This is a genomic window from Mesorhizobium sp. NZP2298, assembly GCF_013170825.1.
Classification (GTDB): Bacteria; Pseudomonadota; Alphaproteobacteria; order Rhizobiales; family Rhizobiaceae; genus Mesorhizobium.
Genome location: NZ_CP033365.1, coordinates 56248 through 169701, shown reverse-complemented (window position 1 = coordinate 169701; position 113454 = coordinate 56248). Strand labels below are relative to the sequence as shown.

Genomic DNA, 113454 nt, shown 5'->3' with positions numbered 1-113454 from the left:
AGGCACGCCATCGAGTTTCTCGAGCGCGCGCCGTCCGACGAAATCGGTGTTCTTGCGCAGCTTGACCGCCCAGCCGAGCCCGGCTTCCTGCGGCGTGTCGTTGGGCGTGATGTCGGAGCCCCAGGCGCGGTAGCCCTTTTCCAGGCGCAGCGATTCCAGCGCCCGGTAGCCGACCGGGCGGATGCGGTGCTTCTCGCCCGCCGCCGTCAATGCGTCGAAGACGTCACCGGTGGCCGCGATCGGCACATGCAATTCCCAGCCGAGTTCGCCGACATAGGTGACGCGCAGCGCCCGCACCGTGTGGCCGGCAATGGCGATCTCGCGCACATGACCGAACGGGAATGCCGCGTTCGACACATCGGCCTCGGTCACCGCGGAAAGCACATCGCGGGCGCGCGGTCCCATCAGCGACAGCGTGCCGAATTCCTCGGTGACATCGGTCAGCCTGCAATCGAGGCCCTCGCCGATATGGTCACGGATCCAGGAGGCATCATGCGTGCGGAAACCGGTGCCGGTGACGATGTAGAATTTCTCTTCGGCCAGCCGCGCCACGGTCAGGTCGGCCTCTATGCCGCCCCGCGTGTTGAGAAGTTGCGTGTAGGTCAGCCGGCCGACCGGCTTGCTGACATCGTTGGCGCAGATCCAGTCCAGCGCCTTGGCCGCATCGGGGCCGCTCAATTCATATTTGGCGAAAGACGACTGGTCGAAGATGCCGACATGCTCGCGCACATGCCGGTGCTCGTCGCCGACCGCCGAAAACCAGTTCTGCCGGCCCATCGAATAGATGTCCTGCGGCTCGACGCCTTCGGGTGCGAACCAGTTCGGCCGCTCCCAGCCGAGCTTGGAGCCAAACACCGCGCGCCGTTGCTTCAGCCTGTCGTAAAGCGGCGAGACGATGCGCGGCCGGCCTGAGGCATACTCTTCGTGCGGAAAGCCGATCGTATAGTGCTTGCCATAGGCTTCCAGCGTGCGTTCGCACACCCATTGCCGGTCGCTGTGCAGGTTGGAAAAGCGCCTGATGTCGACCACCCACAGGTCGAGCGGCGCCTCGCCGTCGACCACCCACTGCGCAAGCACCCAGCCGGCGCCGCCGCCCGAGGCGATGCCGAAGGCGTTGAAGCCGGCGCCGACGAACATGTTGGCGCATTCGGGCGCTGTGCCGAGAATGAAATTGCCGTCCGGCGTAAAGCTTTCCGGTCCGTTGATCATCTGCTTGACGCCGACGCTTTCCAGCGCCGGCACCCGCGCGATCGCCTGCGTCATGTGCTGTTCGAAATGGTCGTAATCGTCATCGAACAGCCGAAATTCCCAGTCGTTGGGCACATCACCTGTCGTCCATGCCTGCGGGTTGGGCTCATAGCCGCCCATCACCAGCCCGCCGACCTCCTCCTTGAAATAGGTGCGCCGGTCGGGGTCGCGCAGCGTCGGCGCGTCGGTCGCCAGTCCATCGATCTTCTCGGTGATGATGTATTGGTGCTTCACCGGCTGCAGCGGCACATTGATGCCGGCCATGGCGCCCACCTGCCGCGCCCATTGGCCGGCGCAGTTCACCACCTTGTCGCAGGCGATGTCGCCTTGATTGGTCTTAACGGCCGCGATGCGGCCGCCCTTCATCTCGAAGCCGGTGACGCGGACCTCCTCGAACAGCTTCGCGCCATGCATGCGCGCGCCCCTGGCCAGCGACTGCGTGATGTCGGAAGGGCTCGCCTGGCCGTCGGTCGGCAGCCAGGAGGCGCCGACGAGATCTCCGGTTTCCATCAGCGGCCACATCGCCTTGACCTCGGCCGGCGACAAAAGATGCATGTCCATGCCGAAGCTCTTCGCCGTCGTCGCCAGCCTTTTGTATTCGGTCCAGCGGTCCGCATTGGTGGCAAGCCGCAGGCAGCCGGTCATCTTCCAGCCAGTAGCAAGACCGGTCTCGGCCTCCAGCCCCTTGTAGAGGTCGACCGAATATTTGAGCACCCGGGTGATCGATGCCGACGAGCGTAGTTGCCCGACCAGACCGGCCGCGTGCCAGGTCGAGCCCGAGGTCAGCTTGCCCTGTTCCAGCAGCACGACGTCGGCCTTGTGGTCGCGCGCCAGATGATAGGCCGTCGAGCAGCCGATGATGCCGCCGCCGATGACGACGACCGCGGCCTGGCTGGGCAAGGTCATGATTTCAGGATCCCGTATTTTGTCCGGTAGTTGTCCAGCGCCGCGTCGAGCCGCATCAGGTTTTCCTCGGTGTAGGCGACGTAGTCGATGCCGGGCGCGTCGAGATAGAGTTCCGACACCATGCTCCACATCGCCTCGCGCAACAGCGAGGCGCATTGCATGGCGGCGTGCGAGCGGCGGATCGCCTCGTCTGGTTCCTTCATGAAATAGGCGGTCAGGAAGGCGAAGGATTCCTCGTCGCTCATGCCCGCATTCGAAGCGACGCCGGCAAGGTCGAACATCGCCGTGTTGAAGCCGGCATATTCGAAATCGATCAGCCACAGCCTGCTGCCGTCGTCGAGAATGTTGGCCGGCAAAAGGTCGTTGTGGCCGAAGACGATCGGCAGCAATTTCTGCGCCCGCTCCAATTCGTCTGCCAGCGTCAGCAGCCGTGGCAAGTCACCGCGCTTGCGGCTGCCGCCTTCCTCAAGCGTGCGCGCATAGTCGCGGATGACGTGGAAGACCCAGAACATGAAGCCGGCGCCGGAAATATGATTGGGCATCTCCCGGTGGAAGCCGCGCATCAAGGTGGCGACGCGGCCGAGATTGGTGCGCACGTCCTCGGCAAGATAGGTCTTGGCGCCAAGGAACGCCGTCACCATGATGCCCGGTTCGGCGTAATGGACCGCCGGTGCGAAACCGGCGGCATGGGCCGCCCGCGCGGTCATCACCTCGCGTTCGCGGAAGACATGGTGGAACGGGTAGTCCTGACCGAAGCGCACGACATGCCGTCCGGCACCGTCGCTGACCACATAATTGGCGTTGCTCAGGCCGCCGGGCAGCGGGGCGATCTCGATGGCGCCGGTCCAGCAGGGCAGGGCGCGGATGCGGTCTTCGGCAGTCACGGGGTCATCCCTGGGTTGCTGGGCTTGGACAGGGCGCCATGGACAGCGCAGCGACGGCGGGGAGAAACGCAAATAATCTCGTCGGTGCGGGACGCCAGGATCGGTATCCCGCACCGCACCGACGAGCCCCTTGGCCAGGTTTTTGATCCCGGCATCCGCCCCCGCGGATCTGAAAATTCCTTGCGTCAGGCACGTTCAAGACTGCCTGGCCAGTGAGTTGCGGCTCTGCCATCGCGCTCCCGTCGCAACTCCGAAACCCCTGTCGATGGCTGGATTTCACGCCAAGGTTGCCCGGTTGTCAACAAAAAGATGTGACTTTTTTTGGGTGTTTTGCCCGAAACCAGGAGTCAGTCCCTTTAAAAGCGCTTGAATTGCCTTAAAATCGGTCAAAAGCTGAGCCCGGGAAACCCCAATGGTCCATTCCAAACGCCACGGCGAGATCCTTCGGCTGCTGCAGGAAGAGGGAACCGTCACCATCGCCAGCCTGGCCGACCGGCTGGGTGTTTCGCTCGAAACCGTGCGCCGCGACGTCAAGCCGCTCACCGCTGATGGGTCGGTGCTGAAGATGCATGGTGCCATCGGCCTGCCGTCGATGATCGGCGAAGCGCCGTTCGAGCGACGCATGCGCGAGAATGCCGATGCCAAGCGCGTCATTGCCCGCATGGTCGCCGCCACCATCCGCGATGGCGAGTCCATCATGCTCGATACCGGCACCACGACCTCGTTCCTGGCGCGGGAACTGCTCGGCCACCGGCGGCTGACGGTCGTCACCAATTCGTCTGATATCGCCCGCACGCTGGCCACCATCAACGGCAACAAAGTCTATATGGCCGGCGGCGAATTGCGCAGCGATTCGGGGGCCGCGTTCGGGATTTCGGCCATCGAGTTCGTCAGCCGTTTCTCCGTCAGCCATGCCATCATCTCCACCGGTGCCGTCGATTCCGTGACGGGTGTCATGGACTACGATCTGGAAGAGGCCGAATTCGCCCGCATGGTGCTGTCACGCGGCCAGCGCTCGCTCGTCGTCACCGACCACACGAAGTTCGGCCGCCAGGGCCTTGTCCAGGTCTGCGGCTTCGACGGCTTTTCCGAACTCGCCACCGACCGCGCGCCGCCGCACGATGTGGCCGCCGCGCTGGCGCAGGCGGGCGCGCGGCTCAGCATCGCCGGCGGCGAAGTCGCTTTTTAGCCGAACACCAGGGATTGGTGGGCGCACACGCCAGCGAAAGTCCCGCCCGATACGGCAAAGGCGATGTTGTGCATCGCGCGCGCCGCGTCGCCGGCAGCGTAGACGCCAGGGACTGTCGTCTGCTGCCGGTCATCGACAGTAATCACCGGGCCGAGGAAGCCGTCGGTGAAGCCGCAACCAAGCTGCTCGGCCAGCGGGCTCGCCATCATGTTGCGCGGTGCGGTGAACATCGCCCTGACACCAACCTGTCGGCCGCTGTCGAGGTGGACGATCAGGCCGCCGGAGCCGTCCACCCTGAGTTCGCTGACTATCGCGGGTTCGAACCTGATGGTCTTGCCCTCCATGGCGAGCATCTGCTCGGTGTCGGGCTCTATCTGGCCGTTGCCGAACAGCGTGACGTCGCCCCAGTCGGCGATCAACTGCGCCTGATGCATGGACATGGGGCCGGTTGCGAGCACGCCAAGCGGCCCGCCGGAAACCTCAAAGCCGTGGCAATAGGGGCAGTGCAGCACGGTCTTGCCCCATTGCCCGGCAAGCCCGGGAACCTCCGGCAGGATGTCGCGCACGCCGGTGGCCAGAACCAGTCGCGCGGCGCCGAATGTCTCGCCGCCATCGGTGGTGATCTCGAAATTGCTGCTGCTGTTGGCCACGGCCTTGTCGGCACGCGCCTGGACAAACCTGGCCGTCGGATAGGCAAGCAGTTGCCGCCTTGCATCGTCGAGTATGGCGCCGGGGGTACGCCCGTCCTGACCGAAAAAGCCATGCGAATGCGCGGCAAAGCGGTTGCGCGGCTGGCCGGCGTCGATCACCAGGACGTTGCGCCGGGCCCGCGCCGCCTGGATCGCGGCGGACAAGCCGGCAAAGCTGCCGCCGACGACGGCAAGGTCATATTGCATGGCTGGAGACTCCAATGAGGTCATAACGGCGGCGGAAATCGGCGGTCAGGTCGGCCAGCGTGATGCGGCTGAGCTTCTCCGCCAGCAGCTTCTCCGCCGCGACGCGAAAATCGTCGAGCACGGCGATCACCGCTTGCTCGACGAGACAGCCGGGGCTTTCCGGCTCGGTGCTGAACGGCAGCAGCGTCTCGCCAAGCGCGGCGCTGATCTCGGCCAGCGAGATGGTCCCGGGCGTTCGCCCGAGCAGCCAGCCGCCGCCATGCCCGCGCGATGAGGTGACGATGCCGGCATCGCGCAAGCCGGCGATGGTGCGACGCACCACCACCGGATTGGTGTGGATGAAGGTGGCAAGCTGCTCGGAGGTCAGCGCCTGTTCGGGCTTCTCGGCCATGTGGACGAGAATGTGCAGGGTTGAGGACAGTCGGCTGTTGCGTTTCATGTAACTTAGTTAGTTACGATTGATGGCGATGTCAAATCCGCCGCGTTAGCGCCCTCCCGCAATGTTTATGCGATCCAATCATTGCAAACAGCGCCGGTCGGCACGAACCTCCCTTGCCGACATCAAGGTGTCGGGTTCGAATGTGCACAGGTTCGGGTTCGGCGCTGAGACAGCAAGTGCCGTATTCTCAATCGGAATTCCACCGGAAGAACCTCGACGCGGAGAACGCCCGCCACCGGCTTTCCTTCCTTCCCGCGCCGGTGTTTAGTCCGGCCATGGCCTTCACCATCCGCCAGTTGCAGTTCTTCATCGCCGTCGCCGAGCAAGGCACGGTGTCGGGCGCGGCGCAGAACCTTTCCATCTCGCAATCCTCGGTCACCGAAGCGATCAAGGAACTCGAAAGCGATCTCGGCGTCGAACTGTTCGAGCGCCATCCGCGTGGCCTCAACATCACCCACAAGGGCCATCAGTTCCTGCGTCATGCGACCAAGATCCTCGCCGACGTGTCCGATGCGCGCCGCTCATTCTCCGGCGAGCAGGCTGTGGCGGGCGGGCGGCTGCAGCTCGGCGTCACCTCGCTGGTCGCCGGCTATGTGCTGTCGGATCTGCTCGCCCGCTATCGACGCGCCTATCCGGGCGTCGAGGTCTCGGCCATCGAGGACAATGGCGACTACCTCGAACATCTGCTGATCGGAGGCAAACTAGACATCGCCGTCATGGTCACTTCCAATTTGCGCGACCGCACGGCGCTGCAGTCCGAAATCCTCGAGGTCTCGGCCTACCGCCTGTGGCTGCCGCTCGGCCATCCGCTCGCCGGCGCCGACATCATCGGCATTGGCGACATCGCCGGCGAACCGCTGATCATGCTCACCGTCGACGAGATCGAGGAGAACACCGGCAAGCTGCTGACGGCGATCGGCGCCAAGCCGCATGTCGCCTTCCGCACCCGCTCGGTCGAGGCAGTGCGCAGTCTGGTTGCAACCGGGGCCGGCGTGGCGCTGCTGCCCGATCTTGTCTACCGGCCATGGTCGCTGGAAGGCGACCGTATCGAATCGCGCGATATTTCAGGCTCCTTGCCGGTGGTCCAGGTCGGCATGGTCTGGCGGCGCGGCTCCGGCCTGCCGCAGGCGGCACGGGACTTCGTCGGCCTTGCCCAGTCGCAGCGCACGGTCCGCCAACGCCCCTGATTGCAGGGTGTCAATCTATCGGAAAAACCGATATCGACTTTCTGATAAATGAATTTGCGAAACCGGAATTTTCCAAGCACCTTCCATTCCACGGACCAAGCCGCCACCAGAGCGACATCAAGTCCACAGGACGAACCGACAGTTTTTCAGTCCGCGCGTGATCTGGCGAAAACCGGAGCGGTTTCGGGATCGGGCGCCAAAATGGGAGATCGATGATGAATTCATTTCTGAAGTCATGCACTGCGCTGACGGTCGCGCTGACCTTCTCGGGTCAGGCCATCGCCCAGGTCAAGGAGCTCGGCAAGGGCGAAGGCCAGGTCAACATCGTTGCCTGGCCTGGCTATATCGAGCGCGGCGAGACCGACAAGGGCTATGACTGGGTCATCGCTTTCGAGAAGGAGAGCGGCTGCAAGGTCAACGTCAAGACCGCCAACACCTCCGACGAGATGGTCTCGCTGATGAACGAAGGCGGCTTCGACCTCGTCACGGCTTCAGGCGATGCCTCGCTGCGCCTGGTCGCCGGCAAGCGCGTGCAACCGATCAACACCGATCTGATCCCGAGCTGGAAGACGGTCGACGATCGCCTCAAGGACGCGCCCTGGTTCACCGTCGACAAGGTGCACTACGGCGTTCCCTACCAGTGGGGCCCCAACATCCTGATGTACAACACCGAGGTGTTCAAGGAAGCGCCGAAGAGCTGGAACGTCGTCTTCGAGGAGATGAAGCTGCCGGACGGCAAGTCCAACAAGGGTCGCGTCCAGGCCTATGACGGACCGATCCACATCGCGGACGCCGCCAACTATCTGATGTTCCACAAGCCGGAGCTCGGCATCAAGGACCCCTACGAGCTCAATGAAGACCAGTACAAGGCCGCCCTCGACCTGCTGCGCGTCCAGCGCACGCTGGTCGGCCGCTACTGGCATGATGCCGCCATTCAGGTCGACGATTTCCAGAATGAAGGCGTCGTGGCATCCGGTTCGTGGCCGTATCAGGTCAACACGCTGGTCGCCGCCAAGAAGCCGGTCGCCTCGACCGTGCCGGAAGAAGGCGTCACCGGCTGGGCCGACACCACCATGATGGAAGCCGACGCGGCTCATCCGAACTGCGCCTATATGTGGCTTGAGCATTCGCTGTCGCCGAAGGTGCAGGGCGATGTTTCGGCCTGGTTCGGTTCGCTGCCGGTCGTCCCTGCCGCCTGTAAGGGCAATGAATTGCTCGGCGAGGAAGGCTGCAAGACCAACGGCTACGACAATTTCGACAAGATCAAGTTCTGGAAGACGCCGGTCTCGAAATGCGTCACCCAGAACGACCAGTGCGTGCCTTACTACCGCTGGGTGTCGGACTATATCGGCGTCATCGGCGGACGGTGATTTCGCTTACCCTCCCCCTTGTGGGGAGGGTCGACGCGCAGCGTCGGGGTGGGGCAGCGCGGGCGTTTGTGCCAGATCACCCCCACCCGCGGCTTCGCCGCGACCTCCCCCATCGAGGGGGGAGGTGAAGTGGCGCGCGAATTTGCCATCCAAGCCATGATTTGCGGGCGAAGATGATTCAATAGAACAAAACCGGCAACAGACTGACAGCCCATGACCTCTGCCGTCTCCTTCCAGAAAGTCTCCCGCCATTTCGGCAGCGTTCGCGCTGTCGACGCCGTCGATCTCGACATAACGCCGGGCGAATTCTTCGCCATGCTTGGGCCGTCGGGTTCGGGCAAGACGACATGCCTGCGCCTGATTGCCGGTTTCGAACAGCCCACCGCCGGTTCGATCTCGATCTTCGGCGAGCGCGCCGAGGGCGTGCCGCCCTACCGCCGCAACGTCAACACCGTCTTCCAGGACTATGCGCTGTTCCCGCATCTCGATGTGCTGGACAACGTCGCCTACGGGCTGATGGTCAAGGGCGTCGGCAAGGCCGAACGCCACAAGGCGGCCGAGGAAGCGCTGTCGCTGGTCAGGCTGCCCGGCTACGGCGCCCGCCGGCCCGGCCAGCTTTCCGGCGGCCAGCGCCAGCGTGTCGCGCTGGCCCGCGCGCTGGTCAACCAGCCCAAGGTGCTGCTGCTCGACGAGCCGCTCGGCGCGCTCGACCTCAAGCTGCGCGAGAACATGCAGGAAGAGCTGAAATCGCTGCAGAAGGCGCTTGGCATCACTTTCGTCTTCGTCACCCACGACCAGGGCGAGGCGCTGTCGATGGCGGACCGGGTTGCCGTCTTCAACGACGGCAGGATCATGCAGATCGGCACGCCGGAGGATATTTATCAGCGGCCGAGAACCCGTTTCGTCGCCGATTTCGTCGGCTCCTCCAATGTGTTGCCGCCGGATTTCGTCCAGCGCTATTCCGGCCAGCACCGCTGGGGCAGCCTGCGACCCGAATCCATTCGCGTCGGCCGTGGCGCAAGCGGCGAAGGCGTGGCCGCCCGTCTTGTCTCGGCCAACTATCTCGGCGCCACCACCAGGCTGGCGCTCGATGCCGACGGATTGAAGCTGCACGCCGTCGTGCCGGCAGGCACTGCTCTGCCGGCGGAAGGCGAGGCGGTGGTGCTCACCTTCAACCGCGAGCACCTGCATCTGATGGACGAGCCGGCATGAGCGTCGACGCCACCATGCCGCGCGCCACGGCCCCCGCGATCCTGCCGGGCAGCGGCGGCATGCGCGGTGCGCTGTCGGACCTGTTCTGGCGCCGGCCGAAACTGCTTTTGCTCATGATGCTGTTGCCGCCGGTGCTGTGGCTCGGCATCGTCTATATCGGCTCGCTCTTCGCGCTCTTGGCGCAGAGCTTTTTCTCCATCGACGAGTTCTCCGGCCTCATCAACCGGCAGTTCACGCTGAAGACCTATGGCGACCTTTTCCAGGCCGCCAATCTCGACATCATCCTGCGCACGGTGACGATGGCGGCGCTGGTCACGCTGGCCTCGGCCGTCGTCGCCTTTCCGATCGCCTATTATGCCGCGCGCTACGCACGCGGCCGCTGGAAGGCGCTGTTCTATCTCGGCGTCATGCTGCCACTGTGGTCGAGCTACCTGGTCAAGATCTACGCGTGGAAGCTGATCCTCGCCAAGGAAGGTATTTTGACCTGGCTGCTCGCCAAGTTGCATTTGCTGTGGCTGCTCGATGGCTGGCTGTCGCTGCCGGTCGTCGGCGGCAACTCGCTGTCGGTTTCGTTCACCGGCACCTTCATCGTCTTCGTCTATGTCTGGCTGCCCTTCATGATCCTGCCGGTTCAGGCAGCGCTTGAGCGCGTGCCCGGCAATCTGGTCGAGGCCTCGTCCGACCTCGGCGCCTCGCCGGGGCAGACCTTCCGCAATGTTTTGTTCCCGCTGGCGCTGCCCGGCATCGTCGCCGGCTCGATCTTCACCTTCTCGCTGACGCTGGGCGATTACATCATCCCGCAGATCATCGGCACCTCGCGCCTGTTCATCGGCCAGGCCGTCTATTCGCAGCAAGGCACGGCCGGCAACATTCCGCTCGCCGCCGCCTTCACCGTGGTGCCCATCGTCATCATGGGCTTCTACCTCTGGGGCGCCAAGCGCATGGGGGCTTTCGATGCGCTCTGATCGTGGTCAATCCGCTCCGCTCGGCCTGAAGGTCGCTGCAGCCTGCGGCCTGCTCTTCCTGCATTTGCCGATCCTGCTGATCTTCGTCTATGCCTTCACCACCGAGGAGAAGAGCTTCGTCTGGCCGCCGCCGGGGCTGACCACGCAGTGGTTTGCCGTCACCTGGAACCGGCCTGACGTCTGGGAGGCGCTATCCCTGTCGGTGCGCGTCGCCGCCATCTCGACAGCGATCGCACTGGTGCTCGGCACGCTGTGTGCCGCCGCCGTGTCGCGCACAAGATTCTTCGGCCGCGAAACCATCTCGCTTTTGGTCATCCTGCCGATCGCGCTGCCCGGCATCATCACCGGCATCGCGCTGCGCTCGGCCTTTGCGCTGGCCGACATTCCCTTCTCGTTCTGGACGATCGTGCTCGGCCACGCCACCTTCTGCGTGGTCGTGGTCTACAACAACGCTGTCGCCCGCTTCCGCCGCACCTCCGGCTCGATGATCGAGGCCTCGATGGATCTCGGCGCCGATGGTTTCCAGACCTTCCGCCATGTCGTGCTGCCCAACATCGCCACCGCGCTGCTTGCTGGCGGCATGCTGGCCTTCGCGCTGTCCTTCGATGAGGTCATCGTCACCACCTTCACCGCCGGCCAGCAGCAGACCGTGCCTATCTGGATGCTGGAGGAGCTGATCCGTCCGCGCCAGCGTCCGGTCACCAATGTCGTGGCCATGGTCGTCGTGCTGGTGACGCTGTTGCCCATCCTGTTTGCCTACTACCTGACCCGCGACGGTGACCAGATCGCCGGTTCGGGCAAGTAACTTCAGTTCATAAGGGAGAGACTTCCATGGACACCCAGATGCTGATCGGCTCGAAATTCGAGAAGGGCGCCGAGACCGAGGAGCCGATCCTCAATCCGAAGACAGGGGCGACCATTCTCAACCTGCCAGAGGCCAGTCAGGCGCAGATCGAGGCGGCTGTCAGGGCCGCCGAACAGGCGTTCGTCTTGTGGTCGCGCACCACGCCGGCGCAGCGCTCCGGCTATCTGCTGAAGATCGCAGACCGCATCGAGGCCGAGGCCAAGGACTTCGCCACGCTCGAGGCGCTGAACTGCGGCAAGCCGATCAATGCCGTGCTCAACGACGAGATCCCGGCGATCGTCGACTGCTACCGCTTCTTTGCCGGCGCGGTGCGTTCGATGCCGGGCGTTGTCGCCGGCGAATATCTGCCTGGCCACACCTCGATGGTCCGGCGCGACCCGATCGGCATTGTCGCCTCCATCGCGCCCTGGAATTACCCGCTGATGATGATGGCCTGGAAACTGGCGCCGGCGATCGCCGGCGGCAACACGGTCGTCTTCAAGCCCTCCGAACAGACGCCGCTCACGGCGCTGAAGCTCGCCAGGATCCTGGCCGAGATCCTGCCCGAAGGTGTCGTCAATGTCGTGCTCGGCCGTGGCGACAGCGTCGGCAACACGCTGATCAACCATCCCAAGGTCAACATGATCTCGATCACCGGAGACGTCGCCACCGGCAAGAAGGTGCTGCAGGCCGCCGCCAAATCGGTCAAGCGCACCCATCTCGAACTCGGCGGCAAGGCGCCGGTCATCGTCTTCGACGACGCCGATCTTGGCGCCGTGGTCAATGGCCTGCGCGCCTTCGGCTACTACAATGCGGGCCAGGATTGCACCGCCGCCTGCCGCATCTATGCCGGCAAGAAGATCTACGACAAGCTTGTCGCCGATCTGTCCGCGGCGGTGTCGACCATCAAGTACAATTTGCCCGACGATACCGAGAACGAGATCGGGCCGCTGATCTCGCGCCGTCAGCGCGATCGCGTGTCGAGCTTCGTCGAGCGCGCCTCGGAGCTGAAGCACATCGAGATCACCACCGGCGGCAAGCCGGGCGAGGGCAGCGGTTTCTACTATCAGCCGACCGTCGTCGCCGGCGCGCTGCAGGAAGACGAGATCGTGCGTCGCGAGGTCTTCGGCCCGGTCGTCTCGGTCACCCGGTTCTCGGAAGTCGACGAGGCGGTGAACTGGGCCAATGACAGCGACTATGGCCTGGCGTCATCGGTGTGGACGAAGGATGTCTCGCGCGCCATGGCGACGGCCGCCCGCCTGCAATATGGCTGCACCTGGATCAACACCCATTTCATGCTGACCAACGAGATGCCGCATGGCGGCCTCAAGCAGTCCGGCTACGGCAAGGACATGTCGCTCTATGCGCTGGAAGACTACACCGCCGTGCGCCATGTGATGGTGGCACACGGATAGCATTTCCCTTCTCCCCGTTTGCGGGGAGAAGGGTGGCCCGAAGGGCCGGATGAGGGGCGGCGCAAAGCTCAAGCAATTTCCGGAAAAGTGTGAAACCGTTTTCCGTCTGAAATTGCGCCAAAACAAAGAGACGCTGGCTCCGCCCTCATCTGCCTGTCTGCATCTTCTCCCCTCAAACGGTGAGAAGACCGCTACTCGACAATTCGATAGATGTTCCACAGGCTGGTGCCTGACACGACATAGGGCTCCATCTCCTTGCCCCATTTGGCGTGCGCGTCGATCTTGCCGATCTTGGCGAAAAACGCCTCCAGCTGGGCCAGGCTCTCGACCTGGTGATGGGATTCGACCGTCGCCTCCCGCGCGCCGATCGAGCCGGTCATGATCTGGAACTGGAGGTCGGCGAGACCGACCTGTGAGCCAATCTCGCTTTCCCATTTCTTCAGCAATTCGAGCACGGTCTGCTTGTGGCCGAATTTGGCGTCGATCTGCCATCTGGCGCTGAACATGGCGGCCTCACTCGTCCCAGGCCTGCACGACCGTCTGCCGTGCGATCTGCCCGTTCTTCAGTTCCAGCATCGCCGCGGCGAACACTTTTGTGCCGTCCGGATAGGCGCAGGCCTGGGTGAAGGCCAGGCTGTTGCCGTCGGCGATCGTCGTATCGACCTTGTGGGTCATTGCCCGGCTGCAGATATCGTCCCAGAAGGTGGTGATCGCCGCGCGCCCGCGGATTTCGCGCGGTTTGCTTGGCGGGTTGTTACGGTCGATCACCCGCACCAGCGCGTCATCGGCATAGAAGCTCGACAGCATCTTGCCGTCGCGGGTTTCGATCGCCTTCTTGATGGCCGCGCCATCCACGGCTTGGGTCTTGGTCAGCATTTTATCCTCCATGGCCCGTCTCACGATCGGGCGGTTGACATTCACAAGTCTGCCCGGCGCTTATCGACGGGCAGCGTCTTTCACTGCGACTTCGCCTTGACGGCCGCGAAGACGTCGTCGGTCTGCTTCTTGAAAGTGGCGAGATCGACTTGGCTGCCATTGAGCATCGTCGACCAATGGCGAACGATCGCCGCCATCGCGATCGTTTCCTTGATCTCCTCGTCGCTTGCGCCGTTGAGCTTGGCCGCCTCGGTGTGGAAATAGACGCAGTACTGGCAGGGGATCTGCGAGGCCACCGCAAGGCCCATCAGCTCCTTGGTCTTGCCGTCGAGCGCGGTCTTGGGGTTGAGCTGCACCCCCTTGATCTCGGCCCAGGCGCCGGCGACCGCGACGTCAGGCAGTGTCTTGAACATGTCCGGCACCGAGCCGAGCGTCGCCTGGATGTCCTTGTAGGCGGCTGCCGCCGATGCATCCTCGGCCTTTGCTGGAGCGATCGCGGACAGCGCGCCAATGCCTGCCGCGATCACAAATGATCTGACATTCAGTTTTGACTTGAGCATTTCATCCTCCGTTCGCAGCGCCTTCCCGGCGGCATCCGCCTGGCCTGCATGGGGGAAATTGATAGCGCCTGCATCGGCATGCCCGCTTCGCCCGAAAGCGCCATGGCTCTCATGGCCCGTCCGGGCCAGTGTGCCTGACGGAAAATGCCGCCGCCGCGGCTCGCGATGGCAGGTCGAGTTTGAGCAATATGTTGGCGACGTGGCGCTTGACCGTGTGCTCGCTCAGCTTGAGCTCGGCCGCGATCGCGGCATTGCTCTTGCCGTCGGCAATCAAATTCACCACCTCGCTCTCGCGCGCCGTCAGGCAGGCCGGCTCGGTCGCCCTGGCCTTGGGGCGGCAAGCCGGTTCCAGATGCCGTTCGGACATCGCCAGGACGAGCGCCAGCGGTTCGTCCAGTTCGTCGATGCCGATGCGGCCGGCGTCGGTGAAATGAAGCCCTGAGCCGGCGGCCAGGTCGGCGACCAGCCGCGACGCCAATATGTCGCCGCGCCCGGCATGCGTGGCGAGGTGCATCGTCACGCGGCCCGTCAATCCGGTCGGTGGCCCGCGCAACTCGATCTCGCCGACATGCGCCCCCTGGGCGCTCGCCACGCCGATCTGCTGCGCCGCCTCGCGCAAAGCCGCCGCACAGCGCAAGGCGCGCCCCGGCCCATCGAAGCGCGAAATCATCGTTTCACCATGCATGTCCACGCAGCGCCCGCCATGGCGCCCGACAAGCGCTCGCCACGTTTCCTGGAAACGCTCACGGCACTCGCTCCACATCCGGTCGCCAAGCCGCGCCGTGTCGTAGATGCGCGTCACCAGAAGCGCGGCCAGGACGCGTTCGGCTTCCGCCACGGCGCACCCGCCGGTCAGGAATTCCTCGATCAGGTCGGCCACCCGGTCGACATCGCCGGTCCAGATCGGATGGTCGCGTCCCGGGATTTCGGCCAGCCGCGCATTCGGGATCTTCCTGGCCAGGAAGCGGCTGGCGTCGGGATCGACCCGGGCATCGTTGCGGCGATGGATCAGCAGCGTTGGCGCGCTGATTGCCGCCAGCACGCCGCGCACGTCGATCTCCGCGTTCATCCGCGCCAGTGCCGCCGCTGCTGTCGGGCTCGCGGACAAGCGCTCGAAGCGCGCCCACCAGGTTGAAAAACGGGTGTCATCCACCCGCCCCGGCGCGAAACTGGGCAAGGTGGCGCCGGTGCCCCAGGCCGTTTCGGCCGTTGCGATGAAGGCATCGAGGCGTTCGGGCGGCATCACCCATTTGTGGAAATGCGCATAGCCGCCATAGAGCGCCAGCGCCCGCGTCCGTTCCGGATAGGTGGCGGCGAACAGCATTGCCATCGGCGCGCCCTCGGAAGCGCCAAGCAGTGCCGCCCGGCCGCTGCCGGCCGCGTCCATCACCGCGCGTACATCATCCATGCGTATTTCGAGACTGGGCAAGTGATGGACATCGACACGATCGGAAAGACCCGTGCCGCGCTTGTCGAACAGGATCAGCCGCGAGAATGCCGACAGCCGCCTCAAGAGCCTTGTATAGCCCTCGTCTTCCCAATGCAGGTCGAGATTGGAAATGAAGCCCGGCACGAAAACGAGATCAAGTGATCCCTGGCCGACCACCTGATAGGCGATCCGCACCTCGCCACTGAGGGCATATCGGGTCTCGATCGGCCTCACGAGTTCTTCCGCCCGGCCTGACGATTTCTGATCGTCAAACATAGCAGAGCCGCATCGATAGCGGCAGCTCAAACTTTAGCGAAAGGAAATATAAGTCCGTGCGGTCCGGAGGCTACTTCTGCGAGGCGGCAATATCGGCTGGGGAGGGTTTCAGTCCGAGCTTCAGATCGGCCTCGGCCGGCGAGATCGGGCGCTTGATCCTGGCGGATGCGGCCACGACGAGTTCGTCGAAGCCTTCGCCACTGTCCAGCAGTTCGAAGAACTGCCGCCGCATCCTGGGCTCCCAGAATTTGTTGATGTGCTCGGCGACGCCGGCAATCCCTTCCTCGCGCGACTTGGAATGGAAGAAGGCCGCGATCTGGTTGGCCATGCGCACCAGCTTCTCGCTGGTGCTGGTGATGTGATCTTCGTCATGCGACATGCTGGGCAACTCCCAAAACCACCCGGTCAGGGTGGGTGAAAACATCGAAATCGTCGCCGCGCACCAGCGCCACCAGCGTCATGCCGGCCTCATCGGCGGTGCGGATGGCAAGTGCCGTCGGCGCCGATACGGCGATGATGAAGGCCGAGCCGATCGCGGCCGTCTTCTGCACCATCTCGACCGATACGCGTGACGTCACCACGACAGCGCCCGATGCGCCGTCGATGCCGGCCTTGGCCAGCGCGCCGGCCAGCTTGTCCAGCGCATTGTGGCGGCCGACATCCTCGCGCGCCATGACGACGCCCTTGCCGGGGATATAGAAGCCGGCGGCATGCACGGCTCCGGTTTCCTGATGCAGCGGCTGCACCTTCGACAGCAGCTTGACGGAGCGCACGATATCGTCGGCGCCAAGCGTAAGTTTTGACGCACCAACCGCATCGACGGAGCGCATCGCTTCCTCTATGGATTCAATGCCGCAGAGCCCGCAACCGACTGGCCCGGCCAGCCTGCGCCGCCGCGCCTCGAAGCGTGTGTTGGCCTGGTCCTTCAGCCGGATCTGGATGTCGATGCCGGCTCCATGATCCTCGACCTCGATCGCTTCGATCTCTTCAGGGGAAGCGATGATGCCTTCGGTCAGCGAGAAGCCGAGCGCGAAATCCTCGAAGTCGGCCGGGCTTGCCATCATCACCGCATGCGTGGTGCCGGCGAAGGAGAATGCCACCGGCGTCTCCTCCGGCACCATGCGGTTGGCCGCAGCCGTGCCACTGGCGCGGTGCGCCAGCCGCGATATCTCGGTCGTTGCTTTGCGGCGCGCGGCCAAGATTACTCCGCCGCCTGCAGCGAGGCGATGCGGCGGCTGTGCTTTGCCTGTTCATCGTACTCGCGTTGCCATTCCGACGGCCCGTTGGAGGCACCGACCTGCACCGCCGTCACCTTGTATTCGGGGCAGTTGGTCGCCCAGTCGGAGAAATCGGTGGTGATGACGTTGGCCTGCGTGTCGGGATGGTGGAACGTCGTGTAGACCACGCCCGGCGACACCCGGTCGGTGATCAGCGCGCGCAGCGTCGTTTCGCCGGAGCGGCTGGTCAGCCGCACCCAGTCGCCATCGCGCAGGCCGCGGTTCTCGGCATCGTGCGGATGGATCTCCAGCCGGTCTTCCGAGTGCCACATGACGTTGTCGGTGCGCCGCGTCTGCGCGCCGACATTGTACTGGCTGAGGATGCGGCCGGTGGTCAAAAGCAGCGGGAAGCGCGGCCCGGTTCTCTCGTCCGTCGCCACATATTCGGTGCGGATGAACTTGCCCTTGCCGCGCACGAAGCCGTCGACATGCATGATCGGCGTGCCGAGCGGAGCCTTCTCGTTGCAGGGCCATTGCACCGACCCGACACGGTCGAGCAACTCGAAGGAGACGCCGGCGAAGCTTGGCGTCGTCTTGGCGATCTCGTCCATGATCTCGGAGGGGTGCTGGTAGTTCCAGTCGAGCCCGATCGCGCGGGCGAGCTCCTGCGTTGCTTCCCAGTCGGCGTAGCGTGCCTTCGGCTCCAGGACCTTGCGCACCATGTTGATGCGGCGCTCGGCATTGGTGAAGGTTCCGTCCTTCTCCAGGAAGGTCGAGCCTGGCAGGAAGACATGCGCGTAGTTCGCCGTCTCATTGAGGAACAAGTCGTGCACGACCACGCATTCCATCGCGGCAAGGCCGGCGGCGACATGCTTGGTGTCGGGATCGGACTGCAGGATGTCCTCACCCTGGATGTAGATGCCCTTGAACGAGCCGTCGACGGCGGCATCCAGCATGTTGGGGATGCGCAGGCCAGGCTCGTCGTCGAGCTTCACCCCCCACAGGCTTTCATAGATGTCGCGCACGGCTTCGCCGGAGATGTGGCGATAGCCCGGCAGTTCGTGCGGGAAGGAGCCCATGTCGCACGAGCCCTGCACGTTGTTCTGGCCGCGCAGCGGGTTCACCCCAACGCCTGGGCGGCCGATATTGCCTGTCGCCATCGCAAGGTTGGCGATCGCCATGACGGTGGTCGAGCCCTGGCTGTGCTCGGTGACGCCGAGGCCGTAATAGATCGCGCCATTGCCGCCTTTGGCGTAGAGCCGGGCAGCGCCACGGATCAGCTCGGGATCGACGCCGGAAAACTTGCCGACGGTCTCGGGGCTGTTTTCCGGCAGGGCGACGAACGACGCCCAGTCCTGGAACTCCGTCCAGTCGCAGCGTTCGCGGATGAAGGCTTCGTTGAACAGGCCTTCGGTGACGATGACATGCGCCAGCGCCGTCAGCACCGCGACATTGGTGCCGGGCTTCAGCGGCAGATGGTAATCCGCTTCGATATGTGCCGATTTCACCATTTCGGTGCGACGCGGATCGAGCACGATCAGCTTGGCACCCTGGCGCAGGCGTTTCTTCAGCCGCGAGGCGAAGACCGGATGGGCGGAAGCCGGATTGGCGCCGATGATGACGGCGACGTCGGTGAACTCGACGGAATCGAAATCCTGCGTTCCGGCCGAGGTGCCATAGGTCTGGCCGAGCCCATAGCCGGTCGGCGAATGGCAGACACGCGCGCAGGTGTCGACATTGTTGTTGCGGAAGCCCTGCCGTACCATCTTCTGCACGAGATAGGTCTCTTCGTTCGTGCAGCGCGAGGAGGTGATACCGCCGATCGCGGTGCGTCCATACTGGTACTGGATCCGGCGGAATTCCTTGGCCGTATGGGCGATCGCCTCTTCCCAGCTCACTTCGCGCCAGGGGTCGCTGACCTTTTCCCGGATCATCGGCGACAGGATGCGGTCCTTGTGGGTGGCGTAGCCGTAGGCGAAACGGCCCTTCACGCAGGAATGGCCATGGTTCGCCTTGCCATCCTTGTAGGGCATCATGCGGATGACTTCGTCGCCCTTCACCTCGGCCTTGAACGAGCAGCCGACGCCGCAATAGGCGCAGGTGGTTACGGCCGAGCGCTCGGGCATGCCCTTCTCGAGCACTGTCTTCTCACGCAGCGCGTCGGTCGGGCAGGCCTGCACGCAGGCACCGCAGGACACGCATTCGGAGGCGATGAAGTCCTCATGCATGCCGGCAACCATGCGCGACTCGAAACCGCGGCCCTCGATCGTCAGGGCAAAGGTGCCTTGAACCTCCTCGCAGGCGCGCACACAGCGCGAGCAGACGATGCACTGTGCCGGATCATAGGTGAAATAGGGGTTGGATTCGTCGCGGGCGATGTAGTCGACCGCCAGCGAACCATGGCCGGGCGCCACGCCATCTTCCTGCTTGACGTGGTTGCGGCCCTCGATGCCGTAGCGGTTCTCTGTCAGGCCGACCGACTTCGCCACCGCGTCGAATTCGCTGGCGCCGGTTCCGGCCTTCTCGTTCCATCCGGTCGGATGGTCGGAGAGATAGAGTTCCATGACGCCGCGGCGGATCGCGTCGAGCCGGTCGGACTGCGTGCGCACCACCATGCCTTCGCCGACCGGTGTCGTGCAGGACGCCGGCGTGCCGCCGCGCCCTTCGATCTCGACCAGGCAGACACGGCAGGAGCCGAACGAGTCCAGCATGTCGGTGGCGCAGAGCTTCGGGATCTCAACCCCGCCTTCCATCGCCGCCCGCATGATCGAGGTGCCTTCCGGCACGCTGATGCTGCGACCGTCCACGATCAGCGTGACCTGCTTTTGCGACTTCGATTCCGGGGTCCCGTAATCGAGTTCCTCGATGAGTATCGGGAAGTCGGCCTTGATGTTCATCTGCCAGCTCCTATTCAGCAGCCACGCGCGCAGGCGCGGGCTTGAAATCCTCGGGGAAATGGGTGATCGAGCTCATCACCGGGTAGGGTGTGAAACCACCCAGCGCGCAGAGCGATCCGAACTTCATCGTGTTGCAGAGATCGGTGACCAGAGCGAGGTTCTTTTCCGGCTCGATGCCGGCGGCGAGCCTGTCGATGGTCTCCACCCCACGCGTCGAGCCGATGCGGCAGGGCGTGCACTTGCCGCAGCTTTCGATGGCGCAGAACTCCATGGCGAAGCGCGCTTGCTTCAGCATGTCGGCCGTATCGTCGAACACGGTGATACCGGCATGGCCGATCAGCCCGTCCTTGGCGGCAAAGGCTTCATAGTCGAAGGCGGTGTCGAACAGCGAGCGCGGGAAATAGGCGCCGAGCGGGCCGCCGACCTGCACGGCCTTCACCGGCCGGCCAGTGGCGGTGCCGCCGCCGATATCGTCGACGATCTCGCCCAGCGTCAGGCCGAAGGCCGTCTCGAACAGGCCGCCATGCTTGACGTTGCCGGCGATCTGGATCGGGATCGTGCCGCGCGAACGGCCCATGCCGAAATCCTTGTAGAAGGCCGCACCCTTGTCCATGATGATAGGAACGGAAGCCAGCGAGATGACATTGTTGATCACCGTCGGCTTGCCGAACAGGCCCTGGATCGCCGGCAGCGGCGGCTTGGCGCGCACAACGCCGCGCTTGCCTTCGAGGCTGTTGAGCAGCGAGGTTTCCTCGCCGCAGACATAGGCGCCGGCGCCGACGCGGATTTCCATGTCGAAGGCGTTGGGCGAACCTAGCACATTGACGCCGAGCACGCCGGCCTTGCGGGCGATCTCGACGGCCTTGTTCATCGTCGCCACCGCGTGCGGATATTCCGAGCGGATATAGACGAAACCCTTGGTCGCGCCGGTCGCGACACCGGCGATCGTCATGCCTTCGATCAGCACGAAGGGATCGCCCTCCATGATCATGCGGTCGGCGAAAGTGGCGCTGTCGCCTTCATCGGCGTTGCAGACGATGTATTTTTGGTCACCCGCCGTATCCAGCACCGTCTTCCATTTGATGCCGGTCGGGAAACCCGCGCCGCCCCGGCCGCGCAGACCCGACTCGGTGACCTGCTTGACGACATCTGCGGGCACCATGGCCACCGCGTTCTGCAGGCCTTTCAGCCCGCCGAGCGACTTGTAGGCGTCGAGCGACAGCGGGTCGTTGATGCCGCAGCGCGCAAAGGTCAGCCTGGTCTGCTTGGCCAGGAAGGGAATCTTGTCCGGCGCGCCCAGCCAGCGCTTGTGATGGCCGCCGGTGAGGAAGCCGCTATCGAACAGGCTCTTGACGTCCGACGGCTTGACCGGCCCGTAGGCGACACGGCCGTTGGCGGTCGCCACCTCGACCATGGGCTCGAGGAAATAGGCGCCGCGCGACCCGTTGCGCACGATCTTGGCCTCGATGCCACGCTCGGCGAGTTCAGCGCGAATGGTCTTGGCGACCTTTTCCGCGCCGAGCGCCAGCGCGCCGGAATCGCCGGGAATGTAGATGCGGGGGATCATGAGCGCACCTCGGCAACGATCTCGTCGATCTTGTCGTCATCGAGCCGCCCGATCACCTCGCCGTCCAGCATCGCCGACGGCGAACAGGCGCAAAGCCCGAGGCAATAGACCGGCTCAAGCGTGACCGATCCATCGCGGGTGGTCTCGTGGAAATCGATGCCGAGCAGCTGCTTGACCCTGGCGGCCACCGCATCCGAACCCATCGACTGGCAGGCTTCCGCCTGGCACAGCTTGAGCACGTGGCGGCCGGCCGGCCGCGCACGGAAGTCATGATAGAAGGTCACGACGCCATGCACCTCGGCCCTGGACAGGTTCAGTTCATCGGCGATGACGGGCACGGCGTCCTGCGGCACATGCCCGAACTCTTCCTGGATGCCGTGGAGGATCGGCAGCAGCGGACCTTCGAGGCCTTTCAGCTCATGGATAATCGCGGCCGTGCGCGATACGATCTCGGTACTTGCAGGCTGCATCGTCATGCAGCGCCCTCCCTGGTCGGTAGCGTTCTAGCGCTAAGTCGTTACAAAAACAGAGGAAACCCGCGAAATCAATAAAGCTGATCCGTCGCTTGATAGAAATCTTCTATCAATCACGTTCAGCCTCCTGTCTCTAACCTAGCGATGGGCGCGGAAATCGTCTGCCAGCGCCATCGCCTCGTCCAGCAGCGCCTGCACCAGCGGCGTGTGCGGTTCGCGCGGCGCGGCCACCAGGCCGACCGTGTGGCTGGCATCCGGCTCGACGATCGGAATGGCCCGGATCGGCTCCGAAAAGCCGAATGTTTCCGCGAGGTTGAGCGGCATGATCGACGACCATTTGCCGGTTCGGATATGCGAGAACAGCACAATCATCGAATTGGATTCGAGCGTCGGCCGCACCTGCACGCCGGCCTCGGCCAGATGCTGGTCGATGAGGCGGCGGTTCTGCATGTCGGGCGTCAGGAGGCACAGCGGCAACTGGCTGATCTCGGCCCATGACACTTTGTCGCGATCCGAATAAGGGTTGCCGATGGCTGTGATCAATTGATAGCGCTCGTCGTAGAGCGGCACGCTGGTCACCCGTCCGAGCGGCTCGTTGTCGAGATAGGTGATGCCGGCGTCGATGTCGAAATTGCCGAGCAACGACAGCACCTCGATCGAAGTGCGCGACAGCACCGAGAAGGTGACGCCCGGGTGCTTTTCGCGAAACGGCGTCGTCAGCCGCGCCACCATGGCGAGCGCGGTCGGAATGGCGGCAATGCGGATGCGGCCGGAAAGGCCGTGGCGCGCGGCCCGCATCTCCTCGCGCATGGTCCTCGAATCGCCGACGATGCGGCGCGCCCAGACCAGCACCTGCTTGCCCTCCGGCGTCAGCCCCTGGAAACGCGACCCGCGATTGACCAGCATGACACCGAGCTGCCCCTCCAGCTGTTTGATGCCGGCCGACAAGGTCGGCTGGGTGACGCCACACGCTTCCGCCGCCCGGCCGAAATGTTCTTCCTTGGCCAGCGCGATGAAGAATTCGAGTTTGTCGATCATGCCATCCTTCCGGTCGTCACGCACAGGCTCGGGGAAATTGTCCTTTGCCGCAAGCGATATGCGCAATCGTTCCGCATCCACATCTTTCAGCCGGCTTACTGTTTCCCGCGGCATCGCGCGGCGCTATGTCAATGAAACGGTCGTGGACCGGACGCGATGGGAGACTGACATGCTGGGCTGGTTCCGCAAGCTGCTGCCACGCGAAGATCGTTTCTTCGACCTGTTCGAGCGGCATTCCCGCACGGTGGTCGGCGGCGCGGAGGCGCTGCAGCAGCTTCTCCAGGGCAAGGACATCGATCGCTGGTGCCAGAAGATCGTCGATCTCGAGGACGAGGCCGATCACGTCACCGCCGAAGTCCTGCTGGCCGTGCGACGCTCCTTCATCACCCCTTTCGATCGCGGCGACATCAAGGATCTGATCCAGTCGATGGATGATGCCATCGACATGATGCACAAGACCGTCAAGACGGTAAGACTGTTCGAGAAGCGGGAGTTCGATCCGCTGATGCAGGAAATGGGCGCCGTCATCGTCGACGCCGCGCGGCTGGTCGCGGAGGCGATCCCGCTGCTCGCCAAGGTCGGCGCCAACAGCGCGCGCCTCAACGCCATCGCCGAGGAAGTCATGCGCGCCGAGGGCCGGGCCGACGATTTGCATGAGCAGGGCCTGAAGGATCTGTTCAGGCGCCACGGCCGCGGTGACGCGATGGCCTACCTGATCGGGTCGGAAATCTATGGTCAGCTGGAGAAGGTGGTCGATCGCTTCGAGGACGTCGCCAACGAGATCAGCGGCATCGTCATCGAGAACGTCTAGGCGATGGACGCCGCGATCGCCTTCCCCCTGCTGGCCGGCCTTGTCGCCGTCGCGCTGTTCTTTGATTTTCTCAACGGCCTGCACGATGCGGCCAATTCCATCGCCACCATCGTCTCCACACGCGTGCTCAGGCCGCAATATGCAGTGCTGTGGGCAGCCTTCTTCAATTTCATCGCCTTCATGTTCTTCGGCCTGCATGTCGCCGAAACCGTGGGGAAAGGCATCGTCGACGTCAGCATCGTCACGCCGGCGGTGATCTTCTCGGCTCTCGTCGGGGCCATTGTCTGGAACATCGTCACCTGGATTGCCGGCATCCCTTCGAGCAGCTCGCACGCGCTGATCGGCGGGCTGGTCGGCGCCGGCGTCGCCAAGGCAGGCATCGGTGCCATTGTCTGGTCGGGACTTGGCAAGACGGTCGCCGCGATCGTGCTCTCGCCGGCGACCGGTTTTATCCTGGCGCTTGTCCTGATCCTGGTGGTTTCGTGGCTGTTCCTGCGCCAGACGCCGTTCGCCGTCGACAGCACCTTTCGCGTCCTGCAGTTCTTTTCCGCCTCGCTCTATTCGCTCGGGCATGGCGGCAACGATGCGCAGAAGACCATGGGCATCATCGCCGTGCTGCTCTATTCGCAAGGCATGCTCGGCGAGAAATTCTACGTGCCGCTCTGGGTCGTCCTCACCTGTCAGTCGGCGCTGGCGCTCGGCACGCTGTTCGGCGGCTGGCGGATCGTCCACACAATGGGTTCGAAGATCACCCGGCTCAATCCGATGCAGGGCTTCTGCGCCGAAACCGGCGGCGCCATCACGCTGTTCGCCGCCACCTGGCTCGGCGTTCCCGTATCGACCACGCACACGATCACCGGTGCCATCATCGGCGTCGGCGCTGCCCGCCGCGTCTCGGCGGTGCGCTGGGGCATCGCCGGCAACATCGTCATCGCCTGGATCATCACCTTGCCGGCGACGGCGGCGATTTCGGCTCTTACTTATCTCGCCGTCGACCTGGCGGGTTGACCGCGGGCATCGTGGCGCTTGGAGTCGGCTTCAATCTGCACTATCTGAGCGGCAGCCCAACGCCAGGATAAAATCATGTCCGTTACCAAGGAAATCGTCACCGAGCGTCTGAAGACGGTCAATGGGCCGGATTTCACCGGCAACATTGTCGACCTCGGCATGGTTTCCGAGATTTTCATCGCCGATTCGAAAGTGTTCTTCTCGATCACTGTTCCAGCCGCCAGGGCGCAGGAGATGGAGCCGCTGCGCGCCGCCGCCGAACGTGTCGTCAAGGCAATTCCAGGTGTTGCCGGGGCCGTTGTCGCGTTGACGGCGGAAAAGAAGGGCGGCGGCATGGAGGCACCGGTTCCGGCTCGTCCCGCGTCCAGGCCGGCCCCGCCGGCTTCGCCCGCCGCACCGCGTTCCGTTCCGCATGCCCCCGCTTCGCACAGCCAGGGCAAGCGCGGCGTGCCCGGCATCGAGGCAATCATCGCGGTTGCCTCGGGCAAGGGCGGCGTCGGCAAGTCGACCACCGCCGTCAACCTGGCGCTTGGCCTTGCCGCCAATGGCTTGCGGGTCGGCGTGCTCGATGCGGACATCTACGGCCCGTCCATGCCCAAGCTGCTCGACATCCATGGCCGCCCGCAGACGGTTGACGGCAAGATCCTGAAGCCGATGGAGAATTACGGCCTCAAGGTGATGTCGATGGGCTTCCTCGTCGATGAGGAAACGCCGATGATCTGGCGCGGGCCGATGGTGATGTCGGCACTGACACAGATGTTGCGCGAGGTCGAATGGGGCAGGCTCGACGTGCTCGTCGTCGACATGCCGCCCGGCACCGGCGATGCGCAATTGACCATGGCGCAGCAGGTGCCGCTGGCCGGCGCCGTCATCGTCTCGACGCCACAGGACCTGGCCCTCATCGATGCCCGCAAGGGGCTGAACATGTTCAAGAAGGTCGACGTGCCGCTGCTCGGCATCGTCGAGAACATGAGCTATTTCATCGCCCCTGACACCGGCAAGCGCTACGACATTTTCGGCCATGGCGGCGCGCGCCGCGAAGCCGAACGCCTCGGCGTCACCTTCCTCGGCGAAGTGCCGCTGGAAATGGGCATCCGCGAAAGCTCGGATGCCGGTGCGCCGGTGGTCGTCTCGAAGCCCGACGGCGCAGCGGCGAAAACCTACCGCGACATCGCCACCAAGGTCTGGGACAGGGTCAATGAAGAACGCGGCGCGGCCGAAGCGGCGGTGCCGAGCATCGTCTTCGAGTGACCTCCCGGGAAGAGGGTCAGCCGCCGACCTTCTCGCCAAATGTCGAAAAGAACTGCCCGGCCAGTTTTTTCGACGTCGACTCGATCAGCCGGCTGCCGAGCTGGGCGATCTTGCCGCCGACTTCGGCCTTGGCGGCATATTTGAGCACCGTGGCATTCGGCCCATCCGCCGTCAGCGTCACGTCGGCGCCGCCCTTGGCGAAACCGGCGATGCCGCCCTTGCCTTCGCCCTGGATCGTGTAGGAATGCGGCGGCTTGAGGTTCTTCAGCGTCACCTCGCCATTGAAGGTCGCCTTGATCGGTCCGATCTTCAGCACGACCGTCGCCGCCATCTCGGTGTCCGACGTCTTCTCCAGGCTCTGGCAACCGGGAATGCTCTCCTTAAGCACCGCCGGATCGTTCAGAGCTTCCCATACCTTCTGGACGGGCGCCGCGATGCGTTCCTCGCCTTCGATCACCAAAGCCATCAAGACCTCCCGTGCAACTGATGTCGATTGGTCCTAGCGCGCGGCCCGATACATGTCTATCGCACCAAAGTCCGGATTCAGATCGCGCGTGCCCCTTGCCTGCATCCGCGCGTTGTCATATCGATTTGTCATACAAATACGGAGACCATGATGGCTGGCGCCCCCACAGGAAAGAAGAAATTTCGCTCGCAGGAGTGGTTCGACAACCCCGACAATCCGGGAATGACGGCGCTCTATCTGGAGCGTTACCTGAATTACGGGCTGACCCGCGCCGAACTGATGTCGGGCAAGCCGCTGATCGGCATTGCCCAGACCGGCTCTGATCTGTCGCCTTGCAACCGGCACCATATCGAGCTCGCCAAGCGCGTGCGCGAAGGTATCGTCTCGATGGGCGGCATCCCCTTCGAGTTCCCCTGCCATCCGATCCAGGAGACCGGCAAGCGCCCGACCGCGGCCCTTGATCGCAACCTTGCCTATCTCAGCCTGGTCGAGGTGCTCTACGGCTATCCGCTCGATGGCGTTGTGCTCACCATCGGCTGCGACAAGACCACGCCGGCGCTGCTTATGGCGGCGGCCACCGTCAATATCCCGGCCATCGCGCTGTCTGTCGGCCCGATGCTCAACGGCTGGCACAAGGGCAAGCGCACCGGATCCGGCACCATCGTCTGGGAATCGCGCCAGCGCCTGTCGGCCGGCGAGATCAATTATGACGAGTTCATGGACATCGTTGCCTCCTCGGCGCCCTCCACCGGCTATTGCAACACCATGGGCACCGCCACCACGATGAATTCGCTGGCCGAGGCGCTCGGCATGCAACTGCCGGGCTCGGCCGCCATCCCGGCGCCATACCGTGAGCGCGGCCAGATCGCCTACGAGACGGGAAAGCGCATCGTCGACATGGTGCATGAGGATTTGAAGCCGTCCGATATCATGACGCGCAAGGCCTTCGAGAACGCCATCGTCGTCAATTCGGCGATCGGCGGCTCGACCAACGCACCGATCCATCTCAATGCCATCGCCCGCCATCTCGGCGTGCCGCTCGACAATGACGACTGGCAGAAGATCGGCCTCAAGGTGCCGCTCATCGTCAATCTGCAGCCGTCCGGCGAATATCTGGGCGAGGACTATCATCATGCCGGCGGCGTGCCAGCCGTGGTTGCCGAACTGATGAAGGCCGGGCTGCTGCCCTATCCTGAAGCCGTGACCGTCAACGGCAAATCCATCGGCGATAATTGCAAGGGTGTCGCAAACGAAAACGCCGACGTCATCCACAGTGTCGACAAACCGCTCAAGACCAATGCCGGCTTCATCAACTTCAAGGGCAATCTGTTCGATTCCGCGATCATGAAGATGAGCGGCATCTCGCCGGAATTCCGCGAGCGCTATCTGTCCAATCCGAACGATCCGGAAGCCTTCGAGGGCAACGCCATGGTCTTCGACGGTCCGGAGGACTACCACGCCCGCATCGACGATCCGGCGCAAGGCATCGATGAGCACTCCATCCTGTTCATGCGCGGCGCCGGCCCGGTCGGCTATCCCGGCGGCGCCGAGGTCGTCAACATGCAGCCGCCGGCTTACCTCATCAAGAAGGGTATCCACTCGCTGGCCTGCATCGGTGACGGCCGCCAGTCGGGCACGTCGGGCTCGCCATCGATCCTCAACGCCTCGCCGGAAGCCGCTATCGGCGGCGGACTGGCGCTGCTCAAGACCGGCGACCGTGTGCGCATCGACTTGCGCAAAGCCACCGCCAACATGCTGATCAGCGATGAAGAGCTTGCCAGGCGGCGCGCCGAGCTGGAGAGCAATGGCGGCTACCACTACCCCAAGCACCAGACGCCGTGGCAGGAGATCCAGCGCGGCATGGTCGACCAGTTCTCGGAAGGGATGGTGCTGAAGCCGGCCGTGAAATACCTGGACGTCGCCCACACCAGCGGCGTTCCCAGGGACAATCATTGATTGCTCCGGGGATACCCACTGACATCGGATCGACGGCTGGCGGCTTGATCAATCAGGCCGCCGGCCGTGCTTTCGTTTGGGCATTGTGCGTCCTGGCCGCCGTTCGAGACCGGTCACGATCCTTGACAAGCGCGCCCAACAAATCCACGATCATAACAAGGGGTGTATCGCGACGACCCCGTGAGGCGTCAGCCCAACGTTCGCGTCCAGGCTTCTCTATCAGGAGGTGGACGCCATGCCGTCAACAACCGCTATCACCGTATCGCAACTATCCCGTCTGGTCGGCCTGCCGGGTGCGCCTGCAATCATCGATGTCCGCATTGATGAGGATTTCGACGCCGATCCGCGCCTGCTGCCGGCCTCGGTCCGTCGCGATTTCAAAACCGTTTTGACCTGGGCGCCCGACTTCGCCGGCAAGCCCGTGGTGGTGGTCTGCCAGAAAGGCCGCAAACTCTCGCAAGGTGTAGCCGCGTGGCTGCGCCAGGAGGGGATTCCCGCCGAAACTCTCGAAGGCGGTTTCGAAGCCTGGGGCGATGCGGACGGGCTTCTGGTCCGCACCGACAAATTGCCGCCGCGCGATGAAAAGGGCCGCACGGTGTGGGTGACGCGCGCGCGCCCCAAGGTCGACCGCATTGCCTGCCCCTGGCTGATCCGGCGTTTCATCGATCCTCGCGCGGTCTTCCTGTTCGTCGAGGCGGCCGAAGTGCCTGCCGTGGCCGACCGCTTTCAGGCCGAGCCGTTCGACATCGACAACGTGTTCTGGAGCCATCGTGGCGAACGCTGCACCTTCGATACGATGATCGAGGAATTCGGGCTGGAATCCGCCGCACTCGATCGCCTTGCCGTGATTGTGCGCGCTGCCGATACCGCAAACCTCGATCTGGTGCCCCAGGCCGCCGGCTTTCTGGCTGCCTCGCTTGGCCTGTCGCGGATGTTTCGCGACGATCTGGAGCAACTGGAAGCAGGCATGCTGCTCTACGATGCGTTCTTCCGCTGGGGCCGCGACGCCACCGAGGAAACCCACAACTGGCCCAGCGCGGGTAAACCGTCATGAGCGCCGTTGCGCCTGCACACAGGTCGGGGAACGTCGAGGCGCCGGCCGTGCCGACCTTTGCCGAAGCCGTGAAGCTCTGGGCGAAGATCGGACTGCTCAGCTTCGGCGGACCGGCCGGGCAGATCGCCCTGATGCACAGGGAACTGGTCGAGGAGCGGCGCTGGATCGGCGAACAGCGTTTCCTGCATGCGCTGAACTACTGCATGCTCTTGCCTGGCCCGGAAGCCCAGCAACTCGCCATCTATATCGGCTGGCTGCTGCACAGGACGATCGGCGGCCTTGTCGCCGGCATCCTGTTCGTCGTGCCCGGCGCGCTCGTCATGCTGATCTTGAGCAGCCTCTATGTGATCTATGGCGACATGCCGCTCGTCGAGGCGCTTTTCCTCGGGGTGAAGGCGACCGTGCTTGCCATCGTCATCGAGGCGGTGATCCGCATCGGACAGCGCGCCCTGAAAAACCGGGCCATGGTGTCGATCGCGGTCGCAGCTTTCATCGCCATATACGCTTTGAATGTGCCGTTCCCGCTGATTATCCTGCTCGCGGGTCTGACAGGATGGCTGGGAGACCGCCTCTCTCCTGGTCTCTTCTCCGGTTCGGCGCACGGCAAGGATGACGGTCCCGACGTTAAGGGCGCCGTCGACTTGATGTTCGAACGCGGCGAACTGACCCATGTCAAACCGACCAGATGGCATGCGCCACGTACTGTCGCGATCTGGCTGCCGATCTGGCTCGGACCTGTTCTCCTGATCTGGTGGTTCACTGGCTCTGCCAGCGTGTGGACCGAGATCGGCCGGTTCTTCAGCCTGATGGCGGTCGTCACCTTCGGTGGCGCCTATGCGGTGCTGGCCTATGTCGCGCAGGCGGCCGTCCAGTCCTTTGGCTGGCTCGCGCCCGGTGAAATGGTCGATGGGCTTGGGCTTGCCGAAACCACGCCTGGGCCACTCATCCTGGTGCTGCAGTTTGTCGGCTTCATCGCCGCGTTCCGTCACGCCGGGTCGCTGAATCCATTGCTTGGCGGATCGCTCGGAGCGCTGCTGACCCTGTGGGTGACCTTTACGCCGTGTTTCTTCTGGATATTTCTTGGCGCGCCCTATATCGAGGCGCTGCGGGGCAACAGGGCCTTGTCGGCGGCGCTCGGCGCGATCACCGCCGCTGTTGTCGGCGTCATCATGAATCTCGCCTTGTGGTTTGCCTTGCACGTCGTTTTCCGTGAGGTTCACGCGACGGGCCTCGGCATGAATGTGCCGGTGCTTTCGTCGATCGACTGGCGTGCGGCGCTGCTTTCCTGTGCCGCGATGATCGCCATCCTGAAGCTCAAGATCGGCATGCTGCCGACACTCGCCGGATCGGCCCTTGCCGGTGTCCTGCTGCTGGCGGCGAGCGGCTAATGCATGTCGCCCAAAAGTGACCTTGGTTTTGGGAGAACGACATGCATGAGAACAAGGACCTGAGGCGTGTCACATGAACCCGTTTCAACGCGACGTGCTTAGATATACGTCTGCCTTTGTATTCCGCTCGCCGACCACTTAAGTGGTTGGAAACGGATTGGAACATCATGGCGCAGCGACGCTCTTCCCTTGGCTTCCTCGGCATGTTCGGACGATCGGGCGATCTGAGGCAGCTTGATACGGCATTGCGCGACGCTGATCTTCATCCCGCCCTTGTGCCGGAGGGCGTGAAACTCACCCTCGTCAATCTGATGAAGGATCGCTGGTCCGACGAGCCGCCGCCACAGGCCTACCCGGACGTGGCGCGGCTGTTCAGCTATTGCATTGCCGGACCCGAGGCGTTCGAACGCTCCCACGGCCTGCGGCAGCGGCAGGACGTGGAGCGCCGTATCGAGCACGCGGTCGAGGCCGGCGACAGTTTCGACGCCCAGATCGTGTTGATGACGCTGCATGCCAAGCTGATCAACGCCGAAGTGGTCGAACGCTACGGCCTGGGCGCCGACTGACTGCTTTGACTCAGCCGCCCATATTGGCGCGCGGCAGCTTGATCATGTCGCCGAAGCGCGCGCGCAGCCTGTCGTCCAGCAGTTTCGGCACATGGCGCGGGAAACGTTCGGCAAGGACGCGCTTCTTCTCGATGATCGCGCGCTGCAATATGTCGGGCCGGCCTTTTTCGTTCCATTCCTTCGGCGAAAACCGGTCGCCGACGGCCGGATAGAAATACTCGGTCTGCATCAGCCGCAGCGTCTGCTCGTTGCCGAGATAGTGGCCCGGTCCCTTCAGGCAGACTTCGGCGATGGTGTCGATCGACAGCGCTTCATCGGTCACCTCGATGCCGCGGACGCAGCGCAGGCAATGTCCGAGCATGTCATTGTCGATGATCAGGCTTTCCAGGCAGAAGCCGAGCAGCGAGGCATGCATGCCGGCCGATTCATAGACCAGGTTGAGCCCGGCAAGACCGGCCATCACGTCGGTGATGCCTTTTTCATAGCCTGACTGGATGTCGGGCAGTTTCGAATCCGTCATGCCGGCGGCCGAGCCGCCGGGCAAATCGTAGAACTGCGCCATCTGCGCGCAGGCAGCTGTCAGCACCGCCTGCTCGGCCGAGCCGCCCGACATGGCGCCGGTCCTGAGATCCGACACGAACGGCCAGGTGCCGAAGATCGCCGGATGTCCCGGCTTGATGGCGTTGACATAGACCAGGCCGGCCAGCACTTCGGCCACCGCCTGCACCACCGCGCCGGCAATCGCCGCCGGAGCGGTCGCGCCGGCCTGGCCGGCCGACAGCAGCAGGATCGGGATGCCGCCCTCGACACAGGCCTCGAGCACGCCGCAGGCGTCCTCGGCGAACTTCATCGGCGGCACGACGAAGCAGTTGGAGTTCGAAACGAAAGGCCGGGCGCGGAAATTCTCCTCGCCGCCGGCAATGGCATAGAGCATCTCCAGTGCCGGCTGCACGTTCTCGCGCACCGTGAACGAGGTGCCGACATGCTTGGACGTGCCCATCACGCAGGCATAGAGCGTGTTGAAGTCCATTTCGAGCGGATCGGGAATGTCGCGAGGCACCATCGGCCGCTGGAAGAAATGGATGTTGTCGAGCCCGTCGACGATGCGGGCCGCGTCATAGATGTCCTGCAGCAGCGACTCGCGATATTCGCGCTTCTCGACATCGACCAGATGCACGGCGGCACCCGCCGTGCCGTAGTGCACGCGCTTGCCCTGGATCACCATGTCGTGTTTCGGGTCCTGGCCGTGCAAGGTGAAGTTGCGCGCTGCCTTCTTGATGGTGTCGAGCACCAGCGCGCGCGGGAAGCGGATGCGGCCATCATCGCCATGGGTGGCGCCGACCCTGGTCAGTGCCTCGATGCAGGAAGGGATCGCATTGGCGAAGCCGACCGTCTCCAGCAGCGTCAGCACCGCCTCGTGGATGCGTTCCTGGTCGTTCCCGCGCAACGGCCCGTAGCTGCCGCCCTCGAGGCCGGCGCGCACCGGCCTGATGTCGTCGGCGAGCGGCGCGGCCCGCATGGCTCGGCGCGCTTCGCGTCCACCGGAGCGGCGCGAGCGCTGATCCGCCGCCGCTTCCTGCTTTTCAAGAACCACTGACATGGAGACACTCCAGCTTTCTCAGAAGCAGGGCGGCGGTTGGTCCACCATCGGCTGCTTCTTCCCCTTTGTGCCACGACTATGCCGCCGGCTTTGGCACAGCCTATGGGCCAGCCGGTTCGGTTGCATGTGCCAGAGCTAAAGGAGTCGGAACCGCCCTTGGGGCTCCGGTCAAAGGATCGCGTGGGTGGATCAGGCAGCGGCCGGTCTGCGCCCGGCCGCGGTGGCGAGTTCGCGGATGCCGGGCTCGATGTGCTGCAGCGCGATCGAGGAAATGCCCAACCGCATGAAACGCGAAGGCTTTTCGGTGCGGTCGAAGAAGCGGTCTCCCGGCTCGATGATGACGCTGCGCGAGGCGGCGGCCTCGGCCAAACCACGGGAATCGGTGCCCCGCGGGCCCTCGAGCCAGAGCGACGTGCCGCCGGCCGAATCGGTCGAACGCCATTCCGGCAGGAAAGCGGAAATCGCATGGACCAGACGCTTGCGCCGCTCGTCAAAGGCGCTCGACAGACGCCGCACCAGGGCCTCGTGATGGCCGAGCGACAGGAACAGCGCCACGGCGCGTTGATTGTTGGCCGGCGGATGGCGCAGCATGAAACGGCGCAGGGCCCTGAGTTCCGCGATTAGTCCAGCCGACGCGACGATGTAGCCAAGCCGCAGGCCCGGAGCCAGCGTCTTCGACATCGAGCCGACATAGACGACGCGGCCGGAGCGATCGAGGCTCTTCAACGCCTGCTGCGGCGCCTCGTCGAGAAGCTGGCTGTCATAGCCGTCCTCGATGATGATCTGGTTGTGACGGTTGGCACGTGCGAGCAGGTCCTGCCGCCGCTCGGCCGACAACGGCACCATGGTCGGGCAATGATGGCTGGGCGTGACGAACACGAAGCCGGAATCATTGGGGATAGAAGAGGTTACGATGCCGGACTGGTCGACAGGCACGGGCTGGATCTCGGCGCCCGCAAGGCGGAAGATCGAGCGCGCGTCGGGGTAGCCAGGATCCTCCATCGCCACCTTCGAGCCCTTGGTCATCAACAGCGAAGCCAGCATGTACAGCGCGTTCTGGGCGCCAAGCGTGACGATGATCTCGTCGGGATTGGCGAAGATGCCGCGCCGGGGAAGGAGCCGCGCCTGGATCTGTTCGATCAAGAGCGGATCGTCTCGATCGACCATGTCGGACGCCCAGTTGCGGATCTCGAGCACGGCCAGCGCCATGCGGTTGCACTCGCGCCACTCGGCGGTGGGGAACAGCGCCGGGTCGAACTGGCCATAGACGAAGGGGTAGGACGACTTGATCCAGTTCTCGTGCTTGGCCGGCGGCGGCATGTCGCTGGCGGCGATCTGCCGGCGCGCCTTCCAGTCGATTTCATTGGCCTGGTCGGGCGCCTTCTGGTGCGGCTTGGCCGGTGTCGCCAGCACGTCTGGATTGACGAAATGGCCGCGCCGCTCGCGCGCCACCAGGAACCCCTGGTCGACGAGCTGCTGGAACGCGAGAACCACGGTTCCGCGCGCCACGCCGAGTTTTTCGGCCAGGATTCGGCAGGAGGGAAGCGGCATCGAAGCGGCGATCTGCCGGTCGAGAATGGCGGCCACGATGGCCTGGCGGATCTGCGCCTGCAGGGTCTGGCCGGATTCAGCCGAAATCCGGAACAGGCCGGACCATATCGCCGTGTCGTTTCTCTGTGGCATGGAAGATGTTCCTCGATGGCCAGCTTTTTTCGCTTGGCTGGACTAGTCGAATGTAACGGTGGCACAAGGGGTTGCGCCAATCAATTTTTCTGATCTTTGGGATTTATGCCAGTGATCCTTCCGGCCGAAATCGGGCGCTGCAACCTCCCTGAGCGACACATTGTGTCATCGCATCGTGATGCGATGCGGCATCGCCGCGTATTGACCGCACGGAGTTCGGCTCAATAGTTGTGCCGCGACGACACGCGCCGGAAACATCCGGTCTGATATGGTGCATCCAAAACGCCAGGAGCTACCCGCCAGTGGATAAGTCAGCCTTCCAGAAGCAGCTTGCCGCCTTGCGCGATCATCGCGCCGGTGCGCCGGTCGACATGCGCCAGGTCTTCGCCGCCGATCCACAGCGGTTCGAGACATTCTCCGCCACCGATGGCGACCTTTTGCTCGACTGGTCGAAATGCGCCGTCGACGCCACCACCATGGATTTGCTGGAGAAACTGGCCGCCGCCGCCGATCTCGACGGCCGCCGCGCCGCCATGTTCGCCGGCAAGAAGATCAACATCACCGAGGATCGCGCCGTGCTGCACACGGCGCTGCGCAATCTCAGCGGCAAGGGCGTCACGGTCGATGGCCAGGACGTCAAGGCGGATGTCATTTCCGTGCTCGACGCGATGGGTGCCTTTGCCGATGCGATCCGCTCCGGCAAGGCGCTGGGTGCCACCGGCAAGAAGATCACCGATATCGTCAACATCGGCATTGGCGGCTCCGACCTTGGCCCGGCCATGGCGACGCTGGCGCTCGCCCCCTATCATGACGGACCGCGCGCGCACTATGTCTCCAACATCGACGGCGCCCATATCCATGACACGCTGAAGGGCCTGTCCGCCGAGACCACACTGTTCATCATCGCCTCCAAGACCTTCACCACGGTCGAGACGATGACCAATGCGCAGACGGCGCGCGACTGGGTGCAGAAGGCGCTCGGCAAGCAAGCGGTCGGCAAGCATTTCGCCGCCGTCTCCACCGCGCTCGACCTTGTGGCCAAGTTCGGCATCGAGCAGGATCGCGTCTTCGGCTTCTGGGACTGGGTCGGCGGCCGCTATTCGGTCTGGGGCGCGATCGGCCTGCCTGTCATGATCGCCGTCGGCCCAAGAAATTTCCGCGCCTTCCTCGACGGCGCGCATGAGATGGACGAGCACTTCCGCACCACCCCGCTCGCCGGGAACCTGCCGGCGCTTCTAGGGCTGGTCGGTTGGTGGCATCGCGTGATCTGCGGCTATCCGGCGCGCGCGGTCATCCCCTATGACCAGCGCCTGTCCAGGCTGCCGGCCTATCTGCAGCAGCTCGATATGGAATCGAACGGCAAGGGTGTCACCCTCGACGGCACGCCCGTGACGACGCCGACCGGGCCGCTGGTCTGGGGCGAGCCCGGCACCAATGGCCAGCACGCCTTCTTTCAGCTCCTGCACCAGGGCACCGACTTCATCCCGGTCGAATTCATTGCCGCGGCCGTCGGCCACGAGCCGGAGCTCAAGCACCAGCATGACCTGCTGCTCTCCAACTGCCTGGCGCAGTCGGAAGCACTGATGAAGGGTCGCACGCTGGACGAGGCGCGCGCGCAGATGCTGGCCAAGGGCATGAAGCCGGCGGATGTCGACAGGATAGCGCCGCATCGTGTCTTTTCCGGCAACCGGCCGTCGGTGACCATCCTCTATCGCAAGCTCGACCCGCGCACCTTCGGCCGGCTGATCGCGCTCTACGAGCACCGCGTCTTCGTCGAAGGTACGCTGTTCAACATCAATTCCTTCGACCAGTGGGGTGTCGAGCTCGGCAAGGAACTGGCGACCGGCCTGCTGCCTGTCGTGGAAGGCAAGGAAAGCGCCGCAAACCGCGACGCCTCTACAAGGGGCCTTGTGGAACGCATCCACCAATTGCGTGGTTCGGAGTGATCGACTTGGCAGACATCAAGGGGATATTGTTCGACAAGGACGGGACACTTGTCGACTTCAACGCGACCTGGCTCGGCGTTGCCGACTTCATGGCCATGGACGCATCCGATGGCGACCGCTGGAAGGCCGACAGGCTGCTCGCGGCCGCCGGCTTCGATTTCGCCAACCGGCGCTTCAAGCCGGACTCCATCTTTGCTTCCGGCACCAATCTCGACGTCGTCGAACTGTGGTTTCCGCGCCTGTCGAACGAAGATCAGATGCTGGCCGTCGCCCGCTTCAACGAGATCACCTCGGTGCAGGGCTCGACGATGGCGGTGGCCTTGCCAGGCGTCGTCGACACCTTGGCGGCGCTGCATAAAAAATCCTACCGGCTTGGCGTCGCCACCAATGATTCGACCAGCGGCGCGGAAAAGACCTTGGTCACGCTCGGCGTCGCGCAGCTTTTCGACGCGGCCTATGGCTACGACGCGGTGGCCAATCCCAAACCCGCGCCCGACACCATCCAGGCCTTCTGCGACCTCACCGGGCTGAAGCCGTCGGAGATCGCCATGGTTGGCGACAACCGCCACGACCTCGAAATGGCGCGTGCCGGCGGTTGTGGCCTGGCGGTCGGCGTGCTTTCCGGCACCGGTACGCGCGAATCGCTGGCCGAGATCGCCGACATCATCCTGGATTCGGTTGCCGACCTGCCGGATTTCCTTTCAACGCCGGTCAAGGAGACGGTTTGATCGGGAGGGGGTGGAAAGGCGCTTTGCCATTGATGGCTGAGATGGGGCCGAGAGCCGAATGTCTGCTCTCGGGATGGCCGGAGTAGGAAGCGGACAAGGTGGTTCCGTTCAGTCGGCCCAGCCGACCGCCTCCCGCGATTAAGCGGTCCATCTACTGCAGCATCCGCTCCCAATCCGACGCCAAATCTACCCCTATAGCTTGCTCTACGGTCACGGCCTTCTGGGAACAGAGAGAAATTTAGATAAAATTCGTCAAGAAAGGCGCTTAAGTGCCTCTTTTGCTCTCATATTACCGGATTTGGCGGCTTTCTCATAGTACATAATAGCGGTTGATCGATCTTTTGTTACACCGATACCAAATTCAAAGATTGCACCAAGCGCAATCTGGGCGTCCTGTTCGTCATTATTTGCACTCTCTTCAAGCAGAGTTATCGCTTTTTCAATGTTCTTTTCGACACCCAGACCATTCATGTATATAGCAGCCAGATCATATTGCGCTCGAGGATTTTTTTGATCTGCTGATTTTTCGAGCCAGTGACGAGCGAGGGCATAATCTTGCCCCACGCCTTTTCCGGTTAAGTAGGCCGTTCCGAGATTATACTCACCTTTAGCATTCCCACGTTCAGCCGCAGTCGAAAACAATTCCACAGCACGTTGATAATCTTGCGGCACTCCTTTGCCGGCCGCATAGAGGGTGCCGAGATTGGCACTGGCTGCGGACAGTCCTTGCGCCGAGGCCTTTGCGTACCAAATGGCGGCCTGTGCGGCATCGCGTGCGACGCCTCTACCGGTGTCATAAAGTCCGCCCAGATTATTTTCCCCGATAGGGCTGCCTAGCGCGGCGGCAGCCCGATACCAGTGCATGGCAGCGGTGAAATCCTGTGGAACACCCCGGGCATATTCATATAAATAGCCAATTGCCACTAGCGCCGTGGGATCGTTCTGGGCTGCCGCCTTCTGATACCACATCATCGCTTGAGCATAATCGCGCTCAACGCCTTCACCGCTTTCATAGGCTGCGCCGAGTTGAAATTGAGCAAGCGCAAACCCTTGGTCCGCCGCCTGGCGGAGGAGTTCGGCGGCCCTGACCGGGTCCTTTGGTACCTCTTGGCCGATCTGGTACATTGTGGCTAGGCTCAATTCCGATTGAGCAAATCCCTGAGCCGCCGCCTTGGTATACCAGCCAAACGCGAGAGCACTGTTCTGAGCCACGCCGATGCCTCTATCGTAGAGGTATCCTAGATTGTGCTCTGCTTGGGCGTCGCCCTTGTCGGCGGCCTGCCCGAAGTAATCCCTTGCGCGCTGCGGGTCTGGCTTCACACCGCAACCCAATACGTACATGAACCCGAGATTGTTGAGCGCTGCCGTGTTGCCTGAGGCGGCGGCAGTTTCCCATTGCTGCCGCTCTGAGTCGCCGATAGCTCCACATGTCAATTGTTCGGTGATAACCAGTTCGCCCGCGAGAGAATGCGACGAAGGCATGAAAATTGATATTCCGGCAGAAGCCACAGTCAGTACTGTTATCTTATAATTGGCCTGTTTGATCATTGTTACGATCTAGGTAATATTATGAGTTCTAAAGTCGCGGTAACATTGGCGTTACCGTCGCCATCTGGTATCTACCGGTCGAGGGCTAGCAGGCTGGCTGGGCCGAGCCCGGAAGTCAACTAAGAGCCCGTCCAAGGAGATACTTACAACCAATGTAACGCACAAATATCCGTGAACGGATCGGATTAAAGCTATCAAACATATTTCAGATGGAACCCGCGTCGGGATTCCAAGCGAATTCTGGCACCGACATCACTTTGAGCCTCGCGGCTGCAATGCCCGTTCCCCTACCACCGTTCCGCCTCGAACGAAAACACTCCGCTCTGCTTGCTTGCAGTACCCTTTGCATCGCCGAAATCCGGCACCTGATATTCGGCGAGCAGTCGCAGCCGCGACAGCGGCAAATCGTTGCGGCGGGGATCGCCGACCAGCACATCGATGCCTGCTGCCAGACAGCGATCGAGGAAGGGGGTGATCCGTCGGGCAACGTCGCGGCTATAGAACACGTCGCCTGCGAGCACGAGGTCGACCGCCGGTGGCAGGCCCTTGGTAATATCACCTTCGGCAATGGTGATCTCGACGCCGTTCGCCTCGGCATTGAGGCCGAGCGCGGCGATGCCGTTGCGGTCGATTTCCGCGGCAACCACCTCGCACGCGCCGGCCTTCGCGGCGGCGATGCCGACTAGGCCGGACCCTGCGCCTAGGTCGAGCACGCGGCGGCCCGCCACGCGCATCGGATGGTCGAGGATATAGCGCGCCAGAACGGCGCCGCCGGCCCATGCATAGGCCCAGTAGGGCGGCTGCGGTTCCGGCGCGTCCACATCCGCGTAGGCGCCGTCTTCGGGCTCGACCAGCCGTCTCAATCCACTGCCCGGGTGGGCGGTGTAGAGCCGGATTTCGGGAAGTGCGGGCACCGGGACAAGGCGCATGTTGGCCTTGATGAATTCCGCCGCATCGAGGCGAGGGCGCCGGTCTGATGCATCATTGTCGGCAAGGATCACTAGCCGCGCAGCGCCCGCCGCAGGATCTTGCCGACCGGCGTCTTCGGCAATTCGGTCCTGAACTCGATGTATTTGGGCCGCTTGTAGCCGGTAAGGTTCTCGCGGCAAAAAGCGGTGATGGCTTCCACGGTCAGGGCTGGATCCTTCTTGACGATGAACAGCTTCGGCACTTCACCCGAATGCTCGTCCGGCACGCCGATCGCCGCGACTTCAAGCACGCCCGGATGCATGGCCACGACCTCCTCGAGTTCGGTCGGATAGACGTTGAAACCGGAGACCAGGATCATGTCCTTCTTGCGGTCGACGATCTTGGTGTAGCCGCGCTCGTCCATGAAGCCCATGTCGCCCGACTTGAAGAAGCCGTCCTTGGTCATCACCTTGGCGGTCTCGTCGGGCCGGTTCCAGTAGCCGGCCATCACCTGTGGACCCCGGATGCAGATCTCGCCGACCTCGCCCAGCGGCAAATTGTTGCCGTCATCGTCGCGGATGGCGATTTCGGTCGAGGGCAGCGGCAGGCCGATGGTGCCCGTGAAGTCACCCGATGTGAACTTGTTGGCGGTCGCCACCGGCGAGGTTTCCGACAGGCCGTAGCCTTCCGAGACCGGGCAGCCCGTCAGCGCCTTCCAGCGCTCGGCAACGCCCTTCTGCACCGCCATGCCGCCGCCCAGCGTCAGGATCAGCGGCTTGAAATCGAGCTTGCGGAAATCCTCATTGTTGAGCAGCGCATTGAACAGCGTGTTGAGGCCGGGAAAGATGTGGACCGGATATTTCCCGAGTTCCTTGACGAAGCCTGGAATGTCGCGCGGGTTGGGAATGAGGATGTTCTGGGCGCCTTGCTGCATGCCCATCAGCGCGTTCACCGTCAGCGCGAAGATATGATAGAGCGGCAATGCGCAGACGAAGTTGAGATGCGCGGGCTTCGGCTTGATCGTGTAGGCGTCTTCGACCCAGAGCGAGTTCTGCGCGACGTTGGCCAGCACATTGCTGTGCAACAGGGTCGCGCCTTTCGATATCCCCGTGGTGCCGCCGGTATATTGCAGGAAGGCCACATCATTGGCAGCCACCGTGGCCGGCTTGAAATTCATGCCGCTGCCGGCCTTCAGCGCCGCGTTGAACTTGACATGACCGGGCAATGACCAGGCCGGCACCATTTTCCTGACGCGGCGCACGACCAGATTGACGATCGTGCCCTTCAGCCCGCCGAGCATGTCGCCCATGGAAGCGACCACGACATGCTTGACCGAGGTCCTGGAGACCACCGCCTGCAGCGTGCTTGCGAAGTTTTCGAGGATGACGATGGCCTGCGCCCCGGAATCCTTGAGTTGGTGTTCAAGTTCGCGCGGCGTGTAGAGCGGATTGACGTTCACCACCGTATAGCCGGCGCGGGCCACCGCCATCATCGCCACCGGATACTGCAGTACGTTCGGCATCATCAGCGCGACGCGCGCGCCCTTCTGCAGTCCCGTCGATTGCAGATGGGCGCCGAATGCCGCCGAGAGCCGCTCGAGTTCCGCATAGGTGATCGACTTGCCCATGCAGGTGAAGGCCGGCTGGCCGGAAAACTGCTTGCACGCGGCGACAAGGAAGTCGCCGATGGAGCTATGGGGAAGGGGGCCGATCTCGGCCGGCATGTTCTTCGGATAGCTTTTCAGCCATGGTTTTTCTGGCAGGCCGGCGACGAGCTCGGTGAGTGCCTTCGGCAGTCGTCGGCCTGGTGCGGGCGGCGGTGACGGTGCCGCCGCCTTCGCTGGCGATGCGGCCTTCGTTGCGCCGGTCTTGTTCGCCCCTACCTTGACGGGAGAAGGCTTCGTTGGCGAGGTCTTTGCCGGGGCGGCTTTCACGGCCGGCTTGGCGGCGCCCTTGGCCGTGGTCGCCGCCTTTGCCGCTGGTGCTGTCTTGGCGGGCTTTGCGCCTGCCTTGGCGGTCGCGGCTTTGGCGGAAGCTTTGCCTTGCCCGTCGGCTGTGGCTGGTTTCGAAACCGCCTTGGCCGACACTTTCACTGGCGTCTTCGATGCTTTTGCCACCCGTTCCTCCCTAGCAATTCTTCTTCGCCCGTCTCTTGGTCGCCTGTGCCGCGCCCGCCTCCAGATGACAGAGGCGTCCTCCGCTGCCGCCAGCCTGACCATCTATGTATTGCCTCTATCGGCGGCGGTGCAAGTCTTGCCCTTGCGGCAAGGCGCCGAAAGATTTGCCGCCGAAAATCTTCCCCGCCGGCGACGCTTGGAACGGTATCTTTCCGCTTCCGTGGCCGGCTGAAGGCGCGACGCGGCGGCGACGTCGCCATATGCCGGATCAATAAAAAAATGCGGTCGTTAATAATATCGTGAATGGAAAAAACTGCTAATTTCTTCTGCCATTTAGCAAAATTACGGATTCTTTTCCTGCTTCCCGCGGGGTAAGCAAACGGGGTGTTCCAAAGCCGGAAAAACGGTGCTTATATGCGCGCTTCGCGAGCCTGATAGAGGGGCTTGGAAGAACATCAGGGAGTGCTCAATGAAGAAGAAATTGACTTTTGCAGCCGCGTTGCTGGCTGCAAGCGTCCTGGGAGGCGTGGCCAACGCGAAAACCCTGGTCTATTGCGCGGAAGCATCGCCGGAGGGCTTTGATCCCGCGCCGTACACCGCGGGCCAGACGTTCGACGCGTCCTCGCGTACCGTTTTCAACCGCCTCGTCGAATTCGATCACGGCAAGACCACGACCTCGCCTGGACTGGCTGAAAGCTGGACGATCTCCGACGACGGCAAGGAATATACGTTCAAGCTGCGCAAGGGCGTCAAGTTCGCCGCCACCGACTATTTCACCCCGACGCGCGATTTCAACGCCGACGACGTGGTGTTCTCGTTCCAGCGTCAGGTCGACAAGAACGGCCCGTGGTTCCAGTACATTTCCGGCATTGCCTACCAGTATTACAATGACCAGTTCGGCGACAACATCACCAAGGTCGAGAAGGTCGACGACCTGACGGTGAAGTTCACCCTCAAGGAGCCGGCGATCACCTTCATTCCGACGCTGGGCATGGACTTCGCCTCGATCGTGTCGAAGGAATATGCCGACAAGCTGCAGGCCGACAAGACGCCTGAACTGTTCAACCAGAAGCCGGTCGGCACCGGCCCGTTCATCTTCGTCGACTACCAGACCGACGCCGCCATCCGCTACAAGGCCAACCCGGACTATTGGGGCGGCAAGCAGAAGATCGACGACCTGGTCTTCGCCATCACCACCGATCCGGCGGTGCGCGCGCAGAAGCTCAAGGCCGGCGAGTGCAATATCATGTCGTACCCGGCCCCGGCCGACATTGCCGGCCTGCAGGCGGATCCGAACCTGAAGGTCGACGAGCAGGAGGGCCTCAACGTCGGCGCGCTGATGTACAACACCCAGCAGAAGCCGTTCGACGACGTGCGCGTCCGCAAGGCGCTCAACATGGCCATCAACAAGAAGGCCATCATCGACGCGGTCTTCCAGGGGGCCGGCCAGGTGGCGATCAACCCGATCCCGCCGACCATGTGGTCCTACAACAAGGACGTGAAGGACGATCCGTACGATCCGGATGCGGCCAAGAAGCTGCTTGAGGAAGCCGGCGTCAAGGATCTCAAGATGAACGTCTGGGCGATGCCCGTTTCGCGCCCGTACATGCCGAACGCCCGCCGCACCGCCGAACTGATCCAGGCGGATTTCGCCAAGGTCGGCGTCACGGTCAACATCGTCAGCTACGATTGGGGTGAATACCTCAAGCGCGCTTCGGCGGTCGATCACGACGGCGCAGTCATCGTCGGCTGGACCGGCGATAATGGTGATCCGGACAACTTCCTCGGCGTGCTCCTGAGTTGCGCTTCCGTCGGTTCGAACAACCGCGCGGAATGGTGCAACAAGGACTTCGATGCGCTCATCAACAAGGCCAAGACGGTTTCCGACCAGGCCGAGCGCACCAAGCTCTACGAACAGGCACAGGTCATCTTCAAGGAACAGGCACCGTGGGCAACGCTCGCCCATTCCAAGGTGTTCATGCCGATGCAGAAGACCGTCTCCGGCTTTGCGATGGATCCGCTCGGGATTCACCGCTTTGACGGCGTCGATATCGCCGAATAAGGTTCGCGAAACGGGGCGGCGCCACAAGCTGCCGCCCCACCTCGCCCGCCATGCTGCGTTATATCCTAGGCAAGCTCGCCCTCATCATCCCGACCTTCATCGGGATAACCATCCTCGCTTTTGGCTTCGTGCGTATCCTGCCCGGTGATCCGGTGCTGGTGCTTGCGGGCGAACGTGGCCTGTCGCCCGAACGTCACACGGCGCTGATGCACCAGTTCGGTTTCGACCTGCCGATCTGGCAACAATATCTGACCTACCTGACCAACATCCTCAGCGGTGATTTCGGTACCTCGTTTTCCACCAAGACCCCGGTGCTCAAGGATTTCCTGGTGCGGTTCCCGGCAACGGTCGAACTCGCCATCTTCGCCATGATCTTCGCCGTCGTCTTCGGTGTCGCCTTCGGCATCTTTGCCGCGATCCGCCGCGGCTCCTGGTTCGACCAGCTCACCATGGGCACCGCGCTGGCGGGCTATTCCATGCCGATCTTCTGGTGGGGTCTGCTGCTGATCATCGTCTTTTCCGGCACGCTGCATTGGACGCCGGTCTCCGGCCGCATCGACCTTCTCTACTTCTTCAAGCCGGTGACCGGCTTCATGACCATCGATTCCTTGATTTCCGGGCAGAAGGGCGCATTCCGTTCGGCGGTGTCGCACCTCATCCTGCCGACCATCGTGCTCGGCACCATACCGCTGGCGGTCATTGCCAGGCAGACGCGTTCGGCCATGCTCGAAGTGCTGGGTGAGGACTATGTGCGCACCGCGCGTGCCAAGGGTCTGACCCCTTTCCGCGTCGTCGGCCTGCATGCCTTCCGCAACGCGCTGATTCCGGTCGTCACCACCATCGGCCTGCAGGTCGGCACGCTGCTCACCGGCGCAATCCTGACCGAGAGCATTTTCTCCTGGCCCGGCATCGGCAAATGGATGATCGACGCCATTTCCAAGCGCGACTATTTCACCGTCCAGGGCGGGTTGCTTTTGATCGCGCTGATCGTCATGTCGGTGAACCTCATCGTCGACGTGCTCTACGCCGTCATCAACCCGCGCATACGGGCCAATTGACATGACCAACGAAGGCCCAGCCACCGTCGAAGCCGCCACCGTCGTCAAGCCGCAGGACGCGCGGCTGCAGATGTTCGCGGAATTCTGGCACTACTTCTCCATCAACAAGGGCGCGGTGATCGGGCTCTTCGTCTTCGCGTTGCTGATCCTGGTCGCTCTTTTCGCGCCGCTGCTCGCCCCGCATTCGCCTGACGATCAGTTCCGTGACTTCTTCCTGACGCCACCGGCCTGGCAGGCTGGCGGCAATGCGCAGTTCCTGCTCGGTACCGACGCCGTCGGCCGCGATATGCTGTCGCGCCTGATCTATGGCTCACGCTTCTCGCTCGCCATCGGCTTCGTCGTCGTCACCACGGCACTGATCTCCGGCGTCATCCTCGGCCTGCTCGCCGGCTATTGCCGCGGCTGGGTCGATACGCTGATCATGCGCATCATGGACATCATCCTGGCCTTCCCGTCGCTGCTTCTGGCGCTGGTGCTGGTCGCGGTCCTTGGCCCTGGCCTCGTCAATGCCATGATCGCCATCGCCTTCGTGCTGCAGCCGCATTTCGCGCGGCTGACTCGGGCCGCCGTGATGGCGGAAAAGAACCGCGAATATGTCATCTCGGCCAAGGTTGCCGGTGCCAGCCATCTCAGGCTGATGCTGGTCACCATCCTGCCCAACTGCATAGCGCCGCTGATCGTGCAGGCGACGTTGTCCTTCTCCAACGCCATTCTCGAGGCGGCCGCGCTCGGCTTCCTTGGCATGGGCGCGCAGCCGCCGACGCCGGAATGGGGCACCATGCTTGCCGAAGCACGTGAGTTCATCCTGCGCGCCTGGTGGGTGGTGACCTTCCCGGGCCTCGCCATCCTGATCACCGTCTTCGCCATCAACCTGATCGGCGACGGCCTGCGCGATGCGCTCGACCCCAAGCTGAAGAGGTCGTGAGCATGCCCCTGCTCGAGATCAAGAACCTCACCGTTTCCTTCGACACCGCGGCCGGACCGTTCATGGCCGTGCAAGGCATCGACCTTTCGATCGAACCGCGCGAGGTGCTGGCGATCGTCGGCGAGTCCGGTTCCGGCAAGTCGGTGTCGATGCTGGCGGTGATGGGGCTGTTGCCCAACACGGCGACGGTCAGGGCCGACCGCATGACCTTCGATGGCGTCGATCTGTTGAAGCTCAGTCCGTCCGAACGGCGCAAGATCGTCGGCAAGGATATCTCGATGATCTTCCAGGAACCGATCGCCAGCCTCAATCCGTGCTTCACGGTCGGCTTCCAGATCGAGGAGGTGCTGCGCTTCCACATGGGCATGGATCGCGCCCAGCGCCGGGCGCGGGCCATCGAACTGATGAAGCTGGTCGGCATTGCCGATCCGGAGGAACGGCTGAGCTCGTTTCCGCACCAGATGTCGGGCGGCCAGTGCCAGCGCGTCATGATCGCCATCGCCATTGCCTGCAATCCTAAGCTGTTGATCGCCGACGAGCCGACGACCGCACTCGACGTCACCATCCAGAAGCAGATCCTTGATCTGCTGGTCTCGCTGCAGGCCAAATACGGCATGGGCCTGATCATGATCACCCACAATATGGGCGTGGTGGCCGAGACCGCCGACCGCGTGATCGTCCAGTACAAGGGCCGCAAGATGGAAGAGGCCGACGTGCTATCGCTGTTTGAATCGCCGAAGAGCAACTACACGCGCGCGCTGCTGTCGGCGCTGCCGGAAAACGCCGTCGGCGACCGGCTGCCGACCGTGTCCGACATGCTGTTCGAGCCCGCTCCCTCTGCCGCTGGAGCTTCCGCATGAGCACCACGGTCCTCGAAGGCAAGAACATTGTTCGCGACTATCACATCGGCGGCGGCCTCTTCACCGGACCGCGCACCGTGCATGCGGTCAAGGGCGTCTCCTTCACCGTGGACAAGGGCAAGACGCTCGCTATCGTCGGCGAAAGCGGCTGCGGCAAGTCCACGCTTGCCCGCATCATCACGTTGATCGATCCGGCGACCGCGGGCGATCTGTTCATCGACGGCAACAAGGTCGACATCGCCAAGGGCGGCTTGACCAAGGAGATGCGCCGCAAGGTGCAGATCGTCTTCCAGAACCCCTACGGCTCGCTCAATCCGCGCCAGAAGATCGGAGACGTGCTGGGCGAGCCGCTGCTGATCAACACCGACAAATCGGCCGCCGAGCGGCGTGACCTCGCCATGAAGATGCTGAAGAAGGTCGGCCTCGGTCACGAACATTACAACCGCTATCCGCACATGTTCTCGGGCGGCCAACGCCAGCGCATCGCCATCGCCCGCGCTCTGATGCTGAACCCGAGCCTCTTGGTGCTCGACGAGCCGGTTTCCGCGCTCGATCTTTCGGTGCAGGCGCAGGTGCTCAACCTGCTTGCCGACCTGCAGGACGAATTCCAGCTGACCTATGTCTTCATCAGCCACGATTTGTCCGTGGTGCGCTACATCGCCGACGATGTGATGGTGATGTATTTCGGCGAGGCGGTCGAATACGGCTCGCGCGACGAGGTCTTTTCCGACCCCAAGCACAGCTACACCCGGACGTTGTTCGCCGCGACCCCGCGCGCCGACGTCGCTTCGATCAAAGCGCGGTTGGCGAAGAAGAAGGCGGCCGCCTGAGGCTGCGAGCCGCAGCCGTCAGGCACCCTTCGTCCATCAGGACAGCTTGGCGATGATGGCGCGCAGCGCCTCGCCGAAGCGGTGGATCTCCTCGACCGTGTTGTAGTGGACCAACGAGGCACGGATGGCGCCGCTGTCCATCGACAGGTTGAGGCGCTTCATCAGGCGTGGCGCGTACATGTGGCCGTCGCGGATGCCGATCTGCATCTCGGCCATCTCCTCGACGATCCTTTGCGGCGACAGCTTGCCGATGTTGAAGCAGAAGGTCGGCACACGCTCGTTGATGCGGGCCTCGTCCGCGACGCCGTAGATGGTCGCGCCGCAGCCCTTGAGCACGCCAAGCATCTCGCGCGCCAGAACCAGCTCGTAGTCACGGATTGCGGTCATGCCGGCAACGATGTTTTCGCGCCGCGAGCGGTTGTTGGAGGGCGCGAGATTGCGGCCGATGAGTTCCAGATACTGCACGGCCGCGTCCATGCCGGAGACATTCTCGTAGATGAATGTACCGGCCTCCACCTTGTAGGGCGGTTCGTCCGGAATGAAATCCTCCCGGAAGGTCGGCAGCCGCTTCAGCGTGTCGAAGCGGCCCCAGAGGAAGCCCATATGCGGCGAGAAGTTCTTGTAGCCGGAGCAGACGAGGTAGTCGCAATCCCAGGCTCGCACGTCGATCAGCCCATGTGGCCCGTAATGCACGCAGTCGAGGAACACCTCGGCACCGGCCGCATGCGCGATCTTGGCCACGGAAGCCACATCGACGATCGAGCCGATCGAATGCGCGGTCACCGTGCAGGCGACGAGGCGGGTGCGGTCGGAAACCAGCGGGCGCAGATCGTCGACATGCAGGTTGCCGTCCTCACGCATGCGCCACCACTTGAATTTCGCCCCGGCGGATTCCAGTGCCAGCCAGGTGGCGATGTTGGCGTCGTGGTCCATGTCGGTGATGACGATCTCGTCACGCTCCTGCAGCATCTGGCCGATGCCGAGGCTGACGAGGCGGATGAACGAGGTGGCGTTCATGCCGAAGCAGATCTCCGCCGGGCTGTAGGCGTTGATCAGCAGCGCCACGCTTGTGCGGGCATCGGCGACCGACTGGTCGACGGTGACGCTGCGGCCATAGCGGCCGCCGCGCTGCACATTGTGCGAGACAAGGTGGTTGGTCACCGCGTCGAGCACGCTCTGCGGAATCTGCGCACCGGCGGCGTTGTCCAGGAAGATGAAATCGCCCGCCCGCTGCAGGGCGGGAAACATGGCCCGGATGGTGGCGACGGGGAAGCCGTCGGTGGCGGTGGCCTGGGAATTGCTCAAGGGATGTCTCCTGCGAAGTGCTATGGCGAACGGTCTGATGGTCAGCGCGTCTTTTCGGTCTTGAAGCGGGCTTCAAGCAGGCTGACGAGGCGGACCATCGGCCAGAGGAAGATGAGATAGACGAGTGCCGCGCCGATCAGCGGCGAGGGATTGGCGTAGAGCGACTGCGCGTTGGTCGCTTCCTTCAAGAGTTCCGGCAGCGCCACGGTCGAGGCGAGCGAGGTGTCCTTGAACATCGAGACGCAGTTGCTGGTCATCGGCGGGATGACCACGCGCACGGCCTGCGGCAGCACCACCTTGCGCAAGGTCAAAAGGAACGGCAGGCCGAGCGCTTGCGAAGCTTCGAACTGGCCGCGCGGAATGCTCTCTATGCCGGATCGGAAAACTTCCGCCGAATAGGCCGACATGATGATGGCGAACGCCGTCACCGCGGACGCCCAGGACGACAGGCGGATGCCGAGGAAGGGCAGCGCGTAGTAGATCAGGATCAGCACCACCAGCACCGGCAAGGCGCGGAAAATGTCGGTATAGCCGACCGCCAGCCATCGCAGCGGCTTCGGCGCATAGAGCCGCAGCAGGCTGATCACCAGGCCGATAGGAATGCCGATGCCGATGCTGAGCAGTCCGAGCAGCAGCGTGTTCAGGAATCCGCGCAGCAGCGCAGGAAGGCTCGACGCGATGACGTCGGCGTTGAAGAAGGTGTCGATCAGCGACATGGGAGCGTTCCCGAACCGTTTTGCGTCCCGTGACGCTGGAGCAGGGCCCGGAAACACCGAAAGCGGTTTTGCGGCGCTGACCTGTGGCTCCGGGGAAGGATCATCAACGAAAACGAGGCGTACCGGCCTTTTAAGCCGGCACGCCCCTGTTCTGGGTTGCCGCTCAGGCCTTCGGCATCGGCATTTCCTTGACGGTCGACGAGTCGGCCGGCGCGTCGCTACCGAACCACTTCTTGTGGATCGCGGCCAGCGTGCCGTCTTTCTTCATCGCCGTCAGCGCGTCGTTGAGCTTGCCGAGCAGCGGGTGGTCCTTGGTCATCATCAGTCCGTACTGTTCGCCGGTCTTGATGCGCTGCTTCACCTTCAGGTCCTTCATCTTGGTGAAGGAGTATTCCATGCCCGGAATGTCGCTGACGGCGGCGTCGACGCGGCCTGCGCTGAGGTCGAGCAAAAGGTTCTGCTGGGTGTCATAGCCCTTCACGTCGCTGAAGCCATCGGCTTCCTGATGCGCCTTGACCCAGGTCTCGCCGGTCGAGCCGGACAGCACGCCGACGATCTTGCCCTTGAGGTCGGCCTCGGTGTTAACAGCGCTATCGGTCTTGGTGGCGATGCCCATGTCGGAATCATAGTAGGGCTGGGTAAAGGACTGCGACTTCAGCCGCTCCGGGGTGATGGTGATCGAGGAGATGGCGACATCGATACGCTTCGAGGTGGTGGCCGCGAACAGCGCCTGGAAGCCGAGGTCGGCGATGTCGGTGGTCATGCCGATGCGCTTGGCCGCTTCGTTGACGATATCGACTTCAAAGCCCTCGAAAGTGCCGCTCTCGTTCTTGTATTCGAAGGGCGGATTGGTCGGGTAGGCGCCGACATTGAGCACATCGGCGGCATAGGCGGTGGCGGGGCCGGCGGCGATGCCGACGGCGGCGGCGAGCAGGATCAGATTGCGACGGGTGAGCTTCATTGGTCGTCCCTCTGGGGTGTTCCCTCTGGTTGTTGATCGGACGGGGCTGGCCCCGCACGGTTTCTTGCCGTCCCGCCTCCCAGCGGGGCGTCAATTCATGGCAGCGACCATGCGGTCGAGCGCGGTCGCTATCTGGTCGCGGTCACGGCAGACGCACATGCGCAGGAATGCCGTTGCCGAGCTTCCAAAGAGATGGCCGGGCGCCAGCCCGACACGCGCCGTCTCCAGGATTTTGGCGCAGGCGCGACTGGCATCGCTTTCGCCTTCCATGGCAAAGAAGGCATACATGCCGCCACGCGGTTTCGTCGGCAAAATGACGCCCGGAATCTGTGCCAGCCTGATATAGGCGAGGTCGAGGCCGGTCCTGATCCGCTGCCGGATTTCTTCGACCAGTGGCTCGCCCTGGCGAATTGCGGCAACGGCGCCAGCCTGGATAGGAGCGGCAGTGCCGCTGTTGACGTATTGGGTCATGGCGCCGAGCTGGTCGGCCACTCCCGATGGATGCGTCAGCCAGCCGATGCGCCAGCCGGTCATGGCCCAGGCCTTGGAGAAACTGTTGACCGACAGCACCCGGTCGCCGTCCTCGGCGATTTGCAGGATCGAGGGCGCGACGTCGCCGTCGAGATAGAGCCGGCCATAGACCTCGTCGGAAATGATCCAGATGCCGGTGCGCCGGCTGAAATCGAGCAGGGCCCGCATCTCCTCGGCCGAGGCGGTCCAGCCGGTCGGGTTGGACGGCGTCGACAGGAAGATGGCGCGGGTGCGGGCGTCGCAGCTTGCGAACAGCCTGTCGAGGTCGAGACGCCAGTCACCCTCGAAGTCGAGCGAAAATGGTCGCGGTTCGCCGCCGATCAGGTGGATTGCGTTGTGGATGTTAGGCCATTGCGGCGCGACGTAGACGACGTTTGTGCCGGTATCGACCAGCAGTTCCAGTGCAAGGTATAGCGCCTGCATGCCGCCCGGCGTGACGGTGGTCCGTGTGATCGGGATCGGCCGGCGGTGGATGCGCGTCTGGTACTCCGACAGCGCTTCATTCAGAGCTCCGAGCCCGCGCATGTTGGGCACGTAGAAAGTCTGACCTTCGTCGAAGGCCGCCTTGGCGGCGTCGCGGATGAAGGCGGGCGTCACCATGTCGCCTTCGCCGTACCAGAGCGCGATGACGTCGCCCAATTCACGCGCGCGCACGGCAAGGTTGGCGATGTTTTCGGTATGGAGATCACGAATCTGCGCGCGTACGCCATCGAAAGCATAGCGCGCGCTGGACGATGACTGGGGCAGCATGAACGACAAGGACTGAACCCCTCCCACCCGAAGCACTGCGATGGACTGGCCGGCAACCCCTCCGGCATCGCGGTCACCATCGATCCTTGGATGCTATCCAAAGTGCCGCACTTTTCAAGGCGAAAGTTTTAAGCTTAAAAAGTTTGGGTGGCCTGTTGCCCTGGCGATACGCCTTTTTTGCCCCAATGCGCCCGTTTCATGCCAATTCGTCGCGCGCCGCGGCAAAGTTGGCCGCCGCGCCGGCGCCCAGAAACATCGTGTCACTGGCCAGCACGAAGAAACTCGCACCGATGGCTGCCCAACGGCCGATCGTCTGTGGGCTGGCGCAAAATATGCCTGATGTCTTTCCATGTGCGATCGTAGCGGCAATGATCGTCCGGATCGCCGCATTGAGCTTGTCGGCGCCTTGCGGTCCGATCGCGTCGATCGACACCGAAAGGTCGCCAGGGCCGACGAAGATCACGTCGACGCCGTCGACCGCCGCGATCGCCTCGATGTTGGCGAGCCCCGCCGCAGTCTCGACCTGGACCGCAACGACGGTTCTGTCGTTGGCGCCGGCAAGATATTCGGGAATGCGATAGCCATAGCCCGCGGCCCGGCCGGGTCCGACGCCGCGCTCGCCCAACGGCGGATAGCGCGAGGCTTTGGCGGCCATCGCCGCCTCGGCGGCGGTCGAGACGCGCGGCACCAGCACGCCTTGCGCGCCACTGTCCAGCGCCGCCTGGATCGCCTCCGGCGCATGGCCGGGAACGCGCACCATCGCCGGCACGCGATGCACATCGGCGGCTCGCACCATGGTCTCGATCATGTCGCGCGAAATCTGGGCATGCTCCCAGTCGATGCAGAGGAAGTCGAGGCCGGATAGCGCCATCACTTCGACCGCAACGGGATGGGGAATGGCGGCAAAGGAACCGACGAGGTTCGTCTTGCCGATGCATTTCTGGCGGAACTCGCTCATGTCCATCCTCTTTTTCGACTTGCTCAAATCCATATCCGCAAACGACCGCGAGGCGAAGCTATTTCAGGCTTGAAATATTCTGGTGCGAGCCTAGCGTGTAGCCTCCCGCCGCGAGTTCCCGAGATGATCAAAGCGCATCCCCTGCACGGTTCGAACAAACTGAAACTCGGCGTCTTTTCGACCAATGCCGATGGCGGGCTTGCCATCACCGATGTGTCGGAACGCTGGACGGCGAGTTGGCAGGACAATCTGACGGCGGCGCAAATCGCCGATCGTGCCGGGCTGGAGTTTCTGCTGCCGATCGCGCGCTGGCGCGGCTTTGGCGGCCGCAACAAGGTGCGCGAATGGTCGTTCGAGACCTTCACCTGGGCGGCGGCGCTTAGCGTCGCCACAGAGCAGATCGGCCTGTTCATGACCGTGCATGTGCCGCTGGTGCATCCGCTCTATGCCGCCAAGGCGCTGGCGACGGTCGACCACATCAGCCAGGGCCGCGCCGGCCTCAACATCGTCTGCGGCTGGAACCCGAAGGAATTCGGCATGTTCGGCACGCCGCTCGTCGAAAAGGGCTACGACCAGGCGGCCGAATGGATCGAAATCCTCGAAAAGCTTTATGCCTCTACCGAGCCTCTCGACTATGAAGGCACCTACTATCGTCTCAAGGAAGCGGTCAGTCGGCCAGCCAGTTTGCAGATCCCGCGTCCGGTGACCATGAATGCCGCATTCGGCGGTCCGGGCCGCGATTTCGCCGCCGCCCGGTGCGACTATCTGTTCACGACCTTTTCCGAAATGAGCGATGCCGGCAAACATGTCGCCGACATCCGCGAACGGGCCGACAAGGTCGGCCGTGATGTCGGCGTCTATACGGTGGCGCATGTCGTCTGCCGCCCGACGATGGAAGAGGCGCAGGCCTATTACACGCGCTACGCGGTCGATCTGGCCGACCATGACGCGGTCGATGCCCATATGGCCGGCAAGAAGGAATTCTCGCGGTCGCACGACCCGCACGCCTATGACCGCTACCGCCAGCGCTTCGCCGGCGGCGCCGGCACCTATCCCCTGATCGGAACCCCGGAAACGATTGCCGCCGACATGGCCGCCATTGCCGGGCACGGCTATCAGGGCATCGCGCTTTCCTTCGTCAACTACACGCAGGAGCTGCCCTATTTCTGCGATCACGTTCTGCCGCTGCTGAGGCAGGCAGGCCTTCGCGGGTAATGACGACAGATTAATCCGGTATGACCGCGGTCGCCTGGATTTCCACCTTGGCGCGGTCCTCGACCAGTGCCACCACCTGCATGGCGGCCATCGCCGGAAAATGCCGGCCGATCACCTCGCGATAGGCTTCGCCGATGCCCCTGAGATTGGCCAGATATTCGGCTTTGTCGGTGAAATACCAGGTCATCGAGGTGATGTGCTGAGGCGTGGCGTCTGCCTCCGCCAGCACCGCCACGATGTTCTCCAGTGTCTGTTTCACCTGGCCGACAAAGTCGTCGGTCTCGAACTGGCATTGCCCGTTCCAGCCGACCTGTCCGCCGACGAAGATGAGACGCCCACGCGCCGCGACGCCATTGGCGTAGCCGACCGGTTTGGCCCAGCCTTCAGGCTGCAGAACCTCGTGCATTTCAAGCCTCCCCGTATTCCAAAAACCAAGTGTCAAAATCGAATGCCGTCAATGTCGCTGTCAGCCCGCGCTCATAACTTGCCTGGCGATGACCACTTTCTGCACGTCGGATGCACCCTCATAGATGCGCAGTGCGCGAATCTCGCGATACAGGCTCTCGACGATATGGCCTTTGCGGACGCCGTCGCCGCCATGCAACTGCACCGCTCTGTCGATCACCTCTTGCGCCTTGTCGGTGGCGAACAGCTTGGCCATGGCCGCCTCGCGTGTCACCCGCGCCGCGCCCATGTCCTTGGTCCAGGCGGCGCGGTAGATCAGGAGCGCCGCCGCGTCGACGTCGAGGGCCATGTCGGCGACATGTCCCTGCACCATCTGCAATTCGGCCATCGGCGCGCCGAACAGTTTGCGCTCGGCCACCCTTTTGATGCTTTCATCGAGTGCCCGGCGGGCAAAGCCGAGCGCCGCCGCGCCGACCGTCGAGCGGAACACGTCGAGCACCGACATGGCGATGCGGAAGCCGTCGCCGGGCTTGCCGATCAGTGCGGCGGCGGGCAGGCGGACCTTGTCGAAGGACAGCCGCGCCAACGGATGCGGCGCGATCACTTCGAGACGTTCGGCGATGCCAAGGCCCTTGGCGTCGCCTGGCACCAGAAAGGCGGACAGCCCCTTGGCGCCCGGCGCCTCGCCGGTGCGGGCAAAGACGACATAGAGATCGGCGATGCCACCATTGGAAATCCAGGTCTTCTCACCTGTCAGGATGTAGCTGTCGCCATCACGGGTCGCCGTCATCTCGGTGTTGGCGACATCCGATCCCGACCGTGGCTCCGACAGGGCAAAGGCCGAGATCGCCTTGCCGGCACGCGTCTTGGCCAGCCATTGCTGCTGGTTCGATGTGCCGAACAGGCTGAGCGCTCCTGTGCCCAGTCCCTGCATGGCGAAGGCGAAATCGGCGAGCCCGTCATGGCGCGCCAGCGTCTCGCGCGTGATGCACAAGGTGCGTACGTCGAGCGGCCCCGGATTGTCGGTGTCAACAGCCGTCGGCTTCAGCCAGCCGTCCTGGCCAAGCTTTGCCACCAGTTCGCGGCAGGCGGCATCGACATCATGGTGATCGACCGGCAGGTTCTTCGCGCACCATGCTTCCAGACGCTCGGCCAACTCGCGATGACGGTCTTCGAAGAACGGCCAGTTGAGGAAACTCTTGTCAGCCATCAATTGCCCTCGAACACCGGCTTTTCCTTGGCCACGAACGCCTTGTAGGCACGTTCGAAGTCGCGTGTCTGCATGCAGATCGCTTGCGCCTGTGCTTCCGCCTCGATCGCCTGATCGAGGCCCATCGACCATTCCTGGTTGAGTTGCGTCTTGGTGATGCCATGGGCGAAGGTCGGACCGGAGACGATGCGCGCTGCCATGTCGAGCGCGTCGGCCTCGAGCGATGCGGCATCGACCAGCCTGTTGTAGAAGCCCCAGCGCTCGCCCTCGGCCGCCGTCATGGTGCGGCCGGTGTAGAGCAGTTCGGCGGCACGGCCCTGGCCGATGATGCGCGGCAGGATCGCGCAGGCGCCCATGTCGCAGCCGGCGAGGCCGACGCGGGTGAACAGGAAGGCGGTCTTGGCTTCCGGCGTGGCGATGCGGATATCGGAACTCATGGCGATGATGGCGCCGGCGCCGACCGCCACACCGTCGACAGCCGCGATGATCGGCTTGCCGCAATTCAGCATCGCCTTGACGAAATCGCCGGTCATGCGGGTGAAGGCGAGGAGCTGCTTCATGTCCATCTTGACCAGCGGGCCGATAATGTCGTGGACATCGCCGCCGGAGCAGAAATTGCCGCCATTGGAGAGGAACACCACGGCGTCGATATCGTCGGCATAGACAAGGTCGCGGAACGTATCGCGTAACTCGGCATAGCTGTCGAAGGTCAGCGGGTTCTTGCGCTCCGGCCGGTCGAGCCGGACCTTCGCGATCCTGCCCTCGACCTCCCACAGGAAATGCTTCGGCTTGAGGCCGGCCATCCCGGTCATTCGCGTCCCTCCCAGTTGCTGCGGAACGAGGTCAGCATGCCGGTCAGCCGGCGCGCATCTTCCTCGCTGACCTTGCCCAGCAATTCACCGATCCAGCCCTCATGCGCCGCGGCGATGGTGGCGAAGGATTTGGTGCCTTCCTCCGTCAGCCGCACCATGGAGGTGCGGCGGTCGCCATTGCGGCGGGCGCGGGCGACCAGCCCTTCCGAAACCAGCCGATCGACAATGCCGGTGACATTGCCGTTGGAGACCAGCAGGAAGCGCGACAGGTCGCTCATCAGCATGCCTTCGGGGGCGCGGTAGAGTGCTGCCATCACATCGAAGCGCGGCAAGGTCGTATCGAATTCTTTCTTCAGGCGCTCCCGCAGTTCGGCCTCGATCGTGCGCGAGGCACGCAGCAGCCTGATCCACAGGCGCAGCCTGTCCTTGCCGGGTCCCGACGGTGCGGGCAGCGGGCCGGCTACCATGTCTCGCCTCCTGAGATCGAAATTGCCTGTCCGGTGATCGATGCCGCCGCGTCGCCGCACAGCCACAGCACGGCGGCGGCGATCTCTTGCGGCTGGATGAAGCGGCCTTGCGGATTGGTCGAGGCTAAGCTTGCCCGCGCCTCACCGGCCGAGCGACCGGTCTTTTCGACGATGCGTTGGATGGACTCCTCCAGCATGTCGGTCTCGACGAAGCCCGGGCACACGGCGTTGACGGTGACGCCGGATTTCGCCGTCTCGGCGGCAAGCGCCCGCATCAGGCCGACGACGCCATGCTTGGCCGCGACGTAAGGCGCGACATAGGCGTAGCCCTTCAATCCCGCCGTCGAAGCGATAAACACGATGCGGCCTGCCTTGCGCGCGGCCATCCCGGCCAGCGCTGGCTTCACAGTCAGGAAGGCGCCGGTCAGGTTGACGTCGAGCGTCTTCTGCCAGTCGGCCAGCGCGGTCTTGTGCGCCGGCATGCTGCCGGCCATGCCGGCATTGGCGACGACGATGTCGAAGGCCCCGCGCGCGGCTTGCGCCGTCTCGTAGAGCGAGGCCATGGATGCCTCGCTGGTGACATCGGCAGCGATGCCGAAAATGCCTTCGCTTTCGCCGGCAACTTTTGCGAGTTCTGCTTCACGGCGGCCGCAGATGGTCACATTGATGCCAGCGCCAGCCAGTGCCAGCGCGATGGCCCGGCCGACGCCGGAGCCGCCGCCGGTGACCAGCGCATGCTTGCCGGAGATCGCTGTTGCGGCCGTCATACTTTCAGCCCCGCTGCCGCATCGCGCTCCGCCAGACGATAGAGCTGGTCGCGCCCGGGCAGGTAGGGATCGGGCCATTTGACGGCGCGGTCACCAAGCGTCACTGCCGCATGCAGCGTCCAGTAGGGGTCGGCAAGATGCGGCCGTGCCAGCGCCACCAGGTCGGCGCGGCCGGCCATCAGGATCGAATTGACATGGTCCGGCTCGTAGATGTTGCCGACCGCCATCGTCGCCATGCCGACCTCGTTGCGGATGCGGTCGGAAAAAGGCGTCTGGAACATGCGGCCGTAGACCGGCTTTGCCAGTGCCGAAGTCTGGCCGGCCGAGACGTCGCATATGTCGACGCCAGCTTCATGCAGCAGCCGCGCGATCTCGACCGCATCGGCCGGTGTCACGCCTTCGATGCCGACCCAGTCATTGGCCGAGATGCGCATCGAGATCGGCTTTTGTGCCGGCCAGGCGGCGCGCACCGCGTGGAAGATTTCAAGGGGATAGCGCATGCGGTTCTCAAGCGAACCGCCATAGGCGTCCGTGCGCCGGTTGGTGACCGGCGTGATGAAGGACGACAGGAGATAGCCGTGCGCGGCGTGGATCTCCAGCATATCGAAGCCGCAGCGATCAGCCATCTCGGCAGAAGCCACGAACTGGTCGCGCACCAGATCCATGTCGGCTCGGTCCATCGCCTTCGGGACCTGGTTTTCGGGCGACCATGCGACGGCCGATGCGGCCATGATCGGCCAGTTGCCCGAGGCCAGCGGCACGTCGGTGCCTTCCCAACCCAGCCGGGTCGAACCCTTGGCACCGGAATGGCCGATCTGAGCGCAGATCTTCGCCTCGGTCTCGGTATGGACAAAGTCGACCAGCCGCTTCCACGCCACCTCGTGCTCAGGCGCGTAGAAGCCGGGGCATCCGGGTGTGATGCGCCCTTGCGGGCTGACGCAGGTCATCTCGATATAGACGAGGCCGGCGCCGCCCTTGGCGCGCTCGGCATAATGGGTGAAATGCCAGTCGGTCGGGCAGCCGTCGACGGCCTTGTACTGCGCCATCGGCGAGACGACGACGCGGTTGTTGAGCCTGAGGTCGCGCAGCTTGAAGGGCGCGAACATCGGCGCCCGGCGCAGCCTGTTGCCGCCGGCACCCGCCTGGCGCTGGAACCATTCCTCGGCGCCGCCCAGCCATTCGGCATCGCGCAGCCGCAAATTCTCGTGGCTGATGCGCTGCGAGCGGGTCAGCAGCGAATAGTTGAACTGCACCGGGTCGAGGCCGAGATAGCGCTCGACCTCCTCGAACCATTCGAGCGAATTACGCGCCGCCGATTGCAGCTTCAGCACCTCGGTGCGGCGGGCGTCCTCATATTTACGGAACGCCGCGTCGAGATCCGGCTCGGTTTCGACATAGTCGGCCAGCGCCACGGCACTTTCCAGCGCCAGCTTGGTGCCTGAGCCGATCGAGAAATGCGCCGATGCGGCGGCATCGCCCATCAGTGCCAGGTTCTTATACGACCAGCGCTCGCAAAGCACGCGCGGGAAATTGATCCAGGCCGAACCCCTGATATGGTTGGCATTGGTCATAAGCGCATGGCCACCGAGATGCTTGGCGAAGATGCGTTCGCACACCGCGATGGATTCCTGCTGCGTCATCGCGCCGAAGCCGAAGGCAGCCCAGGTCTGTTCGCTGCACTCGACGATGAAGGTCGCGGTGTCGCTGTCGAACTGGTAGGCGTGCGCCCACACCCAGCCATGCTCGGTCTTCTCGAAGATGAAGGTGAAGGCGTCGTCGAATTTCTGGTGGGTGCCGAGCCAGACGAACTTGCATTTGCGGGTGTCGATATCGGGTTTGAAGACGTCGACGAAGGTGTTGCGCGCCCTGGAGTTCAGCCCGTCGGCGGCGACGACCAGATCATGCGTCTCCATATAGGGGCGGGGATCGGCGATATCGGTCTCGAACATCAGCTTGACGCCGAGTTCGCGGGCGCGGCGCTGCAGCAGGATCAACAGCCGCTTGCGGCCGATGCCGCAGAAGCCGTGGCCTGACGAGACCGTGCGCACGCCGTCATGAATGACGGCAATGTCGTCCCAATAGGCAAAATGCTTCTTGATCCAGACGGCGCTGACTGGATCGTTCTTCGCGAGATTCTCAAGCGTTTCGGCCGACAGCACCACGCCCCAGCCGAATGTGTCGTCGGCGCGGTTGCGCTCGAACACCGTCACATCGTGGGCGGCGTCCCGGAGCTTCATCGAAATGGCAAAGTAGAGGCCGGCTGGTCCGCCGCCGAGAACCGCAACCTTCATGTGTGCGATCTCCTCTTCGCTTGCTGTGTCTTCAAGTATCGCGCCGGCGGCAAGATATTTCAAGCTTAAAGTTCTATATCGAAATCATTGTGCGGGTATTGGGCGGCGCGCTTGCGTGTCGAACCGCAAGCGCGCGCCGGGTGGTCACTTGTCCGGGTTCTTCGGGCTCCACAGCACTGTCTCGGCACCCTTCTCATAGGCCATGCCGTCGGGATAGCTGATCGCTTCCAGTTGCAGTCCCCAGGGAGCCTGGAAATAGAGAATGGTCTGGCCGGCGGCAGGGCCTTCCTTCACCGGCAAGGGCCCCATGCGCGTCTTGACGCCCTTGCCGTCGAGATAGGCTTTCGCCGCGGCGACATCATCGACATAGAAGGCGATGTGAAAACCGCCAATGTCGCTGTTCTTCGGCGTCAGGTTCTTCTGGTCGGGCGCGGTGTATTTGAACAGCTCGATGTTCGATCCATAGCCGCAACGAACCATGGTGACCTGTTCGATGACAGCCTTGGGATCGACGCCCAGAAGATCCTGCATGAAGGTGCCCTTGTCGTCGGCGAATGGGCCGAAGGACATCGCCTTCTTGCAGCCGACCACTTCGGTGAAGAAGTCGACCGCCTGCTTCATGTCGGGAACGGTGATGCCGGTGTGATCGTGGCCGCGCATGCCGGGGATCGAATCCGCCGAGGCCATGCCGGCGCTGCCAAGGACAGCGGCGGCGAGCGTTGCGTTTCGAAGTATCGTCTTCATGTCAGTCCTCTCCATTGGCGGGACCTGGTTGTTTGCCGGTCGCACGTCCGAGGCCCGCTTTTCGGCGTGCGTATGCAATCATGGCGGCGCCTTGCCGGCTGAAGGGATGTCCAGCCAGCCGGCATCGATCTCGGGCAGCGGAATGGCTGCGATGAGATCGCGCGTGTAGGCCTTTCCAGGGCTGTCGAACAAAGCGTCGGTGGCGCTGGCTTCGACGATCACGCCTTCGCGCATGACGATCACTTGCCGGCACAGCCGCCGGATGACGGACAAATCGTGGCTGATGAAGGCGACGGTCAGGCCCATCTCCGCCGCCAGCTTTTCCAGAAGGGTGAGGATCTGCGCCTGTGTCGACACGTCGAGGCCGGAGACGATCTCGTCGGCCAGCACGAATTTCGGCGACAGCGCCAGGGCGCGCGCGATGCCGACCCGCTGGCGCTGGCCACCCGACAGTTCGTGGCGATAGCGGGTGGCGAAGCTTTGCGGCAGCCCGACGCGCTGCAGCGCCTCGGCGACGCGTTCCTTGAGCCTGTCGCCAAGCCCGTTCTGCTTGAGCGGCGCGGCAATGATGCTGGCGATGGTGCGGCGCGGATTGAGCGACGACATCGGATCCTGGAAAATCATCTGCAGGTCGCGGCGCAATGGCCGCAACTCCGCTTCCGGCAGATGCGTGATATCGCGGCCGTCGAAGCTGATCGAGCCGGCGCTGGGTTCCAAGAGCCGCACCAAAGCGCGGCCGAGCGTCGACTTGCCGGACCCGGATTCGCCGACAATGCCGGTCACCGAACCCCTGGGCAGGTCGAAATCCAGGCCCTTCAAGATCTCGGCCAAGGGCGCGCGGCCGATCAGCGGCTTGCGTGTCATGTCTGGCAGCGCGACCTTCAGCCCGCGCACGGAAAACAGCGGTTCAGCCATGGCTGGGCCTCCACGCCTGGTCCGCCGCCGCGATCTCCGCCGCAAGCCCTGCCAGCACCGCTTCGTCCACTGGTTTCAGCGAGGCGAATGGATCGGTGTAGCGCGGCGTCGCCGCCATCAGCGCGCGCGTATAGGGATGCCGCGGCGTCGCGAAGAGAGCGGCCGTCTCAGCCTCCTCCACCACTTTGCCGGCATAGAGAACCGAGACCTTCTGGCTGATCTTGGCGACGACGCCGAGATCGTGGGTGACGAACAGGATCGCGGTGCCGTGCTCGCGCTGCAACGCAGCGATCAGCCGCAGGATCTGCTTCTGCACAGTGACGTCGAGTGCCGTGGTCGGTTCGTCGGCGACGATCAGCCGGGGCTCGGCGGCGAAGGCGGCGGCGATCAGCACACGCTGGCGCATGCCGCCGGAGAGCTCATGCGGATAGCTTTTCAGCACGCGGTCGGGGTCGCGGATCTGCACCTCGTCAAGCAAGTGCCGGATCCGTGTGTCGGCCTTGTCGCTGCTCCAGCCGAGAATGCGCACCAGCCGGTCGGTCATCTGCGGCCCGATGCGACGCGACGGGTTGAGCGCGGTCAGCGGGTCCTGAGGGATCAGTGCGGTGCGCGCGCCGATCAGCGTACGCCGCGCCTTTGGCTGCAATTTGCCGAGGGCTTCGCCTTCAAGCAGCATGTCGCCTTCGACGATGCGCACGCTTGATGGCAACACGCCAAGCACCGCCTTGCCTATCATTGTCTTGCCGGCGCCGCTCTCGCCGACCAGGGCGCGGACCTCGCCGGGCTGCACCGAGAGGGACACCGAGCGCAGCACGCGGGCGCCGTTCGGCAGCACGGCGCTGAGATTGGCGATGTCGAGACAGGCGTTCATCGCAGCACCGGATCGAAACGCGTCTTCAACGCTTCGCCGAACTGGCTGAACGACAGCACGGTGAGGATGAGCGTGATCAGCGGAAACACCAGCACCCACCACGCCTGGTGGATCGACAGCCGGCCCTCGGCGATGAGGCCGCCCCAGGTCGGGTCGTCGGTCGAGATCGACAGATTGACGAAGGACAGGATCGCCTCGACGATGACGGCGATGCCCATCTCCAGCGACAGCAGCGCCACGATCGACGGCACCACATTGGGCAGTACTTCGCGCAGCATGATGCCGATGCGGCCATAGCCGGCGATGCGGGCATTTTCGACATAGTCCATGCGCGACTGGCCCATCGCCTCGGCGCGGATCACCCGGCAAAAGCGCGTCCAGTCGATGATGGCAATGGCCAGGATGACGGAGCTCAAGCCCGTTCCCAGCACGGCCACCAAAAGGATAGCGAACAGCACTGGCGGAAACGCCATCCAGACATCGACGATGCGCGAGATGACGCGGTCGGCCCAGCCGCCGAAATAGCCCGCGATCAGCCCGAGTGTCGAGCCGACCAGGCAGGCGGCGATGGCCGCGGCAAAGGCGACGATGAAGGCGATGCGGCCGCCGAAGATGAGCCTGGACAACAGATCGCGGCCGAGACTGTCGGTGCCCAGCCAATAGCCGGGCTCGGCGCCATCGAGCCAGAAAGGCGGCAGCCGCTCCAGCATCAGATCCTGTGCCAGCGGATCCTGCGGCGCGACCAGTGGCGCGAAGATCGCCGCCAGCAGCGCCAGCAGCAGCCAGCCGCCGGCGAGCCACAGCCTGGGGCTCAGTCCGCGTCTTGTGGCTCTAGCCATGGCGCAGCCTCGGATTAAGCAGCGCATACATCATGTCGACAGCGAGGTTGATCAGCACGAACAGCAGCGCGAAGACCAGCACGATGCCCTGGATGAGCGGCAGGTCGCGGTTGATGACGGCATCGATCGCCATGTTGCCGAGGCCTTCGTAGGAGAACAGCCGCTCGACGATGACCGTGCCGCCGATGAGGAATGTGAACTGCACGCCGACCAGGGTCAGGGTCGGCAAAGCGGCGTTCTTCAGCGCTTCGCGCAAGATGACCTGCGTCTCCGAAAATCCTTTCACCCGGGCCAGCACGACATAGTCGAGGTCGAGCACTTCCTTCAGCGACTGTTTCAGCAACTGCGCGATGATTGCAGCCAGCGGCAGCGCCAGCGCAACGGCCGGCATCAGCATGTGCTTCAACAGATCCCAGGTCAGGTCGAAGCGCAGCCGAAGCAGGCTCTCGAAGAAATAGAACTGGGTGACGAAGGGCAAATCGAGCTGTGGAGAGACCCGGCCGGAAATGTCGAAGATCGGCACCAGAACGCCGAACAAAAGGATCAGCACCAGGCCCCACAGGAAATCGGGAATGGAGAGTGCCGCACCGCTGGCGATGTCGATGCCGGCCTCGACCGCCGTGCCACGCTCACGCGCGCCGAGGATCGCCGTCGTGCCGCCGAGCGCCACCGCCATGACCAGCGCGACGATCGCGAGCTCCAACGTCGCCGGCAGCCGGTTGAAGACCAGGCCGAGCACGTCTTGCCGCAGCGAGATCGAGGTGCCGAAATCGCCGCGCACCACGCCGGACAGCCAGATGAAGAATTGCTGGACGATGGTCTTGTCGAGCCCGTACAGCGCGCGCAGGCGGGCGATGTCGGCATCCGTCGCGCCGGGCGGCAGCATCATGGCGATCGGATCGCCGGGCGCGACGCGGATCACGACGAAGACGACGATGGCCACGCCGAACAGCGTGATCAGCATCGTCAGGAGACGGATCAGGAATCGTTGCAGGAGCATGTAAATCTTTGCAGGAGCCCACGGGCTCGTATGCCTGATAGAAAAATGCGCGCCGTCGCTATGGACGGCGCGCGGCAATTCCAGGCCGATATCAGGCCGGGGTCATCAGCGCCGGCAGCAGCGCGCCCGAGATATGCTGCACGACGTTGACGCCCTTGGCATGCACGATCGGCTGGGCGAACTGCAGCAGCGGCAGCACATAGGCCTGCTCGGCGATGTATTTGTCGACCGCCTTCCAGCCGGCGATGCGCTTGGCCTCGTCCTTCTCGCCCCAGAGCGGACCGATCTTGGCGTCGAGATCGTCGGTCTTCCAGGACGAGTGCGGCGACGGCCCGAACATGGCGAAACCGGTCGAGGTGGTCGGATCGCCGATGGCGTTGCCCCAATTGTAGAAGGCCGCCGGCGCCAGCTTGTGCGCGGCGCGCAGTTCATAGTGCTTGGCAATCTCGTAGACCTCGATCGTCGCCTCGATGCCGACCTTGCGCCACATGCCGACGATCGCCTGCACCATCTCGTAGTCCTTGGGCTTGAAGCCCTTGGTCGTCTGGATGGTGACCTTGGCCGGCTTCTCCGGCGAGTAGCCGGAGGCGGCGAGCAACTCCTTGGCCTTTTCCGGATTGTGCTCGACCTTGATCGATGGGTCGAAGGCCGCGTATTCCGGCGTCTCCAGCGTCGCGATCGGCTGGCCGTAGCCGCGCAGCAGCCGCTTGACCAGAAGCTCCTTGTCCACTGCCATCACGGCCGCCTGCCGGACATTCTTGTCCAGCATGGCGTCCTTGTTGTTGAAGAAGATCATGCCGATGTCGGATACGTTCTTGCACGAGCCGGCCAGCCCGTCCTTGGCGATCAGCCGGTCATATTCCTCGTACGGGATTTCGAGCGTCACCTGCGAGGAGCCGGACTCGATCTCGGCCACGCGGCTCGCCGCGTCGGTGACGAACTTGATCGTCACATTCTCGAAGGCCGGCTTGCCGCCCCAATAGTTCGCATTGGCCTTGAGCCGCAGGAAGGCGTTGCGTTCGAACTTTTCGACCATGTACGGGCCGGTGCCGATCGGCGCCTTCTCGAAACCTTCGGCGCCGACCTTCTCGTAATAGGCCTTCGGCAGGATGTAGCCGGTCAGGAACGACATCCACTTGAAATAGACCGGGTCGAACTGCACGACGTCGCCGGTGATCTTGTTGCCGTCGATCTTGAAGTTGTTGACGTTCTTCCAGACGAACTGGATCGGATTGCCGGTCTTTTCGTCGCCTGCCCGCTGCAGCGACCAGACCACGTCCTCGGGCGTGAACGGCGAGCCGTCATGCCAGGTCACGCCTTCGCGCACCGTCATCGTCACCTTGGTGCGGTCGTCGTTCCAGCCCCATTCGGTGAGCAGGCCCGGCGCGAAGGACAGGTCCGGCTTCTGTGGGATGAACTGGTCGAAGACCGATTGATAGAGGCCCTGGATCGTCGGGTTGACGGCCGAGGGTCCGGTGGTCGGATCCCAGGAGGGCAGGTTGACATTGTAGGCGATGGTCAGTTCGCCGGCGGCCGCCTTGGCGATCCGCGGCAGGCCAACGGCGGCCACACCAAGTGCGGCGGCACTGTATCCAAGCAATTCGCGTCTGTTGATTGTCATGGTCGTTCCCCTTGTTGGTTATTGTCTTTGCGCGGCAGTGTCAGGTCATTGGTTCAGGCTTCGTGGGCAGCAGCGCCTTGCCTCTCGTCGCCCCGATAAAATTGTCGGCCTACCTCCCGCCAAGCTGTTGCGCGAGCATGAAGCCGGAGGCCGCACCGGTGCCGGCGCCCGGCCATGTCGCGGCGCCCGTTAGATGCAGATTATTGACCGGCGTGTTCCAGCCGGCATAGCCGCGCGCCGGGCGGAACAAAAAGTTCTGCGCCAGATGGTGGCTGCCGCAGACCTGGTCGCCGCCGACGAGGTTCGGGTTCTCGCGTTCGAGGTCGATGGGCGAGAACACCGCCCGGCCGAGAATTTTGCCCCCCAGGCCGGGCGCATAGGTCTCGATGATGTCGAGCACGCGCCCGGCGTAGGCCTCCTTGGCCTGATCCCAATGCGCGGGCGCGATCCTGGCCGATGCATCACCCAGGATGTCGGCTGGCAGCATGCGCACCTGCACCCACAGCACATGCTTGCCCTGAGGCGCGCGCGACGGGTCGATCGCGGAGGGCTGGCCGACGACCAGCACCGGCTCGTCCGGCAGCATGCCCGCCATCGCCTGCTGATAGGTGCGCGACATCGCGTCGAGCGAGGGCGACAGATGCACATAGGCGAACTGCCTAAGCTCGGCCCCCGCGCTCCAGTCCGGCAGATCGTCGAGCGCCAGGTGGATCATCATCGTGCCTGGTGCGTGGCGGAACTTTTTCATCGACGTGTCAAAGCCGGCGTCGCCGGAACCGTTGGGCAGCAGCTTGCCGGTCAGCGCCCGGGGTGCGACGCCTGCGATGACCGCCTTGGTGGCGGTATGCGTCTCACCGGAAGCGAGTCGCACCCCCGTCGCCTTGCCGCCGGATACGGTGATCTCGGCCACATCGGCGCCAGTGACGATCTGGCCGCCGGCGGAGGTCACCATGCCGGCCAGAGCCCGGATGATGGTGTCCGCCCCGCCCTTGCCCAGCACCATGCCGAAGCTTTGGTTCGCCATCGATTCCAGGTAGGGGAACACTGCACCGCCGGCGATATCGGGCGCGAAATCGAGATGCATGCCCCAGGTGGCGAGCGTTGCCCGCACATGTGGGGACTCGAAAGTCTCCTCGAGCCAGGCGCGTGGCGACGACAACAGCAGCCGACCGGTGTCGAGTGCGCCGGTGACACCCTTCTTGCGCCACAGGTTCCACGCCGTGCCGGCAAGCGCGCGAGCGCCCATCGGCGAGCCGAGCAGCCGGAACAGATGCTCGGCTTCCGCCGGGAAGGCTGCGACCAGCTTGCGCCATGTCGCTGCGTCGGCAGCGGAGAAAGCGGCCATGCGCGTTGCGGTCTTTTCCAGATCGTTGCTGACGCCGAACCAGCGTCCATCCGGAAACGCGCTGGCAAAGCAGTCGGCGACGGGCGCGAACTCCAGCCCCTGCGCTTTCAATCCATTTGCATATTTCCGATGGAAGGCGGAGCCGGCAAACAGGCTCAGATTCATCGCGCCGAAATCGTGGCGGAAGCCGGGAAGGGTGAATTCACGGGTCTGGACAGCGCCACCGATTGTTGCATTGCGCTCAAAGATCCCGGTTTTCCAGCCTTTGAGCGCCAGATGCGCGGCGCATGCCAGACTGTTGTGGCCCGCCCCGACAAAGATGGCGTCGAACTCGCTCACGCCCCGTTCCCATTTCCTTTATGCTTAAAGATAATTGCAGATGCATATGTTTTCGTCTAGTAGGATATTAAGGGCCGCGACGAGCCTTGATCATCATCGAAAAGAGGGAACAGAGACCATGGACACCCAAAAACTCCTCGGCGAGGTCGCCGGCCAGCTTCTTTCCGGCGCCATCAAGGTGGTCGACCTGTCGGCACCGCTCGGTCCCGATACACCGCTGATCAAGCTGCCGCCGGAACTCGCGGTCGACACGCCGAAGGTCGAGATCCATAACATCTCCCGTTACGACAAGAACGGTCCCTGGTGGGCATGGAACTGGCTGAAGCTTGGCGAGCATTCGGGCACGCATTTCGATGCGCCTCAGCACTGGATCAGCGGCAAGGATTACCCGGACGGCGCCACCGACACCATTCCGGCGCAGAACTTCGTCGGCCCGGTCAATGTCATCGACTGCTCGAAGGAAGCCGCCGCCGATCCCGATTTCCTGCTCACCGTCGACCACATCAAGGCATGGGAAGCCAAGCATGGCGCCATCAACGCCGGCGAGTGGGTGGTGATGCGCACCGACTGGTACAAGCGCAACGGCTCGGAAGCCGAGTTCCTCAACGCCAACGAGACCGGCCCGCATACGCCCGGCCCGACGGCTGAAGCCATCCAGTTCCTGATCAGCAAGGACATCAAGGGCTGGGGCTCGGAGACCATTGGCACCGACGCCGGCAAGGCCGGCGGCATGGAACCGCCATTCCCGGCGCACACGCTGATGCACAAGGCCAACCGCTACGGCCTCGCCAGCCTCTGCAATCTCGATCAGTTGCCGCCGAAGGGCGCGATCCTGATCGCGGCGCCGCTCAAGATCGAGCACGGCACCGGCAGCCCGATCCGCGCATTGGCGCTGGTATCGGGCAAATAGAGCGAGGTGGGGTCTTCGGGAGAAGATCATGCGCGCAGCCCCGACGGTCGAGAGAAACTGTCAATGAAAGCGCCCGACCACATCATCGTCGGCAGCGGCATCAATGCGCTGGTTTGCGCGGCGATGCTTGGCGGCAAGGGCGCCGATGTGCTCGTTCTCGAGCGCAACGACCGCATCGGCGGCTGCATGCGCACCGAGGAGATCACCGCGCCCGGCTTCGTCCACGATGTGATGGCGACCACCTTCGTGCTGTTCATCACCTCGCCGGCCTTCGCCGCACTCGGCAAGGACCTGGCGCGGCATGGGCTGGAATTCTGCCACACCGCAACGCCGACCGGTGTGCTTCGGCCGGATGGCAGCCATGCGGTGCTCGGCACCGACCGTGCCGCCAATGTCGCCGCACTCAACGCAATCGCGGCGGGTGACGGCGATCGGCACGCGGACGATGTCGGCGGCATCGAGCGCAATGCCGGCCTGCTGTTCGGTCTGCTCGGCGGGGCGCTCTGGTCTTATCCGACGGCGAAGCTGTTGGCCGGTGATGCCTGGCGGCGTGGCTCGCGCGGCCTTGCCGCCTTTCTCGGCGACGCCCTGGTGCCGGCGCGTGGCTGGCTGGAAGGTACTTACCAGTCCGAAACCATCCGGGCGCTCTGGGCGCCCTGGGTACTGCATGCCGGACTAGGCCCCGAGGATGCGTTCTCCGGCCAGATCGCCAAGGTGATTGCCTTCGCGCTCGAGGCGGCCGGCGCGCCGATCGTCAAGGGCGGGGCAAGGAACCTGCTGTCGACTTTCGAGGCATTGATCACCGAGCGCGGCGGCGTCATCTCCACAGGAGCGGACGTTGCTTCCATCATCCTGGCCGGGGGCCGCGCCACCGGCGTGCGGCTGGCCTCGGGCGAAACGGTTCATGCGAAGAAGAGCGTGATCTGCTCGGTCACGCCGACACAGCTTTACGGTCGGCTGCTCGGCACGGATGCTGCCCAAGCCGATGTCGATGCGACGCGGAAATATCGCTACGGCAAGGGCAATTTCCAGATCCATTACGCCCTCGACAAGCCGCCGGCATGGCGCGGCGAGGGGCTGGACAAGGTGGCGTTGCTGCATCTGACGCCGGGACTGGATGGCGTCTCCAAGGCCTGCAACGAGGCGGTGCGCGGCATGCTGCCGGAGGTGCCCACCATCTGTGTCGGCCAGCCGCATGCGCTCGATCCCTCGCGCTGTCCGGCGGGCAAGGCGATCCTTTGGCTGCAACTGCCCGAGGCGCCCCGGTACATCAAGGGCGACGCCGCCGGCAAGCTGCAGGCCCCGGCTGACGGGCAATGGACCGAGGCGCTGCGCGAGGCCTACGCCGATCGCGCCGAAGCGATCCTCGCCGGCCACATTGACGGTTTCAAGGACAGTGTGATTGCCCGCCGCGCCTATTCGCCGGCCGATCTCGAGGCGATGAACATCAATCTGGTCGGCGGCGACCCTTATGGCGGCTCCTCGACCATCGACCAGTCCTTCCTGTGGCGGCCGTTCAAGACCAGCCGCAATCACCAGACCGGTATCAAGAACCTCTACCATATCGGCGCCTCGACCCATCCGGGTGCAGGCCTCGGCGGCGGTTCCGGCTTTCTCCTGGCGGGGAGGCTGTGATGGAGCAGAAGGTTGGGGAGAAGCGCCAGCGCATGTCGACCCTGGGGCAGATCGGCCTGCAGCAATTCGCGCCCTATCTGATGAACCGCATCATGGGCCGCTACAACGCCACCTTGCGCGACGATTTCCGCAAGCAGGGCCTGACCATTCCGCAGGTGCGCACGCTGGCCGTTCTGTCGGTCACGGACGGCGTCACCGTCAACGACCTCTCGGTCTATACGGTCATCGAGCAGTCGACCTTGAGCCGCACGCTCGACACGCTGGAGGGGCAGGGCTTCGTGCGGCGCGAGCAGGGCGTCACCGACAGCCGCATCCGCCATGTGTTCCTGACCGACGAGGGTCGCGCCGAGTTCACGCGCGCCTGGCCGGCCATGCATGATGCGTTCGAGGCAATGTTCGACGATGTCGACGATGCCGAATACGCGGCACTCATCGCGACGCTGCAGAAGATGCTGAAGAACATTCGCAAGCACGACATCTAGACCTACGCGCCGCCAGTGCCAGCCGATAACGGGCTGGGCGGTAACGGAAGGATTGAAGAAATGGCCGAACGGTCTTTTGCCAAGGAAGTCGAGAAACTCAGGCTCGGCGCAGGCGAGGAATTCGCCGGCGAAGGCATCCTCGCCATCACCAAGGCGCTGCTGCAATGCGGCGTCGGCTATGTCGGCGGCTATCAGGGCGCGCCGATCAGCCATCTGATGGATGTGCTGGCCGACGCGCAGGACATTCTGGGCGAACTCGGCGTGCATTTCGAGGCCAGCGCCTCGGAAGCGACCGCCACCGCCATGCTGGCCGCCTCGGTGCACTATCCGATCCGCGGCGCGGCGACCTTCAAGTCGACCGTCGGCACCAACGTCGCCTCCGACGCGCTCGCCAACCTCGCGTCTGGCGGCGTCACCGGTGGCGCGCTGATCATCGTCGGCGAGGACTATGGCGAGGGCTCCTCGATCATGCAGGAGCGCAGCCATGCCTTTGCCATGAAGAGCCAGGTCTGGCTGCTCGACCCGCGTCCGAACCTGCCGTCGATCGTCAAGGCGGTTGAGGACGGCTTCGAGCTGTCCGAGATTTCCAACACGCCGGTCATGCTGCAGGTTCGCATCCGCTGCTGCCACGTCCACGGCCATTTCATCGCCAAGGACAACAAGCGGCCGCCGATGACGGTGGCCGATGCGTTGGAAGCACCGCGCCGCGACACCGGCCGCATCGTGCTGCCGCCCGCCTCCTTCCTGCATGAGAAGGAGAAGGTGCAGAAGCGCTGGCCGGCGGCGGTCGATTTCATCGCCAAGAACAAGATCAACGAATTCTTCGGGTCGGACCACGGCTCGGTAGGCATCGTCATGCAGGGCGGCATGTACAATTCGGTCATCCGTGCCTTGCAGCGTCTCGGTCTTGCCGACACCTATGGCGACACCGACGTGCCGCTTTATGTGCTCAACGCCGTCTATCCCCTGATCGACGACGAGTTCCTGTCGTTCTGCGAGGGCAAGCAGGCGGTGCTGGTCGTCGAGGAAGGCCAGCCCAACTACATCGAACAGGCCTTTGCTTCGATGCTGCACAAGGCCGGGCGCGGCACCAGGCTGGTCGGCAAGGAGCATCTGCCGATGGCCGGCGAATACACCGGCCAGGTCATGCTCGACGGCATCGGCACGTTCCTGCGCGCCGAGGCGCCGCATCTGCTCCCAGGTGAAGTGCGCGCGCCCAACAAGGTCGGCGATGGCGTCGACACCGCGGACCTCGTCAACGTCGTGCCGGGCCGCCCGCCGGGCTTCTGCATCGGCTGCCCGGAGCGGCCGATCTTCGCCGCGACCAAACTGGTCGAGCAGGAACTCGGCAAGCACCACATCGCCTCCGACATAGGCTGCCATCTGTTCTCGATCATGCCGCCTTTCGAACTCGGCGCCACCACGATGGGCTATGGTCTCGGCCCGGCCTCGGCCTCGGCGTTCAATTCGCCCGACGCCAAGCGCCGCTCGATCTCCTTCGTCGGCGATGGCGGCTTCTGGCACAACGGCCTGACCTCCTCGATCGGCAATGCCGTGTTCAACAAGAATGACGGCGTCATCGTCATCGTCGACAATTTCTATTCGGCCGCCACCGGTGGGCAGGACATCCTGTCGTCGCGCGCGGGCAACAAGACCAAGTCGACAAAACATCCGATCACCGAAGCGGTGAAGGGCATGGGCGTCAAATGGCTGCGTCATGTCGACCGCACCTACGATGTCGGCAAGATGCAAGCCACGCTGCGCGAGGCGCTGACGACGGAGGAGAAGGGGCCGAAGGTCATCGTCGCCTCGTCCGAATGCATGCTCAACCGCCAGCGCCGCGAAAAGCCGCTGGTCGACAAGGCGATCAAGGGCGGGACAAGGGTCGTCAAACCGAAATTCGGCGTCGACGAGGACATCTGCACAGGCGACCATGCCTGCATGCGGCTGTCCGGCTGCCCGTCGCTGTCGGTAAAGTCGCTCGACGATCCGCTGCGCGACGATCCGGTGGCGTCCATCGACCAGAACTGCGTCGGTTGCGGCAATTGCGGCGAGGTCGCCGATGCGGCGGTGCTCTGCCCGTCCTTCTATCGTGCCGACGTCGTGCACAATCCGAGCCGTTGGGACCGCTTCCTGGAAAGCGCGCGCCGCGCCGTGATCAGCCTGTTGCAGCGCCGCCGCGAAAGCCGGCGCCTGACTTTCGCCGATGCTTGACGCTGTCCCGCCACTTCGCGCCAAGGCCAGCGCCCAGGACGACGAGCGCGTCATCAAGCTCGCCGTGCTGGCGGTCGGTGGCCAGGGCGGCGGTGTGCTGGCCGACTGGATCACCGACGTCGCCGAGCGCAATGGCTATGTCGCGCAATCGACCTCGGTCGCCGGCGTCGCCCAGCGCACCGGCGCGACGATCTACTATGTCGAGATGGCCCGCGACACCGGCCGGCTGCCGGTCTTCGCACTGTCGCCCTCGCAAGGCGATGTCGACATCCTGATCGCCGCCGAATTGATGGAGGCCGGCCGCGCCATCATCCGCGGCTTCGTCACGCCCGAGCGCACGACACTGATCGCCTCGTCGCATCGCATCGCCGCCGTGTCGGAAAAAATCGAGCCGGGGGATGGCCGAGCCTCGTCCTCCAAGGTGCATGCGACGGCGGAGGCCGCATCGAAGCGCTTCATCGCTTTCGACATGGAAAAGATCGCCGCCGACAACGGTTCGATGATCTCGGCCAGCCTGCTTGGCGCGCTGGCGGGGTCAGACGCGCTGCCGTTCACGCGCGAAAGCTATGAACAGGCGATTGGCGCCGGGGGCCGTGGCGTCCAGGCGAGTCTTGCCGCCTTTGGCGCCGCGTTTGACCGCGCGCGCGGCACGGCCGGATCTGCGCCAAAACAGGCGGAGCCTGTGATTGTCGAATCCGCATTGGGTGCGGGACGCGTGACCGGCCCGCAAAGCCTGCTGCAGGGCTGGCAGGTGCTCGCCGCTCGCATCGACCTGATGCCCGTCGCCGTGCGCGACATGGCGCTACGGGGCCTGAGGAAGGTCGTCGACTATCAGGACATCGCCTATGGTGGCGAGTATCTTGACCGGCTGGACAAGGCCGTCGCGCTGGATAGCGCCGACCATGCCCATGCGCTGTCCATCGCCGCCGCCAAGCATCTCGCCAACGCGCTCTGCTATGACGACATGATCCGCGTTGCCGATCTGAAGACGCGTTCGACCCGTGATCGGCGTGTGCGCAAGGAGGTTGGCGTCAAGGAGGGCTCGGTCCTGCAGGTGACCGAATATTTCCATCCGCGCATCGAAGAGTTCTGCGGCACACTGCCGGCGGGGCTCGGCAGCTACATTGAGAACCGGCCGAAGCTCGCCGCCTTTCTCGACCGGCGCATCAACCACGGCCGCCGCATCCGCACCGACAGCTTTGCCGGCTTTGCGGCCCTCTGGTTCATCGGCGGCCTGCGCCGCTGGCGCCGCAGCCTGCTGCGCCACAAGGTCGAGATGAGCCATCTCGATCGCTGGTACGCGCTGGCGCTCGCCCATGTGTCCCAGGACCATGCGCTCGCCGTCGAAATCCTCAACTGTCGCCGGCTGATCAAGGGCTACAGCGACACCCATGTCCGCGCCCAGTCGAAATTCGACCGCGTGCTGTCGGCGCTTCCCATGCTCAAGGGCCGAGCCGATGCCGCCGACTGGATCCGCCGCCTGCGCGAGGCGGCCCTCAAGGACGAGAAGGGCGACATGCTCGACGGCGCGCTGAAGACAGTGGCGACGCTCGGAGCAGGCCCGGCAATTGGGGCGCCCTGACCCCTTACAAACGCCGCTGGCCGCCGTCGCTGCTTCAAGTTGCGGTGAACGTTGTTCATTTTCCGCTTGAACGCTGTTCAAAAAATGATAGACTTCGGTTGTGAACGATGTTCATTTCCGCGTCGAAAGCCACGGATGAGCATCAAGCGCAGTAAGGAAGTTTAATCAGCTCACTGATATCACTGAGATTGAAACAGCGCCTGCAACCCCGCAGGGCCCACCGGCACGCCGTCGTAGGGTTCCGCCAAATGGAAATCGCCATGAACACGCATCTGATGTTGTCCCGGCGCTTTGCGCCCCTGTTCTGGACGCAGTTCCTGTCCGCCTTCAATGACAATTTCCTCAAGAACACCCTGGTGTTCCTGATTCTCTTCACGCTGGCCGCCGATCAGGCGGCTTCGTTGGTCACTTTGGCAGGGGCCGTCTTCATGGCGCCCTTCCTGTTGTTGTCCGCGCTTGGCGGCGAGATCGCCGACCGCTTCGACAAGGCCCTCATCGCCCGGCGGCTCAAATTCGTCGAGATCGCCGCCGCGGCTGTCTCTGTCGCCGGCATCGCGCTGTCGTCGATCCCGGTGCTGATGACGGCGTTGCTGATGTTCGGCATCATCTCGGCGCTGTTCGGGCCGATCAAATACGGCATCCTGCCTGATCACCTCGAGCGCAAGGAACTGCCCAAGGCCAACGCCTGGATCGAGTCGGCCACTTTTGCCGCCATCCTCGGCGGCACCATTGCCGGCGGCGTCGTCTCGGCCGATGGCATTGGCGTCACGGTGTTCGGGCCGATCATGATGGCCTTGGCGGTCGGCTGCTGGTTTGTCAGCCGCTACATTCCGTCCACGGGTTCCGCGGCGCCCGACCTTGTCATCGACAAGAACATCTTCCGCTCGACCTGGCGCCAGGTCAGCGAATTGCGCACCGACAAGCGCATCTGGCGCGCCGGCCTGATGACTTCGTGGTTCTGGCTCATCGGCGCCATCGTGCTTTCGATCCTGCCGACCTTGATCAAGGATTCGCTCGGTGGCAACGAGATCGCCGTCACCGTCTATCTCGCGGTCTTTGCCGTCTCGATCGCCATCGGCTCGGCCATTGCCGCCTGGATGTCGCAGGGGCGCATCGTGCTGCTGCCCGCGCCGGTGGGCACGGCTCTGCTGGCGCTGTTCGGCCTGCATCTGGCCTGGACCATCTGGAGCATGCAGCCTTCGCCGAGGGCCGAGACCCTTGCCCTGTTCTTCGCCGGGCCAAACACGATCCGTGTCGCGATCGACCTCGCCGGCATGGCCATCGCCAGCGCCTTCCTCGTCGTGCCGACCTTCGCCGCCGTGCAGGCCTGGTCGCCCGAAGCGCGCCGCGCCCGCGTCGTCGCCGCCGTCAGCATCGTCAATGCCGGCTTCATGACGGTCGGCGGCATTGTTGTCGCCGTGATCCAGACGAAAGTCTCCACCGGCGGCATCCTTTTCGGCTTGGCCGTAGCCAATGCCATTGCAGCCTGGCTGATGCTGAAATTCCTGCCGACCAACGCGTTCCGCGACTTCGTCTCCATCCTGTTCCGCGCCTTCCTGCGCCTGGAGGTCGAAGGGATGGAGAACCTCAAGGCGGCCGGCAAGGCGCCGATCCTGGCGCTCAACCATGTCAGCTTCCTCGACGGTCCGCTCGCCTTGACGCTGACCGATGAGGAGCCGGTCTTCGCCATCGACTACGCCATTGCCCAGGCCTGGTGGATGAAGCCGTTCATGAAGCTCGCCCGCGCTTTGCCGCTCAATCCGGCCAAGCCGATGTCGACCCGCACGCTGATCAAGATCGTGCAGGGCGGCGATCCGCTGGTCATCTTCCCCGAAGGCCGCATCACCGTCACCGGCGGGCTGATGAAGGTCTATGACGGCGCCGCCATGGTGGCCGACAGGACCGGCTCGATGGTCGTGCCGATCCGCATCGACGGGTTGGAGAAAAGCCCGTTCTCCCGGCTGACGTCGCAGCATGTGCGCCGCCGCCTGTTCCCGAAGGTCAAGGTGACCATTCTGGAGCCGGTCAAGCTGGAAGTGCCGCCCGAGCTGAAAGGCCGCCAGCGCCGCGCCGCGGCGGGTGCCGCCCTCTATCAGGTCATGTCGGATCTCGTCTTCCGCACCCAGGACATCGACAGGACGGTCCTGGAAAAGATCATCCTGACCGCGAACGAACGCGGCATGAAACGGCTCGCCGTGCAGGATCCGGTCACCGGCTCGCTAAGCTATGGCAAGCTGCTGACGGCGGCCGCCGTGCTTGGCGAGAAATTCGAGAACCTCTATGCCGATCAGCAGACGCTCGGCGTCATGCTGCCCAACGCCAACGGCTCATGCGCGACGCTGCTTGGCGTGATGTCGGCGGGCAAGGTGCCGGCGATGATCAACTTCACCGCAGGCGCCGCCAATATCCTGTCCGCCTGCAAGGCCGCCGAGGTGCGCACGGTGCTCACGTCCCGCGCGTTTGTCGAGCAGGCAAAGCTCGGCGCGGTGGTCGAGGAAATCGGCCGCTCGATCGATATCGTCTGGCTCGACGATTTGCGCAAGACGATCGGTCTCAAGGACAAGCTGCTCGGCCTGCTGCGCAAGTCGACGCCGCGCGCGCCGCGCAAGCCCAACGACCCGGCGGTAATCCTGTTCACTTCGGGTTCGGAAGGCACGCCGAAGGGCGTCGTGCTCACTCACCGCAACATTCTGGCCAACGCCGCGCAGGCGGCCTCGCGCATCGACTTCCACTCGGGCGACAAGGTGTTCAACGTGCTGCCGATCTTCCATTCCTTCGGCATGACGGCCGGCACGGTGCTGCCGCTGATTTCGGGCGTGCCGGTCTATTTCTACCCATCGCCGCTGCACTACCGAATCGTGCCGGAACTGATCTACGCATCCAACGCGACGATCATCTTCGGCACCGACACGTTCCTCAGCGGCTATGCGCGGACCGCGCACCCGTACGACTTCCGATCGATACGCTATTGCTTTGCCGGCGCGGAACCGGTCAAGGCGTCCACGCGCATGACCTATATGGAGAAGTTCGGCGTACGTATCCTGGAAGGCTATGGCGTCACCGAGACCGCACCGGTGATCTCCATCAACACGCCGATGTACAACCGCTCCGGCAGTGTCGGCAAGGTCATGCCCGGCATGGAGTATCGTCTCGATCCGGTGCCCGGTGTCGACGATGGCGGCCGGCTGCATGTCCGTGGGCCCAACGTGATGGCGGGTTATCTGCGCGCCGAGAAGCCGGGCGTGCTCGAACCGCTGCCGGATGGCTGGCATGACACCGGTGACGTCGTCTCGGTCGACGACGGAGGGTTCATCACCATTCGCGGCCGCGCCAAGCGTTTCGCCAAGATCGGTGGAGAGATGATTTCGTTCGCCGCCGTCGAAGCGCTGGCGGGTGAATTGTGGAAGGGCTCGTTGTCGGCCGTCGCGGCTGTGGCGGATGCGCGCAAGGGCGAGAAGCTCATTCTCATCACCGAAGTCCCCGGCGCCACACGTGCCGAGTTCCTGGCCTTCGCCAAGGCGAACGGTGCCATGGACCTCATGGTGCCCGCCGAAGTGCGCGTCGTCCAGAAAGTGCCGGTGCTGGGCTCCGGCAAGCTCGATTTTGCCGGCGTGACCAAACTGGTACGTGGGGAGGATGTGCCGGTGGCCAAGGTCGAGGCAGCGTGATCAAAGGCCAACAGCGACACCCATGCCCCGTGCCCAGTCGAAATTCGACCACATGCTGTCGACGCTCGATTCCGTCCAACGTCGCGATGCCGCCATCGGCCGGATCCGGCGCCTGCGCGAGGCGGCGCCGGATGCAAGCATCGAACGGTGGACAAGACCTATTCGCTTGCTTCCCGTCCAGAAACTTTTTCGACAAGGATCCGGAAAAAGACGTGCGGCAAGCTGTCTGACATCAGAGGCGTGACAGGCTTGAGAGCACCAGGCTCCCACCAGTCCACGTGCGTGCTCAACACCGACCATGCATGGTCCCGTTGAACCTTGTGGCCGATCCGGTCCGTCAGTTCCTCATAGCGGCCGTCGACAATCACGCTTCTCCATCCGCGCCCCTCTGTATGTTCTTCCACTTGGGCGCACACCAGGGTATTGGCCCGCATCCAGTCGATCTTCTTACCCAGCAAGGAGAATGCATAGAGGTGACTGTCGGCGTAGGCGTAGTTGAAGGACACGACGTAGGGTTGTCCGTCCTTCGCGCATGCCAGATGGCCCGTGCGGTTGGCCGCCAGCAATTTCGTGCATTCCAAAGTAGAGAGCGTGCGGATCATCATCGGCGTGATCTCCTGGTCTTACATGGCCTTCAGCCTGAGCATTTCTGTCAATTGGTTTCCACCAACCCTAGCGCGGACCTGTCATCGCTCATTGATCTGGATCAATTTGCCAAGCTGCAAAGGTGGGGCCTGCCCTATCAAAGGTGGGGGCCTGCCCTGTCATTGACGAAGCCACGCCGCCGCCGATCGAAGCTTTCGGCGGGCGGCCGGTATGAATCGCGAGGCACCGTGTGCTGAATTCGGAACGCTGTAGAGATCTAACGAAGATGTGATCCGTCTCGCTGCGACGGGTTTCGGCCGTGTGCCGCGTTTCACGGTGGTTAGGGACGAAACCACGGAGACAACACATGTTCACAAGATACTTGCTGCCCTTTGCACTGGCGGCCGGCACTTTGATGCTGTCCGGCGCCGGCTTGCAGGCCATGCCGATGGCCAGGCCGAGTGCCGCGCCGGCGCCGATCGAAACGGTCGGCTGGCGCTGCGGTCCCGGCTGGCACATGAACCGTTGGGGCAATTGCGTGCCGAACCGCCGCATGATGATCCGGCCGGCGCGCCATTGGCATCCCGGCTTCTGGGCCCATCACCGTTGGCACCCCGGCTATTGGGGCTGGTGATCCCTCGAGCGATCGGACGGGCGATCGAAATACCCGCTCCGGAAACGGCGCGGGTGTCTTTCGTTCAGGCCATCAGGCGACGAGATCTCGCATCGGCTTCACTTGCGTGGACTCCGGAAACACCTTGTCGCCGAGCACGGTTGCGGAAAGGCCGAACTGGTCGGCGAGCAACCCCTTCAGCACCGCCCTGACATCGCTGGTCGGGGCGAGGTCGCGCTGTTGGTAAAGCTGAGCCGGCTTCAATCCCGGCCAGTCGGCGATGACGCGGCCGCCCTTGATCGCGCCGCCGGCGAGCAGCACCACCGTGCCGGTGCCGTGATCGGTGCCGACCGTGCCGTTGATCTGTGCCGTGCGCCCGAACTCGGTGATGGCGACGATCGCCGTGTCCTTCCAGCGTTCGCCCAGGCCCTTCTCGAACTCCTCGAAGGCGCCGTCGAGGCCGCCGAGCAGCGTGGCGAGCCGGCCTGTCGCGCCGCCTTCGTTGACATGCGTGTCCCAGCCGTCAAAGGCCAGTGCGGCGACACGCGGACCGTCATCGGCCGCGATCAGCTTGGCGGCGCCTTGCGCGGCCTGCCGCATGCCGGCGGCGCTGTCGAGGCCGCCCTTCGGTTTCATCGCCTTGGCACCCATCTGGTCGTCCAGCGCCATGCGGTCGGCATCGAGGCCTTTTTGCAGCGCCACCGCCAGCACCGGATCGCGATGCTGGTAGAGATCGAGAACCCGCGCTGCGAGGTCGCCGGCCGGCTCCGGCAGGGATTGCGGCGCCCAGCCGAGCACGGGGGCGGCACCACGGATCACCAGCGGCGTCGACGGGCCGACGGCGAGACCACCAAGCGCGGCCACGCGATCGCCCGCCGGCAGGCTTTCCAGCGCCCGGTTGAGCCATCCGGTGGCGACATGGCCGGGTCCGGCAAAACCGCTTTCCAGCACATCCTGCCCGTCGAAATGCGAGCGTTCGCGATAGCCCGTCGCGGCCGCATGCACCACCGCCGCCTGGCTTGCCTTGAACAGCCGCGCGAACACCGGCATCGCCGGATTGACCACGAAGAAACCATCGAGCGGCAGCGCCGCGTGCGAGCCGGTGAGCGACAAAGCGATGTCGCCATGCAGGCCCGCATAGTCGGGATCGCCGACCGGGCCGACCGCTGACAGGCCGTCGAGCGCGCCGCGTAGGACGATGACGATCAGGCGTGGGTCGCGATTGTCGGCGGCGCGAGCGAAGCGGGGCAGATAGGCCCAGGCAAACAGCGCGCCGCCGGTCATCAGCACGGCACGGCGGGAGGGATGAGGGGTTTCACACAGCAGGCTCATGGCTTGGTCTCCATGGGAGTTGTCGGCGCCGGATCTATCGCTCGAGCTATCGTCTCTGGAATTCGGGCGCCATCAGCAGCAGCGCCAGGCCTTGCTGCTTGGACTCGGCGCGGGCGATCGCCTGCCGCGTCTCCGGCGAGGCGGAAGGCCCAATGGCGGCGTCGAGCATGTCGTTGGGATTGCCTATGTCCTTGACCTGGCGGGCCGCCTGCCAGGCGATGTCGAGGCGGACCTTCATGCCTTCCGCCGACGCCCAGCTGTCCGCCTGGTCGGAGAAGCCGTTCGGCCCCGGTGGCTGCCAGAGCGGCTCGCCTAGCACGTTAAGCCAGTTGAGCGATTGGCCCGGATCGTTCGCCGGACCCGGGCCGACCGCCCGCCGGATGGCGGCAATGTAGTCTAACGGCGAGCGCATCTTGGCCAGTGGCGTCGACCAGGCCTCCGGCATATCGATGAGGGTCGTGGCCAATGCCCTGAGATTGCCGTCGCTCTTGGCGAAAACCTTGGCCAGCCGCGCCACCGCGGCCGGCGGCGGATCGTCGGATATGAAATGGCGGACAAGCTCGGTGGCGATGTGCCGCGCCGTCGCCGGGTGGCCGGCGATGTCGTTGAGTGCCGCCTCGGCCTGGGCCATGCCCCCGGCCGGATAGGTCTTGCCGAGCAGCACCGCGTCGCCCGGCTCATGCGCATTGGCGTTGAAGACGGAACTGCCGGGTTCACCCAGCCGACCTTCACGCCCGGCCATCGTCCAGCCGGTCAGGATGCGCGCAAAGCTGGTGACATCGGCTTGGGTATAGCCGCTGCCGACGCCGAGCGTATGCAGTTCCATGATCTCGCGGGCGAGGTTCTCGTTGAGGCCGCGCTGGCGGTTCTTGCCGGCGCGGGAATCCGGGCCGATCGACTGCTGGTTGTCGAGATAGAACAGCATCGCCGGATGCCGCTCCACGGCCATCAGCATGTCTGCGAAACGGCCGAGCACGAAAGGGCGGATCGCTTCCCGTTCGAAGGCACCGGCGCTCGCCCGCACGACGTTGTCCTTCGCCACGGAAACGCAGAAATGGTTCGACCAGAAATAGACCAGACGTTCGACAAAGCCGGCATCGGCCCGCAGAGCCTTGTCGAAGCGCGCCTGGGCTTCGGCGCGGAACAGCGTGGCCTCGACCGGCGGAACGGCTGGCTTTGGCGGCGCCGCGGGCGACGGCATGGGTTGGACGGGCTGGGCCGGCGCGGCTTCGGCAGGCATGTTCTGGATGCTCGCCGTTGCCATCGCCGGCTGTGCCGCGGCCATGCGCTCGCGCTCGAGCTTGCGCTGGACATTTGCCGCCATGCTGGCCTGGATAGCCGGTGTGCTGCCCACCAGGCCCGCATAGGCCGGATCGTCAAGCGGGATCAGGGCGATGTCGGGTTGCCGCAGTTCCGCCTTCAGATAGCCGCGCGGGTCGCCGGCAATCCTGTCGCGGTCGCCGGGCCTTGCCCCGAGTCCGAAGCGGTTGCAAGCGACGAGGGCCGGATCTGGCGGGGAATTGGAGGCCGGGATAGCCAAGTCAGCTCTCCATTGCTGGGGCTTCCGGCGAGCAGCGCCTGAAGCCCATTCGAGCCGGTTCGTGCCTGCTCAGCTGGGATCATGGAGCCGGCGCGGTGGGCGGCCCCATGGCCCTTACCAGCGATGCCAGCGGTGCCAGTGGCGGTGCGGATGCCAGGCGTAATAAGCCGGGCCGTGCCAGTAGTGATAGCGGGGATAGACCACCACGCGATTGGGGACGCAACGCCCCCAGGGATTGGGGTGCCAGCCGGGGCCGCAACCCCAGGCGACTTGCTCCACCACCGCCGGGGCGGCAAGCGGCGCCAGCGGCATCGCCGAGGACGCCGCAACGGTCGCAGCCGTTCCGGTCACCGCGAGAGCGGCGGTGATCGCGTATTTTGCCAGATAGTTCATGGCCAAACTCCGAAGTTGTCCGAGGTTGAAACCTGTCGGCGCCAGATGGTCCGGCAGATCCTGCCCTTCATCTCGTTAAACGGGCGCCATCGGCATTTCCGTCGGTCGTCACGGCGATTTTTTTGGCTTGGCCGATGGCTGCGTCCCGCTGCGTCTCGCGAGGCCCTCGGCCAGCATGTTGCGATCCTCGGTGGACGCTGCTGCCGCGAACTCGACGATGCGCTGCTCAAGCCGCGTGCGCACGGTGACGTCGGCATTGCGGGCCCGCTCCAGGGCGGCCGACAGGGCCGCCGTGTCGAGGACGGGCTGCCGCAGCAAATCCGCCGCCTCGCGCCTCGCCTGCTGGCCGTCGCGAATGATTTCGCGCGACTCTTGGCGGACTTCGCGCAACGCCTTGCGGAACAGCGTACGCTGCTGGTCGGGCAGGCGGCCCCCGGCCGCTTCCAGCGAATAGCCCTGGGCCGGCTTGCCGCTTCTTATCCAGACGGCTCCGCCGGCAAGCGCACCGGCCAGGAAGACATTCACCACCACCGACGCGATGAGGAGGTTACGGCCGGTGCTCATAGGTCTTCCTCGATCGTGTCGGGTCCGGCGTCGCCGAAGGCCGTCGCGTTGGCGTCGAGCACATAGTGGTCGGGCTGAACCTCCGGCGTAACGACGGCCACCAGGGCCAATCCGGCGATGGCGCCGGCGAGCCCAATGCCGGCCAACCCCAGCCCGAGCCACCAGAACCGCTTATGCCGGCCCCGGACGATGTGCCGGCTGGCGGTCCGCAGGATGGTGTCGTGCAGTGTCTTGCCGGGGTGCGGGACGCCATAGCTGTCAAGCAGGGCGTCAAGCGTGCCGGCATGCCGCGAAATGGCTAGGCCCGCCTCGGTTGAAGCAAAAATGGTGGCTGCCTGACGCTCCGCTTGCGGCCAGCGCCGCAGATCGCCGCCATAGGCTTCGGCGAGCGCCGCGAAGCGCTTGGCATCCATTGCCGGGCCGTCCTCGATGTCTTCAGCCATGTGTTTTCCCCTTGCCCCTTGGTGCCGCGTGCCCACGCGGGTTGGAAACGAGGCAGCCCCACCGGGCGCCCGCGGGGCGCGATGAATGTCCGGCATCCATGATCGCGCCTTTCTCAGTCATGGACGCCGTCCCTGGCCAGAATCATCTGCAAGGACCGACGGCCGCGCGAAAGCAGGCTCTCCAGGGCGTCGACGCTGATCTCCAGTGTCGCGGCCGCCTCTATGTTGGACATCTCCTGATAGTAGACCAGGATGATCGCCTCGCGCTGGCGCGGCGCGATCGCCTGCAAGGCTTGCTCGACGCGGTGTGGCTCTTCGCGGGCGTCGGGAAGCGGGGCAGGGTCGGCCATGTCCGGCAGATTGTCGGTCACCACCTCGCGGCGCCGACGCAACCGGTCGTAGCAAAGGTTGAGCGTCACCCGGTGGATCCAGCTGTCGAAGCGTGCATTGCCGCGCCGCCAGCTGGAGGCATGACGCCAGATGCGCACGAAGGTTTCCTGCGCGACGTCCTCGGCCTCCGCCGCGTCGCCCAGCATGCGCACGGCAAGGGAAAGGATGCGCGGCAATTTGCGCGCGACGAGCGTCTGCACCGCCGCGGGATCGCCAGCTCCGACCCGACGAACCAGCTCCTCGTCCGGATCGGCGCTCATCGGCTCGCGCACTCCCGATATCCATCACGCGTCATAGCCTCTTGGTCATTGCTCCGGCTTGGGAGCGGATTTGTGGCCTGACATCTCATCGGCTGTCAGAACGCCGTCGCCGTTCTTGTCCAGCCTGGCAAAACGCTTGGCGAAGAACGCATCGAGCTCGGCGCGATCGATGAAGCCGTCATGATTGGAATCGATACGGGCGAAGGATTTGGCGGCGTCTCCCTTGACGTTGCGCTTGGCTTGAAAGGCTTCCCATTCCAAAAGGCTGATCTTGCCGTCACCGTCCGTGTCGGCGGCCATGACCGCCTTCTCCCGCCGCTTCTGGAACTTGGCCAGCGTGAGTTCAGACTTGGCATTTGATGCGGCAGGAGCGGCGGCCGGAGGCGTGGCAGCCGGGGGCTGTGTCGCTGTCTGGGCGAGAGCCGCGACGGTCAGCAGGCTCAAGGCAACGGCAAGGATCGAACGGCGTATCATGCTTCGGCGTCTCCGGTTGGCGCGTCGGCCACGGCCCATGCCGTGGTCACGCTTCAACCGTTAAACGCCGAGATGGGGAAAATCCGTCGGTCGCCTGTACGGATACCTTCGATTGCGATACCGACTCGACGTCGCTCCCAAGAGCGACCGCCGTGACGCATCCTCCCGCGCCGCCTGAATTCACGCCGGGCCGGCCACCGTTCCTAGTGGACGGGCAGGGATTACGCAGGTTGATCGGCGGCGACCAACTGGTCGGGTTTGAAACCCGCATGCTGCGGCGTCCAAACGTCGCCTTCCTTGTTGAACCAGTGGCAGAGATACATGCCGGAAGCGGCCCCATCGCTGACCGTCATCTTCGGCCCTCCCGACTTCAGCTTGACGACGTCTCCGGTCTTGAAAGTGTTGGGCATTTCGGACCTCCCATGCTGAGGCCCGCGAGTTTCCCACCAAAGCTGAGTCGCGACAATGGCGGATATGGGTCGCCGGCAGCGGAGCCATCAGGCCAGCCATCAATCCGCAGTCTTGCCCAACGTGTCGGCGACGACGGCGCCGCGCTTGCCCATCGGGCGAGCCGGCCCTGTGGTGGAGTCGACGGCGGTCTGATGCTCCATCTCCGCATTGATTGCGGCCCCGGCGATGAGGATGATGACCGAAACCCACATCCACAGGGCGGGCAGTGACTGCCGAAAGCTGGGGCCTGGGTACCGACGAATTGCCGGGGCGGCGCACTTTGCCGGCGGCAGGGACGTCGGTTCAGATCCAACATTGACGCTGAAGCGGCGTCAATATACCTGGCGATACGTGAGCCGCGCTAGCTCGCCGCGAATATAGAGGGGTTAGCAGTGGTCGATTTTGCTAAGTGGTACGAAGGGAAAGAGTTTTCCTCCGATTGGACGTCTAATAATTTCCGTGTCTGGAGCGCTTGCCTTGCAAGTATGCGGGATCGACCTCTCGACATCTTGGAAATCGGATCTTGGGAAGGACGTTCTGCGATCTTTTTTCTTGAGTACTGCCATCTGTCGCGGATTACGTGCATCGATCCGTTCGTTGGAGGGCAGAACGAATACGTAACTTCGGCCGGCGGATTTACCCAAGTAGAACAGCGCTTCGATGCCAACACGGCCTCGTATCCCGGGCGCGTCACAAAGCTGAAGTCGATTTCCAGCAAAGCATTGATCGACCTGCAGGACCAAAAAAGATCTTACGACCTGATCTATATCGATGGTGCCCACGAGCGGGACGCGGTTCACGTCGATTCCCTTCTGGCGTGGCCTCTACTCAAGAATGGCGGAACCATTATCTGGGACGATTACGCTTGGGAACGGAAACAACCGATCGAAACGAGGCCGGAAGAAGCCATCAATGTTTTCGTGGCTTCCAGACGCAAGGAAATTAAAGTTCTCCATGTCGGGCACCAAATCGTAGCGCAGAAAGTCGATGGCGGAAGGTTCGATGTCCGCTCTGCCATCAACTCTTTCATTTTGCGGAGGCTGCGGCAACGCAAACGCTCCGTCAAAGCGGCTAGATAGTGGACGATTACTGTGGCGGCTGCGCCCTTGCCGTCATGCGCGATGCCGGCGCCGCCCCGCTCGCCCTCAAGGTGACAGCCGCCGGCTTTCCGGGGCACTCGCTCTATATCAGCGGGGACACCGAACCGAAGGCCTTCGCATGACGGTCAACGTTGACCGGCCGCGCTGGCGCCTCGCCCGATGGTGATGGTGCCATATGGCGGCCGATTCACTCGCCGAGCTTCACGCCATGGCCGAAGCCCTCGGGGTCCGCCGATGGTTTTAGGACAAGCCAGGCCGTCCCTACGACCTTTCAAAAGGCCATTCGGGCGCGCGCCATAGGTCTAGACGCCCGCGAAGTGTTCAGCCGAGCCCTTGTCGATGCGCTACAAAGGGCGAACAAATGAGCTCGGGAAATGTTGGCAGAGTGTTGGCAGGGCGTTTTTCGCCCTACGCCTCTGGAACCCGCAAACCCTTGGGAAATTTTGGTGCCGCTTGCGTGACTCGAACACGCGACCCCATCATTACGAATGATGTGCTCTACCAACTGAGCTAAAGCGGCCCGGGAGGCCAAGGCCTCCAAGATGGGCTGGGTGATAGACTCAACCGGCCGTGAATTCAAGATGCGACTTGGCAAATCATGCACGAGCGCCCAACACGGTCGAAACCAGGGTTGGGGCGTCGCTGCCTGCGAAGAATCGCCGGGATAGTCCGATTTTATTTGCCGGAACATCGCCAAGATGGACTTTGGACGGCCCGTCGAGGCAGAATGCAGCCGCACGCCCGTTGATTGATTGGTCGCCTACGGCTAACCATCAGGGAAGATTGGTGCAATTTGCAGAGGGATCTCGCTTGGACGCGATCGAAAAAGCGATCCGGAACGCCTTGGACAAGGGCAATGCCGAGGACCGCGCGTTCCGCGAGAAGGTCTACCGGTCGGCCTTTGCCGCGCTCGATCGTGCGCTCCAGGCCAATCCCGGCGTGACCGTGGAAGTCGCCATCAAGCGCCGCAAGGCGATCCAGGCGAAGATCGCCGAAATCGAATCCGAGTTCCTGCCGGCGGTGCCGGATGTTGGTCCGCAAGTCGATTCCCCGGCGGGCGAGCCCGCGGCCACCGCGGCGCCCGCGATCGAGATCGGCGACAGGACGCCGTCGCCCGCGGTCGCCGTCGCCGGCCCCGCGCAGCCCGCATCCGACGCGCCGCGCTCGCGCGTGCTGCCGGTCGTTCCCGACATCATGCCGGACGCCACGCTGCCCGGCGCGCCGGCCATCGACATGTCGGCTCCCGCCGCTTCGGGAGCCGCAGCGGAAGTGGCGCCCGATCGCGACGAACGCCGCATTCGCGGTCGTCGCCTGCCGCTGACCGCCATCTTCTTCACCGTGACCCTGCTTGCGGCGGTAGGCATCGGCCTGTTTTTCGCCATGCAGACCGGTGTTTTCAAGACTGCGGCGCAACTCGATACGGCACCGCCGGAGGCGCCGCCAACCGTGGAGGACGACGATTTCACGCCGGCCGACGGCGCCAATGCGCCGGCAAAGCCTGGCGCCGCGGACCAATCGCGCGACTGGATCAATGTGTTCTCGCCGACCGATCCCACACATGTCGCCGCCCCGTCGGACGCCAAGGCCGAGGTGATGAAGGACGACACCGGTCCGTTCCTGCGCATCCGGTCCGGCGCCTCCGGTTCGGCGATCGCCTTCGATGTCGGGCAAGGCGTGCTGGAAAAGCTCGCCGGCAAGCATGCCGTGTTCGATATCATCGCCCGCGCCGAGGACGGCAAGGACACGCAGATATCCGTCGACTGCAATTTCGGCGAACTCGGCGACTGTGGCCGCAAACGCTACGCGGTCGGCCAGCAGCGCAACGAATATCTGTTCGACGTGCAGTTCCCCAACAAGCGGCCGGGCTCGGCCGGAACCATCGCCGTCAATTCCGATTTCGACAAGCAGGGCAAGGCGGTCAACATCTACGAGATCCGCGTCTCGATCGAGCCTTAGTCGGCTGGAACTCAGCGAGCGAGCAGCGCCTGCAGCGTCTCGATGCGGTCGGCCTCGTTGGCCGGCTTGTCCCAGCGTAGCCGTGAAATGCGGGGAAAGCGCATGGCGACACCGGATTTGTGCCGGGTCGAGCGGTTGAGCCCTTCGAAGGCGACTTCCAGCACCAGGCCATTGTCGCGGTCCGCCCGCACCGAGCGCACCGGGCCGAAGCGCTCGACCGTATTGTCCCTGACATATTTGTCGATCTGCTTCAGCTCCTCGTCGGTGAAGCCGAAATAGGCCTTGCCGACCGGCACCAGTTCCTCCTCGCCCTCGGCCCCGGACCAGACGCCGAACGTGTAGTCGGAGTAGAAGCTCGAGCGCTTGCCATGGCCGCGCTGGGCATACATCAGGACGGCATCCACTGTGTGCGGATCGCGCTTCCATTTGAACCACGGGCCTTTCGGCCGCCCGGCGACATAGGGCGAATCCCAGCGTTTCAGCATCACGCCTTCAATGATCGGGTGCGGCGGCGCGCGGCGCATCTCCTCCAGCGCCTGCCAATCCGCGAAGTCGACGAAGGGCGACAGGTCGAAACGGCTGGGGTCGAGCGTCTTGACGAAGGCTTCGAGGTGGTCGCGCCGCTCGCGGAAGGATAGCCCGCGCAAATCCTCGGCGCCGATCTGCAGCAAATCGTAACAGCGCATGAAGGCCGGATATTGCTGCTGCATCTTCGGTGTCACCGTCTTGCGGTTCAGCCTCTGCTGCAGGTCCGAGAACGTCCCCGTCGCCTGTCGGGGATCGCCAACCAGCAACTCGCCATCCAGCGTCGCGGAAAAATGCATCGCGTCGGCAAGGTCGGGAAAGGCGCCGGAGACATCGTCGCCGGTGCGCGAATAGAGCCGGCGGATGCCGCCTTCCGCCACTGCCTGGACGCGGATGCCGTCCCATTTCCATTCGGCCGCATAGTCCGCCGGATCGAGCTTTTCCAGATCGCCGTCGCCGACCGGGTTCGACAGCATCACCGGCCTGAACAGCGCCATCGCCGTGTTGCGGGGTTTTTCAGCCTTGCCCTCCAGCCACGCGAACAGCGCCGTATAGGGTGGCGACAGCCCGTGCCAGAGTTCCTCGATCTCGGCGACGTCGACCTTGCCGAAATCCGCCAGCGCCTGCTTGGCGAGCCGCGCCGACACTCCGATGCGCAGGCCGCCGGTGACCAGCTTGATAATGGCGAAGCGCGCCGAAATGCCGGCGCTGTCGAGCAGCCCAGCCAGCACCTTCGGTCCGTCGGAGCGGCTTGCCGCCTGCAACTTGGCCACGACCTCGCCGAGTGTCGGCTCACGGTTGGGGATTTTGCCGGGGGTTTGCGGCCAGACCAGCGACACCGTCTCGGCGAGGTCGCCGACATAGTCGTAGGAATAGCCGAATAGCACCGGGTCCATGCGTTCGGTGACAAGGGTGCGCAGCATCGCCGGCTTGACCGCGGCGATGTTCAGATCGCCGGTGATGGCGGCCAGCGCCAGGCCGCGATCCGGGTCCTCGACGCTGCGGAAGTAGTCGACCAGCAGCGTCAGCTTGCCGTTGCGCGACGGCGTCAGCACCAGGCGGTCGAGGAGTTCGGCGAAGCGGTTCATGCCATCAATCGCCTTCGTCCTCATAGCCCACAAGATGCAATGGCCGGGCGGCAATGCCTTCGAGTTCGCACCAGCGCACCAGTGCTTCCTCACGGCCATGCGTGACCCAGATTTCCTCGGCGCCGGTCTCCTTGATGGTGGCGGTGAGCTCGTCCCAGTCGGCATGGTCCGAGATGATCAGCGGCAGTTCGACACCGCCCTGCTTGGCGCGCTGGCGGATACGCATCCAGCCGGACGCGAAGCACGAGATCGGATCGGGGAAACGCCGCGCCCAGCGGTCGGCGAAGGCCGATGGCGGGCCGACCACGATGGCGCCGGCGAAATCCCCTTTGCCGCCTTCCACCGTCGCCGGTTCGAGTATGCCGAGGTCGATGCCCTGGCTTTGATAGTACTCGCTGAGCTTGGCCAGTGCGCCATGGATATAGAGCGGCCTGTCGTAGCCGGCGTCGCGCAACAGCCGCATCACCCGCTCCGCTTTCCCCAGCGCATAGGCGCCGACCAGATGCGAGCGTTCGGGAAACTGCGCCGCCGATTTCAGCAGGCGGGCGATCTCTTCCGTGTCGGGCGGGTGGCGAAACACCGGCAGGCCGAAGGTCGCCTCGGTGATGAACACGTCGCAGCGGATTGGCTCGAACGGCACGCAGGTCGCGTCCTTTCGCCGTTTGTAGTCGCCGGAAGCGACGATACGCATGCCCTGATGTTCGACCGATATCTGTGCCGAGCCCAGCACATGGCCGGCCGGATGGAAGCTGACGCTGACGCCGTCGAGGACGATCGTCTCGCCGAGCCGGGCTGGTTGCGTGGTGCTGGCAAAGCCCTCGCCATAGCGCAGCCCCATGATGTCGAGCGTCTGCTGCGTCGCCAGCACCGAGCGGTGGTCGGAACGAGCATGGTCGGAATGACCGTGGGTGATCAGCGCCCGGCCCACCGGCCGCACCGGGTCGATGAAGAAATCGCCCGGCGGGCAATAAAGGCCTTCTGGCCGGGGATGAAGCAGGTCGCTGGCGCGCATGGTCTGCAAGATAGGATATAATTCCGCTGCGGGAAGCCTGTCGTCGGAGACTGCTGACTCTCCTGGCAAAGAACGCTCAATTCGGTTCAGCTTCCGCATCCTTTGCATTACAGAGATGGTGGCCCGGCTGCCTCCGCCGGCGGAACCCGCCATCATGAAGCCGTTGCAGACCTCATCGGGCGATTTGAACGCCGATCGCCGTGCCGACTATGCCGAGATGCTCTTTGCCTCCGGCGATCACGTGGCGGCGGCCGAACTCCTGCTCGGCGCATTGGAATTGACGCCGCAATGGGCAATGGGCTGGTTTCGCCTTGGCGAGATGCAGGAGGCATCAGGCAGGCTCGACCTGGCGGCGCAGGCCTGGGTGATGGCGCTGAACCTGGATCCAGCCGATCGCCAGGGCGCGGCCCTCAAATTGCAGCTGATCGGCAAACGCCCGGTTTCCAGCGCGCCGCCCAGCGCCTTTGTCGAAGCGCTGTTCGACCACTACGCCGAGACATTCGAAGAGATGCTGGTCGGCAAGCTCGACTACCGGTTGCCCGAAGTCCTCGAGCAGGTGATTCGCAAGGCAAGGCCGGGCCGCTTCCGTCTGGCGCTCGACCTGGGCTGCGGCACTGGGCTGATGGGCGAGAGGCTGAGGCCGATCGTCGACCGGCTGGAGGGGATCGACATCTCTGCCAGGATGCTGAAGAAGGCGCGGACGAAAGGCATCTATGACACGCTGACAAAGGCTGATCTGCAGGGTTTTTCCCACTCAGGCGAAAATCCCGATCTGGTGACATCGGCCGACGTCCTGATCTATGTCGGCGCACTCGAAGGCCTGATCGAGAGGGTCGCCGGTCTGCTCGCCGACGGCGGCCTGTTTGCTTTCTCTGTCGAGAGCCTTGCAAGCGGCGACTTCGCGCTGCAGCCCTCGCGGCGCTACGCCCATTCGGACAGCTATGTCAGGCGGACACTCGAGGCCAACGGGCTTTCAATCCTGGCGCTGGAGCCAACGACCATTCGGCAGGATCGCCGCGAACCCGTCAAAGGCTTGGTCGTTTTGGCCCTGAAGGCTCACGCCACTTGAAGTGTGCATGATCATTGTGCGGTTGAATCCCGTCACCGCTCTGCGCTGCTGCGAAAAAGTCCGATTTGCGTGCGCGACTGATATTTGCGATCTGGTCGCGTCAGGGGCGGGATATCAGGAGGAGCATATCATATGCGCTGGAACATGATGGTCTTGGCCTCTTGCCTGGCAACGGCCGGCTGCGTCGGCAATTCGATGTCCGAGCGGCAGGACGCCAACATAGAATCCTCCCTGCAATACGACACCGTGCCGTGCGATCAGCTGCTGGCGCGGCGCAATGGGTTGGCACAGCAATACAATCTTGCGACGACCGTGAAGCCGACCTTCTCCAATCCAGCGATGGGTTTCGGTCCGTTCACGCCCGACATGCGCTCCAAAGCCCAGCGCGACAGCGACAAGGCGGCTGGCGAGATCGACGCCATGAACCGGTCCATCGACCGCCGCGACTGCGGCAAGCCGGACAATCAGAAGAAGAAGTTCGCTCTGCCCAGTTGAAGTACGAAACAGCAATTGGTCGGACTTTGCCGCGGACAGCAGGTCGCGTCCTCCTAAGGGGTACGATCGATGAAACTCTCGGACCTTGGCGACCGCATCTGCATTCTGGGGCCGTCCAACAGCGGCAAGTCGACCCTGGCCGACGCAATTGCCCGCAAGCGTGGCCTCGAGCCGGTTCACCTCGATCTGCTTCATCATCTGCCCAACACCGACTGGGAGCCGCGTCCAAAGAGCGAATTCATCGCCTTGCACGACGCCGCAATCGCCGGTGAGCGCTGGGTGATGGACGGAAATTATTCCGTTTGCATGCCGCAACGCTTACGGCGGGCGACGGGACTGATCCTCTTGGATATCTCCACGCCGGCAAGTTTGTTGCGCTATTTCAGGCGAAGCTGGTTTGAGACGAACAGGCGCGGTGCCTTGGAGGGCGGGCGCGACAGCGTCAAATGGGACATGATCCACCATATTGCCGTGACCACGCCGAAAAACCGCCAGAAATACCAGGCGATGTTCGAAGAGCTCGACCTGCCAAAGCTGCAGCTATCGTCCGTGAGAGCAGTCAAACAATGCTTCAGGCAATGGGATCTGGCCAGGTAAGGGACCTGGTCAGTATCCCGCCTTGCGGTCCACCAGGTTGTCGAGCTTTTCACCGCGCTCGAAGGCATCCATCTGGCGCAGCATGATCGGCGCCAGGTGCATCGGATCGGAGGTCGCAGCGGCGTGCGGCGTCACGAACACCTTCGGATGGCTCCATAGCGGGCTGGTCTTCGGCAGCGGCTCGACCTCGAACACGTCGAGGCTCGCCTCCTTCAACGTGCCATCGTCCAGCGCCCGCACGATGTCGGCGTCCTTTTGCAGGCGGCCGCGTCCGGCGTTGATCAGCACCGAGCCGCCAAGGCCGTTGCGCTTGCGCAGTTCCTTCAGAACGCCATAATTGATGATGCCCTGCGTGTCGGGCGTCAGCGGCAAGAGCACGACGAGTATGTCGGTTGCCTTGAGGAACGGGATCAAGCCGGCCTCGCCGGAATAGGTCGCGACGCCCTGCATCGGCCGGTCGTTGCGCGACCAGCCATTGACGGCAAAGCCGAGCGAAAGAAGCGCCGAGGCCGCGGCGCGGCCGAGATTGCCGAGCCCCATAATGCCAACGGAAATGTCGCCGGCCGGCCTCTGTTGCGCCTCGTGCCAGATCTTCTTCGGTTGCTGCGACCGGTAGAGCAGGCCGTGGCGATGGTGATCGAGCACCCGCCAGACGACATATTCCGTCATGTACTGCGTGAGGTTGTCGGCGACAACCTTGACGATCGGCACGTCGGGCAGGCCGGGATCGGCGAAAATATGGTCGACGCCGGCGCCGATCGAGAAGATGGCGCGCAGGTTGGGCAGCGACGACAACAGGTTCGGCTTCTGCTTCCACACCACCGCATAGGTGATCGATGGATCCTTGGCGCCGTCCGGCTCCAGAACCACCTCGCGCTCGGCCGACAACAGGTCGCGCCAGCGCTGCGGGTGAAAGCCGGTGACGGCAAGCAGGATGCGGCCTTTTTCCATCGTTGTTCGTTTAGTCCCTCTAATCACTGACTGACGATGCCGACTGGCGCCGTCTCTATCTTGAAGGCCGCCGAAATCAGCGCCCGAGTATAGTCGGTTTGCGGATTTTCAAAAATCTGCTGGGAAGGGCCGGCTTCGACGATCTGACCATTGCGCATGACGATGACATCGTTGGCAAGCGCCCGGATGACCTTGAGGTCGTGGCTGATGAAGAGATAGGCGAGGTCGTGCTTGGCCTGCAGATTGCGCAAGAGGTCGACGACCTGCGCCTGTACGCTCATGTCGAGCGCCGATGTCGGCTCGTCCAGCATGACGAAGCGCGGGTTGAGCACCATGGCGCGTGCGATGGCGACACGCTGGCGCTGGCCGCCGGAAAATTCGTGCGGATAGCGGTTGCGGGTCGCCGGATCGAGGCCGACCTCCTTCAGCACGTCCGCAACCTTGTCGTCGCGTTCATCGGGCGACAGCTTCGGCTCGTGGATCTTGAGCCCTTCCTCGATGATCTCGGCGATCGACATGCGCGGGCTGAGCGAGCCGAACGGATCCTGGAAGACGATCTGCAATTCGCGCCTGAGCGGCCGCATGGCGTTGAAGGTGAGCTGGTTGATGTCGCGCCCGTTGAACTGGATGGTCCCGGTCGACGAGATCATCCGCGCCAGCGCCAGGCCGAGCGTGGTCTTGCCCGAACCGGATTCGCCGACCACGCCCAGCGTCTGGCCGGCGCGCACGGTGACATCGATGCCGTCGACCGCCTTCACATGGTCGACCGTGCGGCGGAAGAAGCCTTGCTTGATCGGGAACCAGACCTTGATGTCCTTGCCGGTCATCACCGGCTTGGCGTCGGCATTGGCCGCCGGCGGCTTGCCTTTCGGTTCGGCCGCCAGAAGGTGCCGCGTATAGGGGTGCTGCGGGTTGGCGAAGATCTCCTTGGTCGGTCCGGTCTCGACGATCTTGCCCTTGGTCATCACGCAGACCCGGTCGGCGATCTTGCGCACGATGCCGAGATCGTGGGTGATGAACAGCATCGACATGCCTTTGCGGCTTTTCAAGCCGGCGAGCAGTTCGAGGATCTGCGCCTGCACGGTGACGTCGAGCGCGGTCGTCGGCTCGTCGGCGATCAGCAGTTCCGGTTCGTTGGCCAGCGCCATGGCGATCATCACGCGCTGGCGCTGGCCGCCCGAAAGCTGGTGGGGATAGGCGTCGAGGCGCTTTTGCGGGTCGCGGATGCCGACCTCGTTCAGCAGTTCCAGCGTGCGCGCCCTGGCCGGGCGATCGGCCATGCCTTGATGCAGCTTCAGGATCTCGACGATCTGATGCTCGATCGTGTGCAGCGGATTGAGCGAGGTCATCGGCTCCTGGAAGATCATCGTGATCTTGTTGCCTCGCACCTGGCGCAGCTGCTTCTCGGTCATCGCCAGCAGGTCGGTGCCCCGGAACAGGATTTTTCCCGAGGGGTGGCTGGCGCTGGGGTAAGGCAGGAGCTTCAGCACGGACAGCGCCGAGACCGACTTGCCGGAGCCGGATTCCCCGACCAGCGCCACTGTCTCGCCCTTCGCGATGTCGAAGGAGACGTGGTCGACGGCGACAGACTGGCCGCCGCCTTGGCTGAAGGCGACGCTGAGGTCCTGTACGCTGAGCAAAGGCGCTTCGCTCATTTGAACGTCTTGCGCGGATCGAAGGCGTCGCGCGTTGCCTCGCCGACAAAGACGAGCAGCGACAGCATCAGCGAGATGACGACGAAGCCGGAAATGCCGAGCCACGGCGCATTGAGGTTGCGCTGCGCCTGCTTGAGCAACTCGCCCAGCGAGGCGGAACCTGGCGGCAGGCCGAAGCCGAGATAGTCGAGCGAGGTCAGCGTCGAGATCGAGCCTGAGAGCAGGAAGGGCAGGAAGGTCAATGTCGCCACCATGGCGTTGGGTAACAAATGCCGGAACATGATGGTTCGGTTGGGCACGCCGAGCGCGCGGGCGGCGTTGACATATTCGAAGTTGCGGGCGCGCAGGAACTCGGCCCGCACCACGCCGACCAGTGCCACCCAGGAGAACAACAGCATCAGGCCGAGCAGGATGAAGAAGCCCGGCGGCAGGATCGCGGCGACGATGAGCAAGAGATAGAGCACCGGGATCGCCGACCAGATTTCGATGAAGCGCTGGAACAGCAGGTCCGTCCAGCCGCCGAAGTAGCCCTGCAAGGCGCCGGCGCCGACGCCGATCAGCGCCGAGCCCGCGGTCAGGATCAGCCCGAACAGCACCGAAATACGGAAGCCGTAGATGACCCGCGCCAGGACGTCGCGCGCCTGGTCGTCCGTGCCGAGCCAGTTCCAGTTGCCGACGATGCAGGCCGGGTCGGCAGCCCCTTGCGGATACTGGTTGCAGCGCTTCGCGGCGTCATACTGCCAGGACGGCCTGGCGGGTGCGGCCTCCGGAATGGCGTTGTTGACGGTCTGGTAGGAATAGCGGATCGGTGGCCAGATCATCCAGCCATTGGCGTTGATCTCGTCCTGGATCACCGGGTCGCGATAATCGGTGACGGCATAGAAGCCGCCGAACTTTTCCTCGGGGTAGGCGACCAGCACCGGAAACAGGATCTCGCCCTTGTAGGAGGCGATGATCGGCTTGTCGTTGGCGATGAATTCGGCAAACAGCGACAGTACGAACAGGACGAGGAAAATCCACAATGACCAGTAGCCGCGCCGGTTGGCCTTGAAATTCTGCAGACGGCGCTTGTTGAGCGGCGACAGGAATGGCCGTGGCATCCGCTCCGGCACCACTCCGGCGGTCACGCTTGCCTCCGACATCAGATGTCTCTCCGCTCGAAATCGATGCGCGGATCGACCCAGGTGTACATGAGGTCGGACAACAATCCGACGAACAGGCCGAGAAGCGAGAAGATGTAGAGATTGGCGAACACCACGGGATAGTCGCGCTCGACCACCGACCGGAAGCCGAGCAGTCCCAGGCCATCGAGCGAGAAGATGTTCTCGATCAGCAGCGAACCGGTGAAGAAGGCCGAGATGAAGGCGCCGGGGAAGCCGGCGATGACGATCAGCATGGCGTTGCGGAAGACATGGCCGTAGAGCACCTGCCGCTCCGACAGGCCCTTGGCGCGCGCCGTCACCACATACTGCTTGCGGATCTCCTCCAGGAACGAGTTCTTGGTCAGTAGCGTGGTGGTGGCGAAGGCCGACAGCACCAGCGCCGTCAGCGGCAAGGTCATGTGCCAGAGATAGTCGGCGATCTTGGCCGGCCAGGACAACTGGTCCCAATTGTCCGAGACGATGCCGCGCAACGGAAACCAGTCCCAGAACGAGCCGCCGGCAAACAGCACCATCAACATGATGCCGAACAGGAAGCCGGGAATGGCATAGCCGACGATGACGATGCCGCTGGTCCAGACGTCGAAAGGCGAGCCATCCTTCACCGCCTTGCGGATACCGAGCGGGATGGAAATCAGATAGGACAGAAGCGTGATCCAGAGCCCGATCGAGATCGACACCGGCATCTTTTCCAGGATCAGGTCGAGCACCGAGATGTCGCGGAAGTAGCTGTTGCCGAAATCGAAGCGGGCATAGTTCCACAGCATCATGCCGAAGCGCTCGAGCGGCGGCTTGTCGAAGCCGAACTGCTTCTCCAGCTTCTTGATGAATTCCGGATCGAGCCCCTGCGCGCCGCGATATTTCGAGCTGACGTCGCCGGCGGCGTCGAAGTTGGAGCCGCCCGCATCGCCGCCGCCACCGCCGAGGCGGTCGCTGCCGCCTTGATTGGTCAGCTTGGCGATGACCTGCTCGACCGGTCCGCCCGGCGCGAACTGGATGACGGCGAAGGAGATCGCCATGATGCCGAACAGGGTCGGGATCATCAAAAGGATGCGGCGCAGTATATAGGCGCCCATCAGGCTTCCTGCCCTCTGCGGACCAACATCTCAGCCTTTGCCAATTTTTGCCGCCTTGCCCTTATCGAACCACCACAGCGTTTCGACCGGAAAGCCGAAATCGGGCTTTTGCTCGGGAAAGCCGAACATGTCCCAATAGGCGCTTCGGTGATTCGCCAGGAACCAACTTGGAATCCAATCGCACCGCGCGCGCAAGACCCGGTCGAGCGCTCGCATCGCGACCGTCAGGCTTTCACGGTCTTTTGCCGCGCCCACCGTGTCGATCAGCGCATCGATCGCGGGGTCTGAGGTGCCCGGCAGATTGCGCGAACCGGAGAGGTTGGCCGTCCTGGAATGGAAGAAGCCTTCGAGATCGTCGCGTGTCGGTGTCGCGCTGAACGAGAAAGCAGCTGACAGCAGATCGAAATCGAAGGTCGCCTGCCTGGCCTGGTATTGGGCCGAATCCACCAGCCGGATCGTGGCATCGATGCCGATCGCCTTCATGTTGGCGACCCAGGGCGAATAGACCTGCACGAAAGTGTCGTCGTCGACCATGAATTCGGCCGAAAGCCGGCCGCCTTTGCCGTTGACGACGAAATCGCCCGACCGTTTCCAGCCGGCTGCGGCCAGAAGCTTTGCCGCCTGGCCAAGCAGCTTGCGGTCGCGACCGGAACCGTCGGATGCCGGCTGGGCCACGGCCTGGCCGAAGACCTCCGCCGGCACCTGGCTTCGCAGCCGCTCCAGCAGCGCCAGCTCTTGTGTTGATGGCACACCTTCGGCGCGAAAATCCGATTTCTCGAAGCAGGATTGCGAGCGCTCGTAGGAGCCGTAGAAGAAATTGCGCCGCGTCCATTCGAAATCGAAGCAGAGCGCGATCGCCTGGCGCACGCGAGCGTCGCGAAACTGTTCGCGTCGCTGGTTGAGCGCCGTTCCCTGCATGGTCGGCCGCTTCTCGGCGGGGAATTCGTGCTTGACCACCTTGCCGGCGGTCAGCGCGGGGAAGTCGTAGGCGGTCGCCCAGACGCGCGAGGTGAATTCCTCGCGGTAGGTGATTTCGCCCTTCTTGAAGGCTTCGAAGCCGGCGGTGCGGTTCTGGTAGAATTCGATGCGGATACGGTCGAAATTGTTCTGGCCGCGATTGACCGGCAGATCACGGCCCCAATAGTCCGCGACCCGATCATATTCGATCCATGCGCCGGCCGAGAACCGGCCGACCTTGTAGGCGCCGGAGCCGAGCGGCGGGTTCAACTGCGAAGAGTCGAAAGGGTTGGCCGCATAGAAGGCCTTCGACAGGATGGGGAATTCCACAACGTTGAGCACGGTGCGGGCCGATTGCTTGCCGGAGAAGGTGAGCCGCAGCGTGCGGTCGTCGGCAGCAACGGCGTCGACCATGTGCGTCAGGGACAACGACAGGTCGGGATGGCCCTTGTCCTTGTAAAGCTTGAAGGTGAAGGCGGCGTCATGAGCGGTCAGCGGCGTGCCGTCGTGGAAGCGCGCCTCGGGGCGGAGCGAGAAAGTGAAGGAGTTGCGGTCTTCCGACAGTGTCACGCCGTCGGCGATCTGGCCGTAAACGGCGTCGGGCTCGTCGAGTGCGCGCACCATCAACCCGTCGAAACACATCTCCATGCGCGGCGGCGCATCGCCCTTGTCGGCGAAGGAGTTCATCGTGTTGAAGGTTTGTGTGTCCTGGTTGTAGCCCCAGTTCGGCGGCGAGAAATTGAAAATTCCGCCGGGCGGTGCGTCGACATTCACATAGTCGAAATGGGTGAAATCCGGTCCGTATTTGAGGTCGCCAAAGGCGGACAGGCCATGCAGCTTGGTGCCGGTCGCAATGTCGGCGAAGGCCTTTGCGGGCGACAAGGCGGCGGCCGCCGCCGCCACGCCAAGCACGAGAAAATCACGGCGGGGCAGGGCCGTCATCGATTGCCGCCCCATCAATTGCCGCCCTTGTACTTGGCCGCCAGCGCCTTTTCCTTGTCGATGTCGATCCACCAGGAATCGATATCGACACCGACATAGGCAGGCTGCTTGTCGGGAAATTTGAACTTGTCCCAATAGGCTAGCCAGACCGCCGACCGGTGATATTGCGGCACGACGTAGAAGTTCCACAGCAGCACCCGGTCGAGTGCATGGGTGGCGGCAACGAGATCATCGCGGTCCGTGGCAAAGATGATGCGGTCGACCAGCGCATCCACGGTCGGATCCTTGATGCCCATCAGATTGCGCGAACCAGGTGCGTCGGCGGCCTTCGAACTCCAGAAATCGCGCTGCTCGTTGCCGGGCGAATCCGACTGGCCGAACAGGCCCGTGACGACATCGAAATCGAAGTTGTTGACGCGGTTGATGTACTGCGTCTGGTCGATGATGCGCAGCGTGGCGTCGACTCCGATCTTGCGCAGATTGGCAATGTAAGGGCTGGCGATTACCTGGTCGGTGTCGTTCCAGCCGAGGATCTCGAACTTGAACGGCGCGCCTGTCTTGGCGTTGACCATCTTGCCGCCCTTTATGACCCACCCGGCCTTGGCGAAGAGATCGACAGCCTGCTTCAGGTACTTTCGCTCCGCTTGCGGCGAATCGTAGACGGGCAGCTTGAATTCCTGGGTGAAGAGTTCGGGCGGCAGCTTGTCGCGGTATTTTTCCAGGATTTCGAGTTCCTTGCCTTGCGGCAAACCGCTGGATGCCAGTTCGGTGCCCTGGAAATAGCTCGATGTGCGGGTGTTGAAGCCGAAGAACAAGGTGCGGTTCATGCTCTCGAAATCGAACGGCATGGTCAGTGCCTCGCGGACCAGCCGGTCCTGGAACAGCGGCCTTCGCTGGTTGAGGACGAAGCCCTGCATCGGCTGTGGCGACTGGGTCTGGAAGTCCTTCTTGATAACGTCGCCGGCCTGGATGGCCGGGAAATTATAGGCCGTCGCCCATTTGCGGGAGCTGTATTCGCGGTTTATGTCTTCCAGTCCGCCCTTGGTGAAGGCCAGCCAGGCGGCATTGTCGTCGAGGATGTAGGTGTATCGGCGCGTGTCGAAATTCTCGCGGCCGATCTTCACCGGCAACTTGGCCGCCCAATAGTCCGGCACGCGCTGCCAGACGATTTCGGAGCCTGGCTTGAAGCTGGCGATCTTGTATGCGGCCGAGCCCAGCGGCGGTTCCAGCGTTCCCTTGGTGATGTCGCGCTTCTTGCCATGGGCGTCGGTGCCTTCCCACCAATGCTTCGGCAGAACGACGAGGTCGCCGATGATCTTCGGCAGTTCACGATTGCCCTTCTGGTTGAAATGGAACTCGACCTCGCGATCGGAGATCGCCACCGCGTCGGTGACATTCTCGAAATACCGGTTGTATTGCGGGCTGTTGGCCTTCAGCACCTGGAACGACCAGATCACGTCGTCGACGGTGATCGGCTGGCCGTCATGCCACTTCGCGCGCGGGTCAAGCCGGTACGTGGCCGAGGAGTAGTCGGCAGGATATTTATAGGCGTCGGCGATCAGCGGGTGGCTGGTGCTGCCCTCGTCCGTCGCCTGCTCCATCAGCGTGTCGTAGAGCAGGCCGCCGCCGAAGCCGACCAAACCCGCCGCCGGCGATCCCTGGACGATATAGGGGTTGAAGCTGTCATAGGTGCCGAGCACCACCGAATTCAGCGTGCCGCCCTTGGGAGCGTTCGGGTTGACGTAGTCGTAATGCTGGAAATTGTCGCCATATTTGGATTGGCCGATCAGCGATGAGGTGGTCCGCCACTCGTCGGCTCGGGTCGTCTGCAACCCCGCCGCCAGCAGGGCCGCCGCCAGCAGCGACTTGAGAAGCGTTCGGCCAACCGTCATGCACTATCCTCTTCGCGATGCGTGCCAGATCATCCAGGACGCGATCCTAGATGATTTGGCGCTGGTGAAAACAGTAATGCACCGGCTTTGTCGCCGCACCCTGGATCTTCCCAACAAAAAAGCCGGGTTGAACCCGGCTTTTTCAAGATCGTGGAGATTACAAATTGTTCACTGGGCGGGTGCCGGCGCTGGAGCCGCAGGCTTGGCCGGTGCGGCGCCCTCAGCCGGCTTCGCCGGGGCGGCCGCATCGGCCGGCTTGGCGGGCGCGCTGGCGTCCGCGGCGGCGCCAGGTGCCGGCAGCGGCTTGGGATTGTCCGACAGCGTGCGCAGATAGGCGATGACGTTGGCGCGGTCCTCGTCCTTGGGCAGGCCGGCGAAGCCCATGGCGGTGCCCTTCACGAATTTCTTCGGCGAGGTGATGAAGTGGTTGATATTGTCGTAGGTCCACTTCTCGGTGCCGCCCTTGGAGAATTCCTTCATGCCGGCCGAATAGGCGAAGCCTGCATGTTCGGCGACGGGACGGTCGACGAGATCCCACAGATCGGGGCCGACCTTGTTGGGGCCGCCCTTTTCGCCGGAATGGCAGGCCTGGCACTTCTTGAAGACGGCAGCGCCCGCCTCGACATTGGCGGTCTGCAGCAGGTCGGCGATCGGCTTGGCGGCGGCAGCCGGCGCGGCCGGGCCGCCTTCGGCGGGCTCAGCCGCCTCAATGGCGAAGCCGGGCTTTTCCGGGGGCGGCGAGGCAAACAGTGCGTCCGATACCAGGCCGACCGAGAAAACGACGAAAACGGTTCCGAGCAATCCGGCGAGCAGTTTATTGACTTCGTTGGAATCCATACGCCCCTTGCTCCCTTTTCCGGCGGACCGAACCGTCCACTCCGTCCGTCGGTATCGAGACCTGCCCTCCAGAGCCGGTCAAATCGGGCGGAAACTAGGTCTTTTGCTCGGGCGTTGCAACACCTATAAGGACGCTGCCAGTGAGACCTTTTGCCACTTTTCCCCTCCTCTTTTCGAACGCCTTGTCATAGCGATGTCCACCTTGATCCTGATACCGGCCCGCATGGCCTCCACCCGCCTGCCGGGCAAACCCCTGGCCGACATCGCCGGCGTGCCGATGATCGTCCATGTCGCCCGCCGTGCGGCCGAAGCCGGCCTCGGCCGGGTGGTGGTGGCGACCGACACGCAAGGCGTGGCCGAAGCGGTGCGCGCGCATGGGTTCGAGGCGGTAATGACGCGCATCGACCACGAATCCGGCTCCGATCGCATCCACGAGGCGCTGGTCGCGCTCGATCCTGGACAAAAGGTCGAAACGATCGTCAATGTGCAGGGCGACCTGCCGACCATCGATCCCGGCGTCATCGCCGCCTCGCTCAGGCCATTCGAGGACGGGGCGGTGGATATCGCCACACTCGGTGTCGAGATCGTCCGCGAGGAGGAAAAGACCAATTCCAATGTCGTCAAGATCGTGGGCTCGCCGCTGTCTGCCACCAGGCTGAGGGCGCTCTATTTCACCCGCGCCACAGCACCTTGGGGCGAGGGGCCGCTCTATCACCATGTCGGCCTCTACGCCTATCGCCGCGCGGCACTCGAGCGCTTCGTCGCGCTGAAGCCGTCGCCGCTGGAACGCCGCGAGCGGCTGGAGCAGCTGCGGGCGCTGGAAGCCGGCATGCGCATCGATGCCGAGATCGTCCGGTCGCTGCCGCTAGGCGTCGACACGCCGCAAGACCTTGAGCGCGCCCGAACCATCCTTTCAAACTGAGAAATTCCTTCGCCATGCCTGAAAAAACCAACAGAATATCCTTCCAGGGCGAGCCGGGTGCCAATTCCGATACCGCCTGCCGCAACGTCTATCCCTCGATGGAGCCGTTGCCGTGCCCGACCTTCGAGGATGCGTTCAACGCGGTCGAGACCGGCAAGGCCGATCTCGCCATGATCCCGATCGAGAACACCATCGCCGGACGCGTCGCCGACATCCACCATCTCTTGCCGGAATCGAGGATGCACATCGTCGGCGAGTATTTCCTGCCGATCCATTTCCAGTTGATGGTGCTGCCCGGCGTCAGCCGCGACGAAATCAAGACCGTGCACAGCCACATCCATGCGCTTGGCCAGTGCCGCAAATACATCCGCAAGAACGGCTGGAAGGCGGTCGTGGCCGGCGATACTGCGGGTGCCGCCAAGATGATCTCCGAGGTCAAGGACCGCACGATGGCCGCCCTGTCGCCGGCACTGGCCGCGACGCTCTATGGGCTCGACATCATCGAGGAGAACGTCGAGGACACCGATTCCAACGTCACCCGCTTCGTCGTCCTGACCAAGAGCAAGCAATGGGCCGAACGGCCGACGGCCGACACCAAGATGATGACGACCTTCATCTTCCGCGTCCGTAACGTGCCGGCCGCGCTCTACAAGGCGATGGGCGGCTTTGCCACCAACGGCATCAACATGACCAAGCTGGAGAGTTACCAGCTCGGCGCTTTCACTGCGACGCTTTTCTACGCCGACATCGAGGGCCATCCCGACGATCCGCTGGTCAAGCTGGCGCTGGACGAGCTTCGCTTCTTCTCCCGTGAGGTGCGCATCCTGGGCGTCTATCCGGCCAGCCAGTCGCGCGAGCAATGGAAGGTGGCGGACTAGGGCAATTCCAGGAGAAGTGCTTAGCACTTTCCTTTGGGAATGCGTCAAAACAAAGAGTTGGAGCGGGCCGCCGTTTCCGTGAACGGTGAACTCTAGATCACCGCGCCCAGCGGCACATAGTCGATCTCGAGAAATTTCTCGACCTCCGGCACCCAGCGGTCACGCACGAAGGCGACATGGTCGGGATGGTCGTTGTATCTGGTGTAGGCGGCCTGGTCGGCGAACTCCATCGAGAAGCCGAACCGATAGTCGTTCTTGGGGCTGATCTGCCGCAATTGCTCGAAATGCGTGACGCCCCGGATCGCGGTGAGGATTTTCCTGGCATCGACGAGGAATCGCTTTTCCTCCAGCGAATGCGGCGCGTGCTTCAGCGTGAAGACGACGGTGTGGCGGATCATTTGTCTCTCCTGCAATGACTTTCAATATCGGCTATTCGCTGTCGACCCAGGCGCGTATGAGGTGATGCGCGATCGCCCCTTTCGGCGGCGTGACCAGATTATCGGCATGCTCCCTGGCCAGCATCAGGCGCACCTCGTCTCGGCCAAACCAGCGACAGTCCTCCAGCTCGTTGAGGTCGGCCTGGATGTCCTCATTGAGCGGCTCGCCGAAGCAGCCGATCATCAGTGAGTAGGGGAACGGCCAAGGCTGGCTGGCGTGGTAGACGACGCGGCCGAGCCGGATGCCGGCCTCCTCCAGCGTCTCGCGGCGCACCGCCGCCTCGATCGTCTCTCCCGGCTCGATGAAGCCGGCGAGCGCCGAATACATGCCCGGCGCGAAGTGCCGGCCGCGCCCAAGCAGGCATTTCTCCCGCGTCGCCGTCAGCATGATCGCCACCGGGTCGGTGCGTGGAAAATGCTCGGTGCCGCAATTCGGGCAATGGCGCTTGTAGCCGCCGGCCCGCATCTGCGATTGGGTGCCGCACTTGCTGCAGAAACGGTGGCTGGCGTGCCAGGCGAGCAGGGCGGCCCCTTGCGCCATCGCGCCGGCGGCCGCTTCGTCGATCAGCCCTTGCATGTAGACCGACCGGTAGTCGATCGCCTTGACTGTCTCCGGCAGCTGTTCGGCGTCAACGCCCACCGGCACCGCAAGCACCGGTCCTTGGTCGGAAAAGCCGAGCAGGACGCTTTGGTCGAAAGAAGGCTTGAAAGGCTGGCTCTCGGAGACGCCGAACCAGGGATCAAGGCCGCTGCCATTTCCCAACTTCAGATAGAGCCGGCCGCCATTCATCAACAGCAGCCGCGTCGTTGGATCGGCCAGCGTCTTGTCGACCGAATCGTCGGCGCGGTTCTCGGATTGCCGGTCGATGGTGTTGCCGGCAAAGCCGACAAACTGGCTCGGCTCGCGCAGGGGCGCGTCAAACAGGCTGAAGCTCATGCGGACTCTGGTTCTTTGGGATGGACATGTTTTGGAATGAACACAGGGGAGCTTATAGCGCCGCCCTTATCGTTTCGGCAAACCGGCGCAGGTCGGAGCGCTCATAGGGCTCGCGCAGGCCGTGCCCCCACACCGGGCCGGGCCAGCCGGGATCGCCTTCGGACCGGGCGATGATATGGATATGCAATTGGCGCACGATGTTGCCGAGCGCGCCCGTGTTGATCTTGGTGCAACCGCTGACTTTCTTGAGCGCCTGCGCCACCATGTTGGTCTCGAAGGTCAGCATGGCCTGGTCGAGCGGCGTCATGTCGTGGATTTCCTCCGCGCCCGGCCGCTGCGGTACCAAAAGCAGCCATGGCCAGCGGCGATCGTTCATTACCCGCAATTCGCACAGCCCAAGCCACATCAACTGCTCGCTGTCCGCCTCCAACCGGGCATCCAGCATGAATCCGGCCTTCAGGCCCGGCAGCATCGGCGTTTCCCTTGCTTTTCTTGGTTTCCTCGAACTGATGACGCTAGAGCGGCGGCACTGGGGCTGCAAGCGAATCATTGTTCCTCTCACGGTTTGGTGCGCCAAATCGCCTGCGCACTTGCATTTCATCGCGCAATTGCCGATATGGACAGCGGGAGGTTGGTGGTGGACGATCCACTCGCCAACCGGGTCAGGTCCGGAAGGAAGCAGCCCTAACGAGCCCGGAACGGGTCATTGTTCCAGCCTCCCACCTCATCGGCCCTCCTCGCGACATTGACGACGCATTGCAGCGCGGGCGAGACTATGCGCAGGAATCGGCGCCTTTGGGCGCGGCCTTTTGGAGCTTAACGGGCGAATGAGCGAAGCCGGAAATTCGGGGCCAAAAAGCCTGGAGCCAAAAGGCCCGGAGAATGGAAAGGCCGCTGCCTATCGCGTGCTGGCGCGCAAATACCGTCCGTCGAATTTTTCCGAGCTGGTCGGCCAGGAGCCGATGGTGCGCACCCTCACCAACGCCTTTGCCACCGGCCGCATTGCCCAAGCCTGGATGCTGACCGGCGTTCGGGGTGTCGGCAAGACCACGACGGCGCGCATCCTGGCGCGGGCACTGAATTACAAGACCGCGACCGTGGACCAGCCTTCGGTCGACCTTGCCGTGCTCGGCGAGCATTGCCAGGCGATCATGGAAGGACGCCATGTCGACGTCATCGAGATGGACGCCGCCTCGCACACCGGCATCGACGACATCAGGGACATCATCGAGCGTGTGCGCTATGCGCCGGTCTCGGCGCGCTACAAGGTCTACATCATCGACGAAGTGCACATGCTGTCGACGCAGGCCTTCAACGGCCTGCTGAAAACGCTGGAAGAGCCGCCGCCGCACGTCAAATTCATTTTCGCCACCACCGAAATCCGCAAAGTGCCGATCACCGTCCTGTCGCGCTGCCAGCGTTTTGACCTGAGACGCATCGATGCGGGATCGCTGGTCGCGCATCTTTCCTCGATCGCCGGCCAGGAAGGCATTTCGGTCGACGACGACGCGCTGGCGATGATTGCGCGCGCGGCCGAAGGCTCCGCTCGCGATTCGCTCTCCATTCTCGACCAGGCGATTGCGCACGGCGCTGGCTCCGTCAGCGCCGAGGCCGTGCGGGCCATGCTGGGCCTGGCCGACCGCGCCCGCATCGTCGATCTGTTCGAACATGTGATGAAGGGCGATGTGGCGGCGGCACTCGCCGAATTCCGCGCTCAATACGACACCGGCGCAGATCCGGCCGCCGTGTTGACCGATCTTGCCGAGTTCAACCACCTTGTCACCCGGCTGCGTTTCGTGCCGACCGCCATGGATGATGCTTCGCTGTCGCAGGACGAGCGCGAGCGCGGCGCCGATTTCGCCAGGGCGCTGTCGGTCAGGGTGCTGTCGCGGACCTGGCAGATGCTGCTCAAGGGCATTCCCGAAGTGCAGTCCTCCAATCGGCCCGTGAGTGCCGCCGAGATGGTGCTGATCCGGCTGGCCCATGCCGCCGACCTGCCGACGCTGGATGAAGCGTTGCGGTCGCTTGAGGGCGCCGGATCGGCACAAAATGGTGCATCGCGTCCGAATGGCGCGCCTGCGGGTTCCGGCAACGGAAATGGCGGTGGTGCCAGCGCGGTGGCGCAGACGCGTCTGCCATCCGGGTCCGGTGGCGCGCAGACCATGCGGCTGGTCGAGGCCACGCCGGCGCCGGTCACCTTCGTCGCGCCGCCCGCGCCGGTGTCCGAGCCGCAGCAGGTGCCGGTCAGGTCGCTGGCCGATATCGTTGCCCTCGCCGACGCACAACGCGACATCGCCTTCAAGGTGCTGGTCAAGCGCTGCATCCGTCCCGTGCGCATCGAACCCGGTCGCATCGACGTCAGCCTGACCGAAGATGCGCCCAAGCTGCTGCTCAACGATCTGACAACGAAACTGCGCGCCTGGACCGGCCGCAACTGGCTTGTCTCCCTATCCAAGGAAGAGGGCGGCCAGACGCTGGCTGAAATGGAATCGACGAAGCGCGAAAATGCCTTCCTCGATGCCAAGAGCGATCCGGCCGTGGCCGCCATACTTGCGCGTTTTCCCGGCGCCAAGATCATCGACGTGCGCATTCCCGATGCGCCGGAGGCAGACGAGACCGAGGCGGAAGTGCCGGTCGAGCCGCCGGCGGATGACGACGAGACCTGATAAACCAAGACAAGGATCGGACCATGAAAGATCTTCTCGGCCTGATGGGCAAGGCGAAGGAAATGCAGGCCAAATTCCAGGCCATGCAGGACGAGATCGCCACGCTGGAAGCATCCGGCCAGGCTGGCGGCGGGTTGGTCAACGTGACGCTGACCGGAAAATTCGAGATGAAGTCGCTGAAGATCGACCCGTCTCTGTTCAAGGAGGACGATGTCGAGATCCTCGAGGACCTGATTCTTGCCGCCCACAATGACGCCAAGGCCAAGGTCGAGCAGATCATGCAGGAAAAGACCAAGGCACTGACCGCCGGCCTGCCGATCCCGCCGGGAATGAAACTGCCGTTCTGATGCATGACACCCAAAACCGTGCGGCGGTTTTGGGGCAACGGCATGCACGAAAGTTGAGCCCAGCGGCGATGCGCCCATGACCGAAGAGCCGTCCGAAAGACTGATCGAGCAGCGTATCCGCAACAGGATCTATGAGATCCTGGAAATCCTCGCGGATTGCGATGACGGCGTCGATATCGTCGGCATCAAGGGCTATTTCCATTTGTTCGAGGATTTCGTGCACCGGCCGTCGATCGAGGCCGGCACATCGGCGCTTTCGAAGGAGGAGCGTGCGATCGTGCTGGAAATCGCCGAATTCCTCGAGGCGGCTTCCGAGACGAATCCCGATTTCACCAAGGCCGAATTCATCGATAGCGACTGGCCGGGAAAGATCGCGCCGACGGCCAGGAACGCGCGGTCGTTGTTCCTCAGGCGCGGCCTGTTTTCGGAGAAAGTCGAGGAGCTTGAGCCTGGTCGGCCGACCGCGATTGCGGCGGGGCGGTAGCGATTCCCCGGAAAAGCGTGCCGCGGTTTTCCCTCGACAATTGCGGCGAAACGAAGGGATAGCGGTCATCGCTTTTGTCAAATGATGGCTCGATCTATCTGGAAAGCCTCGAAATTGTGCCTTTTCGGCAACAGTGCCTTGTTAATAACGTTTTGGCCATCATTTTGCCCGAAAGTGTCTCATTCTTGCCGCAGCCTGGGGGCGGGCATCGAAGTGAGAGGGTAACCTGTTGATCGTCACGCGATGGAAGGCGCCGCTGTTGCTCGGCGTCATCACGTCTCCCCTGTTCCTGGCTGCCTGTAGCCAAACGACGTCGCATGGCATGTCCGTCGCCAGTCTGACCGATGCCATCACGCCGAGTTTCCTGAGCTCGCGGCCTTACAGCCACACGCCGAAGGACAGGGAATGCCTGGAAAGGGCAATGTTCTTCGAATCCAACAGGTCGAGCCGCGACGGCATGATCGCTGTCGGCACCGTGGTGATGAACCGCCTGCGCTCCGGCCAGCATGGCAACACCATCTGCGAAGTGGTGGGTGAGCCCGGCCAATTCGCGCCGGGCGTCATGACCAGGCCGATGAATTCGCGCGCAATGCCCGATGTCGAGGAAGCGGCCAACGCCGTGCTCAAGGGCGAGCGCAAGGCCAAGCTCAAGAACACCATGTATTTCCACACGGCGGGCCTGCGCTTCCCCTACAAGAACATGCATTACACCATGGTCGCCGGTGGCAATGCCTTCTACGAGAAGCGCGGCCGCAACTGGCAGCCGCTGCCCGACGAGCCGACCGTGGCGGTTGCCTCGGCTGGATCCGAAATCGTGAAGCCGGCCGCGCCGGTGACGATGGTTGCCTCGGCCGAGCCGGCGCGCCCGGCCAAAACGTCCCGCGTCGCTCCGGCGCAGCAGGTCTATATGACCGCCGCCGCGGAACCGGCCCGGCAGCCCAAAACCAGGACCTCCCCGGTTCAAGAGACCTATGTGACCGCGACCCCGGTGGCCACGGCGAAGTCGGCGCGTGTGACCGTGAAGCAGACGATGGTCGCGATGCAGGAGCCGATGGAAGAACCGGATGCCGCCCGTTTCGGCGGAACCTTGAACACGAGGGTCATCAGTTCGGTTCAGGGTGAGCCGCAAGAGGCGGCGATGGGGTTCCAGTCGACGCCGGAGAACACCGATGCCATCGGTGCGATGATCGCCAGCCAGAGTCGACCGCTCGAGGTCAACTGATTCGCATCGTCACGGCTTCTCGTGGCGGCATGGCAGACCATACGCTGACACGGGATGTTTCAAAGCGCTCTGAAAAATCCTAGATCAGAGCGATGTCCAAGCGAATCGCCGGTCCCGAGATCGAACGCCTGATCCAGCTGCTGGCCAAAGTGCCGGGGCTCGGGCCTCGTTCGGCCAGGCGCGCGGCGTTGCATCTGATCAAGAAGAAGGAGCAGCTTCTGTCGCCGCTCGCCGCCGCCATGGGCGAGGCTGCCGACAAGGTACGCATCTGCTCCACCTGCGGCAATGTCGATACGTCGGATCCTTGCATGATCTGCACCGACCCGCGCCGCGATGCCGCCACCCTCATCGTCGTCGAGGACGTCTCGGATCTCTGGGCGCTCGAACGCGCGGCGGCAATGAACGTACGCTACCATGTGCTCGGCGGCACGCTGTCGCCGCTCGACGGCGTCGGCCCTGACCAGCTCAACATCCGCTCGCTGATCGACCGCGTCGCCGGCGGCGAGGTCAAGGAAATCATCCTCGCCGTCAACGCAACGGTCGAGGGCCAGACCACCGCGCACTACCTCACCGACCAGCTGTCCGGCTTCGACATCAAGGTGACAAGGCTGGCGCATGGCGTGCCCGTCGGCGGTGAACTCGACTATCTCGACGAGGGCACGCTGGCCGCGGCGCTGCGCTCGCGGACGGCGTTTTGACGCAATTGGCGGGGATGTTTGCCGAAATGACTGCATTCCTTCGTACGATCGCCTTCGCCCTTGTCGCTATGCTTCTCGGTGTCTTCCTCGTCACCCCGGTCTCGGCCGCCAAGATCGACGACCAGTTCCGCGCGTGGCTGCAGAACGATCTCTGGCCCGAAGCCAAAGCGAAAGGCATTTCCAAGAAGACATTCGATGCCGCCTTCGACGGCATAAAACCCAATCTGAAACTGCCCGACCTTGTCATGCCTGGCGAGAAGCCGAAGACGCCGCAGAAGCAGCATCAGGCCGAGTTCGGCTCGCCCGGCGCCTATTTCGCCGAAAAGACGGTTCGCGCCGTGACGTCGGGTGGACGCACGCGCGAGGCGGCCAACGCCAGGACGCTTGCCGCGATCGAAAAGCGCTATGGCGTGCCCGGCGAGATCGTTCTGGCGATCTGGGGCCGCGAGACCGGCTTCGGCGCGGCGAAGATGCCTTATGACGCCTTCGAGGTGCTGGGCACCAAGGCGTTCATGTCCACCAAGAAGGATTTCTTCCGCACCGAGCTTTTGGCGGCACTGGAAATCGTCGAGCGTGGGCTGGCCCCTGTCGGCGCTATGAAATCGTCCTGGGCCGGTGCGCTCGGCCAGCCGCAATTCATGCCGACCTCCTTTCTCAAGCATGCCGTGGATTTCGACGGCGACGGCCGCGTCGATATCTGGAACTCGACGCCCGATGTGCTCGCCTCGATCGCCAACTATCTCGTCCATTATGGCTGGGTGAGGGGACGGGGCTGGGGGTTCGAGGTGACCGTGCCGGAGAGCGTCTCCTGCTCGCTGGAAGGTCCCGATCAGGGCAAGAAGATATCCGAGTGGGCTGGTATGGGCATCAAGCGCGTCGGCGGCAAGCCGTTTCCGGCGAGCGAGTTGAAAGCCGAGGGCTTCCTGCTGATGCCGGCCGGCCGCAGCGGACCGGCTTTCATCGCCACCCCCAATTTCTACGTGCTGAAGGAATACAACACCAGCGACCTCTACGCGCTGTTCATTGGCCATGGCGCCGACCGCATCGCGCATGGTGATCAGGATTTTTCCGGCAGTTGGGGCCCCGTTGGCGATCTGCACCGTTCCGATATTGCCGCCCTGCAACGGGCGCTGGAAGCCAAGGGCTATGATGTCGGCAGCGCCGATGGCCTGCCCGGCTTCAAGACCCGCCGCTCGATCGGCAAGTGGCAGGCCAAGAACGGCCAGGCCGCAACCTGCTTTCCCGATGCGGGCCTGGTCGCCGCACTGAAATAACGCCGAAATTAGCAGATTATTCTCGATCGGTTGCCTCGATTGACCGGCCTATGCGTCGACGCGCGACCCGCCATCCTGCTTCAATGAGCCGTCGTGTAAATGCTCGTTGCCGGCCACGAGGCCGCCGGATATGGTGTTGACCAAATGGACAAAAACCACGACGGTAAGTGGATAAGGGGCCATCATAGGCCTTGAAAAGAACACCTTAATCCTGAGCCGGGAACTCAGGTCAACAACAAAAAAGGGAACAATCACCATGATGATGGAAAAGCTTGCTCTACGATCCCGCATCTTGCTCGCGGGCGCGGCCATGTCGGCACTGCTTCTGGCCGGAGCCCCGGCTGGGGCGGTCACGCCCGCCGACACGCTGGTCGAAGGTTTTGCGATCGACGACATCATCTCCATGGATCCGGGCGAGGCGTTCGAACTGTCGACGGCCGAAGTCACCGGCAACACCTATGACCTGCTGGTCCGCCTCGACCTCAGCGACACCTCCAAGGTCAAGGGCGATCTCGCCGAAAGCTGGACCGTCTCCGACGACGGCCTGACCTATACCTTCAAGCTCAAGCCCGGCCTCAAATTCGCCTCCGGCAACCCGATCACCGCGGCCGATGTCGCCTATTCGTTCGAGCGCGCCGTCAAGCTCGACAAGAGCCCGGCCTTTATCATCGACCAGTTCGGCATCAGCGGCGACAACGTCACCGAGAAGGCCAAGGCAATCGACGACACCACCTTCCAGTTCACCGTCGACAAGGCCTATGCGCCGAGCTTCGTGCTGAACTGTCTCTCGGCAACCGTCGCTTCGGTGGTCGATGCCAAGCTCGTCAAGGAACATGTCGCGGCGGTGACGCCGAGCGCCGACTACAAATGGGACAATGATTTCGGCAATGCCTGGCTGAAGACCGGCTATGCCGGCTCCGGCGCCTACAAGCTGCGTGAATGGCGCGCCAACGAAGCTGTCGTCATGGAGCGCAACGATAATTATCACGGCGAGAAAGCCAAGCTTGCCCGTGTCATCTACCGCAAC

The 113454-nt window shown here is 63.7% G+C and carries 105 protein-coding genes, 1 tRNA gene, 1 other RNA gene and 1 pseudogene (2 of these 108 cut by a window edge); 46 read left to right on the top strand and 62 right to left on the bottom strand.

What is annotated here, in order from left to right; all coding sequences use genetic code 11:
- On the bottom strand, window positions 1-2154 hold the 5' portion of the coding sequence (locus EB231_RS00800; protein ID WP_172347173.1) for a GcvT family protein. It extends 288 nt beyond the left edge of the window; only the first 2154 of its 2442 coding nucleotides appear in the window; the start codon lies at window positions 2152-2154; its stop codon lies off the left edge, out of view.
- A complete protein-coding gene (locus tag EB231_RS00795) occupies window positions 2151-3038 on the bottom strand; it encodes a phosphotransferase family protein (RefSeq protein ID WP_172347172.1) in 888 nt (295 codons plus the stop codon). Before EB231_RS00795 ends, EB231_RS00800 begins: the two co-directional genes overlap by 4 nt.
- A gap of 412 nt (window positions 3039-3450) precedes the next feature.
- Between EB231_RS00795 and EB231_RS00790 the strand changes: the two genes are divergently transcribed.
- On the top strand, window positions 3451-4227 hold the full coding sequence (locus EB231_RS00790) for a DeoR/GlpR family DNA-binding transcription regulator (protein WP_172347171.1): 777 nt from the start codon (window positions 3451-3453) through the stop codon (window positions 4225-4227).
- On the opposite strand, the gene EB231_RS00785 is transcribed toward EB231_RS00790, so the two are convergent.
- A complete protein-coding gene (locus EB231_RS00785; protein WP_172347170.1) occupies window positions 4224-5123 on the bottom strand; it encodes an NAD(P)/FAD-dependent oxidoreductase in 900 nt (299 codons plus the stop codon). The genes EB231_RS00790 and EB231_RS00785 overlap by 4 nt on opposite strands.
- Window positions 5113-5562 carry an RrF2 family transcriptional regulator gene (locus tag EB231_RS00780; RefSeq protein ID WP_172347169.1) on the bottom strand — a complete coding sequence of 150 codons (450 nt, stop codon included), beginning with the start codon at window positions 5560-5562 and terminating at the stop codon, window positions 5113-5115. Before EB231_RS00780 ends, EB231_RS00785 begins: the two co-directional genes overlap by 11 nt.
- Before the next feature lie 275 nt (window positions 5563-5837).
- Between EB231_RS00780 and EB231_RS00775 the strand changes: the two genes are divergently transcribed.
- The 6 genes from EB231_RS00775 (at window position 5838) to EB231_RS00750 (ending at window position 12555) form a co-directional block, all read left to right on the top strand.
- Window positions 5838-6749 carry a LysR substrate-binding domain-containing protein gene (locus EB231_RS00775; RefSeq protein WP_056569659.1) on the top strand — a complete coding sequence of 304 codons (912 nt, stop codon included), beginning with the start codon at window positions 5838-5840 and terminating at the stop codon, window positions 6747-6749.
- 215 nt (window positions 6750-6964) lie between these two features.
- Complete coding sequence (locus tag EB231_RS00770) at window positions 6965-8119, top strand: ABC transporter substrate-binding protein (protein ID WP_172347168.1); 1155 nt, start codon at window positions 6965-6967, stop codon at window positions 8117-8119.
- Between the two features lie 213 nt (window positions 8120-8332).
- A complete protein-coding gene (locus EB231_RS00765; protein WP_172347167.1) occupies window positions 8333-9331 on the top strand; it encodes an ABC transporter ATP-binding protein in 999 nt (332 codons plus the stop codon).
- Entirely contained in the window at window positions 9328-10296 is a 969-nt protein-coding gene (locus EB231_RS00760; RefSeq protein WP_172347166.1) for an ABC transporter permease, read from the top strand. The genes EB231_RS00765 and EB231_RS00760 overlap by 4 nt, the downstream gene beginning before the upstream one ends.
- Window positions 10286-11101, top strand: coding sequence for an ABC transporter permease (locus tag EB231_RS00755; protein ID WP_172347165.1), 816 nt, complete (start codon window positions 10286-10288; stop codon window positions 11099-11101). The genes EB231_RS00760 and EB231_RS00755 overlap by 11 nt, the downstream gene beginning before the upstream one ends.
- Before the next feature lie 26 nt (window positions 11102-11127).
- Window positions 11128-12555 (top strand): gamma-aminobutyraldehyde dehydrogenase, encoded by a 1428-nt coding sequence (locus tag EB231_RS00750; RefSeq protein ID WP_172347164.1) that lies wholly within the window; start codon window positions 11128-11130, stop codon window positions 12553-12555.
- A 191-nt stretch (window positions 12556-12746) separates the two neighbouring features.
- On the opposite strand, the gene EB231_RS00745 is transcribed toward EB231_RS00750, so the two are convergent.
- From EB231_RS00745 to EB231_RS00700, 10 genes are all read right to left on the bottom strand, one after another.
- Window positions 12747-13061, bottom strand: coding sequence for a hypothetical protein (locus tag EB231_RS00745; protein WP_172347163.1), 315 nt, complete (start codon window positions 13059-13061; stop codon window positions 12747-12749).
- A 7-nt stretch (window positions 13062-13068) separates the two neighbouring features.
- The gene (locus EB231_RS00740) at window positions 13069-13431 is read right to left on the bottom strand and encodes a nuclear transport factor 2 family protein (protein ID WP_056570412.1); all 363 of its coding nucleotides are present in this window, start codon (window positions 13429-13431) and stop codon (window positions 13069-13071) included.
- 80 nt (window positions 13432-13511) lie between these two features.
- Complete coding sequence (locus EB231_RS00735; RefSeq protein ID WP_172347162.1) at window positions 13512-13991, bottom strand: carboxymuconolactone decarboxylase family protein; 480 nt, start codon at window positions 13989-13991, stop codon at window positions 13512-13514.
- Between the two features lie 109 nt (window positions 13992-14100).
- Window positions 14101-15654, bottom strand: coding sequence for an alpha/beta fold hydrolase (locus tag EB231_RS00730; protein WP_172347161.1), 1554 nt, complete (start codon window positions 15652-15654; stop codon window positions 14101-14103).
- Window positions 15655-15766: 112 nt separating this feature from the next.
- The gene (locus EB231_RS00725; protein ID WP_172347160.1) at window positions 15767-16075 is read right to left on the bottom strand and encodes a formate dehydrogenase subunit delta; all 309 of its coding nucleotides are present in this window, start codon (window positions 16073-16075) and stop codon (window positions 15767-15769) included.
- Window positions 16065-16895, bottom strand: coding sequence for a formate dehydrogenase accessory sulfurtransferase FdhD (fdhD, locus tag EB231_RS00720; protein WP_172347159.1), 831 nt, complete (start codon window positions 16893-16895; stop codon window positions 16065-16067). The genes EB231_RS00725 and fdhD overlap by 11 nt, the downstream gene beginning before the upstream one ends.
- A 2-nt stretch (window positions 16896-16897) precedes the next feature.
- The gene (gene fdhF / locus EB231_RS00715; RefSeq protein WP_172347158.1) at window positions 16898-19810 is read right to left on the bottom strand and encodes a formate dehydrogenase subunit alpha; all 2913 of its coding nucleotides are present in this window, start codon (window positions 19808-19810) and stop codon (window positions 16898-16900) included.
- Window positions 19811-19820: 10 nt separating this feature from the next.
- A complete protein-coding gene (locus EB231_RS00710) occupies window positions 19821-21377 on the bottom strand; it encodes a formate dehydrogenase beta subunit (RefSeq protein ID WP_172347157.1) in 1557 nt (518 codons plus the stop codon).
- On the bottom strand, window positions 21374-21853 hold the full coding sequence (locus EB231_RS00705) for a formate dehydrogenase subunit gamma (RefSeq protein WP_056569689.1): 480 nt from the start codon (window positions 21851-21853) through the stop codon (window positions 21374-21376). Before EB231_RS00705 ends, EB231_RS00710 begins: the two co-directional genes overlap by 4 nt.
- Before the next feature lie 135 nt (window positions 21854-21988).
- On the bottom strand, window positions 21989-22888 hold the full coding sequence (locus tag EB231_RS00700) for a LysR family transcriptional regulator (protein WP_056569692.1): 900 nt from the start codon (window positions 22886-22888) through the stop codon (window positions 21989-21991).
- Between the two features lie 169 nt (window positions 22889-23057).
- Between EB231_RS00700 and EB231_RS00695 the strand changes: the two genes are divergently transcribed.
- The 3 genes from EB231_RS00695 (at window position 23058) to EB231_RS00685 (ending at window position 25958) form a co-directional block, all read left to right on the top strand.
- On the top strand, window positions 23058-23699 hold the full coding sequence (locus EB231_RS00695) for a DUF47 domain-containing protein (protein ID WP_172347156.1): 642 nt from the start codon (window positions 23058-23060) through the stop codon (window positions 23697-23699).
- 3 nt (window positions 23700-23702) lie between these two features.
- Complete coding sequence (locus EB231_RS00690; RefSeq protein WP_172347155.1) at window positions 23703-24707, top strand: inorganic phosphate transporter; 1005 nt, start codon at window positions 23703-23705, stop codon at window positions 24705-24707.
- Window positions 24708-24782: 75 nt separating this feature from the next.
- The gene (locus tag EB231_RS00685; protein WP_172347154.1) at window positions 24783-25958 is read left to right on the top strand and encodes an Mrp/NBP35 family ATP-binding protein; all 1176 of its coding nucleotides are present in this window, start codon (window positions 24783-24785) and stop codon (window positions 25956-25958) included.
- A gap of 16 nt (window positions 25959-25974) precedes the next feature.
- Here EB231_RS00685 and EB231_RS00680 read toward each other — a convergent pair whose 3' ends face one another.
- Window positions 25975-26424, bottom strand: coding sequence for an SRPBCC family protein (locus tag EB231_RS00680; RefSeq protein WP_172347153.1), 450 nt, complete (start codon window positions 26422-26424; stop codon window positions 25975-25977).
- Between the two features lie 150 nt (window positions 26425-26574).
- Between EB231_RS00680 and EB231_RS00675 the strand changes: the two genes are divergently transcribed.
- The 4 genes from EB231_RS00675 (at window position 26575) to EB231_RS00660 (ending at window position 31388) form a co-directional block, all read left to right on the top strand.
- Window positions 26575-28380, top strand: coding sequence for an IlvD/Edd family dehydratase (locus EB231_RS00675; protein ID WP_172347152.1), 1806 nt, complete (start codon window positions 26575-26577; stop codon window positions 28378-28380).
- 235 nt (window positions 28381-28615) lie between these two features.
- Window positions 28616-29434, top strand: a complete 819-nt coding sequence (locus EB231_RS00670; RefSeq protein ID WP_172352768.1) for a chromate resistance protein ChrB domain-containing protein — start codon at window positions 28616-28618, stop codon at window positions 29432-29434.
- Window positions 29431-30822 carry a chromate efflux transporter gene (chrA, locus tag EB231_RS00665; RefSeq protein ID WP_172347151.1) on the top strand — a complete coding sequence of 464 codons (1392 nt, stop codon included), beginning with the start codon at window positions 29431-29433 and terminating at the stop codon, window positions 30820-30822. Before EB231_RS00670 ends, chrA begins: the two co-directional genes overlap by 4 nt.
- Window positions 30823-30989: 167 nt before the next feature.
- The gene (locus EB231_RS00660; RefSeq protein WP_172347150.1) at window positions 30990-31388 is read left to right on the top strand and encodes a hypothetical protein; all 399 of its coding nucleotides are present in this window, start codon (window positions 30990-30992) and stop codon (window positions 31386-31388) included.
- Between the two features lie 10 nt (window positions 31389-31398).
- Here the strand turns inward: EB231_RS00660 and EB231_RS00655 are convergent, their stop codons facing one another.
- On the bottom strand, window positions 31399-32988 hold the full coding sequence (locus tag EB231_RS00655; protein ID WP_172347149.1) for a trimethylamine methyltransferase family protein: 1590 nt from the start codon (window positions 32986-32988) through the stop codon (window positions 31399-31401).
- Between the two features lie 189 nt (window positions 32989-33177).
- Window positions 33178-34671 (bottom strand): MocR-like pyridoxine biosynthesis transcription factor PdxR, encoded by a 1494-nt coding sequence (gene pdxR / locus EB231_RS00650; protein WP_056569714.1) that lies wholly within the window; start codon window positions 34669-34671, stop codon window positions 33178-33180.
- Between the two features lie 302 nt (window positions 34672-34973).
- Here pdxR and pgi point away from each other — a divergent pair, with 302 nt between their 5' ends.
- Window positions 34974-36617, top strand: coding sequence for a glucose-6-phosphate isomerase (pgi, locus tag EB231_RS00645; protein ID WP_172347148.1), 1644 nt, complete (start codon window positions 34974-34976; stop codon window positions 36615-36617).
- A gap of 5 nt (window positions 36618-36622) precedes the next feature.
- Window positions 36623-37345, top strand: coding sequence for an HAD family hydrolase (locus EB231_RS00640; protein WP_172347147.1), 723 nt, complete (start codon window positions 36623-36625; stop codon window positions 37343-37345).
- 252 nt (window positions 37346-37597) lie between these two features.
- Here EB231_RS00640 and EB231_RS00635 read toward each other — a convergent pair whose 3' ends face one another.
- From EB231_RS00635 to EB231_RS00625, 3 genes are all read right to left on the bottom strand, one after another.
- The gene (locus EB231_RS00635; protein ID WP_172347146.1) at window positions 37598-38893 is read right to left on the bottom strand and encodes an SEL1-like repeat protein; all 1296 of its coding nucleotides are present in this window, start codon (window positions 38891-38893) and stop codon (window positions 37598-37600) included.
- A 287-nt stretch (window positions 38894-39180) separates the two neighbouring features.
- Window positions 39181-39822, bottom strand: coding sequence for a class I SAM-dependent methyltransferase (locus EB231_RS00630; protein WP_172352767.1), 642 nt, complete (start codon window positions 39820-39822; stop codon window positions 39181-39183).
- Window positions 39823-39893: 71 nt separating this feature from the next.
- Window positions 39894-41918, bottom strand: a complete 2025-nt coding sequence (locus EB231_RS00625) for a long-chain fatty acid--CoA ligase (protein WP_172347145.1) — start codon at window positions 41916-41918, stop codon at window positions 39894-39896.
- 469 nt (window positions 41919-42387) lie between these two features.
- Here EB231_RS00625 and EB231_RS00620 point away from each other — a divergent pair, with 469 nt between their 5' ends.
- From EB231_RS00620 to EB231_RS00600, 5 genes are all read left to right on the top strand, one after another.
- The gene (locus EB231_RS00620) at window positions 42388-43980 is read left to right on the top strand and encodes an ABC transporter substrate-binding protein (protein ID WP_172347144.1); all 1593 of its coding nucleotides are present in this window, start codon (window positions 42388-42390) and stop codon (window positions 43978-43980) included.
- A 50-nt stretch (window positions 43981-44030) separates the two neighbouring features.
- Complete coding sequence (locus EB231_RS00615) at window positions 44031-45038, top strand: ABC transporter permease subunit (RefSeq protein ID WP_172347143.1); 1008 nt, start codon at window positions 44031-44033, stop codon at window positions 45036-45038.
- 70 nt (window positions 45039-45108) lie between these two features.
- The gene (locus tag EB231_RS00610; RefSeq protein ID WP_171883339.1) at window positions 45109-45963 is read left to right on the top strand and encodes an ABC transporter permease subunit; all 855 of its coding nucleotides are present in this window, start codon (window positions 45109-45111) and stop codon (window positions 45961-45963) included.
- Between the two features lie 2 nt (window positions 45964-45965).
- Complete coding sequence (locus EB231_RS00605) at window positions 45966-46823, top strand: ABC transporter ATP-binding protein (RefSeq protein ID WP_172352766.1); 858 nt, start codon at window positions 45966-45968, stop codon at window positions 46821-46823.
- Window positions 46820-47653 (top strand): dipeptide ABC transporter ATP-binding protein, encoded by an 834-nt coding sequence (locus EB231_RS00600; RefSeq protein WP_172347142.1) that lies wholly within the window; start codon window positions 46820-46822, stop codon window positions 47651-47653. The genes EB231_RS00605 and EB231_RS00600 overlap by 4 nt, the downstream gene beginning before the upstream one ends.
- Before the next feature lie 36 nt (window positions 47654-47689).
- On the opposite strand, the gene EB231_RS00595 is transcribed toward EB231_RS00600, so the two are convergent.
- The 5 genes from EB231_RS00595 to EB231_RS00575 form a co-directional block, all read right to left on the bottom strand.
- On the bottom strand, window positions 47690-48901 hold the full coding sequence (locus tag EB231_RS00595) for a cysteine desulfurase-like protein (RefSeq protein WP_246740988.1): 1212 nt from the start codon (window positions 48899-48901) through the stop codon (window positions 47690-47692).
- A gap of 98 nt (window positions 48902-48999) precedes the next feature.
- Window positions 49000-49674, bottom strand: a complete 675-nt coding sequence (locus tag EB231_RS00590) for an amino acid ABC transporter permease (protein WP_056569735.1) — start codon at window positions 49672-49674, stop codon at window positions 49000-49002.
- Window positions 49675-49837: 163 nt separating this feature from the next.
- Window positions 49838-50635, bottom strand: coding sequence for an ABC transporter substrate-binding protein (locus tag EB231_RS00585; protein WP_140769800.1), 798 nt, complete (start codon window positions 50633-50635; stop codon window positions 49838-49840).
- 90 nt (window positions 50636-50725) lie between these two features.
- Window positions 50726-51916: a pyridoxal phosphate-dependent aminotransferase gene (locus EB231_RS00580; protein WP_056569740.1), complete on the bottom strand. Its 1191-nt coding sequence runs from the start codon at window positions 51914-51916 to the stop codon at window positions 50726-50728.
- A gap of 196 nt (window positions 51917-52112) precedes the next feature.
- Complete coding sequence (locus tag EB231_RS00575; protein WP_172347140.1) at window positions 52113-52874, bottom strand: HpcH/HpaI aldolase family protein; 762 nt, start codon at window positions 52872-52874, stop codon at window positions 52113-52115.
- A 123-nt stretch (window positions 52875-52997) separates the two neighbouring features.
- On the opposite strand from EB231_RS00575, the gene EB231_RS00570 reads away from it, so the two are divergent.
- Window positions 52998-54089 (top strand): LLM class flavin-dependent oxidoreductase, encoded by a 1092-nt coding sequence (locus EB231_RS00570; protein WP_172347139.1) that lies wholly within the window; start codon window positions 52998-53000, stop codon window positions 54087-54089.
- A gap of 10 nt (window positions 54090-54099) precedes the next feature.
- On the opposite strand, the gene EB231_RS00565 is transcribed toward EB231_RS00570, so the two are convergent.
- The 13 genes from EB231_RS00565 to EB231_RS00505 form a co-directional block, all read right to left on the bottom strand.
- Window positions 54100-54495 carry a RidA family protein gene (locus tag EB231_RS00565; RefSeq protein ID WP_172347138.1) on the bottom strand — a complete coding sequence of 132 codons (396 nt, stop codon included), beginning with the start codon at window positions 54493-54495 and terminating at the stop codon, window positions 54100-54102.
- A 60-nt stretch (window positions 54496-54555) separates the two neighbouring features.
- A complete protein-coding gene (locus EB231_RS00560) occupies window positions 54556-55704 on the bottom strand; it encodes an acyl-CoA dehydrogenase family protein (RefSeq protein WP_172347137.1) in 1149 nt (382 codons plus the stop codon).
- On the bottom strand, window positions 55704-56516 hold the full coding sequence (locus tag EB231_RS00555) for an enoyl-CoA hydratase family protein (protein ID WP_044548838.1): 813 nt from the start codon (window positions 56514-56516) through the stop codon (window positions 55704-55706). Before EB231_RS00555 ends, EB231_RS00560 begins: the two co-directional genes overlap by 1 nt.
- Window positions 56513-56983: a MarR family winged helix-turn-helix transcriptional regulator gene (locus EB231_RS00550; protein WP_056569752.1), complete on the bottom strand. Its 471-nt coding sequence runs from the start codon at window positions 56981-56983 to the stop codon at window positions 56513-56515. The genes EB231_RS00555 and EB231_RS00550 overlap by 4 nt, the downstream gene beginning before the upstream one ends.
- The gene (locus tag EB231_RS00545; RefSeq protein WP_172347136.1) at window positions 56977-57750 is read right to left on the bottom strand and encodes an SDR family NAD(P)-dependent oxidoreductase; all 774 of its coding nucleotides are present in this window, start codon (window positions 57748-57750) and stop codon (window positions 56977-56979) included. The genes EB231_RS00550 and EB231_RS00545 overlap by 7 nt, the downstream gene beginning before the upstream one ends.
- Complete coding sequence (locus EB231_RS00540; protein WP_172347135.1) at window positions 57747-60041, bottom strand: bifunctional salicylyl-CoA 5-hydroxylase/oxidoreductase; 2295 nt, start codon at window positions 60039-60041, stop codon at window positions 57747-57749. Before EB231_RS00540 ends, EB231_RS00545 begins: the two co-directional genes overlap by 4 nt.
- Before the next feature lie 144 nt (window positions 60042-60185).
- Complete coding sequence (locus tag EB231_RS00535; RefSeq protein ID WP_172347134.1) at window positions 60186-60785, bottom strand: VOC family protein; 600 nt, start codon at window positions 60783-60785, stop codon at window positions 60186-60188.
- A gap of 78 nt (window positions 60786-60863) precedes the next feature.
- The gene (locus tag EB231_RS00530) at window positions 60864-61700 is read right to left on the bottom strand and encodes an ATP-binding cassette domain-containing protein (RefSeq protein WP_172347133.1); all 837 of its coding nucleotides are present in this window, start codon (window positions 61698-61700) and stop codon (window positions 60864-60866) included.
- Complete coding sequence (locus EB231_RS00525; protein WP_172347132.1) at window positions 61693-62571, bottom strand: ABC transporter ATP-binding protein; 879 nt, start codon at window positions 62569-62571, stop codon at window positions 61693-61695. The genes EB231_RS00530 and EB231_RS00525 overlap by 8 nt, the downstream gene beginning before the upstream one ends.
- Window positions 62568-63437, bottom strand: a complete 870-nt coding sequence (locus EB231_RS00520) for an ABC transporter permease (RefSeq protein WP_172347131.1) — start codon at window positions 63435-63437, stop codon at window positions 62568-62570. The genes EB231_RS00525 and EB231_RS00520 overlap by 4 nt, the downstream gene beginning before the upstream one ends.
- A complete protein-coding gene (locus tag EB231_RS00515) occupies window positions 63403-64410 on the bottom strand; it encodes an ABC transporter permease (RefSeq protein WP_172347130.1) in 1008 nt (335 codons plus the stop codon). Before EB231_RS00515 ends, EB231_RS00520 begins: the two co-directional genes overlap by 35 nt.
- A gap of 91 nt (window positions 64411-64501) precedes the next feature.
- On the bottom strand, window positions 64502-66031 hold the full coding sequence (locus EB231_RS00510; RefSeq protein WP_172347129.1) for an ABC transporter substrate-binding protein: 1530 nt from the start codon (window positions 66029-66031) through the stop codon (window positions 64502-64504).
- 109 nt (window positions 66032-66140) lie between these two features.
- Window positions 66141-67715 carry a phytoene desaturase family protein gene (locus EB231_RS00505; protein ID WP_172347128.1) on the bottom strand — a complete coding sequence of 525 codons (1575 nt, stop codon included), beginning with the start codon at window positions 67713-67715 and terminating at the stop codon, window positions 66141-66143.
- A gap of 118 nt (window positions 67716-67833) precedes the next feature.
- Here EB231_RS00505 and EB231_RS00500 point away from each other — a divergent pair, with 118 nt between their 5' ends.
- From EB231_RS00500 to EB231_RS00475, 6 genes are all read left to right on the top strand, one after another.
- The gene (locus EB231_RS00500) at window positions 67834-68625 is read left to right on the top strand and encodes a cyclase family protein (RefSeq protein ID WP_136619887.1); all 792 of its coding nucleotides are present in this window, start codon (window positions 67834-67836) and stop codon (window positions 68623-68625) included.
- A gap of 63 nt (window positions 68626-68688) precedes the next feature.
- Window positions 68689-70260, top strand: a complete 1572-nt coding sequence (locus EB231_RS00495; protein WP_172347127.1) for a phytoene desaturase family protein — start codon at window positions 68689-68691, stop codon at window positions 70258-70260.
- On the top strand, window positions 70260-70742 hold the full coding sequence (locus EB231_RS00490) for a MarR family winged helix-turn-helix transcriptional regulator (RefSeq protein WP_172347126.1): 483 nt from the start codon (window positions 70260-70262) through the stop codon (window positions 70740-70742). The genes EB231_RS00495 and EB231_RS00490 overlap by 1 nt, the downstream gene beginning before the upstream one ends.
- 60 nt (window positions 70743-70802) lie before the next feature.
- Complete coding sequence (locus tag EB231_RS00485) at window positions 70803-72956, top strand: thiamine pyrophosphate-dependent enzyme (protein ID WP_172347125.1); 2154 nt, start codon at window positions 70803-70805, stop codon at window positions 72954-72956.
- Window positions 72949-74538, top strand: coding sequence for an indolepyruvate oxidoreductase subunit beta family protein (locus EB231_RS00480; RefSeq protein ID WP_172347124.1), 1590 nt, complete (start codon window positions 72949-72951; stop codon window positions 74536-74538). Before EB231_RS00485 ends, EB231_RS00480 begins: the two co-directional genes overlap by 8 nt.
- A gap of 260 nt (window positions 74539-74798) precedes the next feature.
- Window positions 74799-78206, top strand: a complete 3408-nt coding sequence (locus tag EB231_RS00475) for an acyl-[ACP]--phospholipid O-acyltransferase (RefSeq protein WP_172347123.1) — start codon at window positions 74799-74801, stop codon at window positions 78204-78206.
- A gap of 158 nt (window positions 78207-78364) precedes the next feature.
- Here EB231_RS00475 and EB231_RS00470 read toward each other — a convergent pair whose 3' ends face one another.
- Entirely contained in the window at window positions 78365-78811 is a 447-nt protein-coding gene (locus tag EB231_RS00470) for a pyridoxamine 5'-phosphate oxidase family protein (RefSeq protein WP_172347122.1), read from the bottom strand.
- Between the two features lie 347 nt (window positions 78812-79158).
- Here EB231_RS00470 and EB231_RS00465 point away from each other — a divergent pair, with 347 nt between their 5' ends.
- Window positions 79159-79425, top strand: a complete 267-nt coding sequence (locus EB231_RS00465) for a GCG_CRPN prefix-to-repeats domain-containing protein (protein WP_172347121.1) — start codon at window positions 79159-79161, stop codon at window positions 79423-79425.
- 72 nt (window positions 79426-79497) lie between these two features.
- Here EB231_RS00465 and EB231_RS00460 read toward each other — a convergent pair whose 3' ends face one another.
- The 9 genes and pseudogenes from EB231_RS00460 to EB231_RS00420 form a co-directional block, all read right to left on the bottom strand.
- Window positions 79498-80736, bottom strand: a complete 1239-nt coding sequence (locus EB231_RS00460) for a DUF1501 domain-containing protein (RefSeq protein WP_172347120.1) — start codon at window positions 80734-80736, stop codon at window positions 79498-79500.
- A 46-nt stretch (window positions 80737-80782) separates the two neighbouring features.
- Window positions 80783-82276: a DUF1800 domain-containing protein gene (locus tag EB231_RS00455; protein ID WP_172347119.1), complete on the bottom strand. Its 1494-nt coding sequence runs from the start codon at window positions 82274-82276 to the stop codon at window positions 80783-80785.
- A gap of 114 nt (window positions 82277-82390) precedes the next feature.
- Window positions 82391-82669 carry a GCG_CRPN prefix-to-repeats domain-containing protein gene (locus EB231_RS00450; RefSeq protein WP_172347118.1) on the bottom strand — a complete coding sequence of 93 codons (279 nt, stop codon included), beginning with the start codon at window positions 82667-82669 and terminating at the stop codon, window positions 82391-82393.
- 108 nt (window positions 82670-82777) lie between these two features.
- Entirely contained in the window at window positions 82778-83233 is a 456-nt protein-coding gene (locus EB231_RS00445; protein ID WP_172347117.1) for a periplasmic heavy metal sensor, read from the bottom strand.
- Entirely contained in the window at window positions 83230-83676 is a 447-nt protein-coding gene (locus EB231_RS00440) for a hypothetical protein (RefSeq protein ID WP_246740848.1), read from the bottom strand. Before EB231_RS00440 ends, EB231_RS00445 begins: the two co-directional genes overlap by 4 nt.
- A 113-nt stretch (window positions 83677-83789) precedes the next feature.
- Complete coding sequence (locus tag EB231_RS00435; RefSeq protein ID WP_172347115.1) at window positions 83790-84326, bottom strand: RNA polymerase sigma factor; 537 nt, start codon at window positions 84324-84326, stop codon at window positions 83790-83792.
- Window positions 84327-84371: 45 nt separating this feature from the next.
- Complete coding sequence (locus EB231_RS00430; RefSeq protein ID WP_172347114.1) at window positions 84372-84800, bottom strand: EF-hand domain-containing protein; 429 nt, start codon at window positions 84798-84800, stop codon at window positions 84372-84374.
- Between the two features lie 221 nt (window positions 84801-85021).
- A complete protein-coding gene (locus tag EB231_RS00425; RefSeq protein WP_172347113.1) occupies window positions 85022-85210 on the bottom strand; it encodes a YodC family protein in 189 nt (62 codons plus the stop codon).
- A 99-nt stretch (window positions 85211-85309) separates the two neighbouring features.
- Window positions 85310-85468, bottom strand: a pseudogene (locus EB231_RS00420) (ribonuclease); the annotation flags it as partial.
- 174 nt (window positions 85469-85642) lie between these two features.
- Between EB231_RS00420 and EB231_RS00415 the strand changes: the two are divergent.
- The 3 genes from EB231_RS00415 to EB231_RS35690 are packed head-to-tail and all read left to right on the top strand — an operon-like array spanning window position 85643 to window position 86594.
- Window positions 85643-86329, top strand: a complete 687-nt coding sequence (locus EB231_RS00415) for a class I SAM-dependent methyltransferase (RefSeq protein ID WP_172347112.1) — start codon at window positions 85643-85645, stop codon at window positions 86327-86329.
- Entirely contained in the window at window positions 86329-86472 is a 144-nt protein-coding gene (locus EB231_RS00410; RefSeq protein ID WP_172347111.1) for a hypothetical protein, read from the top strand. The genes EB231_RS00415 and EB231_RS00410 overlap by 1 nt, the downstream gene beginning before the upstream one ends.
- 53 nt (window positions 86473-86525) lie before the next feature.
- A complete protein-coding gene (locus EB231_RS35690) occupies window positions 86526-86594 on the top strand; it encodes a DUF4031 domain-containing protein (protein ID WP_172352765.1) in 69 nt (22 codons plus the stop codon).
- 200 nt (window positions 86595-86794) lie between these two features.
- Here the strand turns inward: EB231_RS35690 and EB231_RS00400 are convergent.
- Window positions 86795-86870 (bottom strand) — tRNA-Thr (locus EB231_RS00400).
- 290 nt (window positions 86871-87160) lie between these two features.
- Between EB231_RS00400 and EB231_RS00395 the strand changes: the two genes are divergently transcribed.
- Window positions 87161-88306 (top strand): hypothetical protein, encoded by a 1146-nt coding sequence (locus EB231_RS00395; protein ID WP_172347110.1) that lies wholly within the window; start codon window positions 87161-87163, stop codon window positions 88304-88306.
- A gap of 11 nt (window positions 88307-88317) precedes the next feature.
- Here the strand turns inward: EB231_RS00395 and EB231_RS00390 are convergent, their stop codons facing one another.
- Window positions 88318-89919 carry a cisplatin damage response ATP-dependent DNA ligase gene (locus EB231_RS00390; protein WP_172347109.1) on the bottom strand — a complete coding sequence of 534 codons (1602 nt, stop codon included), beginning with the start codon at window positions 89917-89919 and terminating at the stop codon, window positions 88318-88320.
- Between the two features lie 4 nt (window positions 89920-89923).
- The gene (locus tag EB231_RS00385; RefSeq protein WP_172352764.1) at window positions 89924-90931 is read right to left on the bottom strand and encodes a ligase-associated DNA damage response exonuclease; all 1008 of its coding nucleotides are present in this window, start codon (window positions 90929-90931) and stop codon (window positions 89924-89926) included.
- Between the two features lie 154 nt (window positions 90932-91085).
- On the opposite strand from EB231_RS00385, the gene EB231_RS00380 reads away from it, so the two are divergent.
- The 3 genes from EB231_RS00380 (at window position 91086) to EB231_RS00370 (ending at window position 93092) form a co-directional block, all read left to right on the top strand.
- Complete coding sequence (locus EB231_RS00380) at window positions 91086-92000, top strand: class I SAM-dependent DNA methyltransferase (RefSeq protein ID WP_172347108.1); 915 nt, start codon at window positions 91086-91088, stop codon at window positions 91998-92000.
- 132 nt (window positions 92001-92132) lie between these two features.
- On the top strand, window positions 92133-92495 hold the full coding sequence (locus EB231_RS00375) for a hypothetical protein (RefSeq protein ID WP_172347107.1): 363 nt from the start codon (window positions 92133-92135) through the stop codon (window positions 92493-92495).
- Window positions 92496-92564: 69 nt separating this feature from the next.
- Window positions 92565-93092: an AAA family ATPase gene (locus EB231_RS00370; RefSeq protein WP_172347106.1), complete on the top strand. Its 528-nt coding sequence runs from the start codon at window positions 92565-92567 to the stop codon at window positions 93090-93092.
- A gap of 9 nt (window positions 93093-93101) precedes the next feature.
- Here EB231_RS00370 and EB231_RS00365 read toward each other — a convergent pair whose 3' ends face one another.
- The 7 genes from EB231_RS00365 to EB231_RS00335 form a co-directional block, all read right to left on the bottom strand.
- A complete protein-coding gene (locus EB231_RS00365) occupies window positions 93102-94043 on the bottom strand; it encodes a 2-hydroxyacid dehydrogenase (protein ID WP_172347105.1) in 942 nt (313 codons plus the stop codon).
- Between the two features lie 23 nt (window positions 94044-94066).
- Window positions 94067-95698 carry an ABC transporter ATP-binding protein gene (locus EB231_RS00360; RefSeq protein ID WP_172347104.1) on the bottom strand — a complete coding sequence of 544 codons (1632 nt, stop codon included), beginning with the start codon at window positions 95696-95698 and terminating at the stop codon, window positions 94067-94069.
- Entirely contained in the window at window positions 95695-96840 is a 1146-nt protein-coding gene (locus tag EB231_RS00355; protein ID WP_044548852.1) for an ABC transporter permease, read from the bottom strand. Before EB231_RS00355 ends, EB231_RS00360 begins: the two co-directional genes overlap by 4 nt.
- Window positions 96840-97934, bottom strand: a complete 1095-nt coding sequence (locus EB231_RS00350; RefSeq protein WP_172347103.1) for a microcin C ABC transporter permease YejB — start codon at window positions 97932-97934, stop codon at window positions 96840-96842. The genes EB231_RS00355 and EB231_RS00350 overlap by 1 nt, the downstream gene beginning before the upstream one ends.
- A 30-nt stretch (window positions 97935-97964) precedes the next feature.
- On the bottom strand, window positions 97965-99833 hold the full coding sequence (locus EB231_RS00345) for an extracellular solute-binding protein (RefSeq protein ID WP_172347102.1): 1869 nt from the start codon (window positions 99831-99833) through the stop codon (window positions 97965-97967).
- Between the two features lie 14 nt (window positions 99834-99847).
- The gene (locus EB231_RS00340; RefSeq protein ID WP_172347101.1) at window positions 99848-101725 is read right to left on the bottom strand and encodes an extracellular solute-binding protein; all 1878 of its coding nucleotides are present in this window, start codon (window positions 101723-101725) and stop codon (window positions 99848-99850) included.
- 168 nt (window positions 101726-101893) lie between these two features.
- Window positions 101894-102562 (bottom strand): c-type cytochrome, encoded by a 669-nt coding sequence (locus EB231_RS00335; RefSeq protein WP_172347100.1) that lies wholly within the window; start codon window positions 102560-102562, stop codon window positions 101894-101896.
- A gap of 193 nt (window positions 102563-102755) precedes the next feature.
- Here EB231_RS00335 and EB231_RS00330 point away from each other — a divergent pair, with 193 nt between their 5' ends.
- Both EB231_RS00330 and EB231_RS00325 read left to right on the top strand, forming a co-directional pair.
- Entirely contained in the window at window positions 102756-103484 is a 729-nt protein-coding gene (locus EB231_RS00330) for a 3-deoxy-manno-octulosonate cytidylyltransferase (RefSeq protein ID WP_172347099.1), read from the top strand.
- Between the two features lie 14 nt (window positions 103485-103498).
- Window positions 103499-104362: a prephenate dehydratase gene (locus tag EB231_RS00325; RefSeq protein WP_172347098.1), complete on the top strand. Its 864-nt coding sequence runs from the start codon at window positions 103499-103501 to the stop codon at window positions 104360-104362.
- 92 nt (window positions 104363-104454) lie between these two features.
- On the opposite strand, the gene EB231_RS00320 is transcribed toward EB231_RS00325, so the two are convergent.
- Genes EB231_RS00320 through EB231_RS00310 form a run of 3 tightly spaced genes read right to left on the bottom strand, consistent with a single transcriptional unit; the run spans window position 104455 to window position 106208 of the window.
- On the bottom strand, window positions 104455-104760 hold the full coding sequence (locus EB231_RS00320; protein ID WP_172347097.1) for a Dabb family protein: 306 nt from the start codon (window positions 104758-104760) through the stop codon (window positions 104455-104457).
- 31 nt (window positions 104761-104791) lie between these two features.
- On the bottom strand, window positions 104792-105736 hold the full coding sequence (gene nudC / locus EB231_RS00315) for an NAD(+) diphosphatase (protein WP_172347096.1): 945 nt from the start codon (window positions 105734-105736) through the stop codon (window positions 104792-104794).
- Window positions 105737-105788: 52 nt separating this feature from the next.
- The gene (locus tag EB231_RS00310; RefSeq protein WP_056569830.1) at window positions 105789-106208 is read right to left on the bottom strand and encodes an HIT domain-containing protein; all 420 of its coding nucleotides are present in this window, start codon (window positions 106206-106208) and stop codon (window positions 105789-105791) included.
- 154 nt (window positions 106209-106362) lie between these two features.
- Here EB231_RS00310 and ffs point away from each other — a divergent pair.
- From ffs to EB231_RS00275, 7 genes are all read left to right on the top strand, one after another.
- Window positions 106363-106459: signal recognition particle sRNA small type (gene ffs, locus EB231_RS00305), an RNA gene on the top strand.
- 104 nt (window positions 106460-106563) lie between these two features.
- Window positions 106564-108402, top strand: coding sequence for a DNA polymerase III subunit gamma/tau (locus EB231_RS00300; RefSeq protein WP_172347095.1), 1839 nt, complete (start codon window positions 106564-106566; stop codon window positions 108400-108402).
- 23 nt (window positions 108403-108425) lie between these two features.
- A complete protein-coding gene (locus EB231_RS00295) occupies window positions 108426-108749 on the top strand; it encodes a YbaB/EbfC family nucleoid-associated protein (RefSeq protein ID WP_172347094.1) in 324 nt (107 codons plus the stop codon).
- A 76-nt stretch (window positions 108750-108825) separates the two neighbouring features.
- Entirely contained in the window at window positions 108826-109233 is a 408-nt protein-coding gene (locus EB231_RS00290; protein WP_172347093.1) for a hypothetical protein, read from the top strand.
- A 229-nt stretch (window positions 109234-109462) separates the two neighbouring features.
- The gene (locus EB231_RS00285; protein WP_172347092.1) at window positions 109463-110455 is read left to right on the top strand and encodes a cell wall hydrolase; all 993 of its coding nucleotides are present in this window, start codon (window positions 109463-109465) and stop codon (window positions 110453-110455) included.
- Between the two features lie 92 nt (window positions 110456-110547).
- Window positions 110548-111153, top strand: coding sequence for a recombination mediator RecR (recR, locus tag EB231_RS00280; protein ID WP_056569846.1), 606 nt, complete (start codon window positions 110548-110550; stop codon window positions 111151-111153).
- A 68-nt stretch (window positions 111154-111221) separates the two neighbouring features.
- Window positions 111222-112427 (top strand): lytic murein transglycosylase, encoded by a 1206-nt coding sequence (locus EB231_RS00275; protein ID WP_246741057.1) that lies wholly within the window; start codon window positions 111222-111224, stop codon window positions 112425-112427.
- A gap of 48 nt (window positions 112428-112475) precedes the next feature.
- Here the strand turns inward: EB231_RS00275 and EB231_RS00270 are convergent, their stop codons facing one another.
- Complete coding sequence (locus tag EB231_RS00270; RefSeq protein ID WP_172347033.1) at window positions 112476-112739, bottom strand: hypothetical protein; 264 nt, start codon at window positions 112737-112739, stop codon at window positions 112476-112478.
- Here EB231_RS00270 and EB231_RS00265 point away from each other — a divergent pair.
- On the top strand, window positions 112684-113454 hold the start of the coding sequence (locus tag EB231_RS00265) for an ABC transporter substrate-binding protein (RefSeq protein WP_172347090.1). The gene runs 873 nt beyond the window's last position; the window shows 771 of its 1644 coding nt (coding positions 1-771); the start codon lies at window positions 112684-112686; its stop codon lies off the right edge, out of view. The two genes, EB231_RS00270 and EB231_RS00265, sit on opposite strands and share 56 nt — an antisense overlap.

Coding starts and splice junctions, on each gene's coding strand:
- EB231_RS00330 (WP_172347099.1), top strand. CDS start 102,756: ATGTCCACCTTGATCCTGATACCGGCCCGCATGGCCTCCACCCGCCTG.
- EB231_RS00385 (WP_172352764.1), bottom strand. CDS start 90,931: ATGCGCGCCAGCGACCTGCTTCATCCCCGGCCAGAAGGCCTTTATTGC.
- EB231_RS00520 (WP_172347131.1), bottom strand. CDS start 63,437: ATGCGCTGCTTAATCCGAGGCTGCGCCATGGCTAGAGCCACAAGACGC.
- EB231_RS00610 (WP_171883339.1), top strand. CDS start 45,109: ATGTTCGCGGAATTCTGGCACTACTTCTCCATCAACAAGGGCGCGGTG.
- EB231_RS00460 (WP_172347120.1), bottom strand. CDS start 80,736: ATGAGCCTGCTGTGTGAAACCCCTCATCCCTCCCGCCGTGCCGTGCTG.
- EB231_RS00445 (WP_172347117.1), bottom strand. CDS start 83,233: ATGAGCACCGGCCGTAACCTCCTCATCGCGTCGGTGGTGGTGAATGTC.
- EB231_RS00545 (WP_172347136.1), bottom strand. CDS start 57,750: ATGACGGCCGCAACAGCGATCTCCGGCAAGCATGCGCTGGTCACCGGC.
- EB231_RS00780 (WP_172347169.1), bottom strand. CDS start 5,562: ATGAAACGCAACAGCCGACTGTCCTCAACCCTGCACATTCTCGTCCAC.
- EB231_RS00785 (WP_172347170.1), bottom strand. CDS start 5,123: ATGCAATATGACCTTGCCGTCGTCGGCGGCAGCTTTGCCGGCTTGTCC.
- EB231_RS00675 (WP_172347152.1), top strand. CDS start 26,575: ATGGCTGGCGCCCCCACAGGAAAGAAGAAATTTCGCTCGCAGGAGTGG.
- EB231_RS00450 (WP_172347118.1), bottom strand. CDS start 82,669: ATGAACTATCTGGCAAAATACGCGATCACCGCCGCTCTCGCGGTGACC.
- EB231_RS00470 (WP_172347122.1), bottom strand. CDS start 78,811: ATGATGATCCGCACGCTCTCTACTTTGGAATGCACGAAATTGCTGGCG.
- EB231_RS00615 (WP_172347143.1), top strand. CDS start 44,031: ATGCTGCGTTATATCCTAGGCAAGCTCGCCCTCATCATCCCGACCTTC.
- EB231_RS00575 (WP_172347140.1), bottom strand. CDS start 52,874: ATGAGCGAGTTCCGCCAGAAATGCATCGGCAAGACGAACCTCGTCGGT.
- EB231_RS00485 (WP_172347125.1), top strand. CDS start 70,803: ATGGCCGAACGGTCTTTTGCCAAGGAAGTCGAGAAACTCAGGCTCGGC.
- EB231_RS00540 (WP_172347135.1), bottom strand. CDS start 60,041: ATGAAGGTTGCGGTTCTCGGCGGCGGACCAGCCGGCCTCTACTTTGCC.
- EB231_RS00300 (WP_172347095.1), top strand. CDS start 106,564: ATGAGCGAAGCCGGAAATTCGGGGCCAAAAAGCCTGGAGCCAAAAGGC.
- EB231_RS00490 (WP_172347126.1), top strand. CDS start 70,260: ATGGAGCAGAAGGTTGGGGAGAAGCGCCAGCGCATGTCGACCCTGGGG.
- EB231_RS00475 (WP_172347123.1), top strand. CDS start 74,799: ATGAACACGCATCTGATGTTGTCCCGGCGCTTTGCGCCCCTGTTCTGG.
- EB231_RS00270 (WP_172347033.1), bottom strand. CDS start 112,739: ATGGCCGCGCCCGCGAGCAAGATGCGGGATCGTAGAGCAAGCTTTTCC.
- EB231_RS00355 (WP_044548852.1), bottom strand. CDS start 96,840: ATGTCGGAGGCAAGCGTGACCGCCGGAGTGGTGCCGGAGCGGATGCCA.
- EB231_RS00570 (WP_172347139.1), top strand. CDS start 52,998: ATGATCAAAGCGCATCCCCTGCACGGTTCGAACAAACTGAAACTCGGC.
- EB231_RS00595 (WP_246740988.1), bottom strand. CDS start 48,901: ATGTTTCCCGCCCTGCAGCGGGCGGGCGATTTCATCTTCCTGGACAAC.
- recR (WP_056569846.1), top strand. CDS start 110,548: ATGTCCAAGCGAATCGCCGGTCCCGAGATCGAACGCCTGATCCAGCTG.
- EB231_RS00525 (WP_172347132.1), bottom strand. CDS start 62,571: ATGAACGCCTGTCTCGACATCGCCAATCTCAGCGCCGTGCTGCCGAAC.
- EB231_RS00375 (WP_172347107.1), top strand. CDS start 92,133: ATGCGCTGGAACATGATGGTCTTGGCCTCTTGCCTGGCAACGGCCGGC.
- EB231_RS00340 (WP_172347101.1), bottom strand. CDS start 101,725: ATGACGGTTGGCCGAACGCTTCTCAAGTCGCTGCTGGCGGCGGCCCTG.
- EB231_RS00465 (WP_172347121.1), top strand. CDS start 79,159: ATGTTCACAAGATACTTGCTGCCCTTTGCACTGGCGGCCGGCACTTTG.
- EB231_RS00510 (WP_172347129.1), bottom strand. CDS start 66,031: ATGACAATCAACAGACGCGAATTGCTTGGATACAGTGCCGCCGCACTT.
- EB231_RS00635 (WP_172347146.1), bottom strand. CDS start 38,893: ATGATCAAACAGGCCAATTATAAGATAACAGTACTGACTGTGGCTTCT.
- EB231_RS00530 (WP_172347133.1), bottom strand. CDS start 61,700: ATGGCTGAACCGCTGTTTTCCGTGCGCGGGCTGAAGGTCGCGCTGCCA.
- EB231_RS00565 (WP_172347138.1), bottom strand. CDS start 54,495: ATGCACGAGGTTCTGCAGCCTGAAGGCTGGGCCAAACCGGTCGGCTAC.
- EB231_RS00590 (WP_056569735.1), bottom strand. CDS start 49,674: ATGTCGCTGATCGACACCTTCTTCAACGCCGACGTCATCGCGTCGAGC.
- EB231_RS00655 (WP_172347149.1), bottom strand. CDS start 32,988: ATGTCAGTGGTTCTTGAAAAGCAGGAAGCGGCGGCGGATCAGCGCTCG.
- EB231_RS00735 (WP_172347162.1), bottom strand. CDS start 13,991: ATGCTCAAGTCAAAACTGAATGTCAGATCATTTGTGATCGCGGCAGGC.
- EB231_RS00680 (WP_172347153.1), bottom strand. CDS start 26,424: ATGGCTTTGGTGATCGAAGGCGAGGAACGCATCGCGGCGCCCGTCCAG.
- EB231_RS00480 (WP_172347124.1), top strand. CDS start 72,949: ATGCTTGACGCTGTCCCGCCACTTCGCGCCAAGGCCAGCGCCCAGGAC.
- EB231_RS00325 (WP_172347098.1), top strand. CDS start 103,499: ATGCCTGAAAAAACCAACAGAATATCCTTCCAGGGCGAGCCGGGTGCC.
- EB231_RS00685 (WP_172347154.1), top strand. CDS start 24,783: ATGTCCGTTACCAAGGAAATCGTCACCGAGCGTCTGAAGACGGTCAAT.
- pdxR (WP_056569714.1), bottom strand. CDS start 34,671: ATGCCACAGAGAAACGACACGGCGATATGGTCCGGCCTGTTCCGGATT.
- EB231_RS00440 (WP_246740848.1), bottom strand. CDS start 83,676: ATGGCTGAAGACATCGAGGACGGCCCGGCAATGGATGCCAAGCGCTTC.
- EB231_RS00320 (WP_172347097.1), bottom strand. CDS start 104,760: ATGATCCGCCACACCGTCGTCTTCACGCTGAAGCACGCGCCGCATTCG.
- EB231_RS00430 (WP_172347114.1), bottom strand. CDS start 84,800: ATGATACGCCGTTCGATCCTTGCCGTTGCCTTGAGCCTGCTGACCGTC.
- EB231_RS00630 (WP_172352767.1), bottom strand. CDS start 39,822: ATGCGCCTTGTCCCGGTGCCCGCACTTCCCGAAATCCGGCTCTACACC.
- EB231_RS00310 (WP_056569830.1), bottom strand. CDS start 106,208: ATGCTGCCGGGCCTGAAGGCCGGATTCATGCTGGATGCCCGGTTGGAG.
- EB231_RS00380 (WP_172347108.1), top strand. CDS start 91,086: ATGAAGCCGTTGCAGACCTCATCGGGCGATTTGAACGCCGATCGCCGT.
- EB231_RS00620 (WP_172347144.1), top strand. CDS start 42,388: ATGAAGAAGAAATTGACTTTTGCAGCCGCGTTGCTGGCTGCAAGCGTC.
- EB231_RS00700 (WP_056569692.1), bottom strand. CDS start 22,888: ATGATCGACAAACTCGAATTCTTCATCGCGCTGGCCAAGGAAGAACAT.
- EB231_RS00770 (WP_172347168.1), top strand. CDS start 6,965: ATGAATTCATTTCTGAAGTCATGCACTGCGCTGACGGTCGCGCTGACC.
- EB231_RS00500 (WP_136619887.1), top strand. CDS start 67,834: ATGGACACCCAAAAACTCCTCGGCGAGGTCGCCGGCCAGCTTCTTTCC.
- EB231_RS00705 (WP_056569689.1), bottom strand. CDS start 21,853: ATGACGATGCAGCCTGCAAGTACCGAGATCGTATCGCGCACGGCCGCG.
- EB231_RS00585 (WP_140769800.1), bottom strand. CDS start 50,635: ATGAAGCTCACCCGTCGCAATCTGATCCTGCTCGCCGCCGCCGTCGGC.
- fdhF (WP_172347158.1), bottom strand. CDS start 19,810: ATGAACATCAAGGCCGACTTCCCGATACTCATCGAGGAACTCGATTAC.
- EB231_RS00755 (WP_172347165.1), top strand. CDS start 10,286: ATGCGCTCTGATCGTGGTCAATCCGCTCCGCTCGGCCTGAAGGTCGCT.
- EB231_RS00390 (WP_172347109.1), bottom strand. CDS start 89,919: ATGAACCGCTTCGCCGAACTCCTCGACCGCCTGGTGCTGACGCCGTCG.
- EB231_RS00760 (WP_172347166.1), top strand. CDS start 9,328: ATGAGCGTCGACGCCACCATGCCGCGCGCCACGGCCCCCGCGATCCTG.
- EB231_RS00360 (WP_172347104.1), bottom strand. CDS start 95,698: ATGAGCGAAGCGCCTTTGCTCAGCGTACAGGACCTCAGCGTCGCCTTC.
- EB231_RS00670 (WP_172352768.1), top strand. CDS start 28,616: ATGCCGTCAACAACCGCTATCACCGTATCGCAACTATCCCGTCTGGTC.
- nudC (WP_172347096.1), bottom strand. CDS start 105,736: ATGAGCTTCAGCCTGTTTGACGCGCCCCTGCGCGAGCCGAGCCAGTTT.
- EB231_RS00555 (WP_044548838.1), bottom strand. CDS start 56,516: ATGACCGGGATGGCCGGCCTCAAGCCGAAGCATTTCCTGTGGGAGGTC.
- EB231_RS00750 (WP_172347164.1), top strand. CDS start 11,128: ATGGACACCCAGATGCTGATCGGCTCGAAATTCGAGAAGGGCGCCGAG.
- EB231_RS00765 (WP_172347167.1), top strand. CDS start 8,333: ATGACCTCTGCCGTCTCCTTCCAGAAAGTCTCCCGCCATTTCGGCAGC.
- EB231_RS00790 (WP_172347171.1), top strand. CDS start 3,451: ATGGTCCATTCCAAACGCCACGGCGAGATCCTTCGGCTGCTGCAGGAA.
- EB231_RS00495 (WP_172347127.1), top strand. CDS start 68,689: ATGAAAGCGCCCGACCACATCATCGTCGGCAGCGGCATCAATGCGCTG.
- EB231_RS00605 (WP_172352766.1), top strand. CDS start 45,966: ATGCCCCTGCTCGAGATCAAGAACCTCACCGTTTCCTTCGACACCGCG.
- EB231_RS00580 (WP_056569740.1), bottom strand. CDS start 51,916: ATGCTGCCCCAGTCATCGTCCAGCGCGCGCTATGCTTTCGATGGCGTA.
- EB231_RS00695 (WP_172347156.1), top strand. CDS start 23,058: ATGCTGGGCTGGTTCCGCAAGCTGCTGCCACGCGAAGATCGTTTCTTC.
- EB231_RS00600 (WP_172347142.1), top strand. CDS start 46,820: ATGAGCACCACGGTCCTCGAAGGCAAGAACATTGTTCGCGACTATCAC.
- EB231_RS00560 (WP_172347137.1), bottom strand. CDS start 55,704: ATGGCTGACAAGAGTTTCCTCAACTGGCCGTTCTTCGAAGACCGTCAT.
- EB231_RS00350 (WP_172347103.1), bottom strand. CDS start 97,934: ATGGGCGCCTATATACTGCGCCGCATCCTTTTGATGATCCCGACCCTG.
- EB231_RS00745 (WP_172347163.1), bottom strand. CDS start 13,061: ATGTTCAGCGCCAGATGGCAGATCGACGCCAAATTCGGCCACAAGCAG.
- EB231_RS00725 (WP_172347160.1), bottom strand. CDS start 16,075: ATGTCGCATGACGAAGATCACATCACCAGCACCAGCGAGAAGCTGGTG.
- EB231_RS00370 (WP_172347106.1), top strand. CDS start 92,565: ATGAAACTCTCGGACCTTGGCGACCGCATCTGCATTCTGGGGCCGTCC.
- EB231_RS00295 (WP_172347094.1), top strand. CDS start 108,426: ATGAAAGATCTTCTCGGCCTGATGGGCAAGGCGAAGGAAATGCAGGCC.
- EB231_RS00365 (WP_172347105.1), bottom strand. CDS start 94,043: ATGGAAAAAGGCCGCATCCTGCTTGCCGTCACCGGCTTTCACCCGCAG.
- EB231_RS00740 (WP_056570412.1), bottom strand. CDS start 13,431: ATGCTGACCAAGACCCAAGCCGTGGATGGCGCGGCCATCAAGAAGGCG.
- EB231_RS00335 (WP_172347100.1), bottom strand. CDS start 102,562: ATGGATTCCAACGAAGTCAATAAACTGCTCGCCGGATTGCTCGGAACC.
- EB231_RS00290 (WP_172347093.1), top strand. CDS start 108,826: ATGACCGAAGAGCCGTCCGAAAGACTGATCGAGCAGCGTATCCGCAAC.
- EB231_RS00275 (WP_246741057.1), top strand. CDS start 111,222: ATGCTTCTCGGTGTCTTCCTCGTCACCCCGGTCTCGGCCGCCAAGATC.
- EB231_RS00345 (WP_172347102.1), bottom strand. CDS start 99,833: ATGACGGCCCTGCCCCGCCGTGATTTTCTCGTGCTTGGCGTGGCGGCG.
- EB231_RS00515 (WP_172347130.1), bottom strand. CDS start 64,410: ATGCTCCTGCAACGATTCCTGATCCGTCTCCTGACGATGCTGATCACG.
- chrA (WP_172347151.1), top strand. CDS start 29,431: ATGAGCGCCGTTGCGCCTGCACACAGGTCGGGGAACGTCGAGGCGCCG.
- EB231_RS00435 (WP_172347115.1), bottom strand. CDS start 84,326: ATGAGCGCCGATCCGGACGAGGAGCTGGTTCGTCGGGTCGGAGCTGGC.
- EB231_RS00550 (WP_056569752.1), bottom strand. CDS start 56,983: ATGGTAGCCGGCCCGCTGCCCGCACCGTCGGGACCCGGCAAGGACAGG.
- EB231_RS00425 (WP_172347113.1), bottom strand. CDS start 85,210: ATGCCCAACACTTTCAAGACCGGAGACGTCGTCAAGCTGAAGTCGGGA.
- EB231_RS00775 (WP_056569659.1), top strand. CDS start 5,838: ATGGCCTTCACCATCCGCCAGTTGCAGTTCTTCATCGCCGTCGCCGAG.
- EB231_RS00660 (WP_172347150.1), top strand. CDS start 30,990: ATGGCGCAGCGACGCTCTTCCCTTGGCTTCCTCGGCATGTTCGGACGA.
- EB231_RS00710 (WP_172347157.1), bottom strand. CDS start 21,377: ATGATCCCCCGCATCTACATTCCCGGCGATTCCGGCGCGCTGGCGCTC.
- EB231_RS00535 (WP_172347134.1), bottom strand. CDS start 60,785: ATGAAGACGATACTTCGAAACGCAACGCTCGCCGCCGCTGTCCTTGGC.
- EB231_RS00690 (WP_172347155.1), top strand. CDS start 23,703: ATGGACGCCGCGATCGCCTTCCCCCTGCTGGCCGGCCTTGTCGCCGTC.